General features: G+C 70.9%; 106 protein-coding genes (1 of these 106 only partly in view). 47 read left to right on the plus strand and 59 right to left on the minus strand.

Features of this window, described 5'->3' with window-relative positions:
- Together AC07TY_RS04410 and AC07TY_RS04415 are read left to right on the plus strand one after the other, a co-directional pair.
- Positions 1-954, plus strand: a 954-nt coding sequence (locus tag AC07TY_RS04410) for an allophanate hydrolase-related protein (protein WP_494784433.1), incomplete at its 5' end; no start/stop codon positions are given.
- 5 nt (positions 955-959) lie between these two features.
- On the plus strand, positions 960-1634 hold the full coding sequence (locus tag AC07TY_RS04415) for a TetR/AcrR family transcriptional regulator (RefSeq protein ID WP_494784434.1): 675 nt from the start codon (positions 960-962) through the stop codon (positions 1632-1634).
- 194 nt (positions 1635-1828) lie between these two features.
- On the opposite strand, the gene AC07TY_RS04420 is transcribed toward AC07TY_RS04415, so the two are convergent.
- Positions 1829-2473, minus strand: a complete 645-nt coding sequence (locus AC07TY_RS04420; RefSeq protein ID WP_494784435.1) for a GOLPH3/VPS74 family protein — start codon at positions 2471-2473, stop codon at positions 1829-1831.
- 159 nt (positions 2474-2632) lie between these two features.
- On the opposite strand from AC07TY_RS04420, the gene AC07TY_RS04425 reads away from it, so the two are divergent.
- From AC07TY_RS04425 to AC07TY_RS04440, 4 genes are all read left to right on the plus strand, one after another.
- The gene (locus AC07TY_RS04425) at positions 2633-3934 is read left to right on the plus strand and encodes an NtaA/DmoA family FMN-dependent monooxygenase (protein ID WP_488626095.1); all 1302 of its coding nucleotides are present in this window, start codon (positions 2633-2635) and stop codon (positions 3932-3934) included.
- A gap of 99 nt (positions 3935-4033) precedes the next feature.
- The gene (locus AC07TY_RS04430; RefSeq protein ID WP_494784436.1) at positions 4034-5668 is read left to right on the plus strand and encodes an ABC transporter substrate-binding protein; all 1635 of its coding nucleotides are present in this window, start codon (positions 4034-4036) and stop codon (positions 5666-5668) included.
- A gap of 82 nt (positions 5669-5750) precedes the next feature.
- Positions 5751-7052, plus strand: a complete 1302-nt coding sequence (locus AC07TY_RS04435; RefSeq protein WP_494784437.1) for an NtaA/DmoA family FMN-dependent monooxygenase — start codon at positions 5751-5753, stop codon at positions 7050-7052.
- Positions 7052-8353, plus strand: a complete 1302-nt coding sequence (locus AC07TY_RS04440; protein WP_494784438.1) for an NtaA/DmoA family FMN-dependent monooxygenase — start codon at positions 7052-7054, stop codon at positions 8351-8353. The genes AC07TY_RS04435 and AC07TY_RS04440 overlap by 1 nt, the downstream gene beginning before the upstream one ends.
- A 96-nt stretch (positions 8354-8449) precedes the next feature.
- On the opposite strand, the gene AC07TY_RS04445 is transcribed toward AC07TY_RS04440, so the two are convergent.
- Positions 8450-9271: a GntR family transcriptional regulator gene (locus tag AC07TY_RS04445; protein ID WP_488626091.1), complete on the minus strand. Its 822-nt coding sequence runs from the start codon at positions 9269-9271 to the stop codon at positions 8450-8452.
- 186 nt (positions 9272-9457) lie between these two features.
- On the opposite strand from AC07TY_RS04445, the gene AC07TY_RS04450 reads away from it, so the two are divergent.
- From AC07TY_RS04450 to AC07TY_RS04470, 5 genes are all read left to right on the plus strand, one after another.
- Positions 9458-10216 carry a UTRA domain-containing protein gene (locus AC07TY_RS04450; protein WP_488626090.1) on the plus strand — a complete coding sequence of 253 codons (759 nt, stop codon included), beginning with the start codon at positions 9458-9460 and terminating at the stop codon, positions 10214-10216.
- A gap of 144 nt (positions 10217-10360) precedes the next feature.
- Positions 10361-11275 carry an ABC transporter ATP-binding protein gene (locus AC07TY_RS04455; RefSeq protein WP_494784439.1) on the plus strand — a complete coding sequence of 305 codons (915 nt, stop codon included), beginning with the start codon at positions 10361-10363 and terminating at the stop codon, positions 11273-11275.
- Positions 11272-12135, plus strand: a complete 864-nt coding sequence (locus AC07TY_RS04460; protein ID WP_488626088.1) for an ABC transporter ATP-binding protein — start codon at positions 11272-11274, stop codon at positions 12133-12135. Before AC07TY_RS04455 ends, AC07TY_RS04460 begins: the two co-directional genes overlap by 4 nt.
- Positions 12135-13175, plus strand: a complete 1041-nt coding sequence (locus tag AC07TY_RS04465; RefSeq protein WP_494784440.1) for an ABC transporter permease — start codon at positions 12135-12137, stop codon at positions 13173-13175. Before AC07TY_RS04460 ends, AC07TY_RS04465 begins: the two co-directional genes overlap by 1 nt.
- Complete coding sequence (locus AC07TY_RS04470) at positions 13172-14062, plus strand: ABC transporter permease (protein ID WP_494784441.1); 891 nt, start codon at positions 13172-13174, stop codon at positions 14060-14062. Before AC07TY_RS04465 ends, AC07TY_RS04470 begins: the two co-directional genes overlap by 4 nt.
- A 112-nt stretch (positions 14063-14174) precedes the next feature.
- On the opposite strand, the gene AC07TY_RS04475 is transcribed toward AC07TY_RS04470, so the two are convergent.
- Positions 14175-14801 carry a putative endonuclease domain-containing protein gene (locus AC07TY_RS04475; protein WP_494784442.1) on the minus strand — a complete coding sequence of 209 codons (627 nt, stop codon included), beginning with the start codon at positions 14799-14801 and terminating at the stop codon, positions 14175-14177.
- Positions 14802-15258: 457 nt separating this feature from the next.
- On the minus strand, positions 15259-15720 hold the full coding sequence (locus tag AC07TY_RS04480; protein ID WP_123504370.1) for a heme-binding protein: 462 nt from the start codon (positions 15718-15720) through the stop codon (positions 15259-15261).
- A 75-nt stretch (positions 15721-15795) separates the two neighbouring features.
- Between AC07TY_RS04480 and AC07TY_RS04485 the strand changes: the two genes are divergently transcribed.
- Positions 15796-16617: an aldo/keto reductase family protein gene (locus AC07TY_RS04485; protein WP_494784443.1), complete on the plus strand. Its 822-nt coding sequence runs from the start codon at positions 15796-15798 to the stop codon at positions 16615-16617.
- A gap of 58 nt (positions 16618-16675) precedes the next feature.
- Here AC07TY_RS04485 and AC07TY_RS04490 read toward each other — a convergent pair whose 3' ends face one another.
- The 7 genes from AC07TY_RS04490 to AC07TY_RS04520 form a co-directional block, all read right to left on the minus strand.
- On the minus strand, positions 16676-17581 hold the full coding sequence (locus AC07TY_RS04490) for an arginase family protein (RefSeq protein WP_488626083.1): 906 nt from the start codon (positions 17579-17581) through the stop codon (positions 16676-16678).
- A gap of 69 nt (positions 17582-17650) precedes the next feature.
- On the minus strand, positions 17651-19519 hold the full coding sequence (locus AC07TY_RS04495) for a glycoside hydrolase family 2 protein (RefSeq protein ID WP_494784557.1): 1869 nt from the start codon (positions 19517-19519) through the stop codon (positions 17651-17653).
- A gap of 210 nt (positions 19520-19729) precedes the next feature.
- Complete coding sequence (locus AC07TY_RS04500) at positions 19730-20191, minus strand: MaoC family dehydratase (RefSeq protein WP_494784444.1); 462 nt, start codon at positions 20189-20191, stop codon at positions 19730-19732.
- Entirely contained in the window at positions 20188-20961 is a 774-nt protein-coding gene (gene fabG / locus AC07TY_RS04505) for a 3-oxoacyl-ACP reductase FabG (RefSeq protein WP_123504366.1), read from the minus strand. Before fabG ends, AC07TY_RS04500 begins: the two co-directional genes overlap by 4 nt.
- A 127-nt stretch (positions 20962-21088) precedes the next feature.
- Complete coding sequence (locus AC07TY_RS04510) at positions 21089-22198, minus strand: alcohol dehydrogenase catalytic domain-containing protein (RefSeq protein ID WP_488626081.1); 1110 nt, start codon at positions 22196-22198, stop codon at positions 21089-21091.
- A 25-nt stretch (positions 22199-22223) separates the two neighbouring features.
- Entirely contained in the window at positions 22224-23432 is a 1209-nt protein-coding gene (locus tag AC07TY_RS04515) for an acetyl-CoA C-acetyltransferase (RefSeq protein WP_494784445.1), read from the minus strand.
- Complete coding sequence (locus AC07TY_RS04520) at positions 23429-24625, minus strand: acyl-CoA dehydrogenase family protein (RefSeq protein WP_488626079.1); 1197 nt, start codon at positions 24623-24625, stop codon at positions 23429-23431. Before AC07TY_RS04520 ends, AC07TY_RS04515 begins: the two co-directional genes overlap by 4 nt.
- A gap of 101 nt (positions 24626-24726) precedes the next feature.
- Here AC07TY_RS04520 and AC07TY_RS04525 point away from each other — a divergent pair, with 101 nt between their 5' ends.
- From AC07TY_RS04525 to AC07TY_RS04545, 5 genes are all read left to right on the plus strand, one after another.
- Positions 24727-25380, plus strand: coding sequence for a QsdR family transcriptional regulator (locus tag AC07TY_RS04525; RefSeq protein WP_488626078.1), 654 nt, complete (start codon positions 24727-24729; stop codon positions 25378-25380).
- Positions 25377-25805 (plus strand): acyl-CoA thioesterase, encoded by a 429-nt coding sequence (locus tag AC07TY_RS04530; RefSeq protein ID WP_488626077.1) that lies wholly within the window; start codon positions 25377-25379, stop codon positions 25803-25805. Before AC07TY_RS04525 ends, AC07TY_RS04530 begins: the two co-directional genes overlap by 4 nt.
- A 37-nt stretch (positions 25806-25842) precedes the next feature.
- On the plus strand, positions 25843-27453 hold the full coding sequence (locus tag AC07TY_RS04535) for a long-chain-fatty-acid--CoA ligase (protein ID WP_494784446.1): 1611 nt from the start codon (positions 25843-25845) through the stop codon (positions 27451-27453).
- A gap of 105 nt (positions 27454-27558) precedes the next feature.
- Entirely contained in the window at positions 27559-28446 is an 888-nt protein-coding gene (locus tag AC07TY_RS04540; protein ID WP_494784447.1) for a patatin-like phospholipase family protein, read from the plus strand.
- Complete coding sequence (locus AC07TY_RS04545; RefSeq protein WP_494784448.1) at positions 28443-28970, plus strand: hypothetical protein; 528 nt, start codon at positions 28443-28445, stop codon at positions 28968-28970. The genes AC07TY_RS04540 and AC07TY_RS04545 overlap by 4 nt, the downstream gene beginning before the upstream one ends.
- A 6-nt stretch (positions 28971-28976) precedes the next feature.
- Here the strand turns inward: AC07TY_RS04545 and ligD are convergent, their stop codons facing one another.
- Entirely contained in the window at positions 28977-29975 is a 999-nt protein-coding gene (ligD, locus tag AC07TY_RS04550; protein WP_494784449.1) for a non-homologous end-joining DNA ligase, read from the minus strand.
- A 66-nt stretch (positions 29976-30041) separates the two neighbouring features.
- On the opposite strand from ligD, the gene AC07TY_RS04555 reads away from it, so the two are divergent.
- Positions 30042-31085: an ATP-dependent DNA ligase gene (locus tag AC07TY_RS04555; RefSeq protein ID WP_494784450.1), complete on the plus strand. Its 1044-nt coding sequence runs from the start codon at positions 30042-30044 to the stop codon at positions 31083-31085.
- 9 nt (positions 31086-31094) lie between these two features.
- Here AC07TY_RS04555 and AC07TY_RS04560 read toward each other — a convergent pair whose 3' ends face one another.
- On the minus strand, positions 31095-31523 hold the full coding sequence (locus AC07TY_RS04560; protein ID WP_494784451.1) for an SRPBCC family protein: 429 nt from the start codon (positions 31521-31523) through the stop codon (positions 31095-31097).
- A gap of 69 nt (positions 31524-31592) precedes the next feature.
- Between AC07TY_RS04560 and AC07TY_RS04565 the strand changes: the two genes are divergently transcribed.
- The gene (locus tag AC07TY_RS04565; protein ID WP_123504358.1) at positions 31593-32066 is read left to right on the plus strand and encodes an SRPBCC family protein; all 474 of its coding nucleotides are present in this window, start codon (positions 31593-31595) and stop codon (positions 32064-32066) included.
- 44 nt (positions 32067-32110) lie between these two features.
- Entirely contained in the window at positions 32111-32593 is a 483-nt protein-coding gene (locus AC07TY_RS04570; RefSeq protein ID WP_123504357.1) for a DoxX family protein, read from the plus strand.
- A gap of 70 nt (positions 32594-32663) precedes the next feature.
- On the opposite strand, the gene AC07TY_RS04575 is transcribed toward AC07TY_RS04570, so the two are convergent.
- The 3 genes from AC07TY_RS04575 to AC07TY_RS04585 all read right to left on the minus strand — a co-directional run bounded on the left by AC07TY_RS04575 (position 32664) and on the right by AC07TY_RS04585 (position 34939).
- Positions 32664-33176, minus strand: a complete 513-nt coding sequence (locus AC07TY_RS04575; RefSeq protein ID WP_494784452.1) for a DUF427 domain-containing protein — start codon at positions 33174-33176, stop codon at positions 32664-32666.
- A 329-nt stretch (positions 33177-33505) separates the two neighbouring features.
- Positions 33506-34327 (minus strand): hypothetical protein, encoded by an 822-nt coding sequence (locus tag AC07TY_RS04580; protein ID WP_494784453.1) that lies wholly within the window; start codon positions 34325-34327, stop codon positions 33506-33508.
- Between the two features lie 276 nt (positions 34328-34603).
- Positions 34604-34939 carry a DUF1294 domain-containing protein gene (locus AC07TY_RS04585; protein WP_494784454.1) on the minus strand — a complete coding sequence of 112 codons (336 nt, stop codon included), beginning with the start codon at positions 34937-34939 and terminating at the stop codon, positions 34604-34606.
- Positions 34940-35032: 93 nt separating this feature from the next.
- Between AC07TY_RS04585 and AC07TY_RS04590 the strand changes: the two genes are divergently transcribed.
- Positions 35033-36121, plus strand: coding sequence for a DUF6177 family protein (locus AC07TY_RS04590; protein ID WP_494784456.1), 1089 nt, complete (start codon positions 35033-35035; stop codon positions 36119-36121).
- Positions 36111-36500: a hypothetical protein gene (locus tag AC07TY_RS04595; RefSeq protein WP_494784457.1), complete on the plus strand. Its 390-nt coding sequence runs from the start codon at positions 36111-36113 to the stop codon at positions 36498-36500. Before AC07TY_RS04590 ends, AC07TY_RS04595 begins: the two co-directional genes overlap by 11 nt.
- Here AC07TY_RS04595 and AC07TY_RS04600 read toward each other — a convergent pair.
- Genes AC07TY_RS04600 through AC07TY_RS04620 form a run of 5 tightly spaced genes read right to left on the minus strand, consistent with a single transcriptional unit; the run spans position 36497 to position 41032 of the window.
- Positions 36497-37483 carry a hypothetical protein gene (locus tag AC07TY_RS04600; protein ID WP_494784458.1) on the minus strand — a complete coding sequence of 329 codons (987 nt, stop codon included), beginning with the start codon at positions 37481-37483 and terminating at the stop codon, positions 36497-36499. The genes AC07TY_RS04595 and AC07TY_RS04600 overlap by 4 nt on opposite strands.
- A 49-nt stretch (positions 37484-37532) precedes the next feature.
- Positions 37533-39938: a DNA/RNA non-specific endonuclease gene (locus AC07TY_RS04605; RefSeq protein ID WP_494784459.1), complete on the minus strand. Its 2406-nt coding sequence runs from the start codon at positions 39936-39938 to the stop codon at positions 37533-37535.
- Positions 39935-40339: a DUF6507 family protein gene (locus AC07TY_RS04610; protein ID WP_123504349.1), complete on the minus strand. Its 405-nt coding sequence runs from the start codon at positions 40337-40339 to the stop codon at positions 39935-39937. Before AC07TY_RS04610 ends, AC07TY_RS04605 begins: the two co-directional genes overlap by 4 nt.
- A gap of 29 nt (positions 40340-40368) precedes the next feature.
- Positions 40369-40683, minus strand: a complete 315-nt coding sequence (locus tag AC07TY_RS04615) for a pore-forming ESAT-6 family protein (protein ID WP_123504348.1) — start codon at positions 40681-40683, stop codon at positions 40369-40371.
- A 13-nt stretch (positions 40684-40696) separates the two neighbouring features.
- The gene (locus AC07TY_RS04620) at positions 40697-41032 is read right to left on the minus strand and encodes a hypothetical protein (RefSeq protein WP_123504347.1); all 336 of its coding nucleotides are present in this window, start codon (positions 41030-41032) and stop codon (positions 40697-40699) included.
- 228 nt (positions 41033-41260) lie between these two features.
- On the opposite strand from AC07TY_RS04620, the gene AC07TY_RS04625 reads away from it, so the two are divergent.
- Genes AC07TY_RS04625 through AC07TY_RS04650 form a run of 6 tightly spaced genes read left to right on the plus strand, consistent with a single transcriptional unit; the run spans position 41261 to position 49291 of the window.
- On the plus strand, positions 41261-42298 hold the full coding sequence (locus AC07TY_RS04625; RefSeq protein ID WP_494784460.1) for an FHA domain-containing protein: 1038 nt from the start codon (positions 41261-41263) through the stop codon (positions 42296-42298).
- Positions 42295-42534 (plus strand): hypothetical protein, encoded by a 240-nt coding sequence (locus AC07TY_RS04630; RefSeq protein ID WP_123504345.1) that lies wholly within the window; start codon positions 42295-42297, stop codon positions 42532-42534. Before AC07TY_RS04625 ends, AC07TY_RS04630 begins: the two co-directional genes overlap by 4 nt.
- Positions 42531-43868, plus strand: a complete 1338-nt coding sequence (locus AC07TY_RS04635) for an EsaB/YukD family protein (protein ID WP_494784461.1) — start codon at positions 42531-42533, stop codon at positions 43866-43868. The genes AC07TY_RS04630 and AC07TY_RS04635 overlap by 4 nt, the downstream gene beginning before the upstream one ends.
- Complete coding sequence (locus AC07TY_RS04640; RefSeq protein ID WP_494784462.1) at positions 43868-44728, plus strand: P-loop NTPase family protein; 861 nt, start codon at positions 43868-43870, stop codon at positions 44726-44728. The genes AC07TY_RS04635 and AC07TY_RS04640 overlap by 1 nt, the downstream gene beginning before the upstream one ends.
- A complete protein-coding gene (gene eccCa / locus AC07TY_RS04645; RefSeq protein WP_494784463.1) occupies positions 44725-48684 on the plus strand; it encodes a type VII secretion protein EccCa in 3960 nt (1319 codons plus the stop codon). Before AC07TY_RS04640 ends, eccCa begins: the two co-directional genes overlap by 4 nt.
- Entirely contained in the window at positions 48677-49291 is a 615-nt protein-coding gene (locus AC07TY_RS04650; protein WP_123504341.1) for a hypothetical protein, read from the plus strand. The genes eccCa and AC07TY_RS04650 overlap by 8 nt, the downstream gene beginning before the upstream one ends.
- 30 nt (positions 49292-49321) lie before the next feature.
- On the opposite strand, the gene AC07TY_RS04655 is transcribed toward AC07TY_RS04650, so the two are convergent.
- Both AC07TY_RS04655 and AC07TY_RS04660 read right to left on the minus strand, forming a co-directional pair.
- Positions 49322-49699, minus strand: a complete 378-nt coding sequence (locus AC07TY_RS04655; RefSeq protein WP_123504340.1) for a hypothetical protein — start codon at positions 49697-49699, stop codon at positions 49322-49324.
- A 72-nt stretch (positions 49700-49771) separates the two neighbouring features.
- Positions 49772-50335, minus strand: a complete 564-nt coding sequence (locus AC07TY_RS04660) for a CGNR zinc finger domain-containing protein (RefSeq protein WP_123504339.1) — start codon at positions 50333-50335, stop codon at positions 49772-49774.
- Between the two features lie 96 nt (positions 50336-50431).
- Between AC07TY_RS04660 and AC07TY_RS04665 the strand changes: the two genes are divergently transcribed.
- Entirely contained in the window at positions 50432-51415 is a 984-nt protein-coding gene (locus AC07TY_RS04665; protein WP_494784464.1) for an EamA family transporter, read from the plus strand.
- Between the two features lie 30 nt (positions 51416-51445).
- On the opposite strand, the gene AC07TY_RS04670 is transcribed toward AC07TY_RS04665, so the two are convergent.
- From AC07TY_RS04670 to AC07TY_RS04745, 16 genes are all read right to left on the minus strand, one after another.
- Positions 51446-53287: a S9 family peptidase gene (locus AC07TY_RS04670; RefSeq protein ID WP_494784465.1), complete on the minus strand. Its 1842-nt coding sequence runs from the start codon at positions 53285-53287 to the stop codon at positions 51446-51448.
- Entirely contained in the window at positions 53284-55071 is a 1788-nt protein-coding gene (locus AC07TY_RS04675) for an N-acetylglutaminylglutamine amidotransferase (RefSeq protein ID WP_123504337.1), read from the minus strand. The genes AC07TY_RS04670 and AC07TY_RS04675 overlap by 4 nt, the downstream gene beginning before the upstream one ends.
- 1 nt (position 55072) lies before the next feature.
- The gene (locus AC07TY_RS04680) at positions 55073-57619 is read right to left on the minus strand and encodes a glutamate--cysteine ligase (protein WP_494784466.1); all 2547 of its coding nucleotides are present in this window, start codon (positions 57617-57619) and stop codon (positions 55073-55075) included.
- A gap of 360 nt (positions 57620-57979) precedes the next feature.
- Positions 57980-58765, minus strand: a complete 786-nt coding sequence (locus AC07TY_RS04685; protein WP_494784467.1) for a hypothetical protein — start codon at positions 58763-58765, stop codon at positions 57980-57982.
- Positions 58765-59421 (minus strand): SatD family protein, encoded by a 657-nt coding sequence (locus AC07TY_RS04690; protein WP_494784468.1) that lies wholly within the window; start codon positions 59419-59421, stop codon positions 58765-58767. Before AC07TY_RS04690 ends, AC07TY_RS04685 begins: the two co-directional genes overlap by 1 nt.
- Positions 59422-59528: 107 nt before the next feature.
- Positions 59529-60884, minus strand: coding sequence for an excalibur calcium-binding domain-containing protein (locus tag AC07TY_RS04695; RefSeq protein WP_494784469.1), 1356 nt, complete (start codon positions 60882-60884; stop codon positions 59529-59531).
- Positions 60885-61156: 272 nt separating this feature from the next.
- Positions 61157-62407, minus strand: coding sequence for an HNH endonuclease family protein (locus AC07TY_RS04700; protein WP_494784470.1), 1251 nt, complete (start codon positions 62405-62407; stop codon positions 61157-61159).
- Complete coding sequence (locus AC07TY_RS04705) at positions 62408-63568, minus strand: TRAFAC clade GTPase domain-containing protein (protein WP_494784471.1); 1161 nt, start codon at positions 63566-63568, stop codon at positions 62408-62410.
- Positions 63565-64614, minus strand: coding sequence for a hypothetical protein (locus AC07TY_RS04710; RefSeq protein ID WP_494784472.1), 1050 nt, complete (start codon positions 64612-64614; stop codon positions 63565-63567). The genes AC07TY_RS04705 and AC07TY_RS04710 overlap by 4 nt, the downstream gene beginning before the upstream one ends.
- Positions 64614-67283: a GAP1-N2 domain-containing protein gene (locus AC07TY_RS04715; RefSeq protein WP_494784473.1), complete on the minus strand. Its 2670-nt coding sequence runs from the start codon at positions 67281-67283 to the stop codon at positions 64614-64616. Before AC07TY_RS04715 ends, AC07TY_RS04710 begins: the two co-directional genes overlap by 1 nt.
- Positions 67276-69747 (minus strand): SaeA-related protein, encoded by a 2472-nt coding sequence (locus AC07TY_RS04720; RefSeq protein ID WP_494784474.1) that lies wholly within the window; start codon positions 69745-69747, stop codon positions 67276-67278. The genes AC07TY_RS04715 and AC07TY_RS04720 overlap by 8 nt, the downstream gene beginning before the upstream one ends.
- A 64-nt stretch (positions 69748-69811) precedes the next feature.
- Complete coding sequence (locus tag AC07TY_RS04725) at positions 69812-72484, minus strand: hypothetical protein (protein ID WP_494784475.1); 2673 nt, start codon at positions 72482-72484, stop codon at positions 69812-69814.
- Positions 72484-76038, minus strand: coding sequence for a tubulin-like doman-containing protein (locus AC07TY_RS04730; protein WP_494784476.1), 3555 nt, complete (start codon positions 76036-76038; stop codon positions 72484-72486). Before AC07TY_RS04730 ends, AC07TY_RS04725 begins: the two co-directional genes overlap by 1 nt.
- Positions 76039-76141: 103 nt before the next feature.
- Positions 76142-78841: a VWA domain-containing protein gene (locus tag AC07TY_RS04735; protein WP_494784477.1), complete on the minus strand. Its 2700-nt coding sequence runs from the start codon at positions 78839-78841 to the stop codon at positions 76142-76144.
- Between the two features lie 65 nt (positions 78842-78906).
- Positions 78907-79371 carry a hypothetical protein gene (locus tag AC07TY_RS04740; RefSeq protein ID WP_494784478.1) on the minus strand — a complete coding sequence of 155 codons (465 nt, stop codon included), beginning with the start codon at positions 79369-79371 and terminating at the stop codon, positions 78907-78909.
- A 160-nt stretch (positions 79372-79531) separates the two neighbouring features.
- The gene (locus AC07TY_RS04745) at positions 79532-80065 is read right to left on the minus strand and encodes a DUF4190 domain-containing protein (RefSeq protein ID WP_494784479.1); all 534 of its coding nucleotides are present in this window, start codon (positions 80063-80065) and stop codon (positions 79532-79534) included.
- A gap of 304 nt (positions 80066-80369) precedes the next feature.
- Between AC07TY_RS04745 and AC07TY_RS04750 the strand changes: the two genes are divergently transcribed.
- The 6 genes from AC07TY_RS04750 (at position 80370) to AC07TY_RS04775 (ending at position 85677) form a co-directional block, all read left to right on the plus strand.
- Positions 80370-81890 (plus strand): hypothetical protein, encoded by a 1521-nt coding sequence (locus AC07TY_RS04750; RefSeq protein WP_494784480.1) that lies wholly within the window; start codon positions 80370-80372, stop codon positions 81888-81890.
- 167 nt (positions 81891-82057) lie between these two features.
- Entirely contained in the window at positions 82058-83299 is a 1242-nt protein-coding gene (locus tag AC07TY_RS04755) for an exonuclease domain-containing protein (RefSeq protein WP_494784481.1), read from the plus strand.
- A gap of 145 nt (positions 83300-83444) precedes the next feature.
- The gene (locus AC07TY_RS04760) at positions 83445-83789 is read left to right on the plus strand and encodes a PadR family transcriptional regulator (protein WP_494784482.1); all 345 of its coding nucleotides are present in this window, start codon (positions 83445-83447) and stop codon (positions 83787-83789) included.
- Positions 83786-84577, plus strand: coding sequence for a hypothetical protein (locus tag AC07TY_RS04765; protein ID WP_494784483.1), 792 nt, complete (start codon positions 83786-83788; stop codon positions 84575-84577). The genes AC07TY_RS04760 and AC07TY_RS04765 overlap by 4 nt, the downstream gene beginning before the upstream one ends.
- 43 nt (positions 84578-84620) lie before the next feature.
- Positions 84621-84947 carry a hypothetical protein gene (locus tag AC07TY_RS04770; protein WP_494784484.1) on the plus strand — a complete coding sequence of 109 codons (327 nt, stop codon included), beginning with the start codon at positions 84621-84623 and terminating at the stop codon, positions 84945-84947.
- Between the two features lie 64 nt (positions 84948-85011).
- The gene (locus tag AC07TY_RS04775) at positions 85012-85677 is read left to right on the plus strand and encodes an NUDIX hydrolase (protein WP_494784485.1); all 666 of its coding nucleotides are present in this window, start codon (positions 85012-85014) and stop codon (positions 85675-85677) included.
- 181 nt (positions 85678-85858) lie between these two features.
- Here the strand turns inward: AC07TY_RS04775 and AC07TY_RS04780 are convergent, their stop codons facing one another.
- Positions 85859-86092, minus strand: a complete 234-nt coding sequence (locus AC07TY_RS04780) for a hypothetical protein (RefSeq protein ID WP_494784486.1) — start codon at positions 86090-86092, stop codon at positions 85859-85861.
- Positions 86093-86185: 93 nt separating this feature from the next.
- Between AC07TY_RS04780 and AC07TY_RS04785 the strand changes: the two genes are divergently transcribed.
- Entirely contained in the window at positions 86186-86413 is a 228-nt protein-coding gene (locus tag AC07TY_RS04785; protein ID WP_494784487.1) for a hypothetical protein, read from the plus strand.
- A gap of 45 nt (positions 86414-86458) precedes the next feature.
- Here the strand turns inward: AC07TY_RS04785 and AC07TY_RS04790 are convergent, their stop codons facing one another.
- The 7 genes from AC07TY_RS04790 to AC07TY_RS04820 form a co-directional block, all read right to left on the minus strand.
- Positions 86459-86761 carry a biopolymer transporter Tol gene (locus tag AC07TY_RS04790; RefSeq protein ID WP_123504326.1) on the minus strand — a complete coding sequence of 101 codons (303 nt, stop codon included), beginning with the start codon at positions 86759-86761 and terminating at the stop codon, positions 86459-86461.
- Between the two features lie 33 nt (positions 86762-86794).
- Positions 86795-87853, minus strand: coding sequence for an AI-2E family transporter (locus AC07TY_RS04795; RefSeq protein ID WP_494784488.1), 1059 nt, complete (start codon positions 87851-87853; stop codon positions 86795-86797).
- A gap of 114 nt (positions 87854-87967) precedes the next feature.
- The gene (locus AC07TY_RS04800) at positions 87968-88177 is read right to left on the minus strand and encodes a hypothetical protein (protein ID WP_494784489.1); all 210 of its coding nucleotides are present in this window, start codon (positions 88175-88177) and stop codon (positions 87968-87970) included.
- Positions 88174-88500 carry a DUF7882 family protein gene (locus AC07TY_RS04805; RefSeq protein WP_123504323.1) on the minus strand — a complete coding sequence of 109 codons (327 nt, stop codon included), beginning with the start codon at positions 88498-88500 and terminating at the stop codon, positions 88174-88176. The genes AC07TY_RS04800 and AC07TY_RS04805 overlap by 4 nt, the downstream gene beginning before the upstream one ends.
- A gap of 101 nt (positions 88501-88601) precedes the next feature.
- Entirely contained in the window at positions 88602-88934 is a 333-nt protein-coding gene (locus AC07TY_RS04810; protein ID WP_123504322.1) for a hypothetical protein, read from the minus strand.
- 147 nt (positions 88935-89081) lie between these two features.
- Positions 89082-89522 carry a BLUF domain-containing protein gene (locus tag AC07TY_RS04815; RefSeq protein WP_488626028.1) on the minus strand — a complete coding sequence of 147 codons (441 nt, stop codon included), beginning with the start codon at positions 89520-89522 and terminating at the stop codon, positions 89082-89084.
- 52 nt (positions 89523-89574) lie between these two features.
- Positions 89575-90030, minus strand: a complete 456-nt coding sequence (locus AC07TY_RS04820) for a DUF1801 domain-containing protein (RefSeq protein WP_494784490.1) — start codon at positions 90028-90030, stop codon at positions 89575-89577.
- 146 nt (positions 90031-90176) lie between these two features.
- Here AC07TY_RS04820 and AC07TY_RS04825 point away from each other — a divergent pair, with 146 nt between their 5' ends.
- The 3 genes from AC07TY_RS04825 to AC07TY_RS04835 all read left to right on the plus strand — a co-directional run bounded on the left by AC07TY_RS04825 (position 90177) and on the right by AC07TY_RS04835 (position 91571).
- A complete protein-coding gene (locus AC07TY_RS04825) occupies positions 90177-90425 on the plus strand; it encodes a hypothetical protein (RefSeq protein WP_494784491.1) in 249 nt (82 codons plus the stop codon).
- 97 nt (positions 90426-90522) lie between these two features.
- The gene (gene cmtR / locus AC07TY_RS04830) at positions 90523-90876 is read left to right on the plus strand and encodes a Cd(II)/Pb(II)-sensing metalloregulatory transcriptional regulator CmtR (RefSeq protein ID WP_494784492.1); all 354 of its coding nucleotides are present in this window, start codon (positions 90523-90525) and stop codon (positions 90874-90876) included.
- A gap of 5 nt (positions 90877-90881) precedes the next feature.
- On the plus strand, positions 90882-91571 hold the full coding sequence (locus AC07TY_RS04835) for a cation efflux transmembrane domain-containing protein (RefSeq protein WP_494784558.1): 690 nt from the start codon (positions 90882-90884) through the stop codon (positions 91569-91571).
- Positions 91572-91617: 46 nt separating this feature from the next.
- Here AC07TY_RS04835 and AC07TY_RS04840 read toward each other — a convergent pair whose 3' ends face one another.
- From AC07TY_RS04840 to AC07TY_RS04870, 7 genes are all read right to left on the minus strand, one after another.
- Entirely contained in the window at positions 91618-92247 is a 630-nt protein-coding gene (locus AC07TY_RS04840; protein WP_494784493.1) for a PepSY domain-containing protein, read from the minus strand.
- A 35-nt stretch (positions 92248-92282) separates the two neighbouring features.
- Positions 92283-93605, minus strand: a complete 1323-nt coding sequence (locus tag AC07TY_RS04845; RefSeq protein WP_488626022.1) for a sensor histidine kinase — start codon at positions 93603-93605, stop codon at positions 92283-92285.
- Complete coding sequence (locus AC07TY_RS04850; RefSeq protein ID WP_494784494.1) at positions 93598-94275, minus strand: response regulator transcription factor; 678 nt, start codon at positions 94273-94275, stop codon at positions 93598-93600. The genes AC07TY_RS04845 and AC07TY_RS04850 overlap by 8 nt, the downstream gene beginning before the upstream one ends.
- Before the next feature lie 90 nt (positions 94276-94365).
- Complete coding sequence (locus AC07TY_RS04855; RefSeq protein WP_494784495.1) at positions 94366-94857, minus strand: tetratricopeptide repeat protein; 492 nt, start codon at positions 94855-94857, stop codon at positions 94366-94368.
- A 61-nt stretch (positions 94858-94918) separates the two neighbouring features.
- Complete coding sequence (locus AC07TY_RS04860) at positions 94919-96118, minus strand: MFS transporter (protein ID WP_488626018.1); 1200 nt, start codon at positions 96116-96118, stop codon at positions 94919-94921.
- A gap of 70 nt (positions 96119-96188) precedes the next feature.
- Entirely contained in the window at positions 96189-97016 is an 828-nt protein-coding gene (locus AC07TY_RS04865; protein ID WP_494784496.1) for an oxidoreductase, read from the minus strand.
- 128 nt (positions 97017-97144) lie between these two features.
- Positions 97145-98110 carry a zinc-binding dehydrogenase gene (locus tag AC07TY_RS04870; protein ID WP_494784497.1) on the minus strand — a complete coding sequence of 322 codons (966 nt, stop codon included), beginning with the start codon at positions 98108-98110 and terminating at the stop codon, positions 97145-97147.
- A gap of 110 nt (positions 98111-98220) precedes the next feature.
- Here AC07TY_RS04870 and AC07TY_RS04875 point away from each other — a divergent pair, with 110 nt between their 5' ends.
- On the plus strand, positions 98221-98796 hold the full coding sequence (locus AC07TY_RS04875; protein WP_488626015.1) for a TetR/AcrR family transcriptional regulator: 576 nt from the start codon (positions 98221-98223) through the stop codon (positions 98794-98796).
- Between the two features lie 4 nt (positions 98797-98800).
- Here the strand turns inward: AC07TY_RS04875 and AC07TY_RS04880 are convergent, their stop codons facing one another.
- Complete coding sequence (locus tag AC07TY_RS04880; protein ID WP_494784498.1) at positions 98801-99322, minus strand: AAA family ATPase; 522 nt, start codon at positions 99320-99322, stop codon at positions 98801-98803.
- Positions 99323-99463: 141 nt separating this feature from the next.
- On the opposite strand from AC07TY_RS04880, the gene AC07TY_RS04885 reads away from it, so the two are divergent.
- From AC07TY_RS04885 to AC07TY_RS04900, 4 genes are all read left to right on the plus strand, one after another.
- Positions 99464-100318, plus strand: a complete 855-nt coding sequence (locus AC07TY_RS04885; RefSeq protein WP_494784499.1) for an alpha/beta fold hydrolase — start codon at positions 99464-99466, stop codon at positions 100316-100318.
- Positions 100311-100892 (plus strand): TetR/AcrR family transcriptional regulator, encoded by a 582-nt coding sequence (locus tag AC07TY_RS04890; RefSeq protein ID WP_494784500.1) that lies wholly within the window; start codon positions 100311-100313, stop codon positions 100890-100892. Before AC07TY_RS04885 ends, AC07TY_RS04890 begins: the two co-directional genes overlap by 8 nt.
- Positions 100893-101035: 143 nt before the next feature.
- Positions 101036-103180 carry a hypothetical protein gene (locus tag AC07TY_RS04895; protein WP_494784501.1) on the plus strand — a complete coding sequence of 715 codons (2145 nt, stop codon included), beginning with the start codon at positions 101036-101038 and terminating at the stop codon, positions 103178-103180.
- Positions 103177-105147: an O-antigen ligase family protein gene (locus AC07TY_RS04900; RefSeq protein ID WP_494784502.1), complete on the plus strand. Its 1971-nt coding sequence runs from the start codon at positions 103177-103179 to the stop codon at positions 105145-105147. The genes AC07TY_RS04895 and AC07TY_RS04900 overlap by 4 nt, the downstream gene beginning before the upstream one ends.
- On the opposite strand, the gene AC07TY_RS04905 is transcribed toward AC07TY_RS04900, so the two are convergent.
- The 3 genes from AC07TY_RS04905 to AC07TY_RS04915 all read right to left on the minus strand — a co-directional run bounded on the left by AC07TY_RS04905 (position 105144) and on the right by AC07TY_RS04915 (position 110796).
- Positions 105144-108602: a TM0106 family RecB-like putative nuclease gene (locus AC07TY_RS04905; RefSeq protein WP_494784503.1), complete on the minus strand. Its 3459-nt coding sequence runs from the start codon at positions 108600-108602 to the stop codon at positions 105144-105146. The two genes, AC07TY_RS04900 and AC07TY_RS04905, sit on opposite strands and share 4 nt — an antisense overlap.
- A gap of 90 nt (positions 108603-108692) precedes the next feature.
- Entirely contained in the window at positions 108693-110486 is a 1794-nt protein-coding gene (locus tag AC07TY_RS04910; RefSeq protein WP_494784504.1) for a DNA/RNA helicase domain-containing protein, read from the minus strand.
- Complete coding sequence (locus AC07TY_RS04915; protein ID WP_494784559.1) at positions 110473-110796, minus strand: nucleotide pyrophosphohydrolase; 324 nt, start codon at positions 110794-110796, stop codon at positions 110473-110475. Before AC07TY_RS04915 ends, AC07TY_RS04910 begins: the two co-directional genes overlap by 14 nt.
- A gap of 319 nt (positions 110797-111115) precedes the next feature.
- On the opposite strand from AC07TY_RS04915, the gene AC07TY_RS04920 reads away from it, so the two are divergent.
- From AC07TY_RS04920 to AC07TY_RS04930, 3 genes are read left to right on the plus strand one after another with little or no spacing between them, the layout of a single operon-like run.
- The gene (locus tag AC07TY_RS04920; RefSeq protein ID WP_494784505.1) at positions 111116-111406 is read left to right on the plus strand and encodes a hypothetical protein; all 291 of its coding nucleotides are present in this window, start codon (positions 111116-111118) and stop codon (positions 111404-111406) included.
- Complete coding sequence (locus AC07TY_RS04925) at positions 111403-111696, plus strand: hypothetical protein (RefSeq protein ID WP_494784506.1); 294 nt, start codon at positions 111403-111405, stop codon at positions 111694-111696. Before AC07TY_RS04920 ends, AC07TY_RS04925 begins: the two co-directional genes overlap by 4 nt.
- A 20-nt stretch (positions 111697-111716) precedes the next feature.
- A complete protein-coding gene (locus AC07TY_RS04930; RefSeq protein WP_494784507.1) occupies positions 111717-113270 on the plus strand; it encodes a tetratricopeptide repeat protein in 1554 nt (517 codons plus the stop codon).
- 425 nt (positions 113271-113695) lie between these two features.
- Here AC07TY_RS04930 and AC07TY_RS04935 read toward each other — a convergent pair whose 3' ends face one another.
- Positions 113696-113860, minus strand: the 3' portion of a protein-coding gene (locus tag AC07TY_RS04935) for a hypothetical protein (protein WP_494784508.1). 813 nt of this gene lie beyond the right edge of the window; 165 of the gene's 978 nt are visible here — the last part of the coding sequence; its start codon lies off the right edge, out of view; its stop codon occupies positions 113696-113698.

Genomic DNA, 113860 nt, shown 5'->3' on the forward strand with positions numbered 1-113860 from the left:
GACGCCTTCGCGCGCAGCGTCGCGGCCCTCGCTGCCACCGGCGTGGACATCGCCGAGGTCGACATCACCCCGCTCCTCGAAGCGGCGACCCTCCTCTACGGCGGAGCCTTCGTCGCCGATCGCTACGCCGCGGTCGGCGACTTCGTCGACGGGCACCGCGACCTCATCGGAACCGACCTCGACCCGACCGTCGCGTCCATCGTCCTGGCGGGTGCAGAGCCGAGCGCCGTCGACCTCTTCCGCGACCGGGAGACGCTGGAGAGGCTCGGCCAGACGGGGCTCGCCGCCCTCGACGGCTGCGATGCGCTCCTCACCCCGACGACGACCTGGCATCCGACGCTCGCCGAGGTGGCCGCCGACCCGGTCGGCGCCAACTCGCGCATGGGGCGCTTCACGAACTTCGCCAACCTGCTCGACCTCGCGTCTCTGGCGGTGCCCGCCGGCTTCGTCGACGGACTTCCCTTCGGCGTGATGCTGACCGGGCCCGCGTTCTCGGATCGCGCGCTTGCGGGGCTGGCCACGCGCATCCTGCACCCCCGCATCGACCTGCTCGTCGTCGGGGCGCACCTGCGCGGGCAGCCGCTCGAGCGGCAGCTCGTCGTCGCCGGAGGGACGTTCTCGCGAGCCGTCCGGACCGCCGCCTCGTACCGTCTCCACGCGCTGGCCACCACGCCGCCGAAACCCGGACTCGTGGCCGTCTCGGCGGGCGGCGCGCCTATCGCCGGCGAGGTCTGGTCGCTGCCGGCGGCAGGATTCGCCACGTTCGTCGCCGCGCTGCCCGCGCCCATGACGATCGGAGCCGTGACGCTCGAGGACGGCGCCGTCGTGCGCGGCTTCCTCTGCGAGCCTGCCGCCCTCGACGGCGCTCGCGACATCACGCGCTTCGGCGGGTGGAGAACCTACCTGGCGGACGCAGCCCTCGTCGAGTCCACCCAGTCGGCGTCGGCAGAATAGGTCGCATGAGCACACGTCCCGCCAAGGTCGGCCGCCCGCGCGCCGTCTCCGACGCGGCGCCCGAGACCTCGGCCCGCGACCAGATCCTGACCGCAGCCGCCGCCCTGTTCGTCGACCAGGGCTTCGGCCAGACCTCGACCCGCGCGATCGCCGAGGCCGTCGGGATCCGCCAGGCATCGCTCTACTACCACTTCGCGGGCAAGGACGAGATCCTCGTCGAGCTGCTCGAGACCTCGGTCCGGCCCAGCGTCGACGTGGCCGAGCGGTTCGCTGCGAATGTCGGCGACGACGCCACCCGGGCCGCGGCCACGCTCTTCGCGCTAGCGCACGTCGACGTCGGCACGCTCTCGTCGACTCCGCACAACATCGGCACGCTCTACCTCCTCCCGGAGGTGCAGGATGCCCGCTACGACGAGTTCCGCGGCGAGCGCGATCGTCTGCAAGGCGTCTACGGGAGGCTCGGCGCCCTGGCCTCGCCTCTTGCGATCCCGGAGCCTCTGATCGGCTCGCTCCTCATCCAGATGGTCGAGGTCGTGATCCAGCTCCGCCGTCAGGGGGTGGCACCGGAGTCGATCGACCGCCGCGCGATCGCTGCGTCGTGCCTGCGGATGCTGGGCCTCGGCGACGACGACGTCCGCGCTGCCGCGTCGGCGGGCGCCCTCCTCCTGCCCCGCCCCTGACGCGCCGGACCGCGACGACGACTGCCATTCGGCCGGTCGCGGAACGAGCCCGCCCTCCGGCTTCCCTCTGGAGCCACTTCACCCCCGCGTGAATTCACGCCCAGGGAAAGCCTCCCGAGTGACTTTCCCTGGGCGTGAATTCACGCGCAGGGAAAGCGGCTGGAAACGGGAACCCGGTTGCCAGCGCGGGGCGGTCAGGTGATGATCGCGGCGGTCGAGCCGGCGTTCGCTCCCGAGGTCGACGAGGCGCGGTGCTGCTCGATCGACGAGCGGACGGCGCGGGCGACGTCGGCGTCGCGGAACGGCTTGAGCACGTGGCGGTCGACGGGGCCTGCCACGCGGCGGAGCACGCCGGTCGCGTCGCAGATGCCGATCAGCGCCTGCGCGCTCTCGTCGGCCTTGACCTCGCCGGCGAGCACGACGCGGATCGTCTCGAACGCGGTGCGACCCGCCTCGCCCGTGGTCGCCGGGTAGCGCTTCGAGGGGAAGATGCCGAGCACGCGCTTCTCCTGCAGCGACACGTCGCCGCGACGTAAGAGCAGCCCGATGACGTCGTCCCGCACCTCACGGCGCTCGAAGCGCGACACCCACCGCGCAACGGAGCGGTGCTTCGGGTCGGCCTGGACAGCGGCGAGCGCCCGGTCGAGCACGGCGTCGCCGAGCGGCCTGGGGTCCATCAGCTGGAGCTTGCCGCGGTCGTCCCACGAGATCCGGCGCTCGATGAGCAGGTCGGCGACGACGGCTCCGGCCACCCCCGCGGCATAGGCGATCTGGTCGACCAGGAGCTTGCCGGTCTGCGGATCGCGGGCGAGCAGTGCGAAGTCGGTCGTCGTCCCCATGGGGCGAGCCTAGGGGACGGTGCGTATTGCGCCGGGTGAAACGTCGCCGTCACAGAGCGGACTGCGGCGTAATCGAGCTTTAACTGGCGCGACGCCGGCGGCTGTCGCGCCGCCCACACACTGAGTCTGTCCCCGTCACGACCGACAAACGAGGTGCTCATGTTCCATCTGTCCTGGTTCCTTCAGACCGGTTTCGGCGCCTACGGCTGGAACCAGCAGTGGTCGGGAAACATGGCGAAGGACGTCGCCAACCCTCAGCTGTTCATCGACATCGCGACGAGCCTCGAGCGGGCCGGCTTCGACTACATGATGCTGGAGGACTCCTCGGTCATCCCGGACGTCTTCCAGGGCACGATGGAGTCGTCGCTGAAAGGCGGGACGGTCCGCATGGACCCGATGCCGCTGGTGCCGCTGCTGGCGCAGCACACGAAGCACCTCGGCATCATCGCCACGGCCGCCACGACGTTCTACCCGCCGTTCCTCGCGGCGCGGCTGTTCTCGACGCTCGATCACCTGACGGATGGCCGCTTCGGCGCCAACCTCGTCACGGCGAGCCCGCACGCGGCGGCCCAGAACTACGGCTACGAGAAGCACTTCGAGCACGACCTCCGCTACCGCATGGCTGACGAGTGGGTCGCCGCGGTGAAGGCGCTGTGGGACACCTGGGAGCCCGGCGCCCTCACCCTGAACGAGGAGACCGGCGTGTTCGCCGACCACACGAAGGTGCACCGCGCGGACTTCGAGGGCGAGTTCTACAAGACCCGCGGACCCCTGAACACGGTGCCGTCGCCGCAGGGCCATCCGGTGTTCTGCCAGGCCGGCGGCAGCCCGGCGGGCATGGACTTCGGCGCGAAGAACGCCGACACGATGATCGCGACGGCTCCCGGCGTGGAGGCGATGAAGGCGTACCGCGAGAACATCTCCGAGCGGATGCGGAAGTTCGGCCGCGATCCCGAGGACGCCAAGGTGCTCTTCCTCGTCGAGCCGGTGCTCGGCGACACCGACGCCGAGGCCCAGGCGAAGAAGGACCGCGCCGACGCCGCCTTCTACGCCAACCCGAACGGCGCCCTCGCCGGGCTCTCGTACACGTCGGGGATCGACTTCTCGCAGTTCGACCTCGACGCGCCCCTCCCCGACATCACGGGCAGGCACAACGGCCACCAGAGCGTGATCGAGACGTTCTACGAACAGGCCGCCGGCAAGACCCTCCGCGACGCGCTCTACGACACCCGCAGCGTCACGCACTCGATCGAGCTCGTCGGCTCGCCCGAGACGGTGGCCGACCAGATGGAGGAGGCGATGGACTTCGTCGGCGGTGACGGGTTCCTCGTGGCCCTCCCCGTCACCCGCAAGAACATCACCGAGGTGTGCGACGGGCTCGCGCCCGTGCTCCGTCGGCGGGGCCTGATCCGCGACGGCTACGAGTACGGCACCTTCCGCGAGAACCTCCTCGCCTTCTAGACCCTTCCCTCGCGGAAGACCCCACGGCACCACCGCAGCACCGTTCCCTCCCTGCTCCATGTCCGCACCCACCCGCCACATGAACTGGAACGAATCCCCATGAAACGACCTCTCCATCTCACACGCGCGATCGCCGTGGCCGTCGCCGCGACGCTCGCGCTCGCCGGCTGCGCCTCGGGCGGCTCGTCGTCCGCCGGCGGCGGCCTGACCTCGATCGTCGAGGCAGTTCCTGCGTATCCGACCTCGTTCTCGTTCGACGGGCTCGGCTCCGACGCCGTCGAGCTGCTGCAGCAGACGAACGCGACGCTGATCCGCAACCCGTACGTCGAGTCGAACGACAAGACCGCCAACACGCAGGACTGGTACCACTGGGAGGGCATGCTCGCGAAGAGCTACGACGTGTCGTCGGACGGCCTCGTGTACACGTTCCACCTCCGCACCGGCGTGAAGAGCCAAGCGGGCAACCCGCTCACGGCCGACGACGTCATCTACTCGTTCGAGCGCAAGTGGGGGGCCGCAACCGGGATCACCTCGTCGATCGCCCTGCCCGAGCTGACCGACCCGGCCAAGCAGATCAAGAAGGTCGACGACCACACGGTCACGTTCACCGTGGCGAAGAAGGGCTACGGCTTCCCTCTGCTCGCCTTGATCTCGAAGATCTCGGGTCACATCTACGACTCCAAGCTGCTCAAGGAGCACGCCACCAAGGCCGACCCGTACGCGGTGAAGTGGTCGAGCGAGAACGGCAACTACGGCTTCGGCGCGTACGACATCGACTCCTTCAAGGACGGCGAGCAGATCGTGCTCAAGGCGAACCCGAACTACCCGCTCGGCGAGGTCGCGATCAAGCAGATCACGATGAAGGTCGTCGGCGACGCCGCGAACCGCGCGGTGCTGCTGAAGAACGGCGACGTGCAGGGCGCGACCCAGCTCCGCCCGGCCGACGTGGCCGACCTCTCGAAGGACTCCGGGGTGTCGACGTTCACCGCCGAGACGAACAACTTCCTCTGGGCGCTCCTCAACACCACCAAGGCGCCGCTCGACGACGTGGACGTGCGCCAGGCGCTGTTCTACGCCGTGCCCTACGAGCAGATCATGAAAGAGGTCTACAAAGACCGCGCCGACCCGGCGGTGGCACTGCTCGACCAGGACAGCCCCGGCTACGACGGCGACGGGCTCCTCGATCAGAGCTACCAGCCCGAGAAGTCACTCGAGCTGCTGAAGAAGGCGGGCATCACCACTCCGGTGACCGTCAACCTGCTGATGTCGAACTCGCAGCCCGACCTGCAGGAGGCCGCCGTGCAGATGCAGTCCTACGGCGAGGCCGCCGGCTTCAAGTTCACGATCGACGTGGTCCCGACCGCGACGGTCTCGGCGAAGACAACGGCGAAGAACTACGACGTCGAGCTGCTGCGCGACATGTCGATCTCGTACGAGTCGATGCCGTACTCGCTGCTGCTGGCGTTCCCCGAGAACAACCCGCAGCGCTCCACGACCGGCTGGGCTCCCGCGAACTACTACGCCGCCGTCAACAAGGGCATCGACGCGGGCGACTCGCTCAGCGATGAAGCCGGAAAGCACTGGAACGAAGCGCAGCAGATCTGGCAGGCGGGCCGACCCATGATCCAGATCACCCGCGTCGACCCGCTGAACGCGATGTCGAGCAAGCTGACCGGCTTCGCCCAGCGCTCCGACAACATCATCGACTGGTCGGTCGTCAAGCCGAAGTCGTAGCACCACCCCGGCGGGCGGCCTCTTCCGGGGCCGCCCGCCTTCCCTCCCCACCCGAAAGAAAGACGGCACGCAAATGTTCCACATGTCATGGTTCCTCGGTCTCGGTTTCGGCGCTTACGGCTGGAACCAGCAGTGGTCGGGCAACGTCGCCAAAGACGTCGCCAACCCGCAGCTGTTCATCGACATGGCCACCAGCCTCGAGCGGGCCGGCTTCGACTACATGATGCTGGAGGACTCCAGCGTCATCCCCGACGTCTTCCAGGGCACCATGGAGTCGGCGCTGCGCTCCGGCGTCATTCGCATGGACCCGATGCCGCTTGTGCCGCTGCTGGCCCAGCACACCAAGCACCTCGGCATCATCGCCACGGCCGCCACGACGTTCTACCCGCCGTTCCTCGCCGCCCGCCTGTTCTCGACGCTCGACCACCTCACGGACGGCCGTGTCGGGATGAACCTGGTCACTGCCAGCCCCCACGCGGCGGCGCAGAACTACGGCTACGAGAAGCACTTCGAGCACGACCTCCGGTACAAGATGGCCGACGAATGGGTGCAGGCGGTGAAGTCGCTCTGGAACACCTGGGAACCCGGCGCCCTCACCCTCGACGAGGAGACCGGCGTCTTCGCCGACCACACCAAGGTGCACCGCGCCGACTTCGAGGGAGAGTTCTACAAGACCCGCGGCCCGCTCAACACCGTGCCCGGGCCGCAGGGCCACCCCGTCATCTGCCAGGCCGGCGGCTCCCCCGCCGGCAAGGACTTCGGTGCGAAGAACGCCGACACGATCATCGCGTCGCTCGCCGAGAACCCGGGCGCTGCCAACATGAAGGCGTACCGGGAGGACATCTCCGAGCGGATGATCCGATTCGGCCGAGACCCGAAGGACGCCAAGGTGCTCTTCCTGATCGACCCGATCCTCGCCGACACCGACCGCGACGCGAGAGACAAGCAGGAGCACATCCAGAAGGCGATGTCGGAGAACACCAACGGGCTGCTGTCGATGTTCTCGTACTTCTCAGGCCTCGACTTCTCGAAGTTCGACCTCGACGCGCCGCTGCCCGACCTCGAGGGCCAGCACAACGGCCACCAGAGCCTCATGCACGACTTCATGAAGAAGGCCGAGGGCAAGACCCTCCGCGAGGCTCTCACCGCCCGCGCCATGCACTCCGGCTCGGTCGAGCTCGTCGGGTCGCCCGACACCGTGGCCGCGAAGATGGGCGAGGTCATGGAGGTGGTCGGCGGCGACGGGTTCCTCGTCGCGAGCGCCGTCACCCGCAAGAACATCACCGAGGTGTGCGACGGTCTGGCGCCCGCGCTCCGCCGCCGCGGCCTGATCCGCGACGGCTACGAGCACGCCACCTTCCGCGAGAACCTGCTGGCATTCTGATGTTCCACATGGGCTGGTTCGTCGGGCAGGGGGTCTCGGCCAGCGGCTGGACTGACTTCTGGGCCGGCGACCGCATGACCGACTGGGTGAAGCCCGACCTGCTGATGGACCTCGCCCGCTCTATGGAGCGCGCCGGCTTCGACTACATGATGCTCGAGGACGCCTCGCTCATTCCCGACGTCTACCAGGGGTCGACCGAGACGTACCTGAAGTACGGCATCAGCTCGCCGAAGAACGACCCGGTCACGCTCGTGCCCCTGCTCGGGCACGTGACCAGCCGCCTCGGCATCATCGCCACCGTGACGACGACGTTCTACCACCCGTTCATGGCGGCGCGGCTCTTCGCGTCGCTCGACCACCTCACGAACGGCCGCGTCGGCGCGAACCTCGTCACCGCGCACAACGCTCGCGGCGCGCAGAACTATGGTCGCCCGGCGATGCCCGAGCACGACACCCGCTACCGAATGGCGCGCGAGTGGATCGACATCGCCGGGCAGCTGTGGGACTCGTGGGAGGAGGGTGCCGTGGTCAACGACCTCGCCGAACCACGCCTCGTCGACCACACGAAGGTGCACCCGATCGACTACGAGGGCGAGTTCTTCTCGTCGCGCGGGCCACTCAACACGATCCCCGGCCCTCAGCGGCGCCCGGTGATCTGCCAGGCCGGCGGCTCCCCCGCCGGCAAGGCGTTCGCGGCCGAGGTCGCCGACACGATCATCGCCGGCGGCAAGAGCCCGGCTGCGATGAAGGCGTACCGCGACGACATCTCCGCGCTGATGACCGGATTCGGCCGGAAGCCGACCGACTGCAAGGTGCTCATGACAGCCACGCCGATCCTGGGCGAGACGAACGAGGAGGCGAAGGCGAAGCAGAAGCGCCTCCTCGCGCAGAACACCGAGCGGATCGACTACCTGCTCGCCGGCCTCTCGTACACGACGGCGATCGACATGGCGAGGTTCGACCTCGACGCGCCGATCCCCGACGACCTCGAGACCGACGGCGCGCAGAGCATTCTCGCCGACCTCAAGCGCGTCGCGAACGGCCGCACCCTCCGCGAGGTCGTGACCGGCCCTCGGGAGTCCGACTCCGACGACTTCGTCGGCACGCCCGACAAGGTCGCCAGCGTCATGGGCGACATCATCGACGAGACCGGCGCCGACGGCTACCTGCTCGGCAACCAGGTGGAGCGCCGCACCATCGGCGAGATCACCGACGGCCTCATGCCCGCGCTGCGGCGGCGCGGGCTCGTGCGCGACCACTACGAGCACGAGCACCTGCGCGACAACCTGCTCGCGTTCTAGAGGCCCTGAGAAGTTCAAGGGGCCTTGAGGACACCGAGGGGCGCAGGAACTCGCAGTTCCTGCGCCCCCTGCGTCTTCGGGCGGACGCTCCGGGCGCTAGTCGAGGATGCGAGCCGTCGCGTCGCCCCGCGCCGAGAGCGCAACCCGGTCGCCGCGGAAGTGCGTGTAGCTGTACTCGCGGGCTTGCCCGTCGCGGTCGCGCAGCACCATCTCGCGCACCAGCATCGGCCATCCCGGCTCGAGGCCCATCAGCTCGGCCACCTCGGGATCGCACGGCACCGCCTCGATCGACGCGCTCGCCCGGCCGAAGGGCACGCCGAAGACGATCTCGAAGGTCTCCTCGATCGGCGACGAGTGGCTCGCGTCGAGCACGACCCCGTCGGCGGCATCGTCGGCGAGCATCGGCAGGTACCCGATGCGCAGGAAGAGCGGCTCGTCGCGGTACCAGCCGAGCTGCTCGTGCACGAGGATCCGCTCGGCGTCGAGCGCCATCCGCGTCGCGATGACCGCCGGGGTGTCGACGACGTGCATCCAGCTGTCGCGCACCTCGACGACCGCGACCTCGCCGGCGGCCTCGGCGTCGCCCGCGGGAGCCGCCGACGCCTTCGACGCGCGCGGGGTCGTCGTGGTCGGGAACTCCAGGATCTCGCCGTTGATCGCCGTGCCCACGCGGGGCCGACGCACCAGGAGCCCGTCGCGCGCGAGCATCTGGAGGCTGCGGCGGAGCGAGTTGCGGGTCGCGCCGAAGGCCGCGATCAGCTCGGCCTCGGCGAGGCGGTCGTCGAGGATGCCCCCGGAGACGATGCCCGAGCGGAACTGCTCGTAGCTGCGGCGCGACGAGTTGTCGAGCCGGGCGGCTCCCTCGCGCTGGCGGCGCATGTAGGCGGCGCGCGCGGGATCGATCGGTGCGTAGCTCATGCACCTATGAGACGGCGTCGGGCAGCAGACGACAAGTGTCGTCCGGCATTCGTCACGAGATCGATTCATCCCGGCGCGCGGCGAAATCAGTCGGACACACGATCGCGCCGCGGGTGAAACAGCCCCGGCATAGCATCGGGACCACTCGTTCCACCCATGCGATCACACTCATTCTGCGGGGGCGACATGACGCTGCTCAACCAGGCACCACTCGGTTCGGGGCATTCGGACGCACCCTCGGTGCGCGCCTACGAGCTGCTTCGCACCGCCATCCGCGCCGGCGACTTCGGCCCGACCGGCCGGGTGGCGGTCGACGAGCTCAGCCGCGCGACCGGGATCGACGCGGAGACCGTGCAGGGTGCCGCCCGGCAGCTCGCGGGGCACGGCATCGTGCGCATCGACTCGGACGGCGCGGTCGTCTCGCGGCCGCGCTTCGTGCAGATATCCGTCGTCGACCTCGCGCTCGGCGACCCCTCGTGTCCCGGCTCGGTCGTGTCGGGCGAGTTCCGGGTCGACGAGGTCGAGCACCGCGTCGTGCAGTCGACACCTGTCATCCGGGCCCGGCTGCGCACCGACGTCGACCGGGTGCTGATGGTCGAGCAGCGCGGCGTCTTCGACGGCGAGACGATCTACGTCCGCGTCGGCTACTACGCCGAAGACGACCCGCACTCGCTGTCGCGCGCCATGATCGCAGAAGACCAGCCGCCGATCGCGCCGATGAAGGAGGTCTTCCGCCGCCTCTTCGGGGCCGGATTCGGCACGGCCGCCACCACGGTGCAGGCTGTCCGCAGCGACCCCGCGACGGCATCCACCCTGGGGGTCCGGGCCGGCACCCCGGTGCTCCTGCGCGAGTCGACGATCGCCGACGAGAGCGGGCGCCCGCGGACGTTCAGCTACACGCACTACCGGTCCGACCGGGTATCGCTGTCGGATCTCACGGCCTGACCTCGGCCAGGCAGCCTCATGTTTCGGGCGCGTGAAATCAGGCGCAATGGGGTTTTCACGTAGGTCGCCTCCCGCCGAAACACGCCGCCACAAGACTCATTACCACCTGATCGAGACTCACCCTTCGAACGCCAAAGGACGGTAATGGCTTCCACGACCAGCTCCCCTGAACTCTTCGGGCCCGATCTCTCCGGGCGCCTCGCCTCCGGCCCGCTGCTCGAGGTCGAGGGCCTCAGCGTCCGCTACGGCGGTCCTGACGGCCACCTGGCCGTCAAGGACGTCGACTTCCACATCGGCCGCGGCGAGCGAGTCGCCCTGGTCGGCGAGTCCGGCTCGGGCAAGACCTCGCTGGGTCTCGCCACCGCTGGATTCTTGACGCAGCCCGGCGTCGTCGTCGAGACGAAGCGCATCGCCTTCGACGGGAAGCCGCTGCAGGTACTCGGGAAGCACCGTCTGCCCCGCCGCATCCCCGGCATCTCCATGGTCTTCCAGGACGCCATGACGTCGCTCGACCCGACGTGGCGCGTCGGCTCGCAGCTGCGCGCCGTGCTCCGCGCCAACGCGAGGCTCTCGAAGAGGGAGGCCACCGACCTGGCGCGCGAATGGCTTGTCCGCGTCGGCCTGACGGACACCGACCGGGTCATGCACGCGCGCCCGTACGAGCTGTCGGGCGGCATGCGCCAGCGCGTCATGCTCGCGATCGCGCTCTGCGGCAACCCGCGCCTCGTGATCGCCGACGAGCCCACCAGCGCGCTCGACGCCTCGGTGTCGCGCGCCACGATGGACCTCCTCGTCGAGCTCACCGACACCTTCGACACGTCGCTCCTGATCGTGAGCCACGACATCCACCTGTGCATGGAGTACTCGGACCGCACGATGGTGATGTACCACGGCGACATCGTCGAGCAGGGCCGGTCGGCCGACCTGGCGACCGGTGCCTCGCATCCGTACGCCGTCGCGCTGCTCGAGTGCATCCCGTCGCTCGAGAGCCGCCACCTGGCGCACCTGCCCACGCTCACGGACTTCCTGCCCGAGAACGCCGTCGAGGTCGCCGCGTGACCACCACCGCATCCTCCCCCGTGTCGCTCGTGCCCGCGCCCGGCGTCGTCGACACCGTCGTCTCGTTCGAGCGCGTCGCGAAGCAGTACGGACCCCGATCGCACCGCCACACGGCCGTCGCCGAGACCAGCGTGTCGTTCGACAACACGCGGCGCATCGGGATCGTGGGCGAGTCCGGCTCGGGCAAGTCGACGATGTCGCGCATGGTGGTGGGGCTCGAGACCCCCACGGCCGGTCGCGTGCTGTTCAGGACCGGCGACGCGTCGGCGCCCGAGCGCGACGTCGCCGACCTGCTGCAGCGCAGGAGCGACCGGGAGGAGTTCCGGCGCGCTGTGCAGTTCATCGGTCAGGACACGACGTCGTCGTTCGACCCGCGGCATCGGCTGATCGAGGCCGTCACCGACCCGTCGATGGTCTTGCATGGTCTCTCGCAGACCGCCGCCAAGGAGCGTGCCCTGGAGGCCCTCGACAGCCTCGGCCTGCCGCGGGCGCTTGCGGAGCGGTACCCCGGCGACGTGTCGGGCGGCCAGCGGCAGCGGTTCGCGATCGCGCGCGCCCTGGTGGTACGGCCGAGGATCCTGATCTGCGACGAGGTCGTCTCGGCGCTCGACGTCTCGGTGCAGGGGTCGATCCTGAACCTGCTGCGCGACTACTGCGACGCGAACTCGGCCGGCCTGGTGTTCGTGTCGCACGGGCTCCCGGCCACGGCGTTCGTCGCAACCGAGCTGATGGTCATGTACCTCGGCGAGGTGATCGAGCAGGGAACCACGGACGACGTCGTCGACCGCCCCCAGCACGAGTACACGCGGCGCCTGCTGAGGGCCTACCGCGGACCCGCGCCCGTGGCGGTGATGAGCTGATGGAGACGCTCCGCCGCCAGCGCTGGTGGATCCAGCGCGTCGTCGCCCTGCCGGTGTACCTGCTGGTGTTCACCGTCGCGACGTTCTTCCTGATCCGGACGATCCCGGGCGACCCGGTGCTCGCCGTGCTCGGCGACAGCTGGACGCCGACCGACTACACGCGGATGCAGCAGACCCTCGGGCTCGACGGCTCGCTGCTCACGCAGCTCGGCCGCTACCTGGCGAACCTGCTGCACTTCGACCTCGGCAACTCCATCGTGAGCGGCAAGTCGATCGCCGGCGACCTGTCGACCCGACTCCCCGCGACCTTCGAGCTCGCCATCCAGGCGCTGCTCGTCTCGATCGTGGTGAGCCTGGTCGCGTCGTACTTCGTGGTCATGAAGCCGGCCAACCCCCTCGCCCGCGTCATCAACGGCTACGCCCGCGCCGCCGGAGCGATCCCCGAGTACGTGCTCGCCGTCGCCGGCCTGTTCATCTTCTACTCGGTGCTGCACTGGGCGCCCGCGCCCCTCGGCCGCATGGACGTCGCAGTGCTCACCCCCGACACGATCACCGGGATGCCGGTGCTCGACGCGGTCATCCAGGGCAACTGGGCCGCCGTCGGGTCGCTCGTGTCGCACCTGGTGATCCCGATCACCGTCATGGCGCTCGGCCAGTCGGCACTCCTGATCAAGCTGCTGACGGCGAGCCTGGAGGAGGCCCTCGACGCCGCCCCCACCCGCTTTCGGATCGCTGCCGGGGCCGGGCGCGTCTCGGTGATGCTGTCGATCTTCCGCCGCGCGCTCCCCCCGGCGGTCACCATGTGCGGCACTCTCTTCGGCTACCTGCTCGGCGGCGCGATCATCATCGAGTCGCTCTTCGGGTTCGCCGGCCTCGGCGACTACGCGGTGGCCGCCGTCGGATCGAACGACTACACGGCGCTGCAGGGATTCCTGCTCGTGATCGCCGCCATGACGCTGATCCTCTTCCTGATCGTCGACATCGTGAACATGTTCATCGACCCCCGGCGTCGCCCGGGTGTCCGTACGGAGGACGCATGACCGCCACCATCGACGGCGAGGCGATCAAGACCATCGCCCGCTCCCGCCGACCGCGGCCCAACAGGGCCCGCAAACCCGGCCTCTGCGGCACCTGGCCCCGCCTGATCCCGTTCGCGGTGATCATCATCGTCGCCGTCTTCCTCGTCGGCGTCACCCCGTTCAGCCCGATCCGCGTCTCGGGCGCCGCCTCGCTCCCGCCCGGGCCGAAGCACTGGTTCGGCACCGACTCGGCCGGACTCGACGTCTTCTCGCGGACCATCGCGGCCACGCGGATCAACCTGCTCATCGCCCTGCTCGTCGCCGCCCTCGCGACCGCCGGAGGCATCGTGCTCGGCCTCGTCATCGGCATGAACGAGTCGGCTCGAGGCGCCCGCGGACGCATCGCCCAGGGCACCGCTCGGGTGATCGACCTCGTCGAGGCTGTGCCCGGGATCATCATCGGCCTCGTCGCCGTCGCCTTCTACGGGGCCAACGTCGTGACGCTGACCCTCGCGATGGCGTTCATCCTGTTTCCCCTGCAGTCGCGGCTCACCCGCACCGAGGTGCTCCGCGTGCGCTCGGAGGCCTACCTCGACGCGGCGCGCATGAAGGGGATGAGCGAGTTCGCGCTCACCGTGCGGCACGTCATGCCGAACGCGTCGTGGGCCGCGCTCGAGAACTCGTCGGTCATCTTCGCCGTCAGCATCATCCTCACCGCCGGGTTGGGCTTCATCGGCGTCGGCCTCCCGCCGCCCACGCCGGAGTGGGGCGCCATGCTGTCGCGCGGCGCGAGCGACGCGCTCGTCGGCAAGTGGTGGTCGGCGGCCTTCCCCGCGCTGGCGCTGGCCGTGACCGTCGCCGCCGTCAGCCTCGCCAGCGGCGCCGTCTTCGCCGCCCGCCGCCGCTAGCGCCGCCGCCGGCGGCCGCCGCCGCCCCCCGCCCGCCGCCCACCCGCCCGTGAGACTCCAGCGTTGGCCCCCGATTCGCACCTGCGAGGGGCCAACGCTGGAGTCTCGTCGCTCACCGACGCGGCAAGAGGCGGCCGAATCGATCGACGAGTTCCGTCGACGGCAGGTCGACCGAGGTCACCCGCACCACCCTCCAGTCCGCATCGGCGAATCGTTCGCGCCGCTGAATGTCCGTGCGGAAGGTCCGCGCGCTCGTCCGGTGGTGGTCCCCCTCGTACTCGATGGCGATTCGCAACGACGGATAGGCCAGATCGGGGCGACCGAGGTAGACGCCGTCGTCGGAGTACTGCTTCTCGTTGAGGGCGTCCGGCTCGCGCCAGCCGTTTCGCAGGATGAAGAGCCGCAGCTCGGTCTCCTTCGGAGACCAGACCTTGGGCCGGCACAACTCGAAGGCCTCCCTGAGCCGGACGGCACCTCGGCGTCCGGCCGCCTCACGTACCGCGGCGCCCAGGCGCTCGGCCTTGAGGTAGCGAGCAGGCCCGTACGGGGACCACTTCGAGAGGAGGGCATCCCCCATCGCGACGAGGTCATCGACGTCGAAGCTCTCGGCGCACTGGATCCACGCTCGCAGGGGCCTCACCACGGGAACGCCTCGGTGGATCGAAAGCGGTATGCCACGGCCTGAGTGGCCGACGACCCCGTCCCGTCGAGGCTCCCGGGAGGAGGCGACGGAGACCACATGCAGCTCGCTGTCGGGCCGGGAGCACCACGAGGGCAACGGCAGGCCCCACAGGCCGGCCGCGGTCGCGTGGCTGAACCCCTGGCCGGGAAGCAGCAGCGGCAGGAGCTCCCGACAGCGGCCGGCGAGGTCGGCGGGGAGTTCGCCCCGACTCCGCACTCCCGAGTGGGGAGTCCGAAGTGACGGTGCCCGGAGGCGCTTGCGCGACACTCCGAGGGCGATGGCGTCGGCGGTTCGAAAGTCGGGCGCGTCGAGCCCTTCCGGCAGTTCTGTCTCCATCCCGACACCCTCGCCGATGCGCTCGTTTCGCCGCTGCGGTTCTCCACAGCGGACGAGACTCCAGCGTTGGCCCGGAAACCGAGCGTCGGAGGGGCCAACGCTGGAGTCTCGATGGGCGGGGGGCGACGGCGGGGGGCGGCGGGGGGCGGCGGACGGCCAAGCAGCGGGGACGGGGGCGCTAGTTCGCGACGAAGCTGCGCAGCGCGGCGACGACGAGGTCGTGGTCGACGACGTCCTTCAGGCCCGAGGCCGTGATGGTGCCGACGACCTGCCCGCCGACCACGAGGGGGAATGCCCCGCCTGACACGGCGTAGGTGTCGTCGACGAGGAGCGGAGTTCCTGCGCCCTCGTCGTTCAGGCGGGTGAGGAGCGACGGCTGCGAGTCGCGGACGGCGACGGCCGCCTTGCGGCGCAGCCACGAGTCGGTATCGGGCGAGACGCCGCCCTGCGCGCTCTTGTAGACGACGTGGTCGCCGAGCACGACCTGGATGGCGAGCGCGTACCCGTTCTCGCGGACGAGCTCGGCGGCGAGCGACCCGAGGGTGTACGCATCGCTCTGGTCGAACGAGTCGAACCGCAGCTCGTCGAGCTGGGCCTGCACGTCGGAGGGGGTGAACTCAGGAAGGGTCTCGGTCGTCATGCGCCCAAGTCTGTCAGGCGATCCGGGCGCAGGAACTCGGGGTGCTCGCGATCCCCGGCGAGTAGCGTCGAGCGCATGCCCGCACTCACCGATACGTTCACCCTCTCCAACGACGTCGAGATCCCGAAGATCGGCTTCGGCACCTGGCAGATCCCCGACGGCCCCGACGCCTACGACTCGGTCGCCGCCGCGCTGAAGGCCGGCTACCGCCACATCGACACCGCCCGCGCCTACGGCAACGAGGCGAGCGTCGCCCGCGCTATCCGCGACAGCGGCATCCCGCGCGACGAGATCTTCGTCACCACGAAGCTGCCCGCCGAGATCAAGGACCACGACGAGGCCCTCGCCAGCTTCGAGACGACGATGTCGGCGCTCGAGATGGACTACGTCGACCTCTACCTGATCCACGCACCCTGGCCCTGGACCGACATGGGCAGCGACCACCGCACCGGAAACCAGGCCGTGTGGAAGGCCCTCGAGGGCATCCACGCCTCGGGTCGCGCGCGCTCGATCGGCATCTCGAACTTCACCGTCGACGACATCGAGTCGCTGATGGAGACCGCGACGGTCACGCCGCACGTCAACCAGATCCGCTGGTACGTCGGCTACACGCAGGACGAGACGACGGCCTACTGCCAGCAGAAGGGGATCCTCGTCGAGGGCTACTCGCCGCTCGCGACCGGCGGGATCCTCGACAGCGCCGACCTCGCGGGCATCGCCGCGAAGTACGGCAAGTCGGTGGCGCAGCTCTGCATCCGCTACCTGCTCGAGAAGGACGTGCTGCCGCTGCCGAAGACGACTAGCGCCGAGCGGGCGGCCGAGAACGCCGACGTCGACTTCGAGATCTCGGCCGACGACCTCGCCGCCCTCGACGCGCTGACCGACCCGACGGCCTGACCGACCGAACGGCCTGGCGGGCCCGCCGACCTGACGGGCCCGCCGGCCCGACTGCCGCCTACGACCCGGCGATCGCGGCGGTCACGCCGGCGACGTAGCGTTCCAGCTGATCGCCCGACGGGTCGTGCGTGGGGTTCACCTCGGTGAGGCTCAGCGCCCGCAGGTTCGGGGCCGACAGCAGGAACTGCACGACGTCGAGCGCACCCGCCAGCGTCTGCCCCGTGCCGTAGTGCGGGAAGTCGGCGAGCGGCAGGTCGGCGGAGTCCACCGCGTCGACGTCGAAGTGCACGACGAGCCCTTCGAACACGTCGAGGCGGGTGCGCGCCGAGCCGGCGGCCTCCATCGGCACCTCACGCAGGTGGTCGTCGCTGAAGTGGAGCACCTCGCGGTCGTCGGTGAGGACGTCGTCGTCGAACGAGTCGGGGTCGTCCTGGTTGTAGCCGAGCAGGACGATCTGGTCCTCTTCGAGCGGCGGCCACGACGGCCCCAGGCGGCCGAGCGGCGAGTCGACGATGCCGAGCAGGTGCGACACGACCGTCGAGTCGAGGATGCCGCTGCCACGCACGCCGGGCACGGAGAGGTCGGCGTCGCCGTCGACGTAGGCGACGCCCACCTCGGCCTGGACGCGCTGGACGCCGGCCACGACACCGAGGGTGACGGTGCAGTCGCCGCCGATCACGACGGGGATGCGGCCGTCGCGGACGATGCGCTCGACCTCGTCGGCGACCTGGCCCGCGACCTCGATCGCGGCGGCGATGTTGCGCGCGCCGCCGACGGGGTCGGGATCGGCCCGGAACACCGAGCCCGCCACGTCGCCCGCGTCGATCACATCGGCGCCGGCCTCGCGGAGCCGGTCGACGAAGCCGAAGTCGCGCAGGGCCTTCGGCCCGAGCTCCAGCCCCGCGTGGTGGGCCCCCGCGCTCGAAGGGACACCGAGGACTTCGTACGCTCGCGCTTCGCTCATGCCTCGAGCGTGCCATGTCGGCGACGGGTGTGCCCGATATGCACGGGGAGCGTGCAGTTCCTGCGCCCCCTAGAGCACCCGGGCGGCCTCCTCGATGGCGGCCGGGCGCCGCTGGATCTCGGCGATGCGGGCGATGTCGAACTTGCCGGAGCGATCGAACGCGTAGAGGCCGTTCTGCTCCTGGAACACGTCGGTGAGCTGCGTGTAGCAGTAGCCGAACATGTCGGCGTTGCCGAGCAGCGTCGTGACCAGCCCCTCGAAGCGCTCGTAGAACTCCTCGGCGGTGCGGACTCGCTCGCCGTACCCCCACGACGTCGTGCCCGACTGCGGGGCGGCGTCGGTCGCCGCGGCGGTCTCGGCGTTCCACCAGATGCCGCCGAACTCGCTGCAGAAGTAGGGCTGGCCGTTGTAGGGGACGCTCCACGGCTGAACGTCGTACTGCTGGAGGTCGCGGTCGTCCTCGGTGTTGAGGAAGGCCGTCTTCGAGCCCACGTCGAGCAGGCCCATCGTCTCGCGGAAGGTGGCCGGCACCTGGTCGTAGTTGTGGCTGTCGTAGATGTCGGTCTCGAACACGCGGTGCGAGTAGCCGGAGGTGTCGAGCACGGGACGCGTGGTGTCCATGGCCTTGATGGCGAGGAACATGCCGTGCATGACGTCGTCGAGCACGGTGATGCGGTCGGAGATGTGCTGGCGCGTCTCGTTGAGCGGGCACCAGCCGATGATCGCCGGGTGCGAGTAGTCGCGCTCGAGCGCCTCGAGCCACTGCGTCGTGTAGGTCGCGCCGGGCTGCTGGCGGTCGTCGCTCGGGCCGGTCGTCTTGCAGCCCCAGTCGCCGAACTCGCCCCACACGAGGTAGCCCATGCGGTCGGCGTGGTAGAGGAAGCGCTCCTCGAACACCTTCTGGTGCAGGCGCGCCCCGTTGAAGCCGGCCTCCATCGAGAGGCGGATGTCGTCGATCAGCGCCTGGTCGCTCGACGCCGTAAGGAGGCCGTCGGCGTAGAGGCCCTGGTCGAGCACGAGGCGCTGGAAGACGGTCTCGCCGTTGATCAGGACCGCCTGGCCGACGATCGAGACGCTGCGGAGTCCGGCGTAGCTGCCGATCGAGTCCACCACGTCGCCGTCGGCGCCGAGCAGCTCGATGCGCACGCCGTAGAGGAACGGGTCGCCGATCGACCACACGCGAACACGGTCGGCGGGGATCGGCACGGTGACGCGGGGCGACAGGGTGAGATCGGCTCGGGCGTCGTGCACCGTGACCTCGCCGTCGTCGTCGGACAGGACGACGCGCACGCGGCCGCCGGCGAGCCCCGTCGACAGCGGCACCTCGACGGTGAACGACTCGGAGCCGAGGTCGGGAGTGATGCGCGGTCGACCGATGGCGACCTGCGGCACCGGCTCGAGCCACACCGTCTGCCAGATGCCGGTGGTGCGGGTGTAGTCGGCGTCGTGGTTCCAGTACTCGGCCGACTGCTTGCCTCGGGCCTGCGGGGCGTCTTTGGAGTCGCGGGCCCGCACGGTGATGACGACCGTGTCGCCGGCCTTCGCGCCGGCACGGCTGGTGATGTCGGCCGTGAAGCTCGTGAAGCCGCCGCGGTGCCGCTCGACCTCGGCGCCGTCGACCCAGACCGTCGCGTCGTGGTCGACCGCGCCGAAGTGCAGGAGCACGCGGTCCCCGGCCCACTCCGCCGGGATATCCACCTCGCGGCGGTACCAGACGGCGTGGTGGAAGTCGTCGTCGCCGATCCCCGACAGGGGCGCCTCGGGCGCGAACGGCACAGTGATCTCGGAACGCAGGAACTGCGACGCGTCAGCGAGCCCGCGCTCGAACCCGGAGTCGCCCGGATCGAACTCGAACTGCCACTGGCCGTTGAGGTTCAGCCACCGCTCGCGCGTGAACTGGGGGCGGGGGTACTCCGGGCGCGGGATGGTCGCGGTCATGACGTCGTCCTCGAGGTCGTGGAACAGGTGATCCGCGTCCACGCTACAACGTTGTAATAGCCCGTCGCACCTTCCCTGCCCAGAAATTCAAGGAGAAATGTGCCTCGACCTTCGGCGGCATGCGGATCACTAGAGTGGGTCGGCGAAAATCTCCTTGAATTTCTGGAGACTGGCGGGCGGGGGCGGGGCGGGCGGGGGCGGGGCGCGGCGTCAGGCCGGGACGAACAGCGTGATCGTGTCGACGACGAGGGCCGGCCTGTCGGAGCCCTCGATCTCGACCGTGACCCGGTAGGCGAGCCGCACTCCCCCGGAGCCGGGCGTCACGCCGGTGATCTCGCCGACGGCCCGCACGCGCGACCCGACGACGACGGGCTGCACGAACCGCAGCCGGTCGGCGCCGTAGTTGATGGCGGCCGAGACGCCGTCGACCCGCAGCAGCCCGTCGGCGAACGCGGGCAGCAGCGACAGCGTGAGGTACCCATGGGCGATCGTCGCGCCGAACGGGCCGTCGGCCGCGCGCGCCTGATCTACGTGGATCCACTGCTGGTCGCCGGTCGCGTCGGCGAACGCCTGGATCCGCGCCTGGTCGATCGCGATCCACTCCGACGGACCGAGCTCGGCACCCTCCGACCCCGCCAGATCGGCGGGTGCGGCGAAGACCGCGGCGCTCACGAGAGCGGCCCTCCCGCCACGTACAGCACCTGTCCCGACACGTAGCCGGCCTCCTCGGAGCAGAAGTAGGCGGCGGCCGCGGCGACGTCGTCGGGCTGGCCGACGCGGCGCACGGCGATCTGCTTCGCGGCCTCGGTCAGGAAGGTCTCGAGCGGCACCTTCATGCGCTCCGCGGTCTGCGCGATCATCGCCGTCTCGATGAACCCCGGTGCGATGGCGTTCACCGTGACGCCGAACGGGCCGAGCTCGATCGCGAGCGTCTTGGTGAACCCCTGCATCCCGGCCTTGGCCGCCGAGTAGTTCGCCTGCCCGCGGTTGCCGAGCGCCGACGACGACGACAGGTTCACGATGCGGCCCCAGCCCTGGTCGACCTGGTGCTTCTGCACCGCCCGGCTCATCAGGAAGGCCCCGCGGAGGTGCACGCCGAGCACGGCGTCCCAGTCGTCGACGCTCATCTTGAAGAGCAGGTTGTCACGCAGGATCCCGGCGTTGTTGACGAGCACGGTCGGCGCCCCGAGCTCGGCCTCCACGCGGCCCACCGCGCCCGCCACCGACTCCTCATCCGAGACGTCCGCTGCCACGCCGACGGCACGGCCCCCGGCCGCCGTGATCTCCGCCGCGGCGGCGTCGGCGTCCTCCTGCCTCAGGTCGACGAGAGCGACGGCCATGCCGTCGCGGGCGAGGCGGCGGCCGACCGCGGCGCCGATGCCGCGGCCTCCCCCGGTGACGATGGCGATGCGCTGCTCGGGGTCGGTGCGCTGGTCGGTCATGGTGTTCCTCTCTGAAGTGCGGAAGTACTGAAGTGCGGAAGTACTGAAGTGCGGAGGTACTGAAGTGCGGAGGTACTGAAGTGCCGGAGTCCGGACGTGCCGGAGTCCGGAGGCTCTGCGGCGCCCGTCAGGGCGACGGGAAGACGATCAGCTGACGGAGCGCCTCGCCGTCGGCCAGCGAGTCCATCGCCTCGTTCAGGCCCGAGAGCGGGATGGTCGACGACACGAGCTTCTCGACGGGGAGGAGGCCCTTGCGCCACAGGTCGACGTAGACGGGGATGTCGCGCGACGGGACCGACGAGCCCAGGTAGCTGCCGACGACGGTGCGCGCCTCGGCCGTGAGCGTGAGCGGGGCGATCGTCGAGCGCGCACCGGGCCTGGGCAGCCCGACGGTGACAGTGGTTCCGCCGGGCGCGGTGAGAGCGAACGCCGTCTCGAACGCGGCGGGGTGGCCCGCCGCCTCGATGACGACGGGAGCCCGGAGCCCCAGGGCGACGGCGTCGTCCGGCGACGCGACCTGCGCGGCGCCGAGGGCCGTCGCGAGTTCCAGCTTCGCAGGGACGGCGTCGATGCCGATGACCCGGTGCCCGGTCGCCTTCGCCACGAGGACGGCCGCCATCCCGACGCCGCCGAGGCCCACGACGACGACGTCCGCCCCGGGGTCGGGGCGCCCGGCGTTCAGGACCGCGCCACCGCCGGTGAGGACCGCGCAGCCGAGAAGGGCTGCGACCTCGGGCGGGACGTCCGGATCGACGCGGACCACCGAGGTCTCGCTCACGACCGCATGGGTGGCGAAGGCGGACACGCCGAGGTGATGGTGCACGGACACGCCGTCGCGGGTCAGCCGCGAACCACCGCCGACCAGCACGCCGTCGCCGTTGGCGCGGCTGCCGACGATGCACGGCAGGCGTCCGTCTGTCTGACAGGCCTGACACCTGCCGCACCGCGGCAGGAACGTCATGACGACGCGATCACCGGGCGCCACGTCGGTGACACCGGCGCCGACGACCTCGACGATGCCGGCGGCCTCGTGGCCGAGCAGCATCGGCACCGGTCGCACCCGGGCGCCGTCGACCACCGAGAGGTCGCTGTGGCAGACGCCCGCCGCCTCGATCCGCACCAGCATCTCGCCGGCCCCGGGCGGGTCGAGCTCGAGCGTCGAGAGCGTGAGCGGGCGCGACCCGGCGAAGGGCCGGGCCGCATCGGTCCGCTCGAGCACGACGCCGTCGATCCTCACCGCGAGCTCCAGGCCGGACGACCGCTCACGAGATCCGCTCGATCACCATCGCCATGCCCTGGCCGCCGCCGACGCACATGGTCTCGAGGCCGAAGGTGGCGTCGCGGGTGCGGAGGCCGTTGAGCAGAGTCCCGGTGATGCGGGCGCCGGTCATGCCGAAGGGGTGGCCGACGGCGATCGATCCGCCGTGCACGTTCAGCCGCTCGACGTCGACGCCGAGTTCGCGCGCCGACGGGATCACCTGGGCGGCGAACGCCTCGTTGATCTCGACGAGGTCCATGTCGCCGATCGACATGCCGGCGCGAGCCAGCGCCTGGCGCGATGCCTCCACCGGGCCGAGCCCCATGATCTCGGGGCTGAGACCGGTGACCCCGGTCGAGATGATCCGGGCCAGCGGCGTGATGCCGAGCTCGGCGGCGCGGGTGTCGCTCATGACCACGAGCGCCGCGGCCCCGTCGTTGAGCGGGCAGGCGTTTCCGGCCGTGACCGTGCCGTCCTCGCGGAAGACCGGCTTGAGGCCGGCCAGCGTCTCGGGCGTGACGCCCGGGCGCGGCCCGTCGTCCACGGTCATGACCGTGCCGTCGGCGAGCGGGTAGGGGGTGATCTCGCGCGCCCAGAATTCGTCGACGATGGCCTGCTCGGCCCGGTTCTGGCTCAGGGCGGCGAACTCGTCCTGCTCGCGACGGCTGATCCCGAGCATCCCGGCGACGTTCTCGGCGGTCTCGCCCATTGAGATGTACGGGTCGGGCAGGGCGCCGCGGAGGCGCGGATCGACCCAGTCGCCGCCGTCGGCGGGGGCGTGGAACTCGGGGAAGCGCGGGTTGCGGAGGTCGACCCCGGGGATGTAGTCGCTCGAGCCGCGGGCCGCGCCCGACACGCTCTCGACGCCGGCCGAGATGAACACGTCGCCCTCGCCGGCCTTGATCGCGTGGAACGCCATGCGCGTGGACTGGAGGCTCGACGAGCAGTACCGGTTGACGGTCGTGCCGGGCAGGTGGTCGTAGCCGAGCGCCACGGCGACGATGCGGGCGATGTTCATGCCCTGCTCGCCGCCGGGCATGCCGCACCCCATCACGAGGTCGTCGATGGCGGCCGGGTCGAGTTCCGGCACCTTCGAGAGCACGTCGCGCACGATGAACGCCGCGAGATCGTCGGCGCGCTCGCGGCGGAGCGAGCCCTTCATGGCGCGGCCGATGGGCGTGCGGGAGACCGCGACGATGACTGCCTCGGTCATGAGACGAACGCGCTCGTGCCGGTGATGGCGCGGCCGACGATGAGGGAGTTCATCTCGCGGGTGCCCTCGAACGAGTAGATGGCCTCGGCGTCGGCGAAGCGGCGGGCCACCCCGTAGTCGAGGACGATGCCGTTGCCGCCCATGACCTCGCGGCACCAGGCGACCGTCTCGCGCATCCGCGACGTCGCGAACGACTTGGCCATCGACGCGTGCGCGTCGGTCTGGCGGTCGTGGTCGAGGAGGTCGGAGGTCTGCATGCAGAGGGCGATGGAGGCCGAGATGTTGCTCAGGCAGCGCGAGAGCAGGTCTTGAACGAGCTGGAACGACGACAGCTTCTTGCCGAACTGCTCGCGCTGCTTCACGTAGGCGACGGCCGCCTCGTAGGCGCCGATCGCGTTGCCGATGGCCTGCCAGGCGACGTCGGCGCGGGTGAGGAGGAGCACCTTGGCGGTGTCGCGGAAGGAGTCGCCGCGCTGCAGCCGCCGCTCCTCGGGCACGATGACGTCGACCATCTCGATGTCGGCGTTCTGCACGATGCGGAGGCTCTGCTTGCGCTCGATCTTGGTCGCGGTGAAGCCGGCGGTGTCGGTCGTGACGAGGAAGCCCTTGACCTGGCCGTCGGCGGTGTCGCGGGCCCAGATCACGACGACGTCGGCGAAGGTGGCGTTGCCGATCCAGCGCTTCTGGCCGTTCAGGGTCCAGCTGTCGCCGTGGCGGGTCGCCGTGGTGCGGAGGCCGCCGGCCGAGTCGGAGCCGGACAGCGGCTCGGTGAGGCCGAAGGCGCCGATGGTCTCGCCGGTCGCCATCTTCGGCAGCCACTCGGCGCGCTGCTGAGGGCTGCCCGCGACGCCGATCGAGCCCATGGCGAGACCCGAGGTGACGCCGATGAAGGTCGACACGCTCGCGTCGATCCGGCCGGACTCGAGCGCCGCCCAGCCGCGGAACTTCGCGCTGTTCTCGAACTGGCGCGACTCCTCCCAGATCGGGCCGTAGGCGCCGAGATCGGCCAGGGGCTTGATGACCTGGTGCGGAAACTCGGCCCGCTCCCAGAAGTCGTCGGCGATCGGGGCCACCTCGGTCTCGAGATAGTGGCGCAGCTCGTGGATGTTCTCGTTCTCGCGAGCGGTGAGGGCGTCCTGGGCGAAGTAGAAGTCGCTCGACAGGTAGGCGGTTTCAGGTGTTGTGAGGGTCACTGGTCAGCTCCGTTGCGTGGTGTGTGACTACCGGTTGCCTCCATCATGCATCGTTTTCGAAAATGTTGCACGGACTCCCTGTGAATGCCTAGAGTGCTCTCATGTCGACGCAGACCGCAGCCCCCGCCGCCGTGCCGGCGTCGTGGGCGGGCAGCGTCGCGATCCGCGTGCCGTCCGAGCTCTCGGCCCGCCTGGCCGCCGGCACCCACTCCGACACGGTGCGCGCGTTCGTCCTTGCGCGCCGGACGTTCCTCGCCGGCGAGCGGGTCGACATGAACGTTCTGGCCGCCGGCCTCGGCGTCGACCGCACGTCGCTGTTCCGCTGGCTGGGCAACCGCGACGCCCTTCTGAGCGAGGTGCTGTGGTCGCTCGCCGAGCCGACGCTGACCCGCATCGAGAGGTCGACCGACGCCGTCGGGGCGGCACGCCTGACCCGCGTGCTGGGCGACTTCGTCGCCGCCCTGATCGAGGCGTCGTCCTTTCAGGGGTTCCTGACGCGCGAGCCCGCTCGGGCGCTGCGGGTCCTGACGACGAAGGAGAGCCAGGTGCAGCGCCGCTACCTGGCCTTCGTCGAGGCTCTGCTCGAGGCCGAGGTCGCCCGCGGCGCGATCCGGTTCTCACTCCCGATCCACGACCTCGCGTACCTGCTCGTGCGGATCTCGGAGTCGTTCACGTACGCCGACCTGATCACGGGCGAGAAGCCCAGCGCCGAGCGGGCCCGCGCGGCGTTCGAATACGTTCTGAGGGACTCATGATCGATGGAACCCGCCCCTACCGCCTCGCCGTGGCGACCCGCTGGAACGACAACGACGTCTACGGCCACCTGAACAACACCGTGTACTACCAGGCGATGGACACCGCGATCAACACCTGGATGATCACGGTGGCGGGGCTCGATCCGCTGCACGGGCCCGCGCTCGGGTTCTGCGTCGCGTCGTCGTGCGAGTTCCAGGCGTCCGCGGGGTTTCCGGACGAGATCGCGGTCGAGCTCTCGATCGCGAGGCTCGGCACGACGAGCGTGACCTGGGCACCCAGGATCCTGCGCGACCGCGACGACACGCAGCTCGCCGTCGGCACCTTCACCACCGTGTTCGTCGACCGGGAGACGACGCGACCCGTGCCGATCCCGACGGGGATCCGGCTCGCCATCGAGAGCGAGTTCGCCGTCCCCGCCGCCTGACCTCATCACACCCGCATCACCGAACGAAGGACGAACAATGACGTTCACCACCGCCCCCGCGACCACCGCCTCTGATGGCACCGCGGAGCTGCTCGACGGCCCCGGCCTCGGCACCCTGTCGATCGCCGCGATCCTCGCCGAGAGCGCCCGTCGCCACCACGACCGGCCGGCCCTGCTCTTCTCGGGCGGCACCACGACCTACGGCGAGCTCTGGGACCAGACGCGTGCCTACGCCGGGGCCCTCCGCGCGCGCGGCATCGGCCCGGGCGACCGCGTCGCCCTGATCGTGCCGAACGTGCCCGACTTCTGCCGCGCCTACTACGCCGTGCTCGCGCTGGGCGCGATCGTCGTGCCGGTGCACCTGCTGTTCAAATCGGAGGAGATCGAGTACGTGCTGCGCGACTCGGGCGCCCTGCTCGCGATCGTCGCGGCGCCCCAGCTCGGCGAGGCGCTTCCCGCTGCGGCAGCCGCCGGCGTCCCCGTGGTGTCGGTGCTCCTCCCGGCCGACGCGCCGACGCCCGTTCCGGTAGCGCGGCTCGAGGTCGAGGCCGCCGCGGCCACGCCCATCGAGCGCTACGAGTCGGTCAATCCCCTCGCGGCGGCGACGATCCTCTACACGTCGGGCACGACCGGCCACCCCAAGGGCGCCGTCGGCTCGCACCTGGCGATGATCGAGCAGGTCAGCGCCGAGCTGATCGACTGCACCGACATGGCCAAGGAGGACGTCGTGTTCGGCGGCCTCCCGTTCTTCCACGCCTTCGGCCAGACGTCGGTGCTCAACACCGTGTTCCGGCGCGGCGCCGCGATCGTGCTGCTGCCGAAGTTCGACCCGGCCGCCGCGCTCACCCTGATGGCGGCGACGAGGACGACGATCTTCACGGCCGTGCCGACCATGTACATCGGCCTGCTCGCCGCCGCGGCAGCCGCGCCCGACGAGCCGCGCCCGCCGCTCCGCTACGCGGTGTCGGGCGGCTCGGCGCTGCCGGTGGCCGTGCTCGAGCGGTTCCAGGAGACGTTCGGCGCGCCCGTGCAGGAGGGCTACGGCCTCACCGAGACGAGCCCCGTGGCGACGGTGAACGACCTGGACGACCCGCGCGCAGGAACGATCGGCAAGCCCATCTGGGGCGTCGACGTCGAGATCGTGAAGCCCGATGTGGACGACCACGTCGAGTTCCTGCCCCGGGGCGAGATGGGCGAGATCGTCATCCGCGGGCACAACCTGATGAAGGGCTATCTGGGCAACCCCGAGGCGACCGACCAGGCGATGGTCGACGGCTGGTTCCACACCGGCGACCTGGGGTCGAAAGACGAGGACGACGTGGTGACGATCGTCGACCGCAAGAAGGACATGATCGTGCGCAACGGCTACAACGTGTACCCGAGCGAGGTCGAGGACTGCCTGATGCGCCACCCCGGCGTGATGAACGCGGCGGTCTTCGGCGAGCCCGACGACGTGCACGGCCAGGAGGTGCACGCGGCAGTCGTCGCGCGGCCCGGCGAGGCGATCGACTGCGACGACGTCATCGCCTTCGTCAAGGAGCACCTGGCGGCGTACAAGTTCCCGCGCGTGGTGCACGTGGTCGAGTCGCTGCCGCTCGGGGCCAGCGGGAAGGTGCTGAAGCGGGAGCTCGTCACGCTGTTTTCGTGAGCGGTGCCGTCGCGGCACCCCGCCGATTCGGCACAGGCCCGCCGTCGCGAAGGCGGGAGCGTGCCGATATGGCGGGGGCGGCCGAAGCGCGAATAGGCTCGGAGCATGACCGATACACCCTCGTCCAGCCCCCGCCGCGCCCTCGTCCTCGGAGGGGGTGGCATCGCCGGCATCGCGTGGCACCTCGGCGTCCTGACCGAGCTGCTCGCGGTCGACGTCGACGTCGACCACGCCGACCTCGTCGTCGGCACCAGCGCCGGCTCGGTGGCGGGGAGCATCCTGCGATTCGGCATGGCGCCGGCCGTCTTCGCCGCCCAGGCCGCCGCCGGCTCGGCCGTCACGACTCCCCCGGAGGGCGTCGACGCGCCCGGAGCCGACATGAGCGACTTCGGGCAGCAGGTGATGGACGTCGTGGCGGGTGCGACCAGCCAGCAGGAGGCCCGCGCCAAGCTCGGCCAGGCCGCGATCGCCTTCGCCCGGGGCGCCGAGTCGCCGCTGCTCGCTCAGCTCGGCAGTCAGTTCCCCGACGCGTTCGGCTGGCCGCCCGCGCCGCTCAGGGTGTGCGTGGTCCGTGCCGACACCGGCGAGTTCGAGGTGCTCGACTCGTCGAGCGGCGTGCCGCTCTCCCGAGCCGTGGCCGCCAGCTGCTCCGTGCCGCTCGTCTTCCCGCCTGTCGAGATCGGCGGCCACCCGTACGTCGACGGCGGTGCCCGCTCGGCGACCAACGCCGACGTCGCAGACGGCTTCGACCGGGTGCTCGTGCTCTCGTGCGGCACCGAAGACCCGGCCAACCCGCTCGGGCCCCAGCTCGACGAGGCCGTCGCCGGGCTGCGCGCGGCCGGCGCCGACGTGATGGTCATCACCGCCGACGAGGCCAGCCTCAAGGCCTTCGGCGGCAACTCTCTCGACGACTCGTCGCGCATCCCGTCAGCGCTCGCCGGCCGCACGCAGGCCGCGGGCATCGCCGGCGAGGTCGCCACCTTCTGGTCGTGAGCCGCGAGGGCGAGGCGGCGCAGGAACTCGCCGTCCTCCTCCGCGCCACGGTCGACCGACTGACCGCCGCCGGCGCCCGCGACGAGGCGCTCGGCGCCGTCAAGGAGCCGCGCGGCTTCGGCCCGTTCAAGTCGAGCCCGGCGATCGCCCCGATCGGCCGAGCCTGGCGCCTCGGGATTCTTCTGCTCGGCGCCGACGCGTCGCTGTTCTCGGTCGGCCGGATCACCCGCGCCACCGACACCGGCCGCCCGCAGGGGCTGTCGCTCGGCGTCGAGCAGCGCCGCGCCGAGCGGATCGCGGCGATGCGCGGCCACTTCGCCGACGGCGAGGTCGTCAACTTCGACTACGAGCCCGTCGACACCGGCGCAGCCGCCCTGGCCGACGGCCGCGGCACCCTGCTGCTCGGCGCCGACGGGACCGTGCGCCTGCGGTGGAACTCCGCCGGCGACACCCGTGCGCTCGCCGCCTACCTCGACGAGCAGGTCGCGCTGCTGCTCGACGGCGTCTGGCCCGCCGACGACTGAGCGGCGCTACTTCTTCGCGCGGGAGGGCTGCACGCGGGGCGGCTCCCCCGGCATCTTGGGGAAGTCGGGCGGGAAGGGCAGTTCCTGCGCCCCGTCGCGCTCCCACCACTCGAGCAGCGGGGCGATCGAGCCACCCGGAGTCTCGTGCATCGCCTGCCACGGGTCGCCGACGGTCTCGAGCCGCGAGGGCACCGACAGGACCGTGAACGACGCAGGATCCACGGCACCGAGCTCCTCCCACGTCACCGGCGTCGACACGGTCGCCGAGGCCAGCGCCCGCGGGCTGTAGGCGCCGGCCATCGTCCGGTCGCGGTTCGCCTGGTTGTAGTCGACGAAGATGCGCTTGCCGCGCTCCTCCTTCCACCAGTGGGCGGTCACGGCGTCGGGCAGGCGCCGCTCGAGCTCGTGCGCGGCGGCGATGACGGCGTGGCGGACGTCGAGGAACTCGTGCTCCGGCTCGATCGGCGCGAAGACGTGGATGCCGCGGTTGCCCGACGTCTTGACGTACGCGGTCAGACCGACCTCGTCGAGCACGGCGCGCAGGGCGACGGCTGCGGCGATGGCGTCGGCGAAGTCGGTGCCCGGCTGCGGGTCGAGGTCGATGCGCATCTCGTCGGGGAAGTCGGGTGCGTCGGCGCGCGAGGCCCACGGGTGGAACACGACCGTGTTCATCTGCGCGGCCCACACGGCCGCGGCCGGCTCGTCGATCACGAGCTGCGGGTGCACGCGTCCGCTCGGGTAGGTGACGTCCGTGGCGCGCACGTAGTCGGGCGTGCCGCGGGGCGGGTTCTTCGAGAAGAACTGCTCGCCGTCGACGCCGCCCGGAAACCGCTGCAGCGAGATCGGCCGGCCGCCGTTGGCTCGCACGAACGGCTCGCCGACGGTCACCAGGTAGTTCGCCAGGTCGAGCTTCGTGATGCCGAGCTCCGGCCACAGCACGCGCCCCGGACTCGAGACGCGCACCTCCCGCTCGCCGACCTGCACCATCACCGCGTCTGACGCCATGCCGTCACCGTACTGCTCCCGCCGGCAGAGCGTGCGGCGGCGGCTGCGACGGGCCACACTCGGGGCATGATCCCGAGCGCGCAGAACCCCGTCAGCCCGATGCTGGCGAAGGCCGTGGCGGCCGTGCCCGACGGGCCGGGCCTGGCGTACGAGCCGAAGTGGGACGGCTTCCGCGGGCTCGTGTACGTCGACGACGACGGCGGCGTCGAGATCGGCAGCCGGGGGTCGAAGTTCCTGACCCGGTACTTTCCCGAACTGGTCGACGCCGTCCGCGAGCAGGTCACCGGAGCGTGCGTGCTCGACGGCGAGATCGTGCTGCGCCAGGGCGACGAGGGCCACGAGACCCTCGACTGGGAGGCGCTCTCAGCCCGCATCCACCCGGCCGCGTCGCGCATCGCGAAGCTCAGCGCCGAGACGCCGGCCTCGTTCATCGCCTTCGACCTCCTCGCCTGCGGCGACCTCGACCTCACCGGCGTCGCGTTCTCGGAGCGCCGCGCCGCGCTCGTCGACCTGTCGGCGCCGTTCCGGGCGCCGCTGCACCTCGGACGCACCACGGACGACCCCGAGCTCGCCCGCAGCTGGCTCGACCAGTTCGAGGGAGCCGGCCTCGACGGCGTCGTCGCCAAGCCTCTCGACGCCGTCTACGAGCCGGGCAAGCGCCGCCTGCTCAAGATCAAGCACCACCGCACCGCCGACGTGGTCGCCGTCGGCTACCGCGTGCACGCCTCGGGCTCCGGGGTGGGCTCGCTGCTCGTCGCGCTCCACGACGAGAACGGCGAGCTCAGGAACGTGGGCGGCGTCTCCGCCTTCTCGAACGCCACGCGCCTGGCCCTCGTCGACGAGCTCGCGCCCCTCGTGCTCCGCGACGACGACGGCTCGCCGGTCGCCGCTCAAGGCGAGCGCAACCGGTTCTCCAGCTCGAAGGACGTCTCGTTCGTGCCGCTCGAGCCGACGCGCGTGCTCGAGGTGCGCTACGACCAGATGGAGGCCCACCGGTTCAGGCACACGGTGCAGTTCGAGCGCTGGCGTCCCGACCGCGATGCTTCGAGCTGCACGTTCGAGCAGCTTGAGGTCCCTGCCGCGTACGACTTCGGGGCGATCGTCGTCTGAGCGACGCGATCAGGCCGTCGGCGCGACCTTCGCCAGCCCGTCGAGGATCGTCTGCCAGTTCGACGCCGAGTGCGCGGCGGCCTCCTCCGAGTCGTTCCCGGTCTGCTCCACGGTCACGCGGCAGCCGCCGTCGACCGGCTGGATCCGGTAGCTGACCCGCTGGTAGTTCTCGGGCACGTCGGGCTTGCCCGACATCGGGCTGAAGAAGCTGGTGACGAGCCGCAGCGGCTCCGCCCGGTCGAGGACGGTGCCGTGGTCGCGGTAGGGCCTGCCCTCCCACTCGCCGGAGTAGGTGATGGGGCTGCCGATCTCCCAGTCGCTGTCGACGACGGTGCCGAAGAAGTACTGCTTCACGAGGGCCGGATCGGTGAGTGCCTTCCAGCACTGCTCCGGGTCGGCGTCGACCACCTTCATGGCGCGTGCAACATGGTCGGTCATGGACCCTCCAGACGTGTCACGCGCAATGATGCTCTTCCCGGCGGAGAGCCGCCACAGTAACGTGTGGCCATGACAGCGACCGAGGCACCTGCGAACCACACGACGACCGTCCGCTCGACGGTGATCTCGGCGCCCGCGTCCGCGATCCTCCCCTATCTGACCGACTTCACGACCTGGGTCGACTGGTCGCCGTGGGAGAAGAGCGGCACCAAGCGCGAGTACCAGGGCCCGCAGGGCGAGGTCGGCGCGTTCTACGGCTGGGACGGCGACCGCAAGACCGGAGCGGGCCACATGACCGTCGCGAAGATCGCGCCGACCGCCGTCACCATCGACCTCGACTTCACGCGCCCATTCACGACGTCGAGCAAGGTGCACTTCGGCCTGTTCGAGACCGACGGCGCGACCAAGGTCGTCTGGACCATGTACAGCCCCAAGAACGTGATGTCGCGCATCATGGGCCTGTTCATGAACTTCGACAAGATGATCGGCGGCGACTTCGAGACCGGGCTCGCGAAGCTCAAGGCGCTGGTCGAGAAGGGCTGACGCGGCGTCGTGCGCCGCGACCTCCGCGGGAGTAGAACGAGACCATGACTCTCGGGACGACACTCCTCCGCATCACCGTCGGCGGCTTCTTCATCGGCCACGGACTCCAGAAGCTCAACGGATCCTTCGGCGGCCCCGGCCTCGAAGGCGCCGCCGGCATGATGGAGTCGCTCGAACTCCGCCCGGCCAAGCGCAACGCGCTCCTCGCCGCGGCCACGGAGACCGCCGGGGGCGCGGCCATCGTGCTCGGCGCCGCCACCCCGCTCGCCGCGGCCGGCCTCATCGCCACCATGACGACGGCGATCCGCACCGTCCACGTGAAGAACGGCCCGTGGAACGCCGACGGCGGCTACGAGTACAACGCGACGCTCATCGCGGCGCTCGCCGCAGTGGCGTCCGGCCCCGGGCACGTCTCGTTCGACGCCCTCTTCGGCAAGAAGAAGTGGGGAGTGGGCGGCACCCTGTTCGCCCTCGCCGCCGGTTTCGCCGCGTCGACGGCCGTGATCGAGATGGGGCGCAGGAACTAGCGCCCCGCGTCATCGATCCGCGCTCGGTGCGCGAGTTCCTGCGGATGAGGCACGGCCTCCCCGCGGAGCGTCACCAGCCCAGCGTGCCGGGCGCTCCCTTGAACGGCCCGACGATGCGCGCCGTGATCCAGCCGCCGTAGAAGTCGCCCTCCTGCGCGGCGACCCGCTCGCCGTCGACGTCGCACGACTCCATCGCGCCGGGGTAGACGGCGACCGTGTCGCGCAGCATCTCGAAGCCCGGCCACGGCTCGCGGTAGAACCAGCCGGCGCGCGGAGCGACGACTCCCCCGGCGACGACGTCGAGGTACGCCGCCTGCCCCTTGAACTCGCAGAGGCTCCGGCCCGGGGCGGGCTGCAGCGCGCCGGGCGAGAACGCTGAGCGGGGCAGGTAGTAGACCGGCGGGTGGCTCGTCTCGAGCACGCGGAACGACGCGTCCGTCTCGGCGACCGTCTGGCCGCCGAGCCGCACGACGATGTGCTCGCCCGACGGCTCGACGCGGGGCGGGCGCGGGTAGTCCCAGACGGACTCCTGGCCGGGGCCGGGGTCGACGCGGTGCGGGGGGCGGCGGGCGGTGTGGCGCATGGGGCCATCGTGCTCCTGCTCGCCGTGTGCGCTCACACGCTCGCGAGGATTCTGCGCGTAGACGTCCTCGTCAGAGTCGCGCCGACGCGCGCTCCTCCTTGTCACGCGCGCACGACGGCGCGAATGTCCTTGCGCGCACACGCGCCGTCCTCGCCAAAGGAACGCGCACCGCGACTCCATCCCTGTTCGGGCCGCGCGCGCTCGCAAGGATCTTGCGCGTAGACGTCCCTGTCAGCGTCGCACCGACGCCCGCTTCTCCTTGTGCCGCGTGCACCCCGACACGAATCCCCTCGTGAAGCGACGTGGCGTCCTTGCACAAGGACCACGCGCTACTGCGGCACAGGCCCCGACAGCGCCCCGACGACCGCGACGGCCGCCGGCCAGTACGACGCGTAGTGGTTCGGATCGGCGTTGACCTGCACCTCGTGCGCGGCCTCGGTCGGCGCGAGCGTCTTCCAGCTCGGCAGCCGCACGAGCTTGTCGAAGAAGTGGGTTGCCGCAATGTACGGGGTCATGCGGTCGGAGTATGTGCCCCACGCCCCGTTGTCGCGCTGCTGAAACAGCCCGCGACTGTCGGGCCCGACCGCGTCGCCGTGGTCGATGTTGACGAGGCTCGACTCGCCCATCGCCGTCATCACGCCGATCGCCTGGGTGCGCGTGCCGATGCCCTGAGCCCGTGCGGCGTTGATGATGTGGGCGGCGTTGATCAGGCGGTCCTGGCAGTAGCCGGCGATCGGGCCCGCAGGAACTCGGACGCTCCCGACCTGCACCGCCTTCACGGCCGGGCAGCTGACCCCGGCCGACCCCGCGTCGGCTCCGCCGGCCGTCGTCCCCGACTGTCCGGCGGCTCCGCCCGAGGCGGCCTTCGCGACGGCGTTCGCGGCGTCGCCGATCCGGGTGCCGACACCCGACGCGACCGCGGAGATGCCGATCGCGACGACTAGGGTGACGACGAGGCCCGAGCCGATCGCGAGCGCGAACCCGAGCAGCCGCTGGGTCGGCCGCGGCGTGAGGCCGGCGCGCCGGCGGTTGCCGCCGCGCGGCCTCGCCGAGCCGCGGCCGGCCGTCGAGCGGCGGCGGCGGGCCGCGGTGGACCGGCGCGGACTCCGCGTGGGCACGGCACTGCGACGGGACGACGGACGACGGGGCACCAGACGAGGCTAGGCGATGCCGCCGACAATGACCTCGTACTCGAGGACGAGACCCGGCGAGCTCGCCCCGCGTGCGCGCACAGCGCCCGCGCACTGCGCCCGCGCACTGCGTTCGCTCACGAGGACGCGTGCGCGCCCCACGAGGACGCCTCTGCCAGCAATCCTTGCCACCGAGCGCAACGCGCAGCGCCACGCCGCCGACGCCGCGATGTTCACGAGCCAGGGGCGACGAGATGCGTCGATGATGACAGACGCAGCCGACATCCGGGGTGATGATCAGACGAACGCCAGCACCACGACCGCGTTCACCGTCACGGTCGCCCAGAACGCCCACTGGAACGACGACTTGCGCGTCTTGTGCCGGAACACCTGCTGCGCGACGACGGCGCCCATCCAGCCGCCCAGCACGCCGACCACGAGCAGGTTGCGCTCGCTGATCCGCCACGTGCGCCGCCGCGCGGCCCGCTTGTCGACGCCGTAGACGACGAACAGCAGCACGCCGAGGGCCAGGTAGATCCACGGCGTGCCCGACGGGAACTCGCGGACAGAGGCGCGCCAGAGGTACAGGGCCGCGAAGGCCGGGAGGGAGAGCCACGAGAGGAGGGAGCGCACTCGGCGATGGTACTGGGCGAGGTGCCGCACGTCTCTGCACACCAGATCACCCGGCTGACGACACAGCCCGGCACGCGGAGCTAGCCTGGACGAGTGCCCTTCCATCCGCTCGCCGACGCCGTCTCGCCGGGGATGGTGCACACCGAGACTCGCGCCCGGGTCGTCGCGCTGACGCAGCTGCGGTCCGACCTGTTCATCCGGGCGGCGTCCGCCGGCCTCAGGGTGGTGCTCGTGAGCGACGAGCAGACCCGGCTCACCGACGCCTACCGCGACCTCATGGCGATCGCCGGCGGTGCATGGGTGGTCCGCTCGGCCGAGGGGCTGCGCGACGGGATCACCGGCCGCACGCTGCCGTCGGTCGAGGCCGTGCTCGAACCACCCGCTGACGACGACGCCGTGTCGTCGCGCTACGCCACCCTCGAGCAGCCCGACCAGACGCAGTTCGTGGTGTCGGCCTCGATCCGGCACCGGGCCGACGACGCGACCTGCCTCGGCCGTGCCGCGGAGGTGTTCGCGACCCTCGGCGGCGCCACGGCCCCGACCTGGTGGGGCACCGCCGAGCCCCTCGACGAGCCGTGGAGCAAGGACGCCGTGACGGCCGCGATCCGCGCCCGCATGCCGCACGACACCCGCGTGCTGGTCGGCGGCTCAGCCGAGCACCCCCTGGCGGCGAGCCTCCTGGGGCGACGCACCGACCGCGGCGTCGAGGAGGTCGTCACCGGCCTCGTCGGCGTCGGCGCGCCCGGGACCAGTGCCGTGGCCCGCGCGTTCCATGCCGCCCCGAGCCTGCTGGCGTCGCTAGCCGACGAGGCCCTCCCCCTCGTCGCCTCGATCTTTGCACGCGTGGGCAACCGCGATCTGGCCACGCGACCTTTCGTGCGGCAGGATCCCGAGCCCGTCGCCCTCCTGATCGGCGCCCCGGCGGTCCGCGACCTGGGGCTCGACCCGGCCGGGATGGCCGACCGGTTCGGAGCCGTCCTCGCCGGCCGTCCCCGCGTGCCGGCCCTCGTCTTCCCGCTCCGCGACGATCCCGCCGACCGCACCGGTGGCTGGCCCCGCGCCGAAGCCGTCGTCGAGGCGCTCGGCCGCGATCGCCTCGAGCAGCTCACCGGCTTGCGCCTGCGCCCGAGCATGCGCCAGACGAACGATTCGATCCGAGAGGCGCACCCCGATGCCCCGTGAGTTCGTGCTGCTGACGCCCGAGATGCCCGGCGATGCGGCCTTCCGAAGCGCGGCCGACGCCATCGGGGTGCCGATCGCGCTGCACCTCGACGCCGGCGGCCTGCTGGCCCGCTTCAGCACGCCGGAGTCCGATCCGCTCGTGACCGTCCTGCACCCGCAGCGCGCCCCCGGGCCCGACGAGATCGCGCGGATCCTGCCGGGTGCCCAGGCTCGGCCGGGCACCCTGGAGCACGTCTGGTGGTCCGATGTGGTCGTGCCATGGGGTGCGGCGCAGCAACTGGCCGTCCGCCTCGCCGAAGCGATCGCCTCAGCCCTCGGCGGCACCCTCGTCGACCTGGCGTCCCCGCCGATGCCGCCGTCGACCGACCCGGCCCCCTAGGCCTCCGGCGTCGCTCCGAACCGCTGGGTCAGCTGCCCTGCGATGAGGTCGCCGAGCGCATCGGAGACGTCGTCGACAAGTCGCGTCACGACGTCGGGCACCCTGCCGCCGACCCCGGCGACGGGTGCCGACCGGTCGACGTTCTCGAGTCCTGCCGGCGCCTTCGCGAGGCCCGCGGTTTCGAGGGGACGCCACACCCGCTCGAGGCCGGCGACGTCGCCTGACTCGATGCGGCTCGCGAACACATCGCTGAACACGGCCTGCAGGAGGCTGTCGAGCCAGCCGCCCCACTCGGCACGCTTGCTCTCGGAGGCGAGCACCGAGGCGATGTCGCGGTTCGCGTCGAGCTGCGCGGTGGTACTCGCCGACACCGCGGCGAAGAGGTCGCTCCACTCGGGTGAGCTCTCGAGCGCGGAGAGCTGATCCGGCCAGGTGACAGGCGCTGCGAGGGCGGCCGTGATGACAGGCGAGTCGAGGGCCTCGTCGGGCGCGACCACGGGGGCATCGCCGACGCCCGCGAGGGCGGCGAGCCAGGGGGGCAGGAACTCGGCCGAGCGCGGGTAGCGGCGCAGGTCTTCGCGCCAGTCGTCGTCGGTCGGCATGACGTCGTCCGGGTCGTCGGGCGGCGTGAGCAGGCCGGTGAGAGAACCACCGTACGGTCGGACGTCGTAGTTGAAGTCGTAGTGGAACCTGCCGGCCGCCTCGATGGTCACGGTCGCCGACAGCCACGTGCCTCTCTCACCGTCGACCATCGCGGCGCGAACGGCGGACCAGGCTTCGAAGACGGCGAACCCGCCCCTGACACTGTCCGTGGACGAATCAGCGCGAATGACCTCTGAACTCGCGATATTCGCCGATCCGCCCTCGACGAACTCGCTCACGAGGGTGATCCACTCACCCGGGGGAGCCGCACGGAAGAGCATGAGGGCCAGCTCGCGTTGGGCGTCGGCGGACCTCTGGACTTCTTCGAGAGTGGGACTCACTGCTTTGCTGTCGCTTTCGTCGGTTGCACGGCTACCAGGATGGCACCGATCAGTTTCGGAAGGACCGCTGATACATCTTCCCGTCGATGTTCCACTCGACTGTGTAGCCGGTGGGAATTCGCGTCGGGTCGCCGTGCGGATAGGAGAAGTCGATCGTCACATCGACACTGTGACCGGCGTCGATCTTCTTGGCCCACGAGTCTTCCAGAGCGCGATACGCGCCGCGGTTGACCTCGGACAGCTGCGGCACGTTGTTGAGACCTTCAGCCGGGGTGTCGAAGCGAATCCCGAACGGGTGGCCCGCGTCGTAACCCGGGATCTTGCCCGGCATGACGCGCTGCTGATACGCGTTGCGAGCCGTGCCGTCCGTCACCTGGTTCGGATCGAAGTGCCCCTCAGCGTGCTGCAGCCGGCCGACGTCGTCGGTGTGGAAGACGTACTTGCCGTCGTCGACGACGTAGACCGTGTTCGGCTCGATCCTGCTGTGGTACATCTCGTGGTTCCACGCGCCGGGGCTGCCCGAGTCGAGCGTGACGACGGCCGGGTCGGTGGCGGTGGCGACGTGGTCGGGAGGCGTCTCGACGTACTCCGACGAACGGTGAGGCCCCGCGTCGTGCGGCTGACCGCCGAGGTCGCCGTCCGCGCCGTGCTGCGGGGTCTCCCCGCCGCTCGAGCCGTGGCCGGAGGCGCCGCTGCCTGAGCCGCTGCTGCCCGAGCCGCCGCTGCCCGAACCGGAGTCGGCGTGCGACGGCCCACTTGCGTGCGAGGGCTGCGATGCGTCGACGTGGCTCTGCGGGCTGGCATCGGGGCCGCGCTCGACCGTCGTCGAGCCGTGCTCGGCGGACGGCGGCCGGACCGAGTCCGCGGCGCCGGACCCGGAGGCGCCGTGCTCGGCACCCGAGGCACCGGAGCCGACGAGCGCAGGCTCGTGCTCGACGGCGCTCGGCAGCTGCTCGACGGGGGCGTCGTGCCCCGACCACACCTTGGACTGGAGGTCGTGGACCGTGTCGATCTCGGAGAGGTCGGCCACCGGCGGCACGGCGTCGTCGGCCAGGCGCACCGGCTCGATGCCCTTGAGCACCTCGGAGTCGACGCCCTTGGTGGCGGCGATGAGGTCGAGCGGCGTGCCGGCCTTGCCCACGGCCTCGGCGAACCCGCCGAGGTGCGACGCCTCGGCGCCGTGCGCCGCGGCTCCGGCTGCCTCGGCGCCGTGCGCTCCCGCGCCGACCTCGCCGGCGCCAGGGATGAAGAACGACCCGATGTTGAAGACCGACTCGCCGGCGGCCCCGCCGGGGTCGTCGATCCACGACTGCGCGATGTTGTAGCCGTCCCACGACTTCGACTCCCACCACTGGTCGGGGAGCTTCAGCCCGACGAGGCCGCCGACCGTGTCACCGAGTGCGGTGAAGTCGGCGTGGGCCTGATCCTGCATCGTGGTCTTCACCGCGTCGGGGAGGACGTCGGCGAGCGGCGACAGAGCGAGGCCGTCGATCGCCTGCTGCACCGGGTTCAACGACGCGGCCAGATGCGACAGACCCATCCAGGCACCGCCGTACGCCTGCCCGGCCCGGCTCCAGGCGTCGCCGGTCAGGTCGGACCGCCCGGTCACAGCGCCGGCGATGAGCTCGGCGTACCAGGGCACGCCAGTTCCGTCGTAGCCGGTGAGGAGGGTATTGACACCCTGCACCATCTTGTAAGCACCGGTGACCACTCCCCCGACAAGGTGCGCCGGGAATCCGAGCGTCTTCTCGCCGCAGGATTCCTTTCGGCTGCCGGTCGAGCCCCATGGGGTCGTGATGTCTTTCTCGCCCTCCCACGGCATCTTCGGCATCATCGCCTCGACCTGGTCCATGATCTCGGCGGGTGTCTGACGACCCGACGTCGAGTCGGGCGACTGGCCGGCTGCGGTCAGGATCGCGGCGGCGCACGTCTCCTGAGCGGCGATCCACTGGTCGGCGAGGTCTTTGCCGCGGCGGATGAGGTCGTTGTTCTTGTCGACCATCGCCTGGTCCTGATCCCAGGAGTCGATGGTGACCGTCGGCAGGATGCTGCCCGTGACGACGCCGCTGGCGATCACCCACGGGTCGGTGCTGACCTGGTCGTGCGCCGTGTAGTGGTTCGCCTGGTAGACGAACGTCTGCGCCTCGGCCTTGAGCGCGGCGAGCTGCTTCTGGATCGGCGTCACCGCCTCGGCGTAGGCCGAGAGGGCTGCGGCCACAGCGCCGAAGCCGTCGCCGATGACGGTCGAGGCCTGCCCCACCGGGGTCATCACGTCGTAGAGGTGCTCGGCGCCGTCCGACTGATATGACGCGGGCAGGGTCTGCCAGGCGCGGAGCGTCGCGGCACCGGCGTCGCGGATGTCGGTGCCCAGGCCGTCGAGGGTGGTCGCGTCGGCGGCGACCTGCCAGGGCCGCAGCCCTTCGCCGGGGAGGGCGGCGGGGTCGATGAGGCTCACTGGGCGGCCCCGGGGCGCTGGCTCGACGGCGTCGGGGCGGATCCTGCGTCCGTGCCAGAGCCCTGCCCGTCGAAGAACGAGAAGTCGTTCGTCGTCGCGGCGTGGACGGCCATCGACTCGGAGGTCGCCGCCATCTCCTCGTCGCCGTGGTTGATCGCGATCGTCGCGGTGGCGGCACCGTCGACGGCGGCCGGGATGCGCTGCTGCACGGTCTCGGTCGACTTCGTGATCGACGAGAAGAACTCGCCGAGCGCCGACGCGATGACCTGCGACTGCGCGTTGAGCGCCGCCGACTGCACGGTGGCGTCGACCTTGCCGAGCGCGTCGTAGATGGGCGCGCTCTCAGTGGTGACGCTCGAGAGGACCGACTTCACGCCGGCCGGATCGACCTTCCAGGTCATGGTGCTCCCCCTTGCATGGAACGGCCCGGTCAGCCGATGTTGTCGACCGCGCTCTTCGCCTTCTGGAGCGTGGCCTGCGCGGTGTCGTCGTTGCTCTGGAGCGACGTGCGGAGGGTCTGGATGATCTGCTTGACCTCGGCGGCCGCGTTCTTCCAGCGGAGCTCTTTCGACTGGTATTCGTCCGACACGCCGTCGGCCTGGTAGTCGCTCATCGCGGCACGGACGTCGCCGTCGCGCTGGTCGATGAGCGCCTCGAGGCGTGCGGCGACGGTGTTGAAGTTGTCTTGAGCGCTCTGCGACGCGGCGACGTCGTAGTCGCGGCGGTCTGCCTGGTTGCCTGCCATCTGTCTCTCCCCCTCAGTGCGAGCCGCTGAAGCGCGCGGCGTCGAAGTTGACCGAGCCCTGGGCCTGGGCCTGGTCGTCGGCGAGCTGCTGGTCGCCGGTTCCGAATGCGGTGTTCATGCCGCCGATGCCGGTGAGCACGGCCGACAGCGAGGCGTTGAGCTCGTTCGCGACCTCGTCGGACTGACCCTTGAAGCGGTCGAAGGCGGCGCGCCCCTGGCCGTTGAACTTGCCTTGGAGCGGCTCGGCCGCCTGAACCAGCGCCTTGACCTGCGCTCCGAGGTCTTGCGACGCCCCGCCGGTCTTCTTGCTCAGCACTCCGAGAGTGTCTGCGCCCATTGCGAACTTCACGGTGATCCCCCATCGATCTCATCGTCGTTGCCGGCCCTGGTTGCAAGACCGCCCGCACCCCCTCAACGAGGGTCGCCAAACCATCCTGCGCCCCGATTGCGCATCATGCAACTTCACTCGCGGATTGTCCCCCGGGTTGCCGACAGCATTTCGTCCCCTGACAAAACAGGCCGTCGGGGCCGTTATCGTAGGGTATTCGACGTTGACGGCTACCAGGGGGGAGCACTCATGAGCGGCGCCCTGCTGGGTTCTCTGAGCTGCGCGCGGTGCGCGACGATCCTCCCCTCCGACGATCTCTTCTGCACCCGTTGCGGTGCCCGACAGCTGCCGTCCGCAGCGGGAGGGGCCCTCGTGCAGAGCGCCGGGCTCACCGCCGGCGTGGTCCAGGCGGTGCCCTCGCGCCGGCGTGCGGCCGATGCGGTCGACGTCGCCGCGGCGATCCTGGGCGGGGCCCTGGGCGGAGCCGCGGCCCTCGGCTCGGGCCTGGTCGTCGCCGCCCTGATCGTCGGCATCGTCGTGGTCGCCGCCGTCCAGCTGGCGTTCCTCTCTCGTACCGGCCGCACCCTCGGCCTGCGCGTGCTGAACCTCCGCCGCGTCGACAACCTGACGGCGCTTCCGTCCACTGTCCTCGGGGCCGCTGAGGCCGCTCTCGTGCCCTGGCGCCCGCGCTCCGTCCTCACGGCGGATCTCTCGCGGGGCCGCGATCCGCTGGCCCCGGTCAGCTCGGCGGCGTCGCTCGCAGAGCTCCACGTGGCGTCCGGGGCCGAGCCGAGTCCGTCCGAGCGTCCCCTCGGCAGGCGGGCACAGGGCGACTCACCGCACGGGCTCTCTCCCCACGACCTCGGGGACGTCCCGCCGAGCGCCGCCGACTCGCCCCGCCGCAGCCGCCACGGGGCCCGCGCCGCGACCGCCGACGCCACCGGCACCGCGCTGGCGTCGGTCCGCCTCCTCTTCGACACCGGCGCCGAGCTCGAGCTGTCGGGGTCGCTGCTCGTCGGCCGCAACCCCGAGACCGACGCCCGCGGCACCGACGTCCACGCCCTCCCCGACCTGTCGCGGAGCCTCTCTCGCACGCACGTGCTCCTCGACTGGCGCGACGGCCTGCTGTGGGTCACCGACCTGAACACCACGAACGGCAGCGCGATCGTCGACGCCGACGGCGGCTACCGACCGCTCGTCCCGGGCCTGAAGTCGGCGGCCTCGCCCGGCTGGCGCGTCGAGATCGGCCGCCGCACCATCCAGATCCTCCCAGGAGCACCCGCATGAACAACGACGCCATCCTCCTCGAGTCGGTCAGGACGCACCGGGCGAGGCTTCGCGGCGCATTTCTGGTCGGCGAGCTCGCCGAGCGGCGCGACGTCAACGACAACGTGAAGAGGCTCATCGGCAGCGTCGTGCTCGGCGCGGTCATCTGCGCGGGCTGCGTCGGCACGTCGTTCGTGCTGAACGCCCTGGCCGACCAGAAGGCGGCGTCCTCGACGTCGACGGCAGCTCCGCAGTGACCGACTACACGCGTCTGACGATCGTCGGCTCGGCGAGACGGGCGACGATCGTGGTCCCGAGCGACGAGTCGATCGGCGCGCTGGTGCCCCGGCTGATGGAGCTCCTCGAGGAGCGCGTCGCGAGCGTCGCCCGCCCGCTGACGCTGGTTCGGCTGACCGGCGAGCAGCTCGACGCCACGATGTCGACGGCGGAGCAGGGTGTCGGCGACGGGGAGGTCCTGCGCCTCCTGCGGCTCGATGAGGCTCCGCCGCCGCCCGAGGTCAGCGACGTCACCGACACCGTGAGCGAGACCCTCGCCACGCGACCCGGACTCTGGTCGGCCGGCCACCGCACGGTGCTCGGCGCCGGCGCCATCGGAGTCCTCGCGCTCGTCGCCGGATTCGGAACCGACACCGCGCCGGTCGCCGCCGTGGCCGGCTGGGCGGTCGCCGCTGTCGCCGCTGCATCGCTCGGCCTGGCCGGCCGGGTCTCCGCCTCGCGGGTGCTGCTCGGAGCGGCGCTCGGGCTCTCCCTGCCCGCAGCCGTCTGGCTGGCCACGGGGCTCCGTTTCGGCTTCGAGGCAGGCGTGGAAGTCGTCGAGACCAAGGAGCAGTTCGTTCTCGACGCGGTGGCGTTCCCGGTGGCCGCCCTGCTCGTCTTCGCCTGGCTCGCGCTGCTGCTCGGCGTCGGGGTCGGCCGTCGATCGCGCCCGGCAGCCCTCGGATCCGCCGCCGGTGCGGTCTCGGGGATCGTGGCGTCGGCGATGCTGACCGCCGGGCTCCCGCTCGGCGAGGCGGCCGCGATCCTCACGCTGCTCGCCGCCGTGGCCTGCGGTCTCGTTCCCTGGTACGCCATGAGCGCGTCGGGCCTCACCGGCCTCGACGACCAGGTCATGGCCGGGCGCCTGGCCGAACGCACGTCGGTGCTCCAGACCGTCGGCGACGCCTACCGCACCCTCACCTGGACCACCTTCGCCGTCGCCACCGCACTCGCCGCTGGCCTGACCGGGCTGGTGTGGTCGCAGGATCCCTGGCTGAACGCGCTCGCCGCCGTCGCGATCCTGGTCTCCGCCCTGCGCACGCGCGCCTTCCCCCTCGCGGCACAGGCTTGGGCGCTCTGGGTCGCCGCACTCGTCCCGATCGTCGGCTTCGTCGTCTGGCACCCGGGATCGACCTGGCTGCTCGGCGCCGTCGCACTCGTCGTCGCCCTCCTCGTCATCGCCCGGCCCGCGATCCACCAGCGCGCGTCGCTCCGCCGACTCGGCAACGTCGTCGAGTCGCTCGCCGTCATCGCCCTGGTCCCGCTCGCGCTCGGTGCATTCGGCGTCTTCGGTCAGCTCCTGGGAGCGTTCTGATGCCGGCCCTCCGCAGCCTTCTCGCCGGCGCGCCCGCGGCCGTCTTCGGCTCCGCCACGGCCGGCCTCACCGAGCTCGACGGCGCCGACCGCGTCATCCGGGCGCCCCTCGCGCTCAGCCACCGGATCGCCTTCGTCCAGCTCGCCGGAGGAACCGGCACCTCGACCGCGTCGGCGGCCGTGGCGAGCCTCCTGGCGCACCGGCGGCGCGGCCCGGTGCTCGGCGTCGCGGCGTCCGGCGGCGACCGCACGCTGCTCTGGCACTCCGGCGCGACCGACGTCGAGCCGGGCGGCGAGCCCGATCCCCGTCGTCGATCACCTCGCGGGTTCACCGACGCGTCGGCCGGTCTCGCGGTGTCGCCGGGCGGGCTGCACCTTCTCGACGTGCGGCCGGGGCCGGCGCCCATCGCCGCGACCGAGGCCGACTGGGCCCTCTCGGTCGCGCCGATCACACGGTTCTTCGACGTCGTCTGCACCGACTGGGGCGTCCGGCGCCCCGAGCTCGACCTGGGCGGCGTCGCCGCGGGAAGCCACGCCGTGTGCCTGGTCGCCCGTGCCGACCGGTCCAGCCTCGAGCAGGCCGTCGCCGTCGGGCGCGCGCTCAGCGCCCTCGAGAGCCGGCCGCGCGTCGTCCTGGCCGCCGTCGACCTCGGCGACACCGGCGGGCGTGCCCCCGAGGCCGTGCGCTGGGAGCCCGGCACCACGATCATCCGGATCCCCTTCGATCCGGCGCGCTCCGCAGACGCACCGGCCGGGAGCGCCGAGCTGTCGACCCGGTCGCGACTCGCGACGACGCGGCTCGCCGCTCGTCTCATGCCGCCACTGGCGACACCGGCCCTCGCCGAGGAGGCGCTCCGATGACCCGCCGCCTCGTGCACCGTCCGACCCGCGTCAGCCGGCCGCTCCGCCCCGACGAGGAGGAGCCGCTCGCTCCCCCGCCGGCCCTCACCGAGGGCCCGGTCGGCGGCATCCCCCTGCAGACGCTGCTCCCCGTGGTCGGCTCGTTCTCGTCGATCATCATGATCGTCGTACTCCGGAACGCGAACCCCGTGTTCATGGTCGTCGGAGCACTGGTGCTGGTCGTGGCACTCGTCGGCGGACTCGGGATGGCCGTGTCGCAGCGCGGCAATGCCGCCCGCACCCGCCGGACGCAGCGCGAGAGGTACCTCGACTTCCTGGAGCGCACCCGCGGCACGATGCGCCGCCGGGGCCGCGAGGTGCGCGCCAAGGCGGCGACCCTCAACCCGGAGCCCGCGGCGCTCACCGAGCTGGTGCGCGACCCCGCGCGACTGTGGGAGCGGCGCCGCAGCGACACGGACTTCCTCGACGTCCGCCTCGGCACCGGCGACGTCCGCTGGTTCGACCTCACCCTGCCCCGCGACCAGAACCCCGTGCAGCCGTTCGACCCGATCATGCTGGCCGAGGCGGAGACCGTCGCGCGGCACTACTCGATGGTCGCCGGGATGCCGGTGACCCTCGACCTCGACCACGCGGGCCACGTGGCGATCATCGGCGACCGCGACGGTGTCGTGCGCGCCGCCCAGGCCCTGATCAGCCAGCTGGCCGCGCTGCACTCGCCCGACGACCTGCATCTGGCCGCCGCCTACCCCGCCGACGCGGCGGCCGAGTGGGACGGCTTCGACCTCCTGCCGCACGCCGTCGATGACGCGCTGAGGGATGGGCCCGTTCCTGCGCGCAGGATCGCCACCGACACGACGGCTCTGCTCCGTGTGATCGGAGGTGAGCTCGCCGACCGGGCGCAGCTCGCCGCGACGGCGAAACGCAGCGCGGGCACGTCGGGAACCGCGCTCGGCTCGCGCCTCGTCGTGTTCGTCGATGACTACGGCCACGTCGCCAGCGGCCTGCCGGTGCCCGACGCCGACCTCGACCTCGCCGACCTGCAGGTGACGGCGGTGCACCTGCTGAGCGACCGCCTGCACGAGCCGTCGAACGTCACGGTCCGGGTGACCGTCGACGGCGACGAGGCCGTGGTGACCGACGCCCGGGTGGAGGCGAACGGCGAGGTCACGACCTCGACCGTGCGGCTCGACAGCGTGGCCCCCTCGACGTTCCAGACGCTCACCCGCGAGCTGGCCCCGCTGCGGCTCAGCCTCACCGCTCAGGACGAAGCGGAGTCGGTCGAGGGGATCAGCGTCACCGACCTGCTCGGCATCGCCGACGTGACCCGCGTGGCCCCGGAGAACGCCTGGACGCCCCGGTCGCCCCGCGACTTCCTGCGCGTGCCGATCGGCCTGGACGACTTCGGCGCGCCCGTGCTGCTCGACCTGAAGGAGTCGGCACAGCTCGGCATGGGACCACACGGCATCTGCATCGGCGCGACCGGATCAGGCAAGAGCGAGATGCTCCGCACGCTGGTGCTCGGCCTGGGCCTGTCGCACTCCCCCGAAGACCTGAGCATGGTGCTCGTCGACTACAAGGGCGGCGCAGCATTCGCGGCCTTCGCCGGCCTGCCCCACGTCGCCGGGATCATCGACAATCTCGCCGACGACGCGGGCCTCACCGAGCGCGCCCGGGCGTCGATCGCCGGCGAGGTGGTGCGCCGCCAGAAGGTGCTGCGCGACGCCGACAGCTCGCCCTCGATCACGCACTACCGCGAGCTGCGCGAGCAGCGCCCCGAGCTCCCGCCGCTGCCGCACCTGCTGCTGGTCATCGACGAGTTCGGCGAGCTGCTGACGGCCGAGCCCGAGTTCATCGACCTGCTGATGACGATCGGCCGCATCGGGCGCTCGATCGGCGTGCACCTGCTGCTGTCGAGCCAGCGGATCGAGGCCGGCAAGCTGCGCGGCCTCGACACCTACCTGTCGTACCGGATCGGCCTCCGCACCTTCTCGGAGGCGGAGTCGACGACGATCCTCGACCGGCCCGACGCCTTCCACCTGCCCGCGATCCCCGGCTACGGCTACCTCAAGGTCGACACGTCGATCTACCGGCGGTTCCGCGCCGGCTACGTCTCGGGGCCGATCGAGCAGTCGACCAGCCCGGCCTCGGACCCCGCCGCCCGGCCCGAGCCGCTGGTCCTGCCCGCCTACAACACGCTGGCCTCGGCAGACGCGACCGGCGACGAGCCGGAGGCCGAGCTCGAGCGACCATCCGTCGGCCGCGCCCTCGTCGACGAGGCCGTCGACCGGCTCCGTGTCGCCGGACGCACGGTCAGCCCGGTCTGGCTCCCGCCGCTCCCGGACCGGCTCGCCCTGTCGCGCGTGGTCCAGGGGCGACGCGAGCTCGACGAGGCCCTCCGGATCCCGCTCGGCCTCGTCGACGACCCGGCCAGCCAGTCGCAGGGCTCGTGGGTGCTCGACCTCACCCGCTCCGGCGGCCACGCGGCCGTCATCGGCGCCCCGCAGACCGGCCGCTCGACGCTGCTGCGGTCGGTCGCCGCCGCCACGGCGCTCACGACGACGCCCCGCCAGGTGGCGGTCTACGGCCTCGACCTCTCGGGCGGCGGCCTGGCGCGCATCGAGGGGTTCCCGCACGTCGGCGGCGTCGCCACGCGCTCCGACCCCGACCGCGTGCTGCGCCTCCTCGAAGAGCTGCACCTGATGCTCACGCAGCGCGAGCGGGTGTTCCGCGAGAACGGCATCGACTCGCTGCCGGCGCTCCGTGCCCGGCACGCCGCAGGAGGACTGCCCGAGCTGCCGTCCGCCGACGTGATCCTGCTGGTCGACGGCTACGGCGCCGTGCGCGACGAGTTCGAGCGCTTCGACCAGCCGCTCGCCGAGCTGCTCCAGCGCGGGTCGAGCTTCGGCATCCACGTCGTCCTGTCGCTCACCCGCTGGAACGAGGTGCGGATGAACCTCCAGCCCCTGATCGGCACCCGCCTCGAGCTCCGCCTCAACGACGCAGCCGACTCGGTCATCGACCGCAAGCTCGCGCAGACGATCCAGCCGTCGCAGAAGGGCCGCATGATCACGGAGGAGCGCCGCTTCGCGCAGATCGCCCTGCCGGTGCTCGACGACGTCGACGACGACGGCGTGCCCGAGGCGATGGCGCAGCTCGCCGCTCGCGCGAGCGCCAGCTGGAACGGCCCCGCCGCGGCCCCGATCCGCCTGCTGCCGACCGACTACACGCCCTCCGAGCTGCCCGACGTCTTCGACGAGCCCGACCGGATCCCGTTCGGCCTCCGCCAGGACACCATGCAGCCCGCCGTCCTCGACCTGCAGCACACCGACCAGCACCTCACCGTCTTCGGAGACGGCGGCTCGGGCAAGACGACCCTGCTGCGCGGCCTGATCGAGGGGCTCGTCGAGCGCTACACGGCCGACGAGCTCGTGATAGCCGTGATGGACGCCCGCGGCACCCTCGCCGACGTCACCCCCGACGACTACCTCGGCGGCTACGCGTCGTCCGCGCTCGAGGCCCGCCAGCTGACGACCGCGATCGCGCAGGAACTCGACAGCCGTGGCGCGTCACCCGACCGATCGAAAGGACCCCGCATCGTCGTGGTCGCCGACGACTTCGACATCCTCGCCTCGGGCGGCACCGAGCCGCTGCGGCCCCTCCTCCCGTACCTCCCGTCGGCGCGCGACCTGCGCCTCAACGTCCTCCTCGCGAGGCCGGTCGCCGGCCTCCAGCGCGCCCTCTTCGACACGTCGCTCCAGTCGATCCGCGACACCGGCGGCTCCACCTTCCTCATGTCGGGCGAGCGCGCCGAGGGGCAGATCCTGCCGCGGCTGTATGCCGAGCAGATGGTCGCCGGGCGCGGCCGCCTCGTGCGGCGCGGCGAGCGGCCGTTCGTGGCGCAGGTGGCGCACTTCGGGGCCGGGGTCGTGTCCGCCGACGGGGCTGCCGATGTCTGACTTCGAGCGGCGCCGCGAGACCCGCGGGGTCCGGGTCGTGCTCGCCGGGACCGCCGGCGGCACCGGCACGACCACGCTGGCCGCGCTCGTCTTCGAGAGCCTCCGGCACTCGCTCGAGGGTGCGCCGGTGCTCTACGACCACTCCGGCGGCGACCTGGGCGCCCGGCTGACCAACGGCGACGACGTCGCGCAGCTCGACGACTCGCTCGCGCTGCACGACATCGGGCCGCACGCGTTCACCGGAGGAATCGACGCCCTCGAGGCGCCCCACGACCTCCTGGTCGCCGTGACAGCCGCGTCGCCCGCCGGCCTGTCGCTCGCCGAGCGGCTGCTCTCGACCGCGGCCGACCGGTTCGGCGCCGCCGGGACCTCGCGCCTCGTCGTCGTCGCCAACGGGGCCGCGGGGCGCTCGCGCATCGGCCGAACCGCCGAGGTTCTGCGCGACCGGTTCGGACAGGGTGCCGTGGTGCTGTTCCCGCGCGACGAGGCCCTCGCGATCGGCGGCCGGATCCCGCTCACGCGTCTGGGGATGCCTGCCCGCCGCGGCCAGGCCGCGCTGGCGCAGCGATCCGGCGAGCTGCTTGCGATGCACCGTCGGGCCCGCTGACCCGCACACTCTGCGCCGCGGAGCAGGACCTCAGCCGAAGACCGGCGACGGCGCCGGGATCCGCACGGGCGGCCGCGCGGCGAGGCGCTTCTTGACGCCGGCCCAGATCTTCTTGCGGCGGCCCTTGAACCAGTCGTCGTCGTCCTTGTGGTTCTTGATCTCCTGGTACGCGAGATACACCGACATGGCGAGGCTCAGCACCGAGAGCTGCTGTCCGTCGAGCAGTCCGACGACGCCCTGCGCCGCGAAGCCCACGACGACTGCCCAGCTCAGGATCCGGCGCTGCGTCAGAGCGACGTAGCGCTCGCGAGAGCCCTTCACCGTCCTGCGGACCCGCCCCGTGAGGGCGGTCTCGGCGAGGATCACAGCGAAGAGGACCATCGAGATGCTGTAGCTGACGGTTTCCATTGCATGCCTTCTGTCTCGGTCCATTGTCGACCCGAACCCTTGTCGTCCGCTACGAGTGCTCGGCGGTCGCCCTCATGAGGTGAGGTCGCCGGCGGCGGCCCGCGCCCGGAACGCCACCATGTTCATCCGGTTGCCGCACCGCACGCTGCAGAACCGCTTCGACCCGTTGCGCGAGAGGTCGACCAGCACGCCGTCGCAGTCGAAGGCCTCGCAGGTGCGCAGGCGCCCCATCTCGTCGCTGCGGAGCACGTCGACGAGCGCGAGCGCGGCCTCGACGCGGATGCGGTCGGCGAGCGGCGCCGTGAGGTCGGTCGCGTGCAGGTGCCAGTCCAGAGCGTCGTGCCGGACGAGCTGCGGCAGGGCGCCGACCTCGCGCAGCATGAGGTTGACCTCGGCGACGGCGGCATCGCGGTCCATCACAAAGACCCCGCGCAGGCGGTCGCGCGCGTCGAGCACGGCGACGAGCTCGGCCTCGTCGCGATCGAACCGCCCGGAGTACCCGAACGCATCGAGCAGCGCCGTCAGCTCGGACGGCGTCGCGATCTCGTCGACGCCCGATCTCGACGCCGTGGGCACCGTGTTCGACAGGGCCACGACGAACTCGAGGGCCTCGTCGGTGTCAGGGGCAAAATGCAAGTTGACTCCTTACTCAGAGCCACACTAACGTCTCGATCAGAAGCACGACAACCTCTCATCTCCGACTCGCGCACACGCCTCGATCAAGGACCGCCCATGCCCCGCTCGTCCACCACCACCGGCCTCGTCATCGCCGTCGTCGCCGCGTTCACCTTCGGCATGTCGGGCGCGTTCGTGAAGCCGATGCTCGAGGCCGGCTGGAGCCCGGCGGCGGCGGTCACCGTGCGCGCCCTGGTCGGCGGGATCGTGCTCGCACCCGTCGCCGCGATCAGCCTCCGCGGCCGCTGGAGCGCGCTGTGGCGCGGCCGCTGGCGCGTGCTTGCCATGGCGGTCATCGGCGTGGCGGGGTGCCAGCTGGCGTACTTCGCGGCGATCCAGCGGGTTCCGGTCGGCACCGCGATCCTGCTGGAGTACATGGCTCCGCTTCTGCTCGTCGGGCTGGTGTGGGTCCGCACGCGGCGCCGCCCCGAGACCGTGGTGATCGTGGGCAGCGTCGTCGCCGTGGCGGGCCTCGTGCTCGTCGTCGCACCGGCCTCGGGCGTGCACCTCGACGCTCTCGGCCTGTTCTTCGGCGTGCTGGCCATGGTCGGCTGCGCGATCTACTACGTGGTGGCGGCGGCTCCGGCCGACGGGCTGCCCTCCGTCGCTCTCGCCGCCGGAGGCCTCCTGATCGGCGGACTCGTGCTCGGCGCCCTCGGCGTGGTGGGCGCGCTGCCGTTCACCGCGAGCTTCGCGCCCGTCACCGTGCTCGGATCGACCGTCGACTGGTGGGTGCCCGTCTTGATCGTCGGGCTCGTCGCCACCGCGATCGCCTACACGGCCAACATCACGGCCAGCGAGATGCTCGGGGCCCGCCTCGCCTCGTTCGCCGGCCTGCTCGAGGTCGTCGCGGCGACCCTGTACGCGTGGGTGCTGCTCGGCGAAGACCTGACGGTGCCGCAGCTGCTCGGCGGCGTCCTGATCCTGGCCGGTATCGCGTTCGTCCGCTCGGCCAGGGGCGACGCCTCGACGCGCATCCCGACCGGGCCCGCGGCACCGGCCATCGACCCCACGCCGACAGGGCCGCTCACCCTCGTCTAGTCCCGCCCAGAAGCAGTCAGCCCAAGCCGGTCAGCCCAGAAGCTTCTGGCGCAGGAACTCGACCATCGTCCGAACGAGCTCCCGCTTCGAGTCGGCCCTGCGGTACTCGTGCCCCTCCCCGGCCAGCTCGAGGTACGCCACGTCGGCGCCGCGCTCGTCGAGGGCCGCGACGATCTGGTGCGACTCCCCCACCGGCACGTTGGTGTCGAGCTCGCCGTGCACGACCAGCAGCGGTGCGACGATGTCGTCGGCCCGGCCGAGCGGCGACAGCTCGGCGAGCAGCTCCGCGTCGTCGACCGGGTGCCCGTACTTGGTGGTGGCGGCCGCCGCGATCCACGGCTCGGTGTCGCGGTAGAACGTGTGAAGGTCGCTCATGCCGCAGACGGCCACGCCGGCGGCGAAGACGTCGGGCGTGAAGGCGAGCGACGCGAGCGTGGCGTAGCCGCCGTAGGAGCGCCCTTCGACGGCGACGGTGGAGGCGACGGCGAGTTGCTGCGCCAGAAGCCAGTCGCGGCAGTCGACGATGTCGGCGTGCGCGTTCCAGCGGAGGGCGAGGTCGTCGGCGTGAACGAACTCCGAGCCGAAGCCGGAGGATCCCCGGATGTTCGGCGCGAAGACGGTGATGCCGGCGGCGACGAGCACCTGGTGCTGGGGCGAGAAGGCGGGGCGCTCCTGCGACTCGGGGCCGCCGTGCAGGTGGATCATCGCGGCGGGCGGGCCGTCGCCTGACGCCGCGCGGTACAGCCACCCGGTCAGCGTCAGCCCGTCGCGCGCGGTGAGGGTCTCGAGCGTCGGCTCGACGAGGCCCTCGGGCAGCTCGGGCCCGTCGGTGACCGGCGACCAGGCGTGCGTCGAGGTGTCGAGGCGCCAGAGCGCGCGCGGGCGGAGCGGCCCCTCGACCGTGAGGAGCACGCTGCGGCCGTCGCGCGAGATGACCGGGTTGGTGACGACCTGGCCGGGGAGGCCGTCGACCCGGGTGCGCTGGCCGGAGGCGGTGTCGAGCAGGTCGATCTCGCTGCGTCCGGCGGCGTTCCAGACCAGCAGCAGCACCCGCCCGGCGTCGTCGGCGTCGAGCTCTTCGAGCTCCGCGTCGTCGCGGCCGGCGAGAACGTGCGACTCGCCGCGCCAGCCGTGCGGGCCGAGCGGCATCGCGACGAGCTGACGCCGAGGCAGCCCGGCCTCGGTGGCCAGGTAGGCGATGAGCGGGCTCGACTCCGACTCGGGCGAGGGCCGGATCAGCGCCGTCTCGGCCGACCCCGCCCACGGCTCGACGAGCAGCGGGTGGTCGTCGTCGGTGAGGCGGTCGACCACGACGACGAACTCGTGGCCGCGACCGCCGTCGCGCAGGATCACGAGACGCTCCTCGACCGACACGTCGAGGATGTGGATCAGCTCGCCGGTGGCCAGGTCGTCACGGGCGCCCGACTCGGGGTCGACGAGGTAGGCGCGAGCCGGCTGCTCCGGCTCGGTCGAGGGCAGCGTGACGACGACCCGGTGGCCGCTGCGCGACCACGGTCCGAGCTCGGCGTGCTGGTCGCGCGATCCGGCGATGCGCTGCGCGTCGGAGCCGTCGGGCCGCACGACCCAGACCTGCTGGCGCACACCGCCGTCGGTGGCCACGGCGACGGCGAGCCAGGCGCTGTCGGCCGACCACGAGACGGCGATGACGGGGTCGTCGCTCAGGGTGATGCGGTGCGGGGTCGGGAGAGTTCCTGCGCTGATGACGTCCTGGACGAACACCTCGGGAGAGCCGAAGCGGTCGCTGACGAAGGCGACGCGACGGGCGTTCCGGGTCATGGTCGGGCCCCAGGAGCCCCACGCGCCGACGAGCTGGTCGACGAACGGATCGGCGGCGGTGTTCACAGCCGTCACGAGGTGACCCCCTGGGCCTGCAGCCACATCTCGAGGGTGGCGAGCTGCCAGAGGGCGTTGGAGCCGAGGGTGGTCCGGGCGTCGTTGGGATTCGCGAGCATCGACTCGACGGTAGCCGGGTGGAAGAATCCTCGCTCGCGGGCGGCAGGATCGAGCAGGGCGTCGCGCACCTTCTGCAGGTAGGGCCCCTCGAGCTGGCGGATCGCCGGCACCGGGAAGTAACCCTTGGTGCGGTCGATCACGGCATCCGGGACGATGCCGCGGGCGGCCCGCTTCAGGACCCCCTTGCCGCCGTCCTGCAGCTTGAGCTGCGGCGGGATCCGCCCGGCCAGCTCGACGAGCTCGTGGTCGAGGAAGGGGACGCGCGCCTCGAGCCCCCACGCCATCGTCATGTTGTCGACGCGCTTGACCGGGTCGTCGGTCAGCATGATCGAGGTGTCGATCCGCAGGGCCGCGTCGACGCTGGTCTCGGCGCCGGGCCGGGCGAAGTGCTCGTCGACGAACAGGGAGGGCACGTCGGTCTCGGCCAGCCACTCCGGGCGCAGGATCCGCGGCATGTCGCGCCAGCGCCGATCGAAGAACACCGACGCGTACGCCTCGGCGGCTCGCGCGCGCGGCACGCCGTTCAGCGGCGGGTACCAGTCGTAGCCGCCGAGCACCTCGTCGGCACCCTGGCCCGACTGCACCACCTTGATGCTCTTCGACACCTCCTGGCTCAGCAGGTAGAAGGCGACGCAGTCGTGGCTCACCATCGGCTCGCTCATCGCGGCGATGGCGCCGTCGATGCCGGGCAGCAGCTGGTCGCCGGGGATCGGGATGCGGTGGTGGTCGGTGCCGAACTCCTTCGCGACGATCGACGAGTACTCGAACTCGTCGCCCGACTCGCCGCCCGCCGACTCGAAGCCGATGCTGAACGTCGCCAGGTCGGTCTGGCCGGCCTCGGCCAGGAGCGCCACGACGAGGCTGGAGTCGATTCCGCCCGAGAGGAGCACGCCCACCGGGACGTCCGACACCATGCGGCGCTTGACGGCGGTGCGGAGCGAGTCGATCAGGGCGTCCTGCCAGTCCTGGTCGCTCCAGCCGGCCTCGGCCTCGTCGCGAGCGAACGCGGCCTCCCAGTAGAGGGTGTCGGAGTGCTCGCCGGTGGGCTCGACCACGCGGATCGTCGCCGGCGGCAGCTTCTTGACGCCGTTCAGGATGGTGCGCGGCGCCGGCACGACCGAGTGGAACGTGAGGTACTCGGCCAGCGCGTCGACGTCGATCGAGGTGTCGGTGCCGCCGCCCGCCAGGAGCGCCGGCAGGGTCGACGCGAACCGGATCCGCTCGGGCGTCGCGTCGTAGTAGAGCGGCTTGATGCCGAGGCGGTCGCGCACCAGGATCAACCGGCCCGACCGGTGCTCCCAGATCGCGATGGCGAACATGCCGAGCAGGTGGCTCGCGAACCGCGTGCCCCACTCGGCGTAGGCCTTGAGGATCACCTCGGTGTCGGAGGTCGAGAAGAAGTGATGCCCCTTGCGGCGCAGCTCGTCGCGGAGCTCGACGTAGTTGTAGATCATGCCGTTGTAGGCGATCGTCAGCCCGAGCTCGGCGTCGACCATGGGCTGCGCGCCGGCAGGGCTGAGGTCGATGATCGAGAGCCGGCGGTGCGCGAGGCCGATCGGTCCGCGCGTCCACAGGCCGTCGCCGTCGGGGCCGCGGTGCACCTGGCAGCCCGACATCCGGCTGAGGGTCGCAGGATCCGCCTGCCGCCCGTCGAACCGCAGCTCGCCCGCGAGCCCGCACACGTCAGGCCTCCCCGTCGGAGCCGGCGTCCGGCCCGATGATCCAGGTGTCTTTCGCGCCGCCGCCCCGCGACGAGTTGACGACCATGCTGCCCTCGGGCGCCACCCGGGTCAGGGCGAAGTCGGCCAGGCGCGCCTGCGTCGGCCCGACCCCGGTCAGGTAGACGAAGGCGCGGAGGTCGACGTGGCGCGGCTCGAGGCCGGTCGCCGTCAGGGTCGGGTGCGACGAGAGCGTCACGACCTCCTGAGCCACCCAGCGGGCCGGGTCGGCGGCGATCTCCGCGCGGCGCGCCGCGACCTCGGCCGCGTTCGCGCTCGGCCCGATCAGCACGCCGTGGCCGCCCTCGCCGTCGACCGGCTTCGTGACGAGCTCGCCGACGCGGTCGAGCACGCTCAGCTTCTCGGCCTCGTCGCTCAGCCGATACGTCGGCACCGACTCGAGCTTCGGCTTCTCGTCGAGGTAGTACTCGATCAGGTCGGGCACCGCGACGTACATGGCCTTGTCGTCGGCGAGGCCGTTGCCCGGCGCGTTGGCGAGGAAGACGTCGCCGGTGGCGGCGACGTCGATGATGCGCGCGCCGAGGTCGGGGTCGGCGGGGGTTGCCAGTTCCAGCACCTCGCCGTCCATGCGGAGGTAGAGCGCGTCGATGACCTCGCCCGTCGCCGCGTGCCGCACGCGGTGGCCGTCGACTGCGAGGTCGTCGGCGGTGACCAGGAGCAGTCCGGCGCCCTCGGCCAGGGCCTGGTGCTCGAACCAGGCGCCGCTGCCGGGCCCGCTGCTCAGGACGGCGCCCACCGGCTCGGGGTTCGTGCTGTGAGCGAGGAGCGTCTCGCGCAGCAGGGCGAAGACCGTCTCGGGGTTCAGGAGTCCGGCCGGGCGGGGCGCCTCGGGCACGACCTCGTCGAGGAGATGGCGGACGGCGACGGCGTAGGCGGCGCCGCTCGGGCTGCGGACGTTGTCTTCGAGCACGCGCCAGCCGCCGAACTCGTTGCGGATCAGGTCGAAGCCCTGGACCGGCGCACGGACGGTGCCCGTCGGCAGGAGGGAGGCCTCGACGCGCCAGCCGCTCGCGTCGACCACCTGGGCCTCGCTCAGGACGCCGTCGGCGACGATGCGCCGGGATCCGTAGGCGTCTTCGAGGAACGCCTCGATCGCCCGGGCGCGCTGTGCGAGCCCGGCGGCCAGCTGCTTCCACTCGTGGTGCGTGACGATGCGCGGCACGAGGTCGACCCCGAAGCCTCGGAGCTTCTCGTCGACGACGAAGCTCAGGCCCCTCTTCTGCGCCCACTCGTCGCGACGCTCGTTCTTCGCGCGGATCGCCTCGACGTCGAGCGTGCGGAAGTAGCCGCCCACGTCGGCGTAGGCCGGGCGGGCCCGGAGTCCCGGCCCGATCGCCTCGTCTCCGGCACGGAACCGGTAGCCCCGGATCGTCGGGGTCGTCGGCAGGTCGCCGGCGGCGGGGCCGTGCGTCTCTTTCACGACCTGGTCGACGACGTCGTCGAGGCTGCCGTGCTCGGCGAATGCGGCGCGCTGGCGGTCGGCTGAGTTGCCGCGCGCCAGGGTCTGCTCGATCAGTCCCTCGACGTCGTGCCAGTCGCCGAGCTCCTCCAGCTGCGGACGGAGGGAGGTGGCGAGCGACCGCACGGCCTGCGCCGCCGGGAGCCGCTCGGGGTGGATGCCCAGCCCGAGCAGCTCGCCCGTCAGGCCGGCGCGGGCCGCCTGCCACATGGCGGCGCGGTGCAGGGGCGCCGCGCGCTGGCGATCGGGCCGGCCGTCGAGGATGTCGATCTCGGCCTTGCGGACGGCCGCCCGGAAGAGCCCCGCGATCAGGACGGCGTCGTCGACGATCGGGCACGCGTCGCAGGTGCGGAGCTCGAGTGTCGGCGCGTGCGACGACGGCCGGATGTCGAAGTACGCCATCTTGGCGTCCGCGATGACGCCCGAGCCGATGAGGTCCTGCACCATGCGGTCGTACTCGGCGGCGCCCGACATCGGGCCCGTCGCGCCGGCGCTCGGCCAGCGCTGCCAGATGATCGAGCGGATGCTCGCGTAGCCGGTGTCCTGTCCGTTCCAGAACGGGGAGCTCGCGCTGAGCGCCAGGAGGCCCGGGAGGTACGGGGCCACACGGCCCATGATCTGCACGGCGAGATCGCGGTCCGAGACCCCCACGTGCACCTGCAGCCCGCAGATCAGCTGCTCGTCGACGAGCATGCGGTACTGCTCCTGCATGCGCCCGTAGCGGCCCGTCGTGGTGAGCTCGAAGTCGGCGAACTCGGAGCGCGGGGCGGTACCGGCCGCGGCGATCGCGAGATCGTTCGCGGTTGCGATCTCGACGAGGTCTCTGCGCAGGGCGAGGATCTCGCGGCGCAGATCGGTGAGGTTCGTGACGACCGGCACGTTGGTCTCGACGGTGGTGCGCTGGAGTTCCGCCCCGTACTTGTCGGGCGGCAGCTTCGACAACAGCTGTGGCGCACGCGCGGAGAGCCTCTTCGTCTCGAGGTCGATCAGGTGGAGCTCTTCTTCTGCCCCCAGGGTCAGCTCTGCGCTCATTGCTCGAACCTAGTCGGGTTCGTCTACCAGCGGTAGGACTCTTGGGGGTTCCTCATGGAAGTGGAGGGTCGGCCCCGCCGGATCGGCTCGGCCCCGCCCGGTCGGCGTCGCGCGCCGCTCGCCCCCGCCGAATCGGCCCGGCCCCGCCGAACACCCAGCGGGCTCGTGCCTATTCGGCGGGCATGAGCCCGACGAGCAGCTCGGCCCGCCCGGCCGGCGTCGCGCGCCGCGCACCCCCGCCGGATCGGCCCGGCCCCTCCGAACGCCCAGCGGGCTCGTGCCGATTCGGCGGGCATGAGCCCGACGAGCAGCCCGCCCAACGCCGAGACTCATAAGCCCTCGCCTGATATCGCCCAGATATCAGGCCAGGGCTAATACCCAGCACAGCCCGGCGAGGGCGAAGGCGCACGCCCAGCTGACGAGGCTCCCGATCAGGAAGTACTCGGCCTGATCACCGCCCGACGCCTTGTTGATCTCGGGGAACCGCACGATTCCCTTGGCCGCGATCAGCGCCGCAACGACCGGCCACGCCCCGGCCAGCGTGAAGCCGGCGAGCAGCAGGCGCTCGATCGGGCCGATCATGCGGCCGCCCTTGAGGGGTTCGGGTCGCGGCTGCTCCGGAGCCGGCGCCTGTCGCCACCGACGCTTGGCGACGGCCGGCGGAGCGCTCGCCTTCTGAACGCCGGTCGGCAGCGCCGACGTCACGATCACGTTCGCCGACTCGATCAGGAAGAGCGCCGAGCCGATCCCGGCGACGACGGCCGCCAGCGGCACCGGGCGCAGGAACTCGAGATGGTCACCCCGGTACCAGTCCCCCACGAATCCGCCCGCTTCAGCGCCGACGCCCCCGCCGAGCACCAGGGCCGCGAGCCCAGCGGCCAGACCCGCCACCGGAAACCACCGTCCGACCGCGCGCGACGCCCGGCCCGACCGCGTCGTCGCGATCCACACTCCGGCACCCACGACCTCGATCAGGACGCCCCAGAGAGGCAGGCCGAGCCCGAGCCACGCGACCCAGACGATCAGGGCCCAGGCGATCGCGATGGCGACGAAGGCGCGCTTGCGCGGAGCCGGGGTCTGCTCCCGGGCGGCCGCACGGATGATGTCGGTGATTCCGATGAGAGCGAGCAGGACGGCGGCGAGCATCAGGCGGCCCCTTCATGGCGGGGCGCGGCGGCGAGCACGCGGAGGCCGTCGACCAGCGCCATCGCGCCCGACGACTGCAGCGACTGCGACACAGCCGACTGCGTGACCCCTTCGGCGCGGGCGATCTCGGCCTGCGTGCTGCCGCGGAGCACTCCGAGCGCAACCCGTCGGGCGCGGGCGTTCATCCGCGACACGATCTGGTCGCGCGCGAGGAAGTACGAGTTCACGAGCCGCTCCTCCAGGCCGCCCGGATCGGTGGACGACACGAACCAGGATCGCAGGCTCGGGTTCTTCGCGTCCTCCCGCCGGTGCGACTCGTTGATCGCGTCGCGCGCCGACCACCAGCCCGGGCCGTCCTGCAACGGACCCCTGCCGCCTTCTCCGATCGGACGCACGAGGCCGGCCCCGAGGCCGAAACGCAGCTCGAGCCCCGCCGGAAGCCCGAGCATCGCCGCCGTCGTCGCGACGACCGCGTCGCCGAGGGCCGCGTAGACCACCTGGAACTCGTCGCCGACCGTGGCCTGCAGCGCATCGGCGGCCTCGACACCCGACTCGGCGAAGGCGGCCTCGATGAGGCGCTGAGCCCCGGCCCGGTCGGCCATGTCGCGGGAGTTGACGATGTCGCCGATGACGGCGATCACAGATGAAGCGTCCATCCCGTAAGCATATCGCTTATTTCTGCAATTTATAAGCCCCTAGCTAATTCCCGCACCCGCCGTCTGCACCGACACCCGCACCAGCGGCGGGTAGCCGCCGGTGGGTGCTACTCGCAGCCGACGCCGTCGCCGTCGCGGTCGAGCTTGGACGAGTACCCCGGGTCGCCACGATAAATGGGCGCGGCGCCATGATTGCGAACGTCGGTGCAGTTCTCGTAGTAGGCGGTCGCGGCCGGAGCGGCAGCCGCAGCGGCAGCCGCCTGGTCCGCGGCGGCCTTGTCCGCGGCCGCCTTTGCCGCGGCGTCGGCAGCGGCCTTCTTCGCCGCCGCAGCCTTCTTCGCCGCGGCGACCTTCGCGGCAGCGGCAGCTTTCTTCTTGGCAGCCGCGACGTGCGCCGCGTGCTTGACATTCGTGACGCCCACGGCGACGGCCTCGGTCACCGCCTGATCGGCATCAGGCGAGGTCGTGGTCGACACGAACGGCGACACCGGCGCATCGAGCTCGGGGCACGAGATGAGGATCCGCTCGATCGAATCGTGCTCGGCCGGCGTCATCCACAGGCCGTACTCGGCCTTGACCGTCACTTGGCGCGAGACGTACACGCACCGGAACGCCTTGCTCTTCGGCAGCCACGATGCCGCGTCCGAGTCACTCTTCTGCTCGTTCGAGGCGCCGTCGACGGCGAGGAGGTTGACGGGGTCGTTCGCCAGGGAGACGCGCTGCGCCTGCGTGAGCTGCTGTGCGCCGGTCTGCCACGCGTCGCCGAGAGCGACGAGGTGATCGATCTGAACGGCAGTCGAGGTGCCCTCGCCGCGCGTGAAAGCGATCGTCCTGGCGGTGTAGGGCGACACCAGCGTTCCTGATTCGACGGTGCAGTCGCCATCGATCGCCGCGTCCGTGAGGTCGCGGGCGAGGATGTCGTTCCGGGTGTCACAGCCGTTGCCGTCGACGTCGGTCCAGGCGTCCCCGAACGAACCGACGCGATCGTATCCGGTCATCGGCGCGCGTCCCTTCACGGGGAGTGTGGCAAGGAGCGACATGGCCGAGGTCTCGTACACGGCAGGATCGGCGGTCACGGGGGCAGCCTCTCCGACGGTCGCCGGCTCGACGGTCGCGGCGCTGGTCGCCGGTGCCGAGTGGTCGGGAGTGGTGGTCGCAGTTCCTGCAACCTCGGTGGGGGTGTCGGAGGTCGACGGGTCGAGAGCGCCGCTGACGCCGGAAAGCGCGATGGATCCGGCCAGGACCAGAGCACCCACCTTGCGCGACGGGAGCCGTGCCCACGAGGCACGACCCGTGATGACGACGTAAAGAGCCGTGAAGAGGCCGGCGACACCGATGGCACCAAGGGCCATGGCTTGCCCGCTGCTCGCGAGCATGACGATGACGAAGAATGCGACAACGGCACCGCCGATGACGGTGGTGCGCGTCGTCGGGCGGCGGCTCTGCGGCTTCCACTGGCTCATCGGACTACCCCCGTCGAGGTCAACGAGCGGACAAGGCAGAGCGAAATCGGGCGCACGGAGGCTGCTTTCGGGGAGGCCCCCGACGAGCGGGGGTCGTGATCGGTTGAGGCGCCGACGGGGTCTGATCCGTTGCCGGGACGCTTACGCCATCGTAGGCAGACCAACCGGTTCGGCCGACAGCCCCCGAGCGGGGGCGTCGCCGCCCGGCCCGACCCCGCAAATGGACCCAGCCATCAGTCCGCGGACACCCGCTGTGGTCGTCCGCACCGGGTCTAGCGGCCGCCGACGAACGGCGACACCGGCGCCGCCATCGTCGGGCAGGCGGCCAGGATCCGGGCCATCGCCGCGTGCTCCGCGGGAGTGACCCATAGCGCGTACTCGACCTTGACGCTGACCTGGTGCGCCACGTACGTGCACCGGTACGACTTGTTCGCCGGGAGCCAGGACGCCGCGTCGGAGTCGCTCTTCTGCTGGTTCGACGGCCCGTCGACGGCGAGGAGGTTGACGGGGTCGTTCGCGAGCGAGACCCGCTGGGCCTGCGTGAGCCGCTGCGCGCCGGTCTGCCACGCGTCCGAGAGCGCGACCATGTGGTCGATCTGCACCTCGGCCGAGGTGTCGTAGCCGCGGGTGAAGGCGATCGTCTCGCCGGTGTAGGGCGATGCGAGCGTGCCCGACTCGACGTCGCAGTCGGCGGCGATGTCGGTCGCGGTGAGGTCGCGCGTGAGGATGTCCTCGCGGGTGTCGCAGCCGTTGCGGTCGACGTCGGTCCACGCCTCGCCGAAGTCTCCGACGCGGTCGTAGCCGGTGCTCGGAGCCCGGCCCTTCACCGGCAGCGTGGCCAGGAGCGCCAGCGCAGTCGTGTCGAAGACAGCCGGCTCGGCGATCACGGGAGACTCGTCGCCGACCGCACCGGAGCCGCCCACCGCAGAGCCGCCCGCCCCAGACGCCCCCGGGCTCGAGGTGACCGACGGCGCTGACGACTCGGTCACCGTGGGCACGGGCGCCGGCGCCCGGGAAGGAGACCGGGACGGTGACGTCGATGCCGGAGCCGGTGCAGTCCGCTGAGGATCCAGCTGCGACACCCCGACCCCGGTGACGATGAGCGCGCCGACAAGGCCGAGGGCGGCGATCGGCCGTGACCGGAACCGCAGCCACGACGGCCGCGCCGAGATCAGGGCGTAGAGCGCCGTGCCGGCGACGCACAGGCCGAAGCTGATGAGAGCACTGGGGAGCCCGCCGCCGAAAGCGAAGAAGACGACCACGAGGGCGACCGCCGCGACGCCGACGACGGTGCCGGGGTGCACGGTGCGGCCTGGTCGCCGAGGTGGCGGGGCATCCTCGAACTGGCTGTCGGTCGGGGTGAGGAACGAGAAGCCGTCGGCCGGCCCCTGGCGCCTGCCGCGCAGCGAGTCGCCGCGGGTGCGAGAGGCAGCGTCCCGCTCCCCGGGTCTCTGCGCCGGGTCGGACGAGGAGGGAGGGTCTCCGAACCCGAAGCCGAACCCGTCGTCGTCGTTCGAGCTCACTCAGATCACGTCGCGCGAGGCGAGGACCCACTTGAGCGGGTCGACGATGCGGAACGGCGAGATGCCGAAGTGGCTGAGCGACTCGCCGTCGGGCGATTCGCCTAGCACGGAGACGGCGAAGAAGCGGTGGTCGATGCCGGCACCGCGGTTCGCCTGCTCCAGCGAGAACACGAAGTTCTGCGCGCCCAGCTTGTGCAGCAGGCTGCGGACCTCGAGGTGCAGCAGCTCGCCGTCGGCCGAGTCGTAGCCGCCGGTGTCGAGACTCGGGTCGCGCTGGTAGGCGGCTCCGGGGTTCGACATGACGGCTTTCCAGTCGACGTCGTTGACCCGCGCCAGCGCCTGCAGGGCGTCGAACTTCGAGACGATGACGGCGATCCGCGTCGACGATCCGGCGGTGAGCCGCAGCAGGTTTCCGAGCACGACCTTCGGGTCGCCGCCGCGATACAGCTGCTGCGGCACGAGGTCGCGCAGGCGGTCGCGGATCTCGGTGATCGCGAGCGGGTCGAACATGAAGAACACGCTGTCGGCGTACCGCAGGAAGGACAGGTTGGGAGCGTCGGCGGCGGCGTTCTCCATCTCCTCCCCGGCGACGTCGCGGATCACCAGAAAGCGTGGTCGACCCCGCAGCATGCCGAGCGAGAAGATCATCGGGTCGCGCTGGTACGAGTTGTCGGTGTTCGCGCGCGGGGTCGGCGCGATGATGCCCATCTGCTCGTAGAGCGGCTTCTCGTAGACGGTCTGGTAGACGTCGCGCGTGCGGTCGTTGCCGAAGTCGAAGGTCGAGCCGAGCTTGCCCAGCAGCACCTCGAGCTGCTGGATCACGACCGCGATGTAGAACGACTTGCCCGTCGCGCGGGCGCCGTTCATGGCGATCGTGGTCACGTCGTTCGAGCGCCAGTCGGGCGGGAGCGCGTAGTGGCAGATCGGGCACGCCTCGACCTGCGGCTGCGGGCAGCGGCCGCAGTACTTCACCGGCGACGGAGCCCAGCGGCGTGGCGCGTCGGCCGGCTTCTGCTCGAAGTTCATGTTGCCCGAGAGGGTCCTGCTGCCGAGGAACGACGACGCGATCGGGTCGTGCGTCTTCTCGCACTGCGGGTTCTGGCAGATCCAGGCGTAGACGTCGGCGGGGAGCTGCTGGAAGCAGCTGGGGCAGGCGGTCATCGGGCGATCCTCTCGGCGTGGGGCGTGCCGGGCGCGAAGACGCCGTCGAGCAGGGAGCGGACGAGGCGGCGGAGTTCCTGCGCGTCGTGGAGAAGGCGGGTCGCGGCCGGCTGGCCCGCGGCCACGGGCTCGAGGTGCGTGACGGGACCGCCGGTCGTCGCCAGGAGCTCGAAGGCACGGCGCTCCAGCAGCACGACGGGGTGGCGCAGGTCGGTCGGAGTCGTGGCCGGTCGTGCGGCGGCGAGCACGTCGTCCGACACCAGGTAGGCCACCGTCGGCTCGCCCGGGTGGCGTCCGGACAGCGCCGGGTCGCCGAGGTCGGCACCCGTCGAGAGGCGGGTCGCCCCGCGCAGGCGCTGCAGGTCGGCCGCGAGATCGGCGGCAGAGGCAGAGGGGCGCAGGAACTCGACGCCATCCGTCACGAGCGCGACCTCCACGCTGCGGCCGGCTGCGACGACGTCGGCCACTCCCAGCAGCACCTCCACGAGAGCCGCGAGGGTCCCGTCGCGCCACCGCGCCTCGAGGGAGGCCGAGCCGTCGACGGCCACCGTCACGTTCACCGCCGACTCGGCGCCGACGCGGTCGACCGAGAGGATCTCGCGGGTCGCGATGCGCGCCGCGGTCGCGAGCTCGGAGAGCACCGCGGCTGACTCGACGGCGGCAGCGCGGGCGGTGAGCTTCGCACCGGTGACGTCGAGCGTCGCCAGGTCGCGGTGCGGGAGCCCCGACACGTCGACGTTCGCGAGCACGATCCGGTCGGGGTCGGGGAGGCGCTCGTCGACGACGAGGGTGACGCCCAGCACGGTGCCGGCGGGGAACGCGGCGGCGCCGACGGGCGACACCCGGACGGCGCTGTGACCGGCGGGCATCGGCACGACGAGCATGCCGGGTCGGGGCGCGATCACCCCGGCGACGGGCGCGCCCGCGTCGGTCAGCGCGACGGCGATCCGACCCGGGCCGGTCGCGCCGACGGCGACGACCTGGACGGTCAGGGCTCCGACGCCGACGGTGACGTCGCCGTTGCCCTCGAGAACGTAGGTGGGCATCAGCTGTCTTCTTTCTTGTTCTGGCGCGAGCCGAGTCGGCCCAGGAGGGAGGAGCGCGACTTCGACTGCGCGTCGGCTCCGGTCACGTCGTCGAGGTAGTCGCGGGTCCAGCGCTTCGCGTCGGAGACGGGAAGCGACCCGTCGGCGCGGTGGAGGGAGCGCGCCACGACGTCGGGGAGCTGCTCGGCTGTCGCCGCCCAGGCGTGCTCGAGCCCCACCTGCAGCAGGATGCTCGCCACACGCGAGCCGTCTCGGGTCGTCGAGCGCGCGACGACGTCGCGCGGCTTGGTGGCGGGGAACGGCACGGGGAAGCCGCCGATGCCCCGCACGCCGATCTCGGCGATGGCCGGCATGTCGTCCTGGCCGAGCACCTTCGCCTCGAAGGTGAGGTCGAGGATCCGCGCCAGGGCGACGGAGTCGACGGCCCTGGCGATCTCGGTCAGGCGCTGCTCGAGGACGACTCCGAACGTCGCGTTCAGGCCGCGGAGCACGACCGCGGTGGCTGCGGCGGCGACGATGCCTTCTTCCGCACCGGGAAAGTACGTCCTGTGATCGTCGAGGAGCCGCACGAGCGGCGACAGGATGCTGATCTGCCGGTCCACGCCCTCGTCGCGGATCTTCTGCGCCAGCAGACGGAAATCGGCGGCATCGAAGGCCACGCCCGACCTCGTCGCAGAAACCTGCCGCGCCAGCTCGAGCATCTCCGCCGCGTCCGCAGGGCGCACCGCGAGGGCTCCGACGACGGCGCGGTCGGGAAGCGTGCCGGGCCGATCGGCCTCGATCGACAGCGCCTCTCGGACGCTCCAGGGCGGCATCGCGGTCCCGAGCGCGCTGATGACCGAATCGCCGCCGGCATTCCGTTCGAGCACCTCGCGCACGATCGACGCACGCAGGTCGGCGGCACCGCCGACGTCGCCGTTCCGCGCGCACTGGATGACGTACTCCCGGTCGAGGCTGCCGAGGCGCCCGGTGGCGGGATCGACGGAGACGGCCGCGCCCTCGGGGTAGAGCCAGGCGAGCACATCGGGCAGGAGGACTCCGCCGATGGGTCCGGTCTGGACGCGCTCGGCCGATGCCACGACCTCTCGGAGCAGGCGGGCCGTTCCGGGGGCGAGAGGGCCGGCGCGGGTCATGAGCGCCCGCGGCACGTCCACGCCGTCGACCACGACGAGAGGCGCGACGGCGACCTCGAGGAGGATCTCGGATCCCTGGTCGGCGGCGCCGGACAGACCCGATCGCACCAGGAAGTCGACCAGGCGGACGGCCGCCACGGCGTCGTCGACGGTGACCGCTGCCGCGGACAGCCGGTCGGTCATCGCGGCGACCGTCTCGGCGGCCGCCGTCTCGACGCGCGAGACCGGGGTGAACGCCGTGGGTGCCGGAGCGGCTGACGATCCTGTGAGCCAGGGCAGGTCGCGGAGGGCGCGGCCGACGTAGACGGCCGACGCGAGGGCGGTGATCGTCGTGCCCGGGGCGCACGCCTCGAGGAAGCGCCAGACCTCGCCCGTGCTGGAGCCGAACATGCCGTCGGTCAGGTCGTGCATGGCCGACCAGAGGCCGTCGTGATCGATGACCCGGGCGGGCGTCGAGTCGCGCAGCACGGCCGCGGCCTCCTCGCGCGCGTCGGCGAGCTCGTCGCTCCTCGTGGCCACGGCCATCGCGAGCGGCCAGTCGACCGAGAGGCCGCGGTCGCCGATCTCGTTCGAGACGGCGTCGACGCGCGACAGCGTCCGAAGTGCCGTGTCGGGATCTTGCAAGACGACCTGCGCCATCGCCGACCACGCGGTCACCGCGACGCGAGAGCCGCGAGCCGTGACGCTGTCGGCGCCGCCGAGGTCGCCGAGCGACGGCGACTCGGCACTGTCGATGATGATCGCGCCCGATGTCTGCGAGTCCGTCAGGGCGGAGGCATCGGCCCGAGGGATGGCCGCGAGCAGCACGCCCCGCCGGAAGGCGAGGTCGAGCCCCGTCGAGCGCTCGAACAGCGAGAACGACAGGCGGCGACTCGTGCCCGCCGACAGGAAGGCGCTCACGCCGGTCACCCAGAGCGCGGCCTCGTCGGGAGCCTCGACGACGAGGACGACCGGGCGGCCACCGCGAAGTGCTTCGGCGACGGCGTCGAGCAGCACGCTGAAGACCCCGACGCGCCAGACGGACGGGTCGAGCAGGAAGGCCACCGCGGCGGCGCGCGCGGCTCCCGGTTCGACGACGAGAGGTGGGGCGACGCCGAGCGCCGCCGCGACGACGTCCTGCTGGCCGAACGGCGCGAGCCAGCCGCGCCGCCAGGACTCGATCGGGCGCACAGCGGCGCTCTCGTGCGCCGGATGACGGTCGAGCACCACGTGCGAGAACACGTTGCCGGGGCGTCCCGTGCCGTCGAGCCCGCTCTGGACCGCGTGCCAGTAGGCGAACGACCCCGACGCGTCGAGTGGTCCGTAGACGAGGCGTCGCGGCTGGGCCGCGATGTCGTCGGGGCTCGGGAACTGCGGCAGCGCGTCGACGGGCTCGAACGAGGTGACGATGCGCGAGCGCAGGGTCTCCTCCTCGGCCTCGGTGAGGATCCCGCGGATCTCCTTGACCTGCCATCCGCCCCGACCGCTGCCCGTGTCGAACGAGGTGTAGGTGAGCTGCGCCCACCGCTCCGCCGTCTTCCGCCCCCGGTCAGACACCGAAGCGGCCCGCCTTTCCGACGCGCAGCGACGAGGCGGCCGGATCGAGCAGCGCCACCGAACCGAGAGCGTCGGCAGGCACCTCGACGAAGAGGCGCACGTAGCCGGTCGCCCCACCGGACTCGGCCTTCCAGGTGTCGGCAGGGGTGCGCCAGGCGATGCCCGGGGCGTCCCTCTGCACGTTCGGCAGCTGGGCGCGGCGCACCGGCATCCCGCCGAGCTCCTCTGCCGCCACCGTCAGGGCGACCCCGTCGCTCATGCTCAACGGAAACCGCTCGGGGTTGTGCACGAGGACGCAGACGACGGGCCGGTCGACCGACTCGCTCACGGCGTGCACGGAGAACGTCACTCCCGTCACCTGCCGCATGATGTTGCGGTTGACCTCGAGGTCGTAGCGGAGGCGCGTGAGACCGGGGTACGAGACGGTGGTCGGCGCGCCCTGGACGCTGTTGCCGTTGTGGAACGCGACGGGCACCAGGTGCACGTCGTAGCCCTTCGTCGGCAGGGGGCTCGGGAAGGTGAAGCCGCCCGCCTGCTTGTACTGCTCGAGCGAGACCTCGAGAGCCCGGCTCTGCGCGATCGCGTCGACGGCCGAGCGCCCCGGTGCCGAGCCGTAGATCTGCACCGACGCGGCACCCTCGGGCCAGGCGAAGGTCAGGATCTGCTTGGTCACGCGCTCGACGATCTTCGCCGCCTTTATCGACCGTGGCCCGGCGTGCGACACCGTGGTGCCGACGAAGGCCTGACCGCCGAGCAGGGTCACCGGGGTGAAGTACGCCCGGGTCCAGGTGCGGGGCCAGGGCACGTCGGTCATGCCGCGGGCGCCCTCCTCCCCGACCTCGATCGGGTGGGCGAGGCGGTCGCCGTCGGCCAGGAGCGTCTGCACGAGCGATCCCTCGGGCAGCGGCTCGCGGTCGGCACCCGGCTGAGGCGGCTGCTCGGTCCGGTAGACGACGACCTGCCCGCCTGCCGGGGCCGTCCAGGCCAGATCGAACCGGCGGTCGTCGTCGCCGCCGTGAGCCTCGATGCGAAGGTCGCGAACCGGCTCCAGCACGTCCGAGACGAGGACGTCGCGCGGTGTCGGGAGCGACTGCTGCGTGACCCCGTCGACCGCGGCCTCGGCCACGATCGCGTAGAGGTAGCGAGCACCCCGATCGGCCTGCGTGTCGACGAAGCCGCCCAGGTTCGTCGACTCGGTCATGATCTGGTACTGCGGGTTGCTCAGCCCGTGCGCGGCGCGCGAGACCGGGACGCGGTACACGAGCACCCGGCTCGTGCCGGGCCACACCGTCCACTGGCCGATGACGCGTCCCTCGTCCTCGCGGATCTCGATGTCGCGCGGCTGGGCGACGAACGCCCCGGTCGCGTGCAGAGCGGGCTGGGCGGCACGAGCAGACCCCTCGTCGGCTCCGCCGTTCGCCCAGACCTGCACGTGACGCACGGCGGTGGTGAAAGGCCGCTCGTCGCGCAGCGTGAGCTGCGTCGTGGCGCCGACGACGTCGGCGAGGTCGGGCGTGTAGGGGGCGAACTCGTCGCTCGACACGACCCGGTAGATCGTCACGACCTGGGGGCCAGCGCCCGGAGCGCCGGCGAACGCCGCCCAGCTGAACGTGAACGACAGGTCGGGCGTCTGCACGCCCGCGAGCTGAACGGTCGCGTTGCCGGCGGGGATCAGCGCGTACGGCGCGAAGCCGCTCGCCTCCACCGGCCCGGTGGCCGACGAGTCGCTGCCGACGGGGCGAGGCGACGGTGAGGCCGCCTCGAAGATCCGAGGTTCGGCAGGTGCGGCGACCGGCTCGCGCTCGGGCTCCCGTGCCTGCGGCGCCACGGGCGCAGGAACTGCATCGTCGACGGCGGCCGCCGACCCCGCCGGCTGCCCGACGCCGTCGAGCACGTCGCCGATCTCGTCGGCGAACTGCGCTTCGCCCGCCGACAGCATCGACCTGACCTGGTCGCGGCTGAGGCTGGTCATCCGGGCGATGCCGCGCAGCTTGAACTCCTTGAGCGCCGAGACGCCCTCGCGGTTGCGCGCGAGCTGAGCGGCGCGCCAGCTCCGGAGCGCCTCGAAGCGGGCCTCGGCCTGCGGGTCGGCCGACGCCGCAGCGGCCGGGGTCTCAGCGGCCGGCGTCTCGGGCAGCGGCCTGGTCTCGGCGGCCGTGGTCTCGGGCAGCGGCTTGGTCGCCGGCTCCGCTCCGGACGACGCACCCGGCGCCGGCCGGCCCACCGGCGACTCGAGCTCGGGCGGGATGTCGGGGAAGCGCACGCCCATCCGCATCTGGTGGTTCAGGAACCCCAGCGTGGGCAGCCAGGAGACGACCTCGGGCGTGATCGGCACCTCGTCGAGCGGCACACCCTGCGCGACGGCCCGGAGGGAGTGCTCGTCGGGCACCGCGTAGCCCGCGCCGGACCTCGTGGCCGCCCAGCGCTGGAGGACGTCGAGCCGGTCTTCGGGAGTCAGTGCCATTCGTGGATTCCTGTGTCGATGGTGGTCGGCGGCGTCGGTCGGACGGCGTGCGCGGTCGGAGCGGCTAGAACCGGAAGCCCTCGGGGGCGCCGCCGTCGAAGCCGCGGAGCGGCTCCGGCGCCGGAGTCGGATCGGGCGCTGTGGGCAGGATCGCGGCCCCGCCGAACGCCGTGAACGAGTACGGCGCAGACCCGCCCGAGAGCTGGGTCATTGTCGCGACGACCGAGAGGCCGTCGGCGCTGCGTCGGCCCCACGTGCTCGCCACCCGGGCGGCCGCCCCGGCCTGCGCCTCGGACGTCAGCTCGCCGACGTCGAAGGTCGCACCGAGGTCGACGGCCTCGGGGGTGTCGACCTTGGCGAGGAAGTCCTCGAGCGGCAGCGCCAGGGCATCCGGCCGGCCCAGCGGCACGATCGACTTGAGCAGGGGTGAGACGAGGTGTGCCTGAGTCCCGCCGAGAGCCACCCGCGTGTCTCGCCAGACCCGGTCGGCGACCTCGGACTCGACGGCGACTCCGCCGATCAGATCCACCCAGCGGGTGAGGAGCGATCCCGGCTCCGCACCCAGGCCGAAGAGTGCGCGCGGGTTCTCCCGGAGCTCGTAGGCGTCCGCGCCGATGGTCTGGGCGGCCGATCCGGTCAGCGACTGCCATGGCTCGTCGAGCCACCCGACGCGGAACACCTGCCGTCGGAGGGTGACGACGGCGTCGGCGAGCGTCGTGTCGTCGACGAGCGCCGATCCGAGCGAGACGCCGAGCGGGAGCGCCGGGCTGAGGCGGGTGTCGTCGTGCAGAGCGGCCGTGGGCGTGCCGAGCGGCGCGTCGAGGAGCGTGCCGACGGCGCGCGACCACGCGAGGAACTGCCCGTACGCGTCCGTCAGACGGCGCAGGTCGCGAACCGCCTGGCGAAGGTTGCGCCGGTCGATCTCGACCTGCTCGGCGGCCTCCTTGCGGGCGTTGAGCAGCCGGAAGAGCTCGCGCTGCGAGCGGTAGAACGTGATCGACCCGATGAGGAACCAGATCACGACGAATGCGGCCAGCGCGATCCAGAACCACTTCGGCTCGATCGTGTGGCGGGCGAACAGCACGACGTCGACGACGATCAGCGCGAGGAAGACGACGCTGACGATCCGGATGAACCGGGCGAGCCGCGCCTGCGTGTCGAGCACTGCCCGGTCGGTCTCGTCGCCGCCGGAAGCGGCCTTGAAGCGCTCCAGCAGGTCGCGGATCTCGTCGTTGGTGCGCTGGATGGCTCCGCCGATGGCCTCGCCGACGCGGGTCGCGAAGCTGGTGCGGTGCTTCGCCGTCCAGGCGAGGAGCTCATCATCGCTGCGGCTGGCGTCGAGGCCGAGCTGCAGGTCGTCGTTCTGCACGGAGACCAGGCGGCGGTGCAGGTCGTTGATCGCCAGCACGTCGTAGGCGTCGACCGGCTCGCTGTCGACGCGCGCCGCGATGTGACCCGGGATGCCGTCGAAGCGCGCCTGCGGTGCCGGGACGATCAGGTCGGCACGGCGGAGCACGGCGCGCTGAGTGCCGATGACGACCGGCGGGAGCTCGGCGACGCGCTCCCCCGCGTCGCCCAGGGTGAGAGCCGCGGCGGCGTAGTCGGTCCAGGTGGACGACAGGTCGGTGCGCGCCTGGTGCTCCCGCGACCGCGGGTCGTTCTCGAAGACCTCGCCGATCGCGTCGGCCGCGGTCGCCAGCTCGTGCCAGCGCGCGGGCAGCCCGTCGGCGGTCACTCCGTTGACGACCACCGCGTACGCGGACGGCTTGTCGCCGAAGATCGCCGAATGGACGACTGCGGCCGCCCGGGACGACACCTTCGCGACGGTCGCGCGGTACCACTGGGCGGGCGCGTTGCGGATCGCGGCGCCGAGGAACCCGAAGAACAGGCGCAGCGCGGCGAGGACGCCGAGCGGCGTCGGCTGCACGGCGGGCCGGGTCTCGCGAGGGCCGCGGAGCACGTGCGCGTGCTTCTTCCAGAACGCGTCGGCCATGGTCGCCGTGGCCAGGGCCTCGTCGTCGATGTAGACGCTGGCGGGACCGGCTTCGACCGGCAGCGGGAGCGAGTCGGAGGTCAGCGTGACGCGGCGGCGGAGCTCGGCCTCGAGCCGCTCGCTCTGGAGGCGGCGGTAGTAGGTGCGCGCCAGGCGGACGCTCTCGCCGGGCAGCATCTCGACGTCGTCGAGCGGGGCGCCGTCGAGGCCCGTCCAGAGCCCGGCCAGACCGGCGAGGCCGGCGGCGCCGTGCGAGCCGAAGCCGCGGTCGCCCGCACCGACCCCGAGGAGGTCGCGGCCGCGCTCGGGGCCGGCCGCCTGCTCGGGCGACAGGAGCACGTTGTGCCAGCCGGCGTGGGCGAGGTCGGCCGAAGTGGCCGGATCGCCGTGCCGCACGAGCGCGAGCCTGATCCTGCTCACTCGCGCGCCGCCGGAGCTCGATGACAGGAGGGTGAGCACGCGCTGCTCGTCGTCGGCCGAGACGGGCTCGGCGCCCGTGACGACCGGAACGAGGACGACCAGGCGGATCACGTCGACCCTCGCCGCCGTCACCAGCGCCTGCAGCGACGATCCCGTCGTCTCGCCGCCCGTGACCGAGAGGGCTCCGATCTGCGCGCCGCCGATCATGGCGGGCTCCACCCAGGCGAACGGCGACACGAGGCCGACCGCCGACCAGTCGGTCAGCGCGGCGCGCACGTGTGAGCAGGGTCCGGCCGGCGCGACGACGACGGTCAGCTCTGCCACTAGAAGACGCCGCCGTCGGGGATCTGGATGACGGACTCGTCGACGGTCGGGCCGCTCGACGTGCTCGCGCCTCCCGCGGTGACAGCCCGGTACGGCTCGTCTCTGACACGGTCGACGATGGCGATCAGCTCGCCGGCGACGACGTAGACGTCTTCGGCGAGGTCGCGGAAGAGCGGCGTCGCGGACGCGGCGGCGCGCGACGTGACCGAGCTGAACTGACCGCCGCCCGGAGCGCCCGCCTGGCCGGCGTGCAGGTAGTGGACGCCAGCGAGGTCGCGCACCCCCGACAGCCACTTCGTGGCCAGTGCCGCGCGCTCGGCGGGCGTCGCACCGGGCGTGACGCCGCCCATCGACGTGGCGCGGCCGGCGGCCCCGGCGCCGCTGGCGATCCAGTTGGCGAGGGATCGGTGGCTCGCGCGCTCCTGGATGCCCGTGGTGGGCCGGTCGGCCGCCGCGTCGTAGAGCGAGCGGAGCAGCGTGTAGGGGACGAACGACTCGAGGACCGGCGCCTCGTGAGCGCGTGCGACTGCGATGAGCGACGACTCGAGCACGGCGGGCATCCAGTCGTACTGCGCCTTGAACTCGGACGGCGGCGTGAGCAGCGGGTTCGGGAACGAGGCCCAGGCCGCCTTCTCGGCGTTCCAGATGCGGACGGCGGAGGTGAACGGCTCGTCGGGCAGGACGATGTCGCCCACGATCTGGCCGATGAACCAGCCGCCGACCATCGCGCGGCGCTCGGCCTCGCCCATCGGCAGTGACGCCGTCAGCGGGCGGGCGCGGCGCCACTTCCACCAGTCGGAGCGCCCCTGCGCGGGCAGCGCCGACCACTCCTGCGCGACGGGTTCGAGCACAGAGTCGAAGACGACCGGAGAGTAGTTCGGGTACGAGCCGAAGATGTCGATGCGCGTGATCGCGTCGTTCGAGGTCAGCGCGTTCGCGATGTTGGTGCGGCTGGCCTGGTCGACCCTGGTGTCGCGGGTGATCTCGTCGACGAGCTGGTCGGCGACCGGCCCGACGTCCGAGAAGGGGACCTCCGAGAACTTGTAGCGGTACTCCATGTCGCGGTTGTGGATGCGCTGCACGGCGGTCGCGTCGACACTGACCAGCGGGCGCGCCAGCGTGAGCGCCTCGCGGAACTTCGTCGTGATCTCGCGGCGGCGCTCCTGGATCTCGACCTCCGTGGCGTCGGCCCCGAGCACGTACTGCTTGAGAGACACCGTGCAGAAGTTGTCGAAGCTCTCGCGGGGACGTCCGACGAACTGGCGCGAGCGGGACAGGATGTCGGTCGCGCGGACGTGCAGGCTGAACTGCGCAGTGAGCGGCGCCTCGACCTGGTTCGTGAACGGATTGACCGTGAACGTGCGCGAGCGCCACGGCACGTCGAGGGTGAGCAGTCCGCGGGGCGGCTGGGCGGCCCCGGTGGTGCGCCAGTCGCCGGTGACGATCTGGCCCACGACGGTCGCGCGGGCACCCGCGTAGTCGGTGGCGGCCGCGCTGCCGAGAGAGGCGCGGACGTCGGCTTCGTACTGCGACGGGAAGACCGTCGACCGGGTGAGCAGCACCTCGTTGTTGGCGACGTCGAAGCGCGCGGGCACGCGGAGGTCGTCGTCGGACGGCCAGGCGCGATAGAGGTCGGTCTCGAGGCGCGCGAGGCCGAGGCCGTCGACGGGTGCGTCGTGCGACTGGGTGAGCAGCGCGTGGCCCTCGCCGACGGCCTTGATCAGCGGCGTGATGACACCCGGGAGCGCGTCGGCCATGACCTGCTCGGCGAGGGCCGCCGACTGGCCGTAGAGCTCGTCGCCGTAGTTCGCCTGCACCTTCTGGTTCAGCTGCTCGAACACCTCGGCGCCGTTGACGATGGCGCCCTTCATGGCCGCGATGCGCTGACCGAAGCCGGTGTCGATCTGGGCGATGTCGTTGCGGCCCCGGAGCGAGAGCTCGTGGAGGCCGCGGACGACGGTGTTGGCGAGGTGGCGCTCGACGCGCTGGAGCAGGGCGGTCGCGTAGGCGAGGCCGAACGTCGCTGTCGCCTCCTCCGTCATCGTCATGAGGCGGGCGACGAAGGCCTGCTGCCAGGTGTGGGCCCACTGCGCGGCCGATGAGGCGATCGCGGCGGTGGCCGACGACCGGCCCTCGCGGAGACGCTGCGCGACGGTGTCGAGCCACTGGGTGGCGATGACGCCGCCGGGCTGCGGCATGCGGCCCGACACGTGGGTCTCGGCGAGGCCGCGGACGACCGCCTGCATCTCGGAGCGCGGGGCGGCGGTCGAGGTGAACCAGGAGAGCAGGGTGCGCGGGTCGAGCGCGCTGCCCTCCTCGGCGGGGAGGCCGAGGGTCTCCATGGTGCGCGACCACTGGCTGTCCAGCAGGCGGGTGACCTGCTGGTCGGCCGACGCGGTCGAGCCGGCCTGGAGGTGGCCGAAGAGGAGGCGGTCGGCACTGGTGCGGGCCAGTCGCTGAGCGGAGTACTCGCGGTAGCGCTCGCGCCCCATGCTCAGGCTCGAGAAGCCGAACGAGCCCCACTGCAGGGTGTCCCACGCGACGCCCCAGCCGAGGGCGCCCTGGCGGCCGGTCAGACCGCCGGTGTTGGTGAGGTCGTACGACACGAACTGGTTGCTGGCGCTGCCGCTGGTCATCAGGGCGGCGAGGCCGCGCCCGAGACCGCGGTAGACGGCCTGCTGGCTGCCGTCGCCGAACAGGGTGCGCTGAGCGCCTGAGAAGCGGCCTATCGGGAACACGCGCTGGAACGGGACCGCCTCGCCCTGGCCGTTCTGCATGCCGAGGGCCTGCAGGGTGTCGGCATCGTGGCGCCACGCCGCTGCGGCCTGGGTCGCGACGATCTCGCCGAGCATGGCGAGCGAGTTGCTGCGGACGCCGGAGCGCGCCGCCTCGGGCAGCTGGTCGAAGATGTCGGCCGACACCATGAACATGCCGAGCAGGTGCGGGTCGAGCCCCGGGAGCTGCGTCAGGATCCGCGCGATGTCGAGGGCCATCGACGCACCGGCGCCCCCGGCCATCGACGACACGACCAGGACCACGGGCGCCTCGTTGTCGTCGAAGGCGCCGATGCCGGGAAGGTCCAGGGCGCGCATCTCGGAGTTCGTCTCCACGCGCGTGAGCTGATCCCAGGCGTTCTGGAGCGTCTGACGGATCTCCTTCGCGCGAGACAGGGCGATCATGCGCCCGACCGCGCGGTACTGGCCCGCGCCCTCGGAGATGGCGACGCCGACCTGCGACGGGGTGCGCGGCGCCCAGGTGGCGATCTTGTCGAGCGAGTCGGAGGTCAGCAGGCGCTGGCTGACCCCGTCGTCGAGCACCGAGTAGCTGATGCCGGTGGCGCCGCTGCCGTAGTAGCTGCCGCCGAGGTCTTCGACGCTGCCGAGCCCGTCGGCCTCGCTGCGCGACCCGACCGGCACGTCGACGTGCACGAACTGCCAGCCGGCCGGCAGCTTGTCGATGCCGTGCAGACCGAGATCGGACTGCAGCTGGTCCATCAGGTACGAGAGCGTGGCTCCGCCGGAGCCGCCGCACCCCACGACTAGGAACTTCTTCACTGCATCCACCCATCCGCGGCGTGCGCCGCGCGTTCGTCGTTGTTGGTGTCCATCGTGCCTGAGGCCTCTGTCATCGAGTTGATCGTCGTGGAGCGGGCGGCCGCTACCGCCGGTCGCCGGGCTCGTCGAACCCGAACCCGAAGCCCTGATCCGCCGTCGTCGGCGCCGATACCCCGAAGGCGCCGCCGGTGTCGGTCGGTGCCGCCGGCCCGCCGGTCCGGTGCACGAGCCCTGCGAGAACACCCGGGAGCCGGTCGTTGACGTCGTCGACGAGCTTGCGCTTTCGGTCGGCGTCGGCGTCGCCGCTGACGAGGAGAACGACGGTCGCGTCGTCCGGCCGCGACCCGGGCGTCCAGACGACCACCCAGTGGTTGTGGACGGCCAGGGGCAGGAGAGCGCTCGTTCCGGTCGCGTCGGATGACGGAACCTGGTCGGACGCACTGACCTCGCCCAGCGACGTCGCCACCACGTGGCCGACGCCGAACGGGGATGCGCCGCGCTTCACGGCCAGGCGCAGGCCGGCCACGTCGAGGCTCCGCTCGCCGCCCGGCCGGATGCTCCGGAGGTCGCGCAGGTCGGTCTCGCGCAGCACGAACCGCTCGCCGTCGCGCCGCACGATGCCGTCGACGACCTCGACCGGGATTCGCTGAGACAGGAGCGGAGCCGCTGGGATCCTCGACGCGTACCACTTCGCGAGGTAGAGCAGGCCGAGCGGGATGCCGGGGCCGAGCAGCAGCGCGACGATGAGCGTGAGCAGGAAGTTCGTCTGGTTGAGGGGCTTCCGCACGTCGGCCGTGAACGCCACCGTCGTGGTGAGCACCTTGTCGTCGCCGGCCTTGGGCGCGAGGTCGACGGTGATTGTCCCGTTGATCGAGCCGTTGTCGGCTGTGTCGAATGCGAGCTTCACCGGCAGCGATGCGCCTCCCGAGACGCAGTCGGCCTTCGCAGCCGCGGTCGACGTGACGGCGACCCTGCCGATGTCGCTCGGCGAGGCCGCGATCGACGGCTTCGCCGCGGGAAGCCAGGCGCAGCCCGAGCCGGTCACCGCGAGGTCCGCCGTCGCCTCGGTCTTCCCGTCGACGACGCCGAAGTCGATGCGGTTGGCGACGACGGGGTACTGCGACGGCGGGCGGATCGTGATGGGGACGCTGACCTCGGCGGGCTCGAGCTGCGTGCCCGCGACGGTGGAGCCGTCAGGGGCGGTGGCGTCGGCGGTGGTGAGGTCGAGCGTGAGCTCGAGGGTGGCGGCGCCGGTCGCGAGTTCCTGCACCGTCGTCGTGCTTTTCGAGGGGATGCTCGTCTTGGCGAGGCCGCTCGCGAGCACGAGCTGCTTGCCGGCGGAGTCGACGAGGGTCGCGCTCAGCGTGGCCGCACCCAGGATGGACGACCCGGCGACGGCCTCGCCGCTGCCGTCGACGATGCCGAACGTGCCCGGGAGGGTCTCGCCGCTGTGCACGACGGCGGTCGACTTCTCGCTCCACGCCGGCTTGTAGTCGGACGAGATGTGGATGTTCGACCGCGAGGTCTTGCCCGCCGACGACGAGGTGGGGTCGATGAAGACGAGCTTCCAGAGGCCGGTCCAGCCGCTGCTGCCGCCCGCCTGCGTCTGGTCGATCTCGATCGTGTTGTCGGACTGCCAGGTGTAGGCGACCTTCGCTCCGGCGACCGTGACCGACGACTGCGTGCCCGTGCCCTTGTTCGGCAGAGCCACGGGCGAGCCCGTGGGCCCGACGAGGTCGACGTCGACCTTCGCGATGTCGGCCGACGCGAGGATGTGCACCCTGGAGATCGAGGTGTCGAGCACGTAGCGGTGGAACTGGTCGGTGCAGTAGGTGCCCTGGCAGATGCCGCTCTGCTGCTGGATCGGCGCCTGGCCGGGAGTCGAGATGGCGTCGAACGCGAACAGGAGGTCGCTGATGTCGGAGGCCGTCTCGAAGGCCCCGACGGGCTTCGCGATCGTGCCGCACTTCGTCGACGTCTCGGTGTCGGAGCCCGTCGCGATCGCGTTCAGCAGCCCGAAGTCGTCGGCCGAGGCGCTCGACGACTCGAGCCCGATCGCGAACATCGTGACGTCGGACGACCGGAGCTGGTCGGCGAGGCCGCCCGAGCGGCAGAGCTGATTCTGGGCGTCTTTCTTGACGGTCGCGACTCCGGCCGCGGTCGTCATGTCGGCGCCCGGGGCGAACGGCTTCGTCGTGCCGTACGCCTTCGCGAGCGCGTCGGTCGAGCGCACGTCGTAGTCGAGCTTGCCGTCGGTGAACCAGGCGACGGCCTGGCAGCTCGTCGTCTCACCCCGGTCCGACGCGCGCTGGGCCAGGTCTTTGCGGGCGCCCTCGAGCGCCGACCAGTAGTCGGTCTCGAAGCCGGTGTTCGCGGTCGACAGGCCGTCGATGCTCGAGTCGACCGAGCGGGCGCCCGACGCGCTCAGCGTCGTCCACGCCGAGACCGGGCGGTAGGTCGTGCTGAACGCCGAGACCTTGACCGCGATCGACGAGCCGCTCGTCGCCGCGAACGAGGTGAGCTGGTCGACGAGGTACTTCGCCGCCGTCACGCGGGCGTTCGCCGAGTCGGACTGCTTGAGGCTGCCCGAGTCGTCGATCAGCACCAGGAAGTCGCCCGTGCCGCCGCCCGCGAGGCACGCCCCGTAGTTCGACACCGCCGTCTTGACCGTCGAGCCGCGGGCCGCGACCGTGTGCACCGTCGCCGACGAGGGCGTCGCCTGGGCCGCCCCCGCCACGCCGCCGATCACGAGGGCGGGCACGGCCAGAAGCAGGGCCAGACTCGGGCGCAGGGCTCTCTTCATTCGCAGGAACGCGCGGCCGCGTCGTCCGGCCCGATCGGCCCGGGCGCGCTCGACCCCGCCGCCCCTCACAGCCGCCCCACGTACACGGCGATGCGGAGGGCCGCGGCGATCACGCCGATCAGCACGAGGGCCAGGGCGACCGCGTACAGCACGCGCGTCGAGGCCGGTGACGAGTAGAACGCCCTGGCCCGCTGCCGCGTGTCGTTCACGCTGAAGAGGGCGACGAAGCCGATGCCGATCGGGCCGCCGAGCAGCCACGCGACGACGGCGACGACGATCGACTCACCGAGCAGGGCCGCCAGCACGATGGCGGCGATCCCCGACGCAGCGGCGGCGGCCAGCCAGACGAGGGGCGGGCCGGCGACACCGGCGAGGGTTTGCGTGGCGGGCGACGGCGAGGTCGACCAGCCCGTGCCGGGGTCGTTGCCGTCGACGGAGTCCCACCCGGTGCCCGACGCCGAGCCGGAGCCCGGGTTCGACGAGGTATTCGACGCTGGGTTCGAGAAGTCGAACGGGTCGGACGGAGTCATCGACGCCCCGGGCGGACGCGTCGTCGGCGTCGAGCGGTGAATGCGGACAACTTCTCCCCCAGGTGCTTGCAAGTTCGGAAACTATATCCAATCGACCAGTCCGATTCGTCCGGCTTCGGGACGAGATCGGGTCGGTCGTTGGGACAGGTCGCGGCTGCGGTCAGTTCTGCAGCACGCTGACCCAGAGGCCGATGCTGATGGGCAGGCTGATGTAGCCGATCACGAGGGCGGCCATGGCAAGCCCACCGCCGCGGCGCTTGCCGCGTTTCGCCTGTCGGCGTGCGACGTGGCCGAAGACGATTGCGAGAGGTGCCAGGAAGAAATAGCAGAGCGAGAAGATGAAGGCCCAGATGGCGAAGCCACTGAATTTGAGCAGTGGTGCGCCCGCCGGACGCGCGGGCGCGGTCGGGGCAGGCCCGGCCGAACGGTACGGCGCCATGTAGGCCGGACGGGCGGCCGGCGGGTGCGGGTGCATCGTCGCAGCGGGCCCCGGGCGGGGCGGCGCCGGTGCTGCGGGCTTTGCCGTCGAAAGGGGCGCCGTCGGAGCGGGCGCGGGTGCGGCCCTCGGAGGCGCTACGGCAGCCTTCGGGGGCTCGACGGGCGGGTTCGGCGCCGACACGAGGGGCGTGGCGTCCTGCGTGCAGTACCGCAGGTCGTCGGCATAGGTCGTGTGGCAGGTCGGGCATGCTTGCACGCGCTCATGCTAGCCAGCGGCGCCCCCGGGTCGACCAGCCCCCGACCGGGGCGCGTCGCCGCGCCCGCCGGATCGGCGTGGCCCCGCCGAACCGGCACAGCCCTGCCGAATCGGTCACAATCCCCCGCCGAATCGGCACGGCCCCGCCTTCAGAACTGCGGGCACGAGCCGGTTCGGCGGGGCTGGGCGCGCCGCCCACCTGCGGCCGAGTCGTTGCCGAGGATCACTCACCATGCCGTTAGGATTCGAGGGCCCGCCCACCACGCGGGCAGATCACGTCAGATTCCTCCCGAATAGGAACCCTTTGAAACTCCTCGATCTGGCGCGCTCCCGCGCGCTCGCACTCGCCCTCGCCGGCTCCGTCGCGTTCGGCTCGCTCGTCGCTGTCGACGCGTCCGCCGCCTTCGCCGACGACCCGGCCACCCCGGTCGTCGTCGACCCGGGCACCACCGACCCGGGTACGCCCGCCGACCCCGGCACCCCGGCCGACCCCGGCACCGGCACCACCGACCCGGGCACCGGCACGACAGACCCGGGTGCTGGCACCGACCCGGGCGCGCCTACCTCGATGCCGTTCACGGCGAGCGCGCCGAGTTCGATCTCGCCCGCTCCGCAGGTCGGCAAGTCGGTCACCGCAGTTCCTGCGGTCTGGACCCCTACGCCGAGATTCACCTACCAGTGGCTCCGCGATGACGTCGCGATTGCCAATGCCACGCAAGACACGTACGACGTCACTCCCGCCGACGCCGGCCACATGCTGAGCGTCGACACCACCGGCACCGCCGACGGGTACACGACGAAGATGGAGCCGGGCGCACCGGTGAAGGTGCTACTCGGCACCCTGACACCCGTCACCCCGACGATCCAGGGCACGGCCACCGTCTTCAAGAAGCTGACTGCCTGGACCGGCGACTGGCAGCCCGCCTCCACCTTCACCTACCGCTGGTACCGAGGCACCTCGCCGATCTCGCGCGCGACGAAGAGCGCGTACACGCTGACTCCGTCGGATGCGGGCAAGCCGGTCAGCGTCCGCGTCACGGGTCACGCCACCGGCTACGCTGCAAAGACGGAGCCCTCCGGCGCCGTGAAGATCAGGCTCGCGACGTTCCCGAGGGTCCCGGCCGCGAAGATCACCGGAACCGCCACCGTCACCAAGCACCTCAACGCTAATCACGGCACCTGGCCGGTGTCGGGCGTGAAGTTCTCGTACCGCTGGTACAGCAACGGCAAGCCGATTGCGGGCGCGACGAAGTCGTCGTTCCAGCTGCCGATCTCGTCGGCCGGTACGAAGATCAAGGTCGTCGTCAAGGGCTCCAAGGCGGGCTACGCGTCGGTCTCGAAGACGAGCGCCTCGGTCACTCCGAAGCTCATGAGGTTCGCGAGCACCCCGAAGCCCCAGATCGCAGGAACTCCCCAACAGGGGAAGTCCCTGACCGCCCACGCGGGAACCTGGTCGCCGTCGGGCGCCGCCCTCGCCTACCGCTGGTACCGCAACGGAACCGCCATCGGCGGGGCCACCCACACGACCTACACGGCGACGGCCACAGACGTGGGCAAGCAGATCCGCGTCGCGGTCAAGGCGACGAAGCGCGGCTACTCCGACGCCCGTGTCGTGAGCGACGCCGTCGTCCCGGTCGCTCCGCCGGCGCCGCCGGCCGCGGCTCCCGCGCCCGCCCCGTCGCAGCAGGGCTACATCATCCCCGGTGCGTTCTGCAAGGACGCCGACGTCGGGGACGTGCGCCAGGCCGCCAATGGCCGCTCGTACCGGTGCGGCGGTCACGGCGCAGACGCCAACGGCCACTACCACTGGAACACGATCCCGTAGCCGCCCCGGCTCGGCCAGCGGCGCCCGTCACCCTCGCGGTGGCGGGCGTCGCCATGTCGGGCCGCTGCCGAACGGCCTCCCCCACTCACGGGGGTGTGCCCGGCGCCCGCCGTCGGCGACTATAGACGGACCGGACGAGTGGGTTCGGACGACCTCAGGGGGAACACGTGACACACGGCGGCTACGCGGTCATCGACTTCGAGACGACGGGCTTGTGGCCCGCGAAGCACGATCGGGTCGTCGAGATCGGCGTCGTGCTCGTGTCGGCGAGCGGCGCGGTCGAGGGCGAGTTCGAGACGGTGGTGAATCCGGGGCGCGATCTCGGTCCGACGCACATCCACCGGCTGCGGGGCGCGGACGTCGCCGACGCTCCGGTGTTCGCCGACGTGGTGGGCGAGTTCCTGGACCTCCTGGTGGGTCGGGTGGTCGTGGCGCACAATGCTCGCTTCGAGGTGGACTTCCTGCGCGCCGAGCTCGCACTCGTCGGTCTGGCGTCGCCGCTCGACACCGGCGATGCCCTGTGCACGATGAAGCTGGCGACGCGGTACCTGCCAGGTTCGGGCCGCCGCCTCGCCGACTGCTGCGCCGCGTTCGACATCGAGCTGACGGACGCCCACGAGGCTCTCGCCGACGCCCGGGCCACGGCACGACTGCTGGCCGAGTACCTGCGGGTCGGCGCCGGGGACGCCGGACACTGGGACGAGTGGGGAGAGCGTGCGAAGTTCCTGCGCTGGCCCATCACCTCGTGGCCGGGTACGCCGGCAAAGGCTCGGCCGCGCACGGCGGCTCTCGCGGATGCTCCGACACCTGTGCGGTCGCTCGAGCAGGCGGCGACGCGACTCCCGGCACTCGACACGACGCACGGCGAGTCGCAGTACGCCGCGATGCTCGACCAGGCGCTGTCCGACGGCTACCTGTCGCTCGACGAGGCCGACGCGCTGCGCGACCTTGCGCTGAAGCTCGGCATCGACGCCGTCCGTCGCCGGGTGCTGCACGAGGACTACTTCCGGGCGCTCGTCGACGCCGTGTGGATGGACGGCATCCTGACCTCCGACGAGCGGGCGGAGCTCGACTCCGTGGCACGGATGCTGGATATCTCGAACGAGATGCAGCAGGCCGCGCTCGTCCCGCCCGCGCCGGGCGGGTTCGGCGCGACGCTGAACCGAACCGACAACGTCGAGCTCAACCCCGGCGACGTCGTCGTGCTGACCGGCGACATGTGGCTGCCGCGCGGCGAGATCGAGAAGCGCCTGGCCGCCCACGGCATCGTTGTGTGGCCGGCGATCACCAAGAAGACGGCGCTGCTCATCGCCGCCGACCCGACGTCGCTGTCGGGCAAGGCGCGGAAGGCCCGCGACTACGGCATCCCAGTCGCCGCCGAAGAGGACCTGAAGCGCGTTCTCGCCTAGCTGATCCTGCGGCTCAACCCACCGATCCGGCGTGAACTAACCGATCCGGCCCAGGCACAAGTCCGCGGACGGGCGGATTGGCCGACGGACAGGCTTCGCCGTTGGGCGCTTGACGTGCCTAAACAACATAGCTAGGTTAAACCGCATGGAACCACTCCAGCGCATCACCCAGCCCACCCGCGACGTGCTCGCCGCCCTGCTGCAGGGCGGCGACGAGCCCGTCTGGGGCCTGCTCATCATGAAGAGCACGGGCCGACCGTCAGGAACGATCTACCCGATCCTGGAGCGGCTCGAACGCCAGGGGTGGGTGCTCGCGTCGTGGGAGGCCGACACCGACCGCCTCGGCCCGCGTCGCCGGTTCTACGAGTTCACCGCCGACGGCCGCGTGGCCGCCGCCGAGGTGCTCGCGGCTCCGGCCCCGGCCCCGAGGCCGTCCCGAGCGGCGGGTGCAGCCGGCAGCACGGCGTCCGGAACGGCGGCCACCGCATGAGCCGCCTCGCCGCGCGCATCGTCGCCGTCGCCGCCGCGCTCTCCCCCGCCGAGCAGCGCGGCGAGCGCCGCGAGACATGGCAGGCCGACATCCGGGATGCCACGTCACTCGACCTCTCTCCCACTCGTATCGCCCTAGGAGCCCTGTCCACCGTGATCCTCCATCCGTCGCCCCGCCGCGAAGCCCGCCTGCCCATCGCCGCGCAGCCGCACACGATCCGGACCATCCCGGTGCTCGTGGCCGTGGCCTTCCTCTCGGTGCTGGCCGGCGGCGCGCTGATCGCGCTCCTCGGCCGGTACAGCGGGTCGCCGTCGCTGGTCACGGCCAAGTGGATGGCGCTCGGACTGCTGTCCGCAGTTCCTGCGCTGGCTCTCATGGGCGCAGCCCTTCTCGTCGAGGGCGCCTCGCGTCGCGCCCGGGCCATCGCCTGCGTCGCATTTGCCGTTGCGACATTCCTCTTCACGGCCCCGCTCACAGGCGCGCTGCGCTCGACCTGGATCTGCACCGCCCTCGCCGCAGCCCTGGCACTCGGCACCTGGCTCGCCCTTCGTGGCCGGCTGCGCTCGTCGTGGTTGCTGATCGTCGCGCCCGCCGTGGCGACGTTCGCGGTCGAGCTTCTCGTCCCTGCGACCCTGACGCTCCCGTCGACGCCGGTAGCCGTGCTGACGATGGCCTACTGGGGCCTGACCCTCGTGCCGTTCGCAGTCGTCGTCGCGTGCGTGCGGCTGGCCGTCGGCGCTCCCGTGGCGGGTGCCGGGCGCGAGGCTGGGCCCTCCGTTTCGGCCTAAACCGGCCGAACACCGCCGCACCGCCGCGCCGTAGGCTCGACGCATGATCGACCCCTCCGACGTCCTGGCCCACTGGGGCTGGGTCTACGACACCGACGACCGGGGCCCGATGAGCGGCGAGTTCGCACTCCTGACCGACGGGTCGCTCTTCATCCGGTCGGGCGGCTCGAGCAGCCACCAGGGCGAGACGACGTGGCGGTTCAGCGACTGGACTCCCATGCGTGCCTGGGAGCCCGTCACCGACGCCGACGCAGCGATGGCCGCGATCAAGGAGCGCTACTACTCGCTCGCGGCGCCCGGTCCTGTGCCCGTCGACGCCACGGAGGCCGGGCCGTTCCCCAGCCACCCGGAGAGAGCCCGCTACCTCTAGCAGCCCCTCCCTCTTGCTCTGCCGCTCTTCCCACCGAATGCGCACGATCGCGTAAATTGGCTCCGTGCCCACCCCCTACCGCGACTCCGCCGACAGGCTCCTCACCGACTATCCGCGACCGAGCGTCGCCGTCGATACGGCCGTGCTGACGGTGACCCCGGAGGCCGAGCTCGGCGTGCTCCTGGTCCGCTCGGAGGCTGGCGGGTGGCGGCTGCCGGGCACGTTCCTGCACCCGGGAGAGCGCCTGGTCGACGCGGTCATCCGCGCCCTCGACGTCAAGGCCGGAGTCCGCGGGCTCGCCCCTCGCCAGCTCCACGTCTTCGACGAGCCCGACCGAGACGATCGCGGCTGGGTGCTGTCGGTGGCGCACCTCGACGTCGTGCCCTTCGATTCTCTGGCGCAGGATCCCGACCGCGCCACGATCGTCCCCACCGCCGCGCTCGAGGCCTGGCTCCCCGCTCCCCTCCCCTACGGCCACGCGCAGATCATCGCTGTGGCCGTCGCCGAGCTCCGCGCTGAGTACGCCGAGCGCCCCGACCCGGCGGGCCTGCTGCCGGAGCCGTTCACCCTCAGCTCGCTGCGCCGCCTCCACGAGGCGGTGGCCGGCCGCCGTCTCCTGCCGGACTCATTCCGCCGCCTGATGCAGCCGCAGCTGGCCCCCACAGACGACGTCTCCGAGGGCTCGGTCGGCAAGCCCGCGCGCCTCTTCCGGCGCGAGCCCGCCGCCTGACCCCCGCGCTCGCGCCCGACGACATTTTTGTCACCCCACGACACCGCTTTCGCCCCACGACACCGCTTCGGCCCCACGACACCGGCGATATCCGGTGTCCTCCGGCGATTCCGGTGTCAGGCCGTCGCCCGCGGCGCGGCGCGGCGCCGCTCGGCGAGCCGACCGACCGACGGACCGCCCGCTAGCCCAGCAGCCCCGTCGATACCCCGATCAGCACGAAGATCCCGACGGCGATGAACACCGCACCGCCGACCGCCATGAGCGCCGGCGACTGCGTGTTCGGGCCGACCCGGATGCCGCGCCGCTCGCGCTGAGCTCGAGCCGCGCGAGAGATGTGCCCGCGGAAGAGGATGAAGCACACCCCGAACACGATGGCGAGAGGCCCCCACACCAGGGCGAAAACGTGAGCGTCCATCCCTCGACTCAACCGCACGGGACAGACGAATGCCCGGCGGGCCTTCTGCCGAACTCGTTCCGCCTGACCCCGAGCAGGTGTAGCTTGCCCGTCATGGCCACGAACAGACGCATTCCGAACCTCCACCCGTGGTGGCGCGTGCTCGGCGTCGGCATGACCCTGGCCCTCGCCGTCGCGGCGATCGTGATGTTCGCCCTTCACGAGCACGACGCACAGGAGGTCTTCGACGTCGGCGCACTCGTCGGAGCAGCGACAGCCGTCTCGTGGGCGATCCTGCGGCACCGGTACGAGCCGCCCGACGACGAGCCGGCCGACTCCTAGCCCAGCCGCAACGTCACGTCTGCGATCAGGACAGAGCTCCCCCGCTCACAGCGGATCGCGCTCGTTCAGCTCCGCGAGCGCCTGCCGGGCACGCTCGACACGGTCGCCGACCGGTTCGTCCCACCAGTACGGTCCGCGCTCTCCGAGGCCGTGCTTGGCCAGACCGACGCGATCCCGCGCCTCCCGCTCCGCTTCGGACTCGCCCGCCCTCTTGGCCACGCCGACGGCCGACCGGGCCCGGCCGAGGTGACGCTTGAGGTCGTGGACGACCTCGTCGGGCAGTTGCGGGTCGGTGCGACGCCACCGTCGCCCGCCGATGACGAGCCATCGCTCGTCATCGTGAGGCATTTCTGAAACCTACGCGCAGCCCGTGTGCGCGGCCTACTTCAGGTTCTGCCGGGGTACGACGACCTCGCGCAGGATCAGCATCGCCGCCGCCGCTACCGGCACCGCGATGAGCGCTCCGAGCACGCCGAGGAGCGTTCCGCCGACGAGCGCGGCGATGACCACCATGGCGCCCGGCACGTGCACGGCCCGACGCATGACCCGCGGCGCCAGGAGGTACGCCTCGACCTGCATGTAGACGAGGTACCAGATGCCGAGCACGATCCAGGTCGACGGGTGCGTGGGCAGCAGGGCGAGCTGGGCGAGCACGATGACGGCGGCCGCGGAGACGGTGCCGACCAGCGGGATGAGGGCGCCGACGAAGGCGACGAACGCGAAGAAGGCGGGCAGCTGGGCACCCGTGATGCTGAGGATGATGAAGCTGCACACGCCGTTCAGGAGCGCCAGGGCGACCTGGCCGAGCACGTAGCGCCCGACCGACTCGCTGATCTCCTCGGCGAGGCGACTGAACTCCGGTCGCCCGGAGGCGGGCACCAGCGCGTACAGGCCCCGTTTCATGCTCCGCAGCGACGCCATGAAGTACAGGGTCAGGATGATGACGGCGATGGTTCCGGCGACTCCGTTGCCGATCGCGGCGCCGACGGCCAGCAGGCCGCCGCCGATGGTCGCCAGGTTCTTCGGATCCGTGACGAACGACACCCCGCTGTCGACGAGCGACTGGATGTCGAGGGTCGATTTCGGCACGAGCTCCTGGACGCTGTCGATGATGCCCTGGGAGGTCGTGTTCTGCACGTAGCTCGCGAGGTTGCCGATGAGCGTGCTCGTCTGCGAGATCACGGTCGGGACGATGGCGAAGACGATTCCGGCGAGCGCGATGAGGACCCCTACCGTGACGATGGTCACGGCGAGGGGTCGCGACAGCTTCCGGCGTTCGAGCCAGACGACGAGCGGGTCGAGCCCGAGGGCGAGGAAGAGCGCGATGCCGATGTACGTGATGACCGTGGTCAGGTGGCCCAGGGCCGTGCCGATGACGATGGCGGTCAGGACGCCGAGGCCGCCCACGAGGCCGAGACGGAAGGCGGAGTGAATTCGCACGGGGTTCTCCTCCGGCGAGAGAGCGGGCTTGTGCTCCGGCCGGTCGGAGCGCGCCCTGTGGCGAGACCGCCGACCTCCGACCCTATCGACGTCGCGACCGTCGCGACCGCCTCGTCAGTCGGCGTCGACGCCCGTCACCGCGATGGCTACGCCCGGCGCGATGAGGAGGTCAGTGGCACGATACGATCCCTCGCCGTGGTTGACCCGGAGCCAGAACGGCTCCCTCGCGCTGACGGCTCCGGCGATCTGCGCCTTCACCTCCTCGAGATCGACGTCTGCCACGGTGTAGTCGACCCCGCCGTAGGTGATCGATACGCGCTTCATCGAGCGGCCGGAGCATCGCCGGCGGGGCCATGCGGCTCGGGAAGCACCTGCAGGCCGTGCGGAGCGTTGGCGGACTGCTCGAGGAGGCCCAGCCACTCGCGGTTCAGCCCAGGCATCCGCGAGCCGTAGAACTTGAAGACGAGCGAGATCGTCGGATGCACCCAGATGGTCGTCCGGCCGTCGCCGACGCGCTGGTCGTCTTTCCACGAGAAGTAGAACGACTCGTTCCGCCTGAGCTTCGAGCCGATCACGACCTGGAGATGCCCCAGGGTCCTGTCGTCGAATTCGACGCTCAGCGCCTGGCCGTACGTCAGATTGCCCATGAGGCACCTTCATCCCGCTGGCGAGGGTCGCACGGAGTGCGACCCGCTCGCACGCTGCAGGCCCTCATGGTTGCACAGGCTGTCGCTGTTCGGGGCATCGCCTAGTAGTCGGTCGGGTACGCATCGTCGATCTCGGGGTCGTCTTCCGTCAGGGGTCGTGGCATGCCCAAAGCGGCGGTCAGGCGCTCGATGTCGGCCACTACGCCGGCGTCCTCGACGTCGTCGTAGTCGCTGGGCTCGGGGACCATCAAAAGCTGACTCGCAGGGCCGATCAGGATCTTCGCGGTCGCCGTCAGGCCCGACGCGAGAACGATCGGGAACGAGACCAGGTCGGACTTCTCGTTCAGCGCGAGCGCCTGCGCGTAGCGGCCGATCGCGTCGGCGATGCGGTCCCCCGTCACGATGGAGCCGGACGCATAGGTGATTCGCTGCACAGCGTCCTCTCGTCTACCTGGCCGGCTTCGAATCAGGCGAAGCCGGCCAGGATCACCAGACGAACGGTCGTCGTCGGCCACGTCGACGCTACGGGTAAACGCGGACGGGGATGAGGGTCTTGACAGTTCCTGCGAATCGCTTCGTTCTCAGGAGGCGTCGCCCGATGCGGGCGGGTTCTCGGCGAACCAGCCGATGAGCTGACTCAGGGCGAGCGACGTGCCGCCGCGCGGGGAGCCGTTGCCCGAGATGTCGTCGAAGGCGGTGCGGTAGCCGGGGATCTCGTCGGCCATCGTGTCGGTGACGGGGCGGTACGCCATCGTCCACTCGGGGAACCGCCTCTCGGGCAGGATCTCCTCGAGCTGCGTCTCGACCTGACCGTGGCGGGGGTCGGCCTGGATGATCGCCATGCGTTCGCGGACGACGTCGAGGGGCCCTTCGATCAGCTGGAGGAAGTAGCCGTCGCGGTAGAGCAGAAGCCCTGTGAGGCCGAGCCGCTTGTTGTTCGATCGGCTGTTCATCAGGAGGACGGCGAGATCAGCGTCCGTGAATTCGGTGGTGGCGACGCTGGAGTAGACGATTGACAGCAAGTAGAACCCTTCGACTCGCTGAGGCTACTGCGTCACGGCGCCGGCGGGCGGCTCACCGTGTGCGCTTGCCCCCGACCCCCGGCACCGCCGCCACCTGCCGCATCCACTCGGCGACCTGCACCTCGTCGAGATCGGCGAGGGTCCGCAGCTCCACTCCGCGCGTCGCCTTGCCCATCCCGGTCGGAGTCACTGGCGGAACAGGATCGAGCACCGTCGCCGCGTTGATGAACATGAGCTTGACGTGGCCCGCGAACCCGCCGCTGCTGAAGCACCAGCCGTCGCCGACACCGTAGTACGCCATGCCCCACTTCACCGACCGGTGGAGGCCGGGCAGCGTCGCGGCCGCCAGCGCGTCCACCGCCTCGGCGACGCCGCGCTGCGGTTGCGGAAGGCTCTCGATGTAGGCGAGCACCGGGGCGTCGCCGTCGGCGGCCTTGGCGGGGCTGGCCCGCCCTGTCATGCCCTCTGGCAGCACGAACGGTGCGGCTGAGTCGTCATCGGGCTTCATGTCGTCATTCCTACCCCCGTGCCGGGCCGCCTCGGCGTGCCGGAGGTCAGAGTAGAGGCATGGACACATCAGACGTCGCCCGCGCACCCCTGCCGGCGACCGTCGGCAGGCGACCGGGCTGACCGAGCGCCATCGCCAGCATCGTCGTGCTCGTCTGCGCAGGACCAGTCGGCTGGCTCGTGCTTCTCGCGATCCTCGTCCCCGCAGATCGGGGCGAGGAGTCGGCGTCGGTCGCCCTCGGCATCGTCAGCGGCAGCGTCTGGGCTGTGCTCGTCGTCATCTCGGCGCTCCTGGCCTTCGCCGGCCGCAGGCGCCGCGGCGCTGTCCTCTTCGTGCCGCCGCTGCTCATCAGCCTCGCCATCACGCTCGCTCCGCTCGTCGAGGCCTCGGCCTAGGGCCCGCCTGCCACGCGGCCGGTGAGACGATGACAGGCTGGCCTCCCCCTGACCGACACGGCTTGTTTAATACAGCCATCACTGTATTAATGGTCTGGTGCTGACCCTCTCCTCCCGCCTCGACGTCATGAACCGTCTCGGTCGCGCCATGGCCGATCCGTCACGGTCGAGGATCCTGCTCGTCTTGATGGAGGGGGCGTCGTACCCGGCGGCCCTCGCAGACCGTCTTGGAATGACGCGGCAGAACGTGTCGAATCACCTGACCTGCCTCCGCGACTGCGGCATCGTCGTGGGAGAACCCGAAGGTCGGCGGACTCGCTACGAGATCAGCGACGCGCATCTGGCCCGCGCGCTCGAAGCGCTTCTCGACGTCGTGCTCGCGGTCGACACGTCGGCTGCGTGCAACGACGAGGGCTGCACTGTTCCGGGCTGCTGCGAGTCGTGCTCGTGAGCGCGCTGACAGGAACGTCGCCGCGCCGCGCAGCCCTGCAGCGTCGCCTCCGCCTGGTGGTCGGGATCACCATTGGCTACAACCTGGTCGAAGCGGTCATCGCCCTCAGCTCCGGTGCGGCCTCGTCGTCGACGGCGCTCATCGGGTTCGGCCTCGACTCGACCATCGAGGTCTTGTCGGCCGGCGCCGTCGCCTGGCAGTTCACGCGGAGAGAACCCGAGCGATACGAGAAGGGAACGCTCCGCGTCATCGCCCTGGCGTTCTTCGCCCTCGCCGCCTACGTGCTCACGACCTCGACGCTCGCGCTCATCGGCCTCGACCGGCCCGAGCACTCGACCGTCGGCATCGTGCTGACGGCCGTCAGCGTCGTCGTGATGCCGGGGCTGTCACTCGTCGAGCGGCGTACCGGCATCGAGCTCGGCTCGGCGACGGCGATCGCCGACTCCAAGCAGACGCTGATCTGCACCTATCTCTCGGCCGCGGTGCTGGTCGGGCTGATCCTGAACGCGCTGTTCGGCTGGTGGTGGGCCGACCCGGTCGCGGCGCTCGTGATCGTCGTCTTCGCCCTGCGCGAGGGCATCGAGGCCTGGCGGGGCGATGCCTGCGCCACCTCGGTGGGCATGCTCCTCGACGACGAGGAAGACGAGCACGGCCACGGCCACGGGGAAGCCGACCACGAGCACTCCGGCCGCTGACCCCGGACCCGTCTTCGCGGCTGTCGACCCGCCCCGCCGACCCCGCTCAGTCGTCGCTGTCGACGGTGTTCGTGACGACGGCGCCGGTGCTGCTGTCGAGACGGATGCTGTGCTTGGCGCCGGCCGCGTCGACGACGTCGCCCTCCCAGACGGTCTTCCCGAGGTGGTCGTCCAGACCGAGCTCGACGACCGTGCCTGCCACGGTGGCCGTCATCGTCGACGCGGCCTTCGCGTAGCCGATGCCCGAGGCGGCGACGAACGCCTTGTTCTCGGCGAGGTCCTCGGCGTCCGTCGACTTCTTCGCGGGCCCGGCGGTGATCGACGTGCCATCCGCGCCCGTGTGGACCTCCTGCTCGGCTCCGTCTGACGTCGCGACCAGGATCTCCCACGACGTCGCGCCGGCCTCCTGCTCGATCGACAGGATCGACCCCCCGGAGACCGCGGCCAGGGCGGTCTTCGCAGCCGTCGTCAGGGCCCCGGCGTCCGAGTCGCTCGACGTGGCCCCGGGTGCGGGTGACGAGGTCGTGGCAGGAGCCGAGGCCGCGGTGGTCGGCGAGCTCCCCGAGCCTGCGCCCTGATCGGCGGTGGAGGTCGAGCAGCCGGCGAGGGCGAGAGCGCCGACCAGGGGAAGGGCGACGGCGAGGGCGATGGTCTGGGGCTTCTTCGTGGTGAACATGCGTCCAGAGTGCCGGGGCGATGCTTAAGCGGAGCCTAAGCGGCAGGAACTCGCACGACGAACCGCGCCCCGCCCCCGTCGGCGGTCTCGACCGCGACCGTCCCCCCGTGCGATCGCACGACCGACTCGACGATCGCCAGGCCCAGCCCCGACCCGCCCGAGTCGCGGTCGCGGCCCTCGTCGAGCCGGACGAACCGGTCGAACACCCGCTCGCGGTCGGCCTCGGGGATACCGGCGCCGTCGTCGTCGACGATGAGCATCACGGTGTCGCCGGCGAGCGCCGTGCTGACACGCACCCGGCTCCCGGCGTGGCGCGCCGCGTTGTCGACGAGGTTGCGGACGGCCATCGTGAGCAGGCGCTCGTCGCCCGTCACCCGGACGGCTGCGACCTGGGAGCTGTCGACGGCCACTCGCCCCAGGGCCCGGACCCGCGACGCCTCGGCGAGGACGACGTCGTCGAGGTCCACCGCCGAACGGGTGCTGGGCGCGATCTCGTCGAGCCTGCTCAGGAGGAGGAGGGAGTCGACGAGTTCCTGCTGCCGGGTGCCTTCCGAGAGCACGACGTCGGCCAGCTCGCTGAGGCTCGTCTCGTCGGGGTAGAGCCGTGCGAGCTCGGCGTGCTGGCGCACGGTCGCGAGGGGCGAGCGGAGTTCGTGCGAGGCGTCGGAGACGAAGCGCTGCTGCGCCGACTGGGCTGCGTCGAGGCGGCCGAGCATGCCGTTGAGGGTGCGCGCGAGGCGGTCGACCTCGTCGCCGGTTCCGGGTTCGACGACGCGGTCGTGGAGCCCCTCGCCGCGGATGGCCTCGGCGTCGAGCCGTATCCGTTCCACGGGGCGCAGCGCCCGGCCCACCACGATCCAGGTCAGGACGGCCATCGCCACGACCACGATCGGGACCACGATCACAAGGAGCTGGATCACGGTGGAGACGGCGTCGTCGGCATCGTCGAGGGATGCGCCGACGACGAGGGTCGCATCGTCGATGCCGGCCGCGTCGACGTCGTCGGAGACGAGCAGCCAGCGCTCGTCGTCGCGGACGACGATGGCGCCGTCGTCGGTCGACAGCGGCGAGCCGCCCGCGTCGTCGCCATGAGCCACCACGGAGCCGCTATCGGTCTGGAGCTGCACGAGCAGGTCGTCGTCCTGACCGGTCACGACGCCCGCCCCCTCGGTCTCGACGCGGCTGGAGATGGTGCTGAGGGTCTGCTCGGCCGCCGACCTGACGCCGTCGTGCAGCGAGTGGCGGAGGACGACCACGAACGCGGCCGCGCCGAGAGCGCCGACCACGAGCGCGATGAGAGCGACCCAGGCCGTGGCGCGCGTTCGGATGGAGCGCCGTCGGCGCGCGACGTCACTCATCGCCCGTGCCGAGTCGGTAGCCGGCGCCGCGGACCGTCTCGATGGTCACGGTGCCGTACGGACGGTCGAGCTTGCGTCGCAGGTGCGCGACGTACACCTCGACGATCGACGGATCGCCGTCGAAGTCGTCGTCCCACACGCCGGCCACGATCTGGCGCTTCGACACGACGTGGCCGGCATTGCGGGCGAGGAACTCGAGCACGGCGAACTCGCGGCTCGTCAGGTCGATCTCGTCGTCACCCCGGTGGGCACGGCGGCGGCCCGGATCGACCCGGAGGTCGCCGATCTCGTGGACGACCGGAGGCGCCGGCGCACCCCGCCGGGCGAGCGCGCGGATCCGAGCCACGAGGACGGGGAACGAGAACGGCTTCGTGACGTAGTCGTCGGCGCCGGCATCGAGAGCCTCGACCTGATCCCACTCGCCGTCTTTGGCGGTCAGCATGAGCACGGGCGTCCAGTTCTGCTCGTCGCGCAGCGCCCGGCACACGGCCCAGCCGCTCATCTTCGGCATCATGAGGTCGAGCAGGATCGCGTCGTAGGTGTTCTCGCGCGCGAACCAGAGGCCGTCGACCCCGTCGTGGGCGACGTCGACCGCGAAGCCCTCGGCCATCAGCGCGCGCCGCACTCCGTCGGCCAGGCGCTTCTCGTCGTCGACTACAAGGATTCGCATGCGACCACCTTGCCCGACGCTTCCTTGCGCGCAGCCTAAGCGGGCGGAGTCAGGACATGCGCGCTCTTTCGCTGACGCGGCGGCGACGCCCTACAGCGACTCCAGGTACTCCGCGTTCGCGCGCAGCGCCGGCTTGTACCGCTCGAGCTCCCCGGCACCGACGGGGTCGGCCAGCAGGCGCAGCACACCGGCGAGCGCCGCATCCTTCCGGCCGGCCGCGTGCAGGCTCAGCGCCTCGAATGCGCCGAGCGACACCGAGTCAGGAAACTCGTCTTTGGCCCGCGCGAACACGGCGAGAGACTCGTCAACCCGGCCGAGATTCCTGAGCGTGCTCCCGTACTGCAGGTAGCACCGGCGCAGCAGGTCGCCCGAGAGTCCGGCCGCGAGGGCCTGCTCGTAGAACCCGACCGCTACCGACTCCTCCCCCGCCGTGTCGTAGGCGCCGGCGAGCTCGTAGAGGACGCGCGAGTCGCGAGGGTGCACCTCGTACACCGCGCGGAGGGCGGCGATGGTCGGGGACATGTCGTCGCGGTCGCGGGCGGCGAAGAGGCGGTCGAGGTGGTCTGCGAGTTCCTGCGTCATGGGTCTCCCTCTGCAGGCGTCCGCCCGCCCGACCACGCTAGCGGTCGCGGCCGCGGGGCCGTCAAAGCGAAGCGGGGAAAGCCGTTCGCCGCCCGATGAGGGTCAGCACCAGCGCGGCCACCCCGAAGACGAGCATGACGACGGCCAGGATGAGGCCGTCGCCGACGGTGAGGAGGGCGCCTCCCACGATGCCGGCGAGAAAGATCGCGATGTTGAACGCCACCGGCAGGAACGAGCTGGCCACGTCGGCGTTCTCCCCGCCCGCGGTCGTGAGAGCGGCCTGCACCTGCGTGGCTGCGCCGCCGAAGGAGAGACCCCAGAGGACCGCCGCGACGAGCACCGCGACGACCGAGTCGTGGGCGAGGAGCAGCAGCAGGGCGGCGACGATGAAGGCGCCCACGCTGATGTGGAGCAGCGGTCGCGGGCGACGGTCGATCAGAGCCCCGGTGATCACCACGCCGCCGATCGCGGCCACCCCGTACACGAGCAGCACCAGGCCCGCGGCGAGGCCGGTGGAGGTCGCCGAGAGGTACGGCGAGATGTACGTGTAGATGGTGTTGTGGGCGAGCATCCACGCCACGATGACGGCCAGGATGATCACGATCCCCGGGATGCGGATCACCTGGGCGAGCGGGAGCCGGACCGCCGCCGACTGGCCGGGAGCGTCGGGCACGAACGCCAGGATCAGCACGAGCACGACCGCGCCGACGAGGCTGAGCCCGCCGAACGACCAGCGCCAGCTGGCCACGGAGCCGATGGCCGAGCCGAGCGGCGTACCGAGGGCGAACCCCAGCGGGGCACCCGTCGAGACGATGGCGAGCGACAGCCCCGCGAACCGGGGCGGGCTGATCCGTCGCGCGTAGGTGGCGAACATGCCCCAGATGACTCCCGACATGGAGCCGGCGACGAAGCGCGACCCCAGCGACAGGGCGAGAGACGGCGAGAGCGCGGTCACCGCGTTGGCGAGCACGAGCAGCGCCACGGCTGTCAGCAGCAGCGGCTTCCGCCGGAATCCGCGCGTGAGCGTGATGGCCGGGACGGTGACGATCACCGTTCCGATCGCATACGCGCTCACGAACAGCCCCACGCCGGCCTGAGTCGTGCCGAGACCCCGGGATATCTCCGGCAGCAGCCCGGCCGGCATGGTCTCCATGGCGACGAGGACGAACCCGATGGCCGCGAGGAGCGAGAGCGGAAACCAGGGCAGTCGCTCGGATCTCGGGCCCGCCTGCGTGGGCGTCTCAGAGGTGGTGGTGTTCATCGGTCCTTTTCTCGGCGATCCGCTCGGTGGCGGCCCAGGAGGCGAGCATCTCAGTCATGACGCGAGATGGCTAGTCGACGTCGGTCGTGACGCTCTTCGCCTCCCACGCGGCGATGTCCGACTCGAGGGCCGCGAGGGCTTTGCGCACGATCGGCACCGCGTCAGAACCCAGCACGAGCAGGAACGGCAGCCCGCCGCCGTCCACCGCCTCCACCAGCACGGACGCCGCTTTGGCGGGGTCGCCCGCCTGGGTGCCGTGCGTCGTGTCGGCGCCGATGCGGCGCTTGCCGCTGGTCTCGTCGTAGTCGGCGATGCGGGTGGCCGACTCCGTCAGCGAGCGGCCGGAGAAGTCGGTGCGGAAGCCGCCCGGCTCGACCACCGTGGCGGTGATGCCGAGCGGTGCTACCTCGGTGCGGAGGGCCATGGTCAGCTGCTCGACGGCGGCCTTGGCGGCGCCGTAGTAGCCGGATCCTGCGCCCGTGGTGCGCGCCCCGATCGACGAGAAGTTGACGATGGTGCCCGAGCGTCGCGCGCGCATGCCCGGCAGGACGGCCTTGATCGTGCGCACTGTGCCGTGGATGTGCGTGTCGAAGAGCTTCGCCACGTCGGCGTCGTCGCCCTCTTCGACGGCGGCGCGGTAGCCGTAGCCGGCGTTGTTCAGCAGCACGTCGATCTGCCCGAATCGCTCGATTCCGGCGTCGACCGCGGCGGCGACGCTGCTCTCGTCGGTCACGTCGAGCGCGACGGCGAGCGCGGTGTCGGGATACGTCGATTCGAGGTCGGCGACCGTGCCCTTGTCGCGAGCGGTGACGACGACGTTGTGCCCCTTGGCGAGGGCCTCTTCGGCGAAGGCGCGGCCGAGGCCGGTCGACGATCCGGTGATGAGCCAGGTGGTCATTTGGTTCCTTTCGCGTGGTGCCGGGCCGTTCGGCCCTAGGGATACGCAACACCCGATCGTGCGGGGGTGCGTGGTGCTGGCGGTACCTCCCTTGCGCGCCGCGCCCGTGGATTCCGCACGAACCGGGCTCAGGGCACCAGCACGTACCGACCGAAGACCGCCCCCTCGTCCATGCCGCGGTGCGCCTCAGCCGCGTCGGCGAGCGGCAGCACCCCGTGGACCACGGCCGCGATCTCACCCCGCGCGGCTGACGCGAACAGCTGCGCCCGCGCCGCATTCCGCTCGGGCACCGGGACCGTGTCGAGGCTGAACGTCGCGAACGACAGCGACCGCTGGAACAGCCGCATCAGCCCCATGCCGAAGTCGGCCGGCGGGTAGCCTCCGACGATGCCGATCGACACGATGCGGCCGTTGGGGGCGAGCCGGTCGAAGAACGCGGGCAGGCCCTCGCCGCCGATCACGTCGATCAGGAGGTCGAAGGTCGTGTCGCCGTCGCCGGTGCCGAACTCGCGGCCATCCCGATCCAGCACGTCGGTCGCGCCCAGGGCGAGCAGTCGTTCGCCGCGCTCCTGAGACGACGTCGTCACCGCGATCCGTCCGGCCCCGCCCCGCGCCGCGAGCTGCACGGCCATGATCCCCAGGCTCCCCGACGCACCGCGCACGAGCACCGACTCCCCCGGGGCGAACCGGCCGTGCGCGAGCGCGAAGTGCGCCACCGGGCCCGCACTGCCGAGGGCGACGGCGTCGGTCGCGGCGAGTCCGTCAGGAATCTCGGTCACATCCCGCTCGGCAGCCACCGCCAGCTCGGCGTAGCCGCCCTGGATTCCTGTAAACGCCCACACCCGCTTGCCCAGCCAGCCCTCGTCCACCCCGTCGCCGACGCGCACGACCGTCCCGGCGACCTCGCTGCCCGGGATCATCCCCACCGCGAACCCGCTGCCGAGCGTCCCCCGCCGGATGACGGCGTCGACTCCCCCGACGCCGATGGCCTCCACCGCGATCAGCATGACACCTGATCCGGGCGCAGGATCCGGCCGCTCCGACACGACCAACCCCGACGCCGGCCCGTACTCCTCGATCGTCACTGCCCGCACTGCTTGCTCCTTCTCCTGATTGCGCGTCCACCGCGCCGACTGATTGCGCGTCGCTCGCGCCGAATCCGAAAGTAGTGGACGCACCCGTCCACTTCGCTAAAGTGAGACCCGTGACCGACCGATTGCCTCACCTCCTGCGCAGCGACGCCCAGGGCAACCGCGACCGGGTGCTTGCCGCGGCGCGCGAGCTCTTCGCGACGGAGGGCCTGGGAGTGCCGATGCGCGAGATCTCGAGGCGAGCCGGGGTGGGCCCGGCGACGCTGTACCGCCGCTTCCCGACCAAGCCCGACCTGGTGGCCGCCGCGTTCGCCGACGAGTTGAGCGCCTGCCGGGCGATCGTCGAGGACGGCGCCGCTGATCCTGCGCCCTGGCGCGGCCTGCAGTCGGTCATCGTGGAGCTCACGGAGCTGAACGCGCGCAACCACGGGTTCGTCGAGGCGTTCACGAGCCAGTATCCGGACGCCGCCGACTTCACGACCCACCGCCGCGAGCTGCTGCGCCTGCTGACCTCGCTGGTGCGGCGCGCTCAGGAGTCGGGCGAGCTGCGCGCCGACTTCGTGATGAACGACCTGATGCTCGTGCTGCTCGCCGGGCGCGGCCTCGCGGCGCTGCCGCCGTCAGGGCGCGATGCGGCTGCCCGCCGCTTTGCCGACCTCGCCATCGATGCGCTGAGGGCGTCGGCCTGAGCCGCTACTGGCGAACCGCCTGAGCGATTCGTGCCGCGACGATGTCGGCCGCGAGGCCGGTTGTGTCGACGACCTCGGCCTCGGCGTGCAGCCACGTGCGCGCAGCGTCCGCGTAGGGCTCGAGGTAGGCGCGACGGAACGTGGAGGGGCCGAGCTCGTGGTCGTTCTCGATCCGTGCGCTGAGCGCAGCCTGATCGGCATGCAGCACGAAGTGCCGGACCGGGATGCCGTGCGACGCGAGCCCGGAGCTGATCTCGCGCCAGTACTCCTCGACCAGCACGGTCATCGGCATGATCAGCGTGCCGCCCGCGAACTCGAGCACCCGCCGGGCCGTCTCGACGACGAGCGGCCGCCAGGGTGCCCAGTGCTGGAAGTTGTCGGTCGCCGGGAGCCCGGGCATGACGTCCATCAGCACCTCGCCGACCTTCTCGGCGTCGAGGATCCGCGAGTCGGCGACCAGCGGCTGCAGCAGGCGGGCGGTCGTCGTCTTTCCTGCACCGTGTGTTCCGTTGAGCCAGACGATCATGGTGGCGACTCTAGGCGCGTGCGATTTCGCCTCGCGTCCGCCGGAGGGGTGATCGTCGATCGATAGGTAGAGCACCATCTCGACAGATAACGCTAACCGTGATAGCTTTTGGCTAACGCACTTAGCCGACTGGGAGAGATCATGACCGAGACACTCGACATCGATGGCCAGACCATCGCCTACGACCTGCAGGGCCACGGCCCCCTGGTCGTGCTCGCCCACGGCATGGGCGACAGCCGTCACTCGTACCGCTTCATCGTCCCGGCCCTCGTCGCGGCCGGCTACCGGGTCGCCAACGTCGACATCCGCGGGTGCGGAGAGTCGAGCACCGGGTGGACCGGGTACGGGCGCACCGACATCGCCGGTGACCTCGTCGCGCTGGTCCGGCACCTCGGCGGCCCGGCGGTCGTCGTCGGCCAGTCGATCAGCGGGGGCGCGGCAACTATCGCCGCCGCCACGGCACCCGACCTCATCGCGGGGATCGTCGAGCTCGCACCCTTCACCCGCACGCAGTCGGTCGACCTGGGCGGTCTTCTTCGGGTCAAGAACCACCGCCGAGGAACGATCCAGCTCGCGAGAGTCATGATGAGCGGCAGCCTGACGGGCTGGATGAGCTACCTCGACATCGCCATCCCGACGAAGCCGGCCGACTGGAGCATCGAGCGGGCTCGCATCGAGACGACGCTCACCGACCCCGAGCGGATGGGCGTCCTGCGGGCCATGACGAAGACGAGCCCCGCCGACGCCGGCGCTCCTCTCGCCGACGTCCGCTGCCCGGTGCTCATCGTCGAGGGCGGCGCTGACCCGGACTGGGCCGACCCACGCGCCGAGGGCGAGCGCATCATGGCCGACCTCCCCAGCGGCCTCGGCCAGATCGCGGTCATCGACGGCGCCGGCCACTACCCGCACGCGGAGACGCCTGAGAAGCTGCTCGACCTGCTCCTGCCGTTCCTGACGTCGACGCTCCCTGTCGGCACGGAGACCGACAATGCCTAGAGCGGGCCTGGATGCCGACGTCGTGACCCGAGCGGCGGCCACCGTGGCCGACGAGATCGGGCTGTCGCAGCTGAACATGAACGTCGTCGCCGCGCACCTCGGCGTCAAGGCGCCGTCGCTCTACAAGCACGTTGACGGCCTGGCGGCGCTGGTGCACCGCGTCGCCGTTCTGGCGGCCACGGAGCTGAGCGACGCGGTTCGCGACGCGACCCAGGGCCGTGCGGGCAGCGATGCCCTCGCTGCGGCGGCCCACGCGATGCGCGAGTTCGTCCGAGACCATCCCGGCCGGTACGAAGCCACCGTGGGAGCCCGCGCCACCGGCCCCGACGATCCTCTGTCGATCGCGCTGCTACGCGGCCTCGACTCGTTCGCGGCCGTCCTGCGGGGCTACCGTCTCGACCCGGCCGACGAGACCCATGCGCTGCGGATGCTGCGCAGCAGCCTCCACGGGTTCGCGATGCTCGAGACGGCGGGCGGCTTCCAGATGGCGACCGACGTCGACGAGAGCTTCGCCTGGATGGTCGACTTCATCGACCGTGGTCTGACGGCGACCACCGCGCCGCCGGCCGAGTAGCAGGGCGGGGCGGGGTCATTCGTTCGCTCGCCCGTGACCGAGTTCGGCGCAGTTGCTGAGAATCAATCGCTTCTGCTCTAGCATGAGCGAACGTCACTTCGGACGCTCGTCGTGGGGAACGCCCCGCCCGGACAAGGACACCCATGATCATTCCCGCGCATCTCGGCCGCCGCCGATCTCGCCTCGCCATCGCCCTTCTTGCGCTTGCCCTCGCGGCCTCGGCGTCCATCGCTCCGGGGTTGCGAGCTGATGCCGCCACCGCAACGCGGACAGTGAGCGGTGTGATCGGCGATGCGACCACCGGTGCCGTTCCGGCGAACACCTCCATCACCCTGGAGTACGGCGAATCGGGAACCGTCTTCGCCTACGGCTCGGTCTCGAAGACCGGGAAGTACTCGTTCGCGCTCCCCAAGGTCGCGGGCACGGGCTTTTACGTGGCAGTCTTCACGGACGACGGCAAGCACGTCCTCGAGACGCACTCTCCCTCGTTCGACCTGACGACCACGACCCCGAGCTTCACGCGCAACGTGAAGATCGCGGCCGGGGCCAGACTCACCGGGCATGCGACTCCGACCAGCACCACTGCCCGCTACGCCCAGGCGTACACCGCCGACGGCGACTACAGCGGCTACCCCGGTTCCGTCGAGTCGAACGGCGCGTTCACGATCACTGGACTCGCGGCCGGAAGCTACCGAGTGCGAATCTCGGGCGACGACATCGCGCCGGTCTACGTAGGCGGCACCTCCTCGCTGGCCGCAGCCACAGCCTTCGAAGTGGCCACCGGCCAGACAATCGACACGGGTGTGACCGCGGTGTCACCCGGAGCCACGATCTCCGGCCACGTCACGGGCAGCCCGGGAGGCGCCGCCGATATGGCAGAAGTCTCGCTGCTCGACGTCGACGCGCCCTCTTCTGAAAAAGCGTCATTCTCCCCGTCGCACCCGCCCTTCGGCGCATTCACCTACACCGACGAGAACGGGTACTACTCGCTCGAGAACGTCCCCGCGGGCACCTATACGCTCCGCTTCGGTGCCTCGTACAACGATGTCAAGCATGTGACGCAGTTCTCTGCCGGGAACAACACCGGCGTCGTCCACCGCTCCGACGCAGAGCAGATCGCCGTGTCCGGGACCGGCCAGATAACGCGCGACATCGCCCTTCCCCTCGGCGGCAGCATCACCGGGACGGTGACCGCCGATGGCAAGCGCGCGACCTTCACCTCGACCGCCTACGCGCAGGACTCCGAGGGCAAGTGGGAGGCGCTGGCGCGCGGCTCGTCGTACGAGGGCGACGGCAAGTACGTCATCCCGGGTCTCTCGGCCGGCACCTACAAGGTCGGCTTCACCAGCTACTCGACGGCGGCGCTGTTCACTGACGAGTACTACGACGACTCGCGTACGATCGCCGATTCGCAGACAGTACAGGTGGTGGGCACCTCGGCCACGAAGGGGATCAACGCCGTCCTGACCGTCGCAGGCCCCCTGGCCAAGTTCGCGACCCACCCGCTTCCCCTCATCACCGGTACGGCCGCCGTGCGCAGCAAGCTGACCGCTGTCCCCGGCACCTGGTCGCCCACCGCCACGTCGTACACGTACCAGTGGAAGCGGAACGGCACCGCGATCTCCGGGGCCACGAAGAGCACGTACACGCTCCTCGGCGCCGACGCAGGGAAGGCCATCACCGTCACGGTGAAGGGCGTACGGTCCGGCTACACGAGCATCAGTCAGACGAGCGCCGCCACCGACGCCGTCACGCCGGGCACGATCACGATCTCCTCGGTGACGACGGGCGGAACCCACGCGGTCGGGGCCACCCAGAAGGCCGTGACGATCGTCTCACCCTCGAGCGCGACGCTGACCTACCAGTGGCTCCGGGACGGCGCCACGATCAGCGGTGCCACGAAGGCGACCCACAAGCTCGTCGCGGCCGACGGCGGCAAGGCCGTCTCGGTCAGGGTCACGGCGAAGATCACGGGCTACACGACCACATCGCAGAGCTCGGCCTCGTTCACTCCTCCGCGCGCGCTCACAGCGACGCCCGTGCCGAAGATCACCGGAACAGCGGCCGTCGGCAAGAAGCTGACGACGAAGGCGGGCACGTGGTCGCCCGCACCGGTGACGCTCACCTACCAGTGGAAACGCGGATCGACGTCCATCGCCAAGGCCACCAAGTCGACCTACACGCCCACGTCGACCGACCGGGGCAAGAAGCTGACGGTCGTCGTCTCGGGCGCCAAGTCCGGCTACAGCAAGGTCGCCAAGAGCAGCGCATCGGTCACCGTGAAGTGACGTCGGGCACGCTCCCGCGCCTCTCGCTGTGGGTGGCCTGCCTCGCGCCGATCGTGTTCCTGCCGGGGGCCCTCGACCGCTGGTTCCTCCCCAAGGCGGTCGTGCTCGCCACCGCCTGCGCGGTGGCAAGCTTCGCGCGAACCGGTGACGGCCGCCTGCCGCGGTGGTTCGCTCCGCTGGTCGCGGCGGCCGCCGTCGTGCTCGTGACGGCAGCCGTGCTGTCACCAGCACCCTGGGCCGAGATCTGGGGCCGGTGGCCGCGGTACGAAGGAGCCGTCATGCTGCCGGTGTATGTCGCCGCGGTCTGGCTGGGCGCTCGGATCCTGGGCCCGACCGCACCCTCCTCCCGGTCGGGGACGCTGGTCTCCGCCGTCGCGACCGCGTCCCTCCTCCTGGGGTTCGTGTCGCTGCTCGAGACGATCGGCTTCCGCCCCCTCGGCAGCAGCGCCGACCGGCCCGGCGCGCTCCTCGGCAACGCGAGTGACCAGGGACTCGTGGGCGTCGTGTTCGCGGCCGTCCTCCTGCTCCCCACCCTCCGCGCCTGGGCTCCATTGGCTCGCCCCGGGCGTGCAGTCGCGAAGCGCGGCAAGGTGTCGCCGCCACGTGCCGTCCTCCCGGCGCCGACTTCGTCGAGCCGCCGGGTCGTGCTCGTCGCAGCCCTGGCTGCGGCGGTGTTCACCATCGTCGCGTCCGCATCGCGCGGTGCGGCGGCGGCGGCAGCGGTGACCGTCGTCGTCCACCTCGTGATCGAGCTTCGTCGGGCGGGCAGCCCGCGTCAGCGCCGCACCATCATCGTCGTGTCAGCCGCCGTGCTCGTGGTGGTCGTCGCCACGACCCTGGCCCTGCCCGCAACCCGGGCGCGTTTCGTCTCGACCGACGGACTGGCCTTCGAGTCCGCCGCCGACCGGCTTCTCATCTGGCGCGAGGCCCTGGCCGTCATCGCTCAACGCCCCGTCCTCGGCTGGGGGCCGAGCGGCTTCCTCGACGCCGTCAGCCGCATCCACGGCGCGCAGTGGCAGCGCGACGTGGGTTCGGCCACGACCTTGGACTCGCCGCACAACTGGATCCTGCAGCTCCTCACCGCCGGCGGCATCCTCCTCTTGTGCGTTGGTCTCGTCGCGCTCGTTCTCGGTGTGGTCTCGGCGCGCAGGAACTGGACAGCCGCCACCCGACCACCCGCCGACGGCCCGCCCGTCTCCTCCGATCCCGACCGGGCCGACGTCCTCGCTGCCGCCGTCGCCGCTCTGTCCGGCCTTGCCGTCGGCTGGTCGGTGACTTTCACGGCACCGGGAACGGTCATCCTGCCGGCGTTGCTGTTCGGAGCCCTGGTGGCGCGGGCGCCCGCGCCGAAGCGGGCGCTACGGCGCCCACTCGGCGCGTTGCGATCCGTCGGCGTCGTCGCGTGGTGCGCCTTCCTGGGGGTCGCGGCTGTCGCCGACATCCCGCTTGGAAACGGCGTCACTGCCGCCGCAGCCGGTGATATCGCCCGGGCGGACTCCTCGTTCGAGACCACCGCGCGCCTCCGGCCGTGGGATGCCGATGTCGCGTCGATCGCCGCCCAGTCGTTGGCGGCGTCCGCCGACGCAGGGAACACCGCAGCCGCTCCTCTCACCGTGAACTGGGCCCGCCGCGCGCTGCGGTCGACGCCCGGCGACCTCCTGGCGAGTAAGGCCCTCGCCGTCGGCGAGCAGTACACGGGCGATCTCGATGGCGCAGCGTCGACGCTGCGCGGGCTTGCGGACGACCACCCGTACGATTCCGAGGTGGCTCAGCGGCTCGGAGGCGTGCTTCTCGTGCAGGGCAAGCTCGACGACGCGACCACCGACCTCGTGCGGGCGTCCGAGCTCGCACCCGACGATGTCGACATCTGGAAGACGCTGGCCTTCGCGTATCAGCAGTCGGGCGACGAGGCGGGCCAGACGCGGGCCGAGGCACGGATCGCAGACCTTTCTGGCGGTGGTCGCTAGCTGTCCCCGGACGTCAGCCGAATGAATCGACTCAGCAAGCCCAGCTCCCCCAGCGAGTGCGGCAGCCCGGTCGCGAGCCTCGGCGAGCACACCAGGAACGCCGCCCACTGCGCCCGCGAGATCGCGACGTTCAAGCGGTTCGGCTGCAGCAGGAACTCCAGACCCCGCGCGATGTCAGCGCTCGACGAGGCGGCCAGCGACACGATCGCGGTGACGCCTTCACGGCCCTGCAACATATCGACGGTCCCGGCCTGCGTCTCGTGCAGGCCGGCTTCGTCGAGGGCGTCGCGCAGCAGGTGCACCTGCGCGTTGTAGGGCGCGACCACGATGATGTCGCGCGCTTCGAGCGGACGGCCGACGGTGTCGTCGGGGCCGTCGAACCAGCGGCGCCCGACGGCGTCGAGGGCGATGGCCACGACGCGTGACGCCTCCTCGGGCGAGGACGTCGTGTTGCCGAGGTGGTCGACCGCGGCGACGTGCAAGCCGGGCTCGATGCCCTCGAGCAGCCGCTGGGGGGCTCGCGATCGCAGCTCGCCGGCGTACGAGAGGGCCGAGACCGGCGCGCACAGTGCCGGGTCCATGCGGCGGGTCTGCGCGAGGAAGTACCCGAACTCCGCCGGCAGCACGTCGCGCCCGTCGGCGAGCCAGCCGAGCGCCGACTCGTCGACCGGCTCGGGGTGCGTGCCCTGGCTGACCTGCGGCAGCTGCTGCGGGTCGCCGAGCAGCAGCAGGCGCTCGGCCGAGACCGCGGCGGCGATGGTTGGCGCGAGCGAGAACTGCCCGGCCTCCTCGACGACGAGCAGGTCGAACGAGCGCCGCTCCGTCAGCGATCCGGCGAAGGTCCACGCCGTCCCGCCGAAGACGAGACCGCCTTCTCGGCCCAGGAACTCGCCCTCCCCGCTCTTCTTGACGAGCGCAGTCCACTCCGAGTCGTGCTTCTCGGCGTCCTTCGGGGTCTTGCCGATGCGGTCGGGGCTGAGCCCGACGGCACGGCCGGCCTTCACGACGGCATCGAGCACGTTCTCGACGGCGGCGTGCGACTGGGCGACGACGCCGATGCGCCAGCCGTGGGCGGCGACGAGGCGCGCGATGACGTGGGAGCCGACGTAGGTCTTGCCCGTTCCTGGTGGGCCTTGGATTGCGAGGTAGGTGTGGTCGGACGACAGCAGCGTCGACACGACCGCCTCGACCGTGTCGTCGTCGTGAATGCCGGCGATCGTCGCGCGCGGCGGGATGCGGCGCAGCAGGTCGAGCACCGGGTCGGCGGGCAGCTCGGCGCCCGCTCGGAGGTGCTCGAGCAGCGTGGCGCCCCACTCGCCGATGGCGTCGCTCAGGATCTTCGTCGCGATCGGCGGGCCGGGCGTCAGGGCGACCGGGTGGTCGTCGTAGGGCTCGACGTCTTTGGGCAGGCGCTCGAGCACGACCGCCTCGACGGTGGTCTCGGTCGTGCCCACGATGTCGATGATCTCGATTGATCCGGTGAAGCCGCGCGATGCCGGGCCCGACGTCTTGAGACCGGGCGGCGGCGGGAAGTCGTAAAGGGCGCGAGGCTTGGCTCCGACAGACAGGCGGCTGCCGGGTGCGGGGCGGAGCGTCAGCCGCAGGGTGCGCGACCAGCTGCGCGCGGGTTTCACCGGCGGCGCCCAGTCGGCGTCGACCGTCGCGCGCTCGACGACGAAGACGTCTTTCTCGTCGGCGAAGTCGTCGATGTCGGCTTCGAGGCGGTTGAAGTGCTCCTGCCACGACTTCTTGGCCTCGCGGCGGTGGTAGTCGATGGCGCTGGCGGCGAGGGCGATCGCCGTCTGGTCGGCGGTGCGGTCGGCGGGGTCGATGCCCTCGATCGTCGCCATGAGCGAGACGAAGGTGGGGTTCGGCTCGACGGGCACCGGGGCTTCGGCCAGGTCGAGCTCTGGGGCGGCGTCCGTCTCGACCGGCGGTCGCAGCGCCAGCAGCCAGTCGCGCAGCTTGAGCGTCGAGATGCAGTCGTAGCGGTTGTAGTCGCCGACCTGGTCGAGCAGCCTCTGGCCTTCGACGGCGTCGCCCGATCGCACGACGTCGATGGCGTGGGCGTACGCGGCGATGCTGTCGACGGCATTCGCCACGTCGTAGCCGGCGCGCGTGGTGTCCATGTAGAGGGGTTCGAGCTTCTTGATGGAGTAGCTGTGCGACCCGACGACGAGCGCCTGCTTCACGATCGGGTACAGGTCGACGAGCACGTTCTGGCGCAGCAGCTCGTCGATCTCGTCCTCGCCGACGCCGTGGCGTGCGGCGATCGAGAGCAGGTGCGTCTTCTCGTACGAGGCGTAGTGGTAGATGTGCATGCCGGGGTGCGCCGCGCGGCGTTCCCGCACGTAGTCGAGAAAGTCTTCTAGCGCGGTGCGCTCCTCGGCGATCGTGTGCGCCCAGAAAGTGACGAAGGTCTCGTCGTTCTCGATCAGGCCGAAGAGGTAGTCGAGCCCCCAGGTGCGGTTGTCTTCGGTGTAGAGCGGGTCGCCCTCGAAGTCGAAGAAGATGTCGCCGGCGTCGGGCGCGGGGATGGCGTCGAGCGCCCGCGGTGCGACGACCTCGACCTCGGGCACCGGGCCGGTGGTCGCGAGCTGGGCGGCGGCCTGGCGCCGCATGCGGTCGAGCACCGTCGTCGAGATGCCCGCGATCGGCCCGGTTGACCGTGCGAGCTGGTCGATGGTGGTGATGCCGGCGGCGTTCAGGCGACCGCGCTGCTCGAGCCGCATGCCCGCCACGAGCACGACGTCGCGCGACGCCTCCACCTCGACGGAGCACTGCGCACACCGCCCGCAGGCGGCGAACCGCGGGTCGCCCCACTCGAGCGCGGCATCGGCGGCGAGCCGGTCGGCGAGCACCTCGCGAAGACGCGCGAGCTGCACCCGGTACACCGGCAGGATGTCGGCCAGCGCGTGCGTGCTCACCGTGCCGTTGCCGAGCACGAGGTGCACGCGGTCGCCCACGGGGATCCCGAGGGCCGCGATCTGCTCGGAGTACCCCGCCAGCTGCAGCAGCGCCGAGATCTTGGCGTGGCGAGCGAGCTTCGTGTCGTAGACCTCGTACTCGCCGGCGTCGTTCAGCACCAGGAAGTCAGAGAACCCCAGAAACCACCCGTCGAAGAACGTGGCTTGATAAAGCGCAGGAACTCGGGCCTCCATCGCCGCCCGAGCCGCCGCGGCCGCCTCGCCGTACTCGCTCGGCTTCGGCCGGTCAGCGAACTCCGCGATGTTGTCAGCGCCGAGCTGCCCCCGCAGCGTCTCCAGCCACCGCTCCTCGTGCTCGATGCCGAGCGCGGCCGTGCGCTCGAGCATGGCGTCGGGCACGTCGACCGCCTTGTCGATCCGCCCGAGCTTTGCGTCGAGTCGCCGCAAAAATGCCCACTCGCACGCCGCCCACGTGCTCAGGTCGGACGGACTGGTGACGACGCGGTCGTTGGCTGTGTCGACGTACAAGTGGCTCCCCCGGAGTCGATCTGGCTGGCTTTGGTGTCGCTCACGCTAGTGGGGGCCGCTGACATCGGCGGGGGGCTTGAAAGGCGAGGCCTAGGCGCTAGATGAAGCAGGGATGAATCGACGCAAGTACTCCCGGAGGGGCGCGTCGCAGACATAGACGAATGTGCCGAGGATGCCGCGAGTGAGGAGCACTCCGTAGATCTGCGTGATGAATCTGAGGAGGTCGTCGTCCGAGTACGTCAGACCCAGTGCCGGGTTGTTCTCCTTGCCCTTCTTGTCGAAGTACGAAGCCCGGTCCACGAAGAGTCGCTTCTCGATCGGATCGAAGCGCAGATCGGGACCGATGATGACTCCGGCGTAGTTCAGGTCGTAACCCTGCACCGTGTGGATCGAACCGACCTCGAGCACCGACCCGGGGGACGCTATCCAGTCGGTTGCCGTGCTGTTCCATCTCAAGTCGAGCCCGTCGATCGTGATGTCGAAGGCGGCTGAGTCGTTCTTCGATGTCCACGGCCAAGCGAACCCGGCAACAAGTCGCGACAGTCCGACATCAGCGTCTCGCTTGAGAATCGCAGCCCTCATGGCTTCGATGTCGTCAAACAACTGCAGGTCGTAGCCGTCGAACATCGCTGGGGCCAACAGGTCGGCTCTCGAACGCGTGCCGAGCAGAGATCGCACGTAGCCGACGTAGTCCGAACCAGCCTGAACTCGCATTTGGGTCCGAAGCTTGTGGTAGCGACGAGCCTTTGAGGTCGATTCGATCAGCTCAAGCAGCGTCTTCGCCGGGAGGTCCGCAGGCCGCACGCTCTGCGCCGTATCGAGAAAGAAGATTTGTCGCGTGCTCTTGCTCTGAATCCAGTCGAGCTGGGTCTTCGACTTGTCGTCCCAGCCGAAGAGTTTCGTGGTCACGTCCCGGAACAGCGCGTTCTGAACGCCCGAGGGCTGATTGGCCCTCTGGTTGAGTCGGTGCGACTCGTCGACAAGAAGCAGGTCGAAGTGTTCCGCAGACCGGCCGACATCGAATGGTGTCATGACCATCGACGGCCGTAACCCCGGAGTCTTTGCGAAGACCTTTTTGATGGATTCGCGGAGCGATTGCTGCGGTACGACGAGTCCGATCCGGAGCCCTTGAAGAATCTTCTTCGTGTCCTCGACGAAGTATTCAGAAAATCGAGCGTCGGGGTCAAGGTCTTCCAGAGAGGTGAAGGTCATGATGTCGGTCAGCAGCTTCATCAGGTAGATCGCCACCACGGTCTTGCCCGTCCCAGGCTCACCCTGCACGACGATGGCCGCATCGATCGGCGCAATGTCGGAGCCCTGGCTCTCGATGTCGCCGATCAGACCGTCGACGATGTCCTCGACCGAGGCGGCTTGCTCTTCGGAGAGGGTCTTGAACGGCGAGAGCTTGAACAGGTCGCTGTTCTCGATCTCGTGAGCGGTACGGGTGAAAACCCCATCTCGGACGAGCTCGTCGAAGACGTCCTTGAACCCCGATCGGTACGCATCCCGATCGAAGTAGTTCGCTTCGGTGATTCCGATGTTCCGATTCAGAACCCGGTAAGCGCCGTCGCCAGAGAGCATGCGGATGAGGTAGGCCTCCAGGTCAAGGCAGACGGACTTGTTGAACCTCTCGTCCAAAAGGACCCGGATCGAACGAAGATGTTGCTTCGCTGGAGTATCGAGGTGCTGCCTCATCCGAGTCGCGGCGTTGAGAGTCTCTCCTACGTAGATATCGCTCAACGCTCGTCTACTCTTCGCGCGCGGCTGTGAGTCGTCGTCGATGACGTAGACGACGGGCCAGTTCGCGTGACGGGGATCACCTTGTTTCCACACTTCGACCGCGCGCTTCGAGAACGGCAGTCGCTCTATCTCAGAGCCGGTCATACTTCGTGCTTCGTCCGCGGGCCTTGTCGACCGGGTACTTGAGGCGTGACTTCTCAAGCTTCGAGGCAACAATCTCAGCGGGATCTACGCCGAGCCGGTCGGCCAACATCAGACAGTAAGTCAGCACGTCAGCCAGCTCGTCGCGAACCCGATCGGGGTCTCCGTCAGCATTCCACTGGTAGCACTCGAGGAGCTCGCCGGCCTCGATCGAGATGCTCTTGGCGAGGTTCTCGGGACTGTGGAACTGCGACCAGTCGCGCTCTTCGACGAATGCGCGCAGCGACTCGGTGGTCTCTTCCCAGTTGCTCATGAAGCCCTTCACCAGTCCCATAAGTAATGATCACCACTCGAATTCAAGCAGTCACTTTTGGCACAAGGTTGCGGGAAGTAGGGCAAGTCGGCAAATCAGAAAAAATTGGCAGTCGTCGCGACCTCTAGGGGGACGACCCATATCCCTAGGGTTTCAATACTGCGTACTTGCCGAGCCTTTCCATGCCGCAAGCCTGGTGCACCTAGTTCATTCTTGGAATAACTCCTTGACCCTCTGACTGGAGGTGGCCTCATGCTGGCTTTACTGCTTAGATGGGTTCAACCCCTTAGGGGCAAACCCCACAACTGCGGAGGATATCGTGGAAGCACAGCACGGCTTCAAACCAGTCGGAGAAGTCACGGCGGACGACCGGGCCCGCATTCCCGCGGGCAAGGCTGGCGTTCGGCGCGATGACCGTTACGCAGTAGCGGTCAACGACGATGGATCCATTCTCCTCACCCCGCTCGTCTCTGTCGCAAAACGCGAGTTGCTCGTGTGGGAAGACGAGATGGTCCGTAGCTCCCTTGCCCGAGGCCTAACGCAGAGCGCAGCAGGTGAGACCGTCGGTCTTGGTAGCTTTGCTGACTTCCTAGACGAGGATGACGAGTGAGCTTCAACCTCGTTTTCACTCTTGAGGCAAGAGATAACCTTGATGCTCTCTCCGGCCCTTCAGATCAAGCACGTCTGAAAAAAGTCCGGCGTGCCCTTGCGCGCCTGGAGGCTAACCCCAGATATCCGTCCCTTCAGTCACATAAGTACAGCTCATTGAAGGGCTCGGACGACGAGGAAGTCTGGGACTCCTACGTGGAAAATCACACTCCTTCGGCGTGGCGCATCTTCTGGCATTACGGTCCTGGTCCGGGGGTCATCACGGTTGTCGCCATCACTCCGCATCCGTAAAATTGACGCTAGGGGGCAAAATGGACGATGAGTTTGAGCGGCAGATCATGCTGGATGCTCTCGTGTCCTACGCGGATGCGTGCACGCTGCCCGCACTGACGCCGACGTGCCCTTTCTACGTGGAGGTGGACGGTCGACCGACGTGCGGTGAGCAGTGTCGCGACATAGCTCAAGCCCGTGGAGCAGAGCCCCGTCGTGTCCGCTCCAAAGACCTAGGCGGTCTCGTTCTCTTCGGCCGCGAACTGCCTGTTCGCAGCGTCGCCGGTCAGGATGACTTCGACGCGGGAGAGATTCGCCTGCGATACGAACATGAGGAGCCTCTTCATCAGCCCACAACAAGCCTCCTGGTGGGTCTTCGTGACGTAATTACTGCTGGCGCGTTCGAAGGAGCTACAAACACGGGCGAGGCCCTCACGTATTGGGGTGAATTGGACCGACGCGGCTTTCCCATTGAGGCCGTTGCTGCGAACGGTCTGGTGAATTCAATCGCCAGCACAGTCACACTCTCGATCGCTGTCCCTTTGCTCATCAACGCCGGTCTCACGCCGCTTGCTGCCAATGAAGCAGTGGACTCACAACTGAACAGCCCGCACCGCGGGGCGTGGACGAAAGTCCTAAGGGGGACCTTCGACGCCGTTCAGAATCAACCGCGCCTCCGGCTAAAGACGCTCCGTCCTGATCCGAGGACCCTTCGTCGCCGTCTCGGCTCAGTGATTGCGCCCGAGGTCTCGGATACTCAGTTCGATTTGGCTGTTTCGACCGAGCCGTTCATAGCGTTTGTACTTGGCCCCGAAGCACGCCGCCGCGTGGCCGCGTGGCTGGCCCACCTCTTCGAAACCGATCTCGAGGCGGCGCTTTCGACCACAGCCCCCGAACACATCGAGACGTTCGCAGCATTCCCCTACCGAGGTCGCGACGAAGTTGCCGAATGGTTGAGCGACCGGTTCCTGCTCACAAACCTCAACCAATGGGGCTCGACATCTCTAACACTCGAGTGGAGACACCTCAGCGGGCAGCACGACACCGACTGCCCAAGCCGAATACTGGCAGAGCGAAAGCTTGACCGTTCCACTGTGGGCGAACGGGCTCTGGCCACCCTCGGCGAGAAAACCCCACGTCGCGTCGACCCGCAACCGCTCAGCCCTGACCTGTTCGTCCACCCGGCTCAGGTTGCACTCAATCACGGCCAGTGGGATACGGCAATTGGCATCTTTGACGGCCTCACGCGAATGATGCCAACGGATCATGAGGCCTGGAACAACCTCGGCTTTTGCCAGCTCGCGGTCGACCCCCAGGCTGCACTGGACTCGCTAGAAAACGCCAGTCGCATGCGTCATGGAGACACCATTGTCAGCGCTGCTAATCGGGTCCTTGCGTTGCATCAGCTTCACCGGAATGACGAAGCGCTCGTCCTAGCCGACAAACATCTGGAGACAATTAGCCCGCGCTCAGGCGTCGCAGTCATGTGGAATCACCCTTCCGACGCCCCAAACACGCTCATCGATGACGTCGACCCACACGAATACCTTGGAGGGCTTCGAGAGCATATTGCGACGTCGGCGCACTGCCCCTAGGAGGTTTGGTTGAGGCCACGGTAGACAGGCCCATCCACGACGCTTCGAGATAGTTTCCAGACCGAAGATTCTTCGCGGGTTCAAGTGTGCCATAACCGAAATGTGCCGAAACGCATAGGTTGCGGGACAAGTATCCGGACTCTGTCTCCAGAGACCAGCGCCAGCCTCGGGGCCCAGCTCTGACGCCGATCGCGACGGGTCGCATTGTTGGCTCGTGGTAGGAACGCGTGCCGGACAGTTTCGATCTCGGCCTTACATAGCCTTGCCCCACGGCAGCTTGAAAGTGTCTTTCGAAAAGGATGCGCTACGGCAGCTGGGAAGCTGCACCACCGGTGCACCATTCTCACCTGTAAAAGCGAAAACCCCATTCTTACCAACGCTTTTCCCTGCCGCTGCCTCTGAGATTTGAGCGGTGCGAATGCAAGTCACACCGAGTGTCTTAGCCGCGCGGAAGTCGTCTTTCTTGATAGAGGCCGATTTTCTTCATAGTGCCAGGCGAAGAAGTCCATGGTTTTTGAATCGAAGGCCGAGCATACGCGACCTACGCGCTCCGTGATAGCGCCTTCGAGATCCGGCCCTGCTCCGCGTGC

This window comes from Frondihabitans sp. GW821-FHT04F02 (assembly GCF_059420045.1).

Bases quoted from the DNA above. Each gene is read 5' to 3' on its own strand.
- AC07TY_RS04595 (WP_494784457.1), top strand. From the start codon at position 36,111: ATGCCCCGTGAGTTCGTGCTGCTGACGCCCGAGATGCCCGGCGATGCG.
- AC07TY_RS04415 (WP_494784434.1), top strand. From the start codon at position 960: ATGAGCACACGTCCCGCCAAGGTCGGCCGCCCGCGCGCCGTCTCCGAC.
- AC07TY_RS04785 (WP_494784487.1), top strand. From the start codon at position 86,186: ATGGCCACGAACAGACGCATTCCGAACCTCCACCCGTGGTGGCGCGTG.
- AC07TY_RS04885 (WP_494784499.1), top strand. From the start codon at position 99,464: ATGACCGAGACACTCGACATCGATGGCCAGACCATCGCCTACGACCTG.
- AC07TY_RS04805 (WP_123504323.1), bottom strand. From the start codon at position 88,500: ATGGGCAATCTGACGTACGGCCAGGCGCTGAGCGTCGAATTCGACGAC.
- AC07TY_RS04685 (WP_494784467.1), bottom strand. From the start codon at position 58,765: ATGCTCGCCGCCGTCCTGCTCGCTCTCATCGGAATCACCGACATCATC.
- AC07TY_RS04760 (WP_494784482.1), top strand. From the start codon at position 83,445: ATGGAACCACTCCAGCGCATCACCCAGCCCACCCGCGACGTGCTCGCC.
- AC07TY_RS04615 (WP_123504348.1), bottom strand. From the start codon at position 40,683: ATGGCAGGCAACCAGGCAGACCGCCGCGACTACGACGTCGCCGCGTCG.
- AC07TY_RS04525 (WP_488626078.1), top strand. From the start codon at position 24,727: ATGTCGACGCAGACCGCAGCCCCCGCCGCCGTGCCGGCGTCGTGGGCG.
- AC07TY_RS04710 (WP_494784472.1), bottom strand. From the start codon at position 64,614: ATGCCCACCTACGTTCTCGAGGGCAACGGCGACGTCACCGTCGGCGTC.
- AC07TY_RS04770 (WP_494784484.1), top strand. From the start codon at position 84,621: ATGATCGACCCCTCCGACGTCCTGGCCCACTGGGGCTGGGTCTACGAC.
- AC07TY_RS04865 (WP_494784496.1), bottom strand. From the start codon at position 97,016: ATGACCACCTGGCTCATCACCGGATCGTCGACCGGCCTCGGCCGCGCC.
- AC07TY_RS04610 (WP_123504349.1), bottom strand. From the start codon at position 40,339: ATGACCTGGAAGGTCGATCCGGCCGGCGTGAAGTCGGTCCTCTCGAGC.
- ligD (WP_494784449.1), bottom strand. From the start codon at position 29,975: ATGGCGTCAGACGCGGTGATGGTGCAGGTCGGCGAGCGGGAGGTGCGC.
- AC07TY_RS04680 (WP_494784466.1), bottom strand. From the start codon at position 57,619: ATGAGCGCAGAGCTGACCCTGGGGGCAGAAGAAGAGCTCCACCTGATC.
- AC07TY_RS04575 (WP_494784452.1), bottom strand. From the start codon at position 33,176: ATGCGCCACACCGCCCGCCGCCCCCCGCACCGCGTCGACCCCGGCCCC.
- AC07TY_RS04625 (WP_494784460.1), top strand. From the start codon at position 41,261: ATGAGCGGCGCCCTGCTGGGTTCTCTGAGCTGCGCGCGGTGCGCGACG.
- AC07TY_RS04640 (WP_494784462.1), top strand. From the start codon at position 43,868: ATGCCGGCCCTCCGCAGCCTTCTCGCCGGCGCGCCCGCGGCCGTCTTC.
- AC07TY_RS04465 (WP_494784440.1), top strand. From the start codon at position 12,135: ATGGAGACGCTCCGCCGCCAGCGCTGGTGGATCCAGCGCGTCGTCGCC.
- AC07TY_RS04915 (WP_494784559.1), bottom strand. From the start codon at position 110,796: ATGAGCAACTGGGAAGAGACCACCGAGTCGCTGCGCGCATTCGTCGAA.
- AC07TY_RS04690 (WP_494784468.1), bottom strand. From the start codon at position 59,421: ATGGACGCTTCATCTGTGATCGCCGTCATCGGCGACATCGTCAACTCC.
- AC07TY_RS04800 (WP_494784489.1), bottom strand. From the start codon at position 88,177: ATGAAGCGCGTATCGATCACCTACGGCGGGGTCGACTACACCGTGGCA.
- AC07TY_RS04490 (WP_488626083.1), bottom strand. From the start codon at position 17,581: ATGAGCGAAGCGCGAGCGTACGAAGTCCTCGGTGTCCCTTCGAGCGCG.
- AC07TY_RS04470 (WP_494784441.1), top strand. From the start codon at position 13,172: ATGACCGCCACCATCGACGGCGAGGCGATCAAGACCATCGCCCGCTCC.
- AC07TY_RS04570 (WP_123504357.1), top strand. From the start codon at position 32,111: ATGACTCTCGGGACGACACTCCTCCGCATCACCGTCGGCGGCTTCTTC.
- AC07TY_RS04485 (WP_494784443.1), top strand. From the start codon at position 15,796: ATGCCCGCACTCACCGATACGTTCACCCTCTCCAACGACGTCGAGATC.
- eccCa (WP_494784463.1), top strand. From the start codon at position 44,725: ATGACCCGCCGCCTCGTGCACCGTCCGACCCGCGTCAGCCGGCCGCTC.
- AC07TY_RS04450 (WP_488626090.1), top strand. From the start codon at position 9,458: ATGACGCTGCTCAACCAGGCACCACTCGGTTCGGGGCATTCGGACGCA.
- AC07TY_RS04880 (WP_494784498.1), bottom strand. From the start codon at position 99,322: ATGATCGTCTGGCTCAACGGAACACACGGTGCAGGAAAGACGACGACC.
- AC07TY_RS04535 (WP_494784446.1), top strand. From the start codon at position 25,843: ATGACGTTCACCACCGCCCCCGCGACCACCGCCTCTGATGGCACCGCG.
- AC07TY_RS04440 (WP_494784438.1), top strand. From the start codon at position 7,052: ATGTTCCACATGGGCTGGTTCGTCGGGCAGGGGGTCTCGGCCAGCGGC.
- AC07TY_RS04435 (WP_494784437.1), top strand. From the start codon at position 5,751: ATGTCATGGTTCCTCGGTCTCGGTTTCGGCGCTTACGGCTGGAACCAG.
- AC07TY_RS04720 (WP_494784474.1), bottom strand. From the start codon at position 69,747: ATGGCACTGACTCCCGAAGACCGGCTCGACGTCCTCCAGCGCTGGGCG.
- AC07TY_RS04515 (WP_494784445.1), bottom strand. From the start codon at position 23,432: ATGACCGAGGCAGTCATCGTCGCGGTCTCCCGCACGCCCATCGGCCGC.
- AC07TY_RS04890 (WP_494784500.1), top strand. From the start codon at position 100,311: ATGCCTAGAGCGGGCCTGGATGCCGACGTCGTGACCCGAGCGGCGGCC.
- AC07TY_RS04530 (WP_488626077.1), top strand. From the start codon at position 25,377: ATGATCGATGGAACCCGCCCCTACCGCCTCGCCGTGGCGACCCGCTGG.
- AC07TY_RS04790 (WP_123504326.1), bottom strand. From the start codon at position 86,761: ATGCCTCACGATGACGAGCGATGGCTCGTCATCGGCGGGCGACGGTGG.
- AC07TY_RS04845 (WP_488626022.1), bottom strand. From the start codon at position 93,605: ATGAGTGACGTCGCGCGCCGACGGCGCTCCATCCGAACGCGCGCCACG.
- AC07TY_RS04820 (WP_494784490.1), bottom strand. From the start codon at position 90,030: ATGAAGCCCGATGACGACTCAGCCGCACCGTTCGTGCTGCCAGAGGGC.
- AC07TY_RS04420 (WP_494784435.1), bottom strand. From the start codon at position 2,473: ATGGGGACGACGACCGACTTCGCACTGCTCGCCCGCGATCCGCAGACC.
- AC07TY_RS04930 (WP_494784507.1), top strand. From the start codon at position 111,717: ATGGACGATGAGTTTGAGCGGCAGATCATGCTGGATGCTCTCGTGTCC.
- AC07TY_RS04850 (WP_494784494.1), bottom strand. From the start codon at position 94,275: ATGCGAATCCTTGTAGTCGACGACGAGAAGCGCCTGGCCGACGGAGTG.
- AC07TY_RS04740 (WP_494784478.1), bottom strand. From the start codon at position 79,371: ATGACTCCGTCCGACCCGTTCGACTTCTCGAACCCAGCGTCGAATACC.
- fabG (WP_123504366.1), bottom strand. From the start codon at position 20,961: ATGACCGACCAGCGCACCGACCCCGAGCAGCGCATCGCCATCGTCACC.
- AC07TY_RS04695 (WP_494784469.1), bottom strand. From the start codon at position 60,884: ATGAGCCAGTGGAAGCCGCAGAGCCGCCGCCCGACGACGCGCACCACC.
- AC07TY_RS04705 (WP_494784471.1), bottom strand. From the start codon at position 63,568: ATGACCGCCTGCCCCAGCTGCTTCCAGCAGCTCCCCGCCGACGTCTAC.
- AC07TY_RS04540 (WP_494784447.1), top strand. From the start codon at position 27,559: ATGACCGATACACCCTCGTCCAGCCCCCGCCGCGCCCTCGTCCTCGGA.
- AC07TY_RS04655 (WP_123504340.1), bottom strand. From the start codon at position 49,699: ATGGAAACCGTCAGCTACAGCATCTCGATGGTCCTCTTCGCTGTGATC.
- AC07TY_RS04765 (WP_494784483.1), top strand. From the start codon at position 83,786: ATGAGCCGCCTCGCCGCGCGCATCGTCGCCGTCGCCGCCGCGCTCTCC.
- AC07TY_RS04780 (WP_494784486.1), bottom strand. From the start codon at position 86,092: ATGGACGCTCACGTTTTCGCCCTGGTGTGGGGGCCTCTCGCCATCGTG.
- AC07TY_RS04560 (WP_494784451.1), bottom strand. From the start codon at position 31,523: ATGACCGACCATGTTGCACGCGCCATGAAGGTGGTCGACGCCGACCCG.
- AC07TY_RS04895 (WP_494784501.1), top strand. From the start codon at position 101,036: ATGATCATTCCCGCGCATCTCGGCCGCCGCCGATCTCGCCTCGCCATC.
- AC07TY_RS04910 (WP_494784504.1), bottom strand. From the start codon at position 110,486: ATGACCGGCTCTGAGATAGAGCGACTGCCGTTCTCGAAGCGCGCGGTC.
- AC07TY_RS04860 (WP_488626018.1), bottom strand. From the start codon at position 96,118: ATGAACACCACCACCTCTGAGACGCCCACGCAGGCGGGCCCGAGATCC.
- AC07TY_RS04480 (WP_123504370.1), bottom strand. From the start codon at position 15,720: ATGACGACCGAGACCCTTCCTGAGTTCACCCCCTCCGACGTGCAGGCC.
- AC07TY_RS04855 (WP_494784495.1), bottom strand. From the start codon at position 94,857: ATGACGCAGGAACTCGCAGACCACCTCGACCGCCTCTTCGCCGCCCGC.
- AC07TY_RS04425 (WP_488626095.1), top strand. From the start codon at position 2,633: ATGTTCCATCTGTCCTGGTTCCTTCAGACCGGTTTCGGCGCCTACGGC.
- AC07TY_RS04630 (WP_123504345.1), top strand. From the start codon at position 42,295: ATGAACAACGACGCCATCCTCCTCGAGTCGGTCAGGACGCACCGGGCG.
- AC07TY_RS04650 (WP_123504341.1), top strand. From the start codon at position 48,677: ATGTCTGACTTCGAGCGGCGCCGCGAGACCCGCGGGGTCCGGGTCGTG.
- AC07TY_RS04430 (WP_494784436.1), top strand. From the start codon at position 4,034: ATGAAACGACCTCTCCATCTCACACGCGCGATCGCCGTGGCCGTCGCC.
- AC07TY_RS04555 (WP_494784450.1), top strand. From the start codon at position 30,042: ATGATCCCGAGCGCGCAGAACCCCGTCAGCCCGATGCTGGCGAAGGCC.
- AC07TY_RS04840 (WP_494784493.1), bottom strand. From the start codon at position 92,247: ATGTTCACCACGAAGAAGCCCCAGACCATCGCCCTCGCCGTCGCCCTT.
- AC07TY_RS04665 (WP_494784464.1), top strand. From the start codon at position 50,432: ATGCCCCGCTCGTCCACCACCACCGGCCTCGTCATCGCCGTCGTCGCC.
- AC07TY_RS04495 (WP_494784557.1), bottom strand. From the start codon at position 19,519: ATGACCGCGACCATCCCGCGCCCGGAGTACCCCCGCCCCCAGTTCACG.
- AC07TY_RS04455 (WP_494784439.1), top strand. From the start codon at position 10,361: ATGGCTTCCACGACCAGCTCCCCTGAACTCTTCGGGCCCGATCTCTCC.
- AC07TY_RS04565 (WP_123504358.1), top strand. From the start codon at position 31,593: ATGACAGCGACCGAGGCACCTGCGAACCACACGACGACCGTCCGCTCG.
- AC07TY_RS04735 (WP_494784477.1), bottom strand. From the start codon at position 78,841: ATGAAGAGAGCCCTGCGCCCGAGTCTGGCCCTGCTTCTGGCCGTGCCC.
- AC07TY_RS04445 (WP_488626091.1), bottom strand. From the start codon at position 9,271: ATGAGCTACGCACCGATCGATCCCGCGCGCGCCGCCTACATGCGCCGC.